The sequence below is a fragment of the Halomonas sp. NCCP-2165 genome, from assembly GCF_023708045.1.
In the GTDB taxonomy this organism is placed as follows: domain Bacteria; phylum Pseudomonadota; class Gammaproteobacteria; order Pseudomonadales; family Halomonadaceae; genus Bisbaumannia; species Bisbaumannia pacifica.
The window spans coordinates 1-87,755 of the sequence record NZ_BRCY01000015.1; the positions used below are offsets into that span (position 1 = coordinate 1).

Genomic DNA, 87,755 nt, shown 5'->3' on the forward strand with positions numbered 1-87,755 from the left:
CGAAGAGCGCCGACCGCCTGTGGATGCCCCCATGGACCAGAGACGACGACGCCCGCTCGAAAGCGGGCGTCGTCGATGGATGCGGGGAGACTACCCCACCGGCTTGGTCGGGCGCTGCAATTTGCGCATCAGCGCCAGCACGGGCCCAGAGATCACATAGGCGCCGAACAACAATAGCAGCATCACCGACGGCTGCACCGAGATCACCACGAAGGCCAGCACGATCGCCAGTAGCACGACGAAGGGCACCGGTCCCTTGAAGTCGATGTCCTTGAAGCTGTAGTAGCGAATATTGCTGACCATCAGCACGCCGGCCGCGCCAACCACCAGCAGCATCAGCAGCTTGAATCCGAGGGCATCGGCATCGAAGTCATGGAAGGTCCAGACGCTGGCCGCCACCAGGGCCGCCGCCGAGGGACTGGGCAGGCCGATAAACCACTTCTTGTCGACGCTGCCGATCTGCACATTGAAGCGCGCCAGGCGCAGGGCGGCACAGGCGACATAGAGGAAGGCCACCACCCAGCCGGTCTTGCCGATATCCTGGAGGATCCAGGTGAAGGCCACCAGGGCCGGCGCCACCCCGAAGGAGAGCATATCCGAGAGGCTGTCATATTCCGCCCCGAAGGCACTCTGGGTGTTGGTCATGCGTGCCACGCGCCCATCCAGGCCATCCAGCAGCATGGCAATAAAGATGGCTACCGCCGCGGCGGTGAAGTCGCCATTGATCCCCGCCACCACCGCGAAGAAGCCGGAGAAGAGCGCTGAGGTGGTAAACAGATTGGGCAGCAGGTAGATGCCGCGCCGCCGCACCTTCTTGCCATCTTCCACCGCCTCCTCGACCACCTCCGTATCGCGAAGGAAGGCCGAGGCGATATCTTCCTCGGCGGGGTCATCGCGTCGCTGATCGGTGTTGCTGGAGTCCTGACTCATAGTTCTCATCCATTACCGGAAAGGGCAGCCGCCGGAAACCGGCGGCTGCCCCTATTCTACACACCGCTGAGACGCATACGACACGGCGGCCTCACCCGGCGGAAACGCCGAGGGCGCGGCCATGGCCGCGCCCTCGCATTCCGGAACCTTACGCGAAGCGCTTAGTTCTTGGACTTGTCCACCAGCTGGTTGGCGGCGATCCACGGCATCATGGCACGCAGCTTCCCACCCACCTGCTCGATGGGATGCTCGGCGTTCAGGCGACGACGCGCGGTCATGGAGGGATAGTTGGTCTCGCCCTCGTTGATGAACATCTTGGCGTACTCGCCGGTCTGGATACGCTTGAGCGCGTTGCGCATGGCGGCACGGGATTCGTCGTTGATCACCTCGGGGCCGGTCACGTACTCGCCATACTCCGCGTTGTTGGAGATGGAGTAGTTCATGTTGGCGATGCCACCCTCGTACATCAGGTCGACGATCAGCTTGAGCTCGTGCAGGCACTCGAAGTAAGCCATCTCCGGGGCATAGCCTGCCTCGGTGAGGGTCTCGAAACCGGCCTTGACCAGCTCCACGGCGCCGCCGCACAGCACCGCCTGCTCGCCGAACAGGTCGGTCTCGGTCTCGTCCTTGAAGGTGGTCTCGATGATGCCGCTGCGACCACCGCCGACGCCGGCGGCGTAGGAGAGCGCCAGTTCCTTGGCGGCACCGGAGGCATCCTGGTGGATGGCGATCAGGTCGGGGATACCACCACCCTTGACGAACTCGGAGCGCACGGTGTGACCCGGGGCCTTGGGCGCGATCATGATCACGTCCAGGTCCTTGCGCGGCTCGATCTGGTTGTAGTGGATATTGAAGCCGTGGGCGAAGGCCAGGGTGGCGCCCTGCTTCAGGTTCGGCTCGATCTGGGTCTCGTAGATGGCCTTCTGGTTCTCGTCCGGCGCCAGCACCATGACCACGTCGGCGGCCTGGCTGGCCTCTTCGACGGTGGCGACCTTGAGGCCGGCGGCCTCGGCCTTGGCGGCGGAGGAGGAACCCGGGCGCAGGGCCACGGTGACATCGACGCCGGACTCTTTCAGGTTATTGGCGTGGGCATGGCCCTGGGAGCCGTAACCGACGATGGCGACCTTCTTGGCCTGGATCAGCGAGAGATCGCAATCTTTATCGTAATAAACGCGCATGGTGCACTCCTGGAGTCGTTGACCGTTGTGGTTGCGGTGTCAGCGTCGATGGCCACCCGCGCCGTCTAACGCGGCGCTGGGATTGCGGCGTCGGGTCTCGTGCCCGATCGATGGCTTGACTCTACGCCGCGCACTGCGTTGCGTAAAACGCTATATTTGCAATACAACGAACCGAAATGTGAAATAACACCATGGATATGCGCCCCCTCAAGCAGTTCCTGGCCCTCGCCGAGGGCCTGCACTTCGGCCGCGCCAGCGAGACCTGCCATGTCAGCCCCTCGACCCTGAGCCGCACCATTCGCCAGCTGGAGGAGAGCCTGGGGGTGGCCCTCTTCGAGCGGGACAACCGCCATGTGGCCCTGACCCCCCAGGGCCTGCGCTTCCAGGCCTATGCCCGGGAGGCCCTGGAGCAGTGGGAACTGGTGCGCCACGAACTGATGGAACAGAGCCAGGCCCTGCAGGGGGAGATCAGCATCTACTGCTCGGTGACCGCCAGTTACAGCTTCCTCTACGAGCTGCTCAGCGAGTTTCGCCGCCACCACCCGCGCATCGAGCTCAAGCTGCATACCGGTGACCCGGCGGAGGCCATGGCCCGGGTACTGGCCGGCGAGGAGGACATGGCCATCACCCCACGCCCCCGGCTGCCTCCCGAGGCCCTGGCCTTCAAGTCGCTGACCCGCTCGCCGCTGGTGTTTATCGCCCCCCGGGAGGCCCCGGCGTGGCTGCCGGCCACGCCCGAGGTCCCCGAGGCTCGGGCCTGGGCCGAGGTACCGATGATCCTCTCCGAGTCGGGGCTCTCCCGGGAGTATGCCGACACCTGGTTCAAGGCGCTGGGTATCACGCCACGCATCTATGCCCAGGTGGCCGGCCACGAGGCGATCGTCAGCATGGTGGGACTGGGCTTCGGTATCGGCGTGGTGCCGCAGATCGTGCTGGATAACAGCCCGCTGCGGGCGCGGGTGCGGCCGCTGGCGGTCAAGCCGGAACTGCCCCACTACGACGTGGGCTTGTGCGTGCTGCATCGCCGCCTGAAGAGCCCCCTGTTGAGGGCGCTCTGGCAGCAGGTGGCGGCCCGCTAAACGCAAGCGCCGCTCCGAGGGGCGGCGCTTGCGTCTCAACGATGAGTAGATTTACGTCACGAGCGAAGATAGGTCGGCTGCCGCCGGAGCACAGCAACCGGAGTTGACTGGCTGCTCAATGAGGATTGCGACGGTTCGACGCCTCGACACCGCCGGCGGCCGAGATATCGAGCGCAGTAGTAAATCAGAGGGACAATACCTTGTCGCCGCGGGCAATCCCCGACACCCCGGTGCGCGCCACCTCGAGGATGCCGATGGGCCCCATGGCCTGCAGGAAGGCGTCCAGCTTGCCGGCATCGCCGGTGATCTGCACGGTGTAGAGGCTGGCGGTCACGTCGACGATCTGCGCGCGGAAGATATCCGCGGTGCGCTTCACCTCGTCGCGGGCGGCCCCCAGGGCCTTGACCTTGACCAGCATCAGCTCCCGCTCGATATGGTTGCCCTCGGTGAGGTCGACCAGCTTGACCACATCGATCAGCTTGTTGAGGTGCTTGGTGATCTGCTCGATCACCCGGTCGTCGCCCACGGTGGTCACGGTCAGCCGCGACAGGGACGGATCCTCGGTGGGCGCCACGTTCAGCGTCTCGATATTGTAGTTACGCTGGGCGAAGAGCCCCACCACGCGAGACAGGGCGCCGGGTTCGTTTTCCATCAGGATCGAGATGATATGGCGCATCAGGTTCGCTCCGTCTTCGAAAGCAGCATGTCGCGCATGGAGCCCAGGGGCACCTGCATCGGATAGACGTGTTCACGGGGGTCCACCTGGACATCGAGGAACACCAGCTCGTGCTTGTCGGCGAAGGTGCGTTCCAGCGCCGGTTCCAGCTCGTCCAGGGTCTCCACCCGCAGCGCCGTGAACCCATAGGCCTCGATCAGCTTCTGGAAGTCGGGCAGCGACTCCATGTAGGAGTGAGCATGGCGGGACTTGTAGTTGAGGTCCTGCCACTGCCGCACCATCCCCAGGGAGGCGTTGTTCAGGTTGACGATCTTCACCCCCACCCCGTACTGCTTACAGGTGGAGAGCTCCTGCATCATCATCTGGAAGCTGCCCTCGCCGGTGACGCAGATCACCTGATCCTCGGGGAAGTTCTGCTTGATGCCCATGGCCGCCGGGAAGCCGAAGCCCATGGTGCCGAGGCCGCCGGAGGTGATGAAGCGGTTGGGCTTGTCGAACTTGTAGTACTGGGCCGCGAACATCTGATGCTGGCCCACGTCGGTGGTGACGAAGGCCTCGCCACGGGTGACCCGACACATCGCCTCGATCACTTCCTGGGGCTTGATCGTCTCGCCGGGCCCCGAGGGCTCGTAGAGCTTGCCGACGCGCTCTTCGCGCCAGCCATCGACCTTCTGCCACCATTCGGCGAGCGCCTCGGGATGGGCGATCTCCTTGCCCTGCACCAGGCTGATCATCTCGTTGATCACGCTGCCCGCCGGACCGACGATGGGCACATCGGCGCGCACCGTCTTGGAGACCGAGCTGGGGTCGATATCCACGTGGATGATCTTGGCGGTGGGACAGAACTTGGAGGTGTTGTTGGTCACCCGGTCATCGAAGCGCGCGCCGATGGCGATGATCAGGTCGGCATGGTGCATGGCCATGTTCGATTCATAGGAGCCGTGCATGCCCAGCCAGCCCAGGCACTGGCGATCGCCCTGCGGGTAGGCGCCGATGCCCATCAGGGTGGTGGTGATGGGGTAGCCCAGGCGCCGCACCAGGTCGGTGAGGGCCTCGCTGGCACCGCCGCTGACCACGCCGCCGCCGGTGTAGAAGACCGGGCGCTTGGCCTTGAGCATCAGCTCCACGGCTTTCTTGATCTGGCCGGTATGACCGCGGGTCACCGGGTTATAGGAGCGCAGCTTGACCTTCCTCGGATAGACGTACTCGTAACGCTCGGTGGGCGACGTCATGTCCTTGGGCACGTCCACCACCACCGGGCCGGGGCGGCCGGTGGAGGCCAGGTAGAAGGCCTTCTTCAGCACCTCGGGAATCTCGCTGGGGTGCTTGATGGAGAAGCTGTGCTTCACGATGGGGCGGGTGACCCCGACGATATCGGTCTCCTGGAAGGCGTCATCGCCGATCAGGTGACTCATGACCTGGCCACAGATCACCACCATCGGAATCGAGTCCATGTAGGCGGTGGCGATACCGGTCACGGCATTGGTGGCGCCGGGGCCCGAGGTGACCAGTACCACGCCGGGCTTGCCGGAGGCCCGGGCATAGCCGTCGGCGGCATGGGTGGCGGCCTGTTCGTGCCGCACCAGGATGTGCTTGACCTTGTCCTGACGGAAGAGGGCGTCATAGATATGCAACGCCGCCCCACCCGGATAGCCATAGATGTATTCGACGCCCTCATCCTGGAGGAAGCGGGCGATCATATCGGCGCCGGAAAGCAGTTCCACTGTGTTTCTCCCCTGGAGGTCTCGAGTGCGAGTCCCCACCGCATCAAACGGTGGCGGAGTTCGAGTGCGGCGGTACGCCGCTGCCGGCCCATGCCGGCACCTGATGCCAAACCCTGGCTGATGGGGCCCGGTTAGGGCCTGCACTCTCATCGCGGCGGTTCGCCGCGTCGGGGCATTGGCCAGGCCGGGCGGATAGCCCGAACCCGGAAGTCCTTCGGCGGGTAGAGGCCCTGCGGCCTACCCTTCACGCGGTATCTGGGGGTTGCCCAGCGGAATCCGCGCCCGCGATCAGGAACCGTCAAGATTCCAATAGCATCGCGAGGCTGTCAACCGCCAGGGGGGCTTGAGTAGCCCAAACAGGCCGATTCGGCAAGAATTTCCACCGCATGGGGCCCCAGAAACGGGCGGGCCCACCCCGAAGGGTGGGCCCGCGACACTCGAGACACCGCTCGATAGTTACTTGTGGAACACCAGTTGCCCCTCTTCGGCCTCCACCTGAATGGTGTCCCCGGGCAGATAGAGGCCCGCCAGCAGGTCCTGGGCCAGGGGGTTCTCGATACGGCTCTGGATGGCACGCTTGAGCGGCCGCGCCCCGAACACCGGATCGAAGCCCGCCTCGGCGAGCTGGGCCATGGCCGCGGCGCTGACCGCAAGCTGAAGGTCATGCTCGGCCAGGCGCGCCCGCAGACGCTCGAGCTGGATGTCGGCGATCGCCTGGATCTGCGCCTGCCCCAGGGCGTGGAAGACCACCACCTCGTCGATGCGGTTGATCAGCTCGGGACGGAAGTGGTTGCCCACCACCTCCATCACCGCGTGCTTCATCTCCTCATAGTGGCTATCGTCGCCACCCAGGCGCTGAATCACGTCCGAGCCCATATTGGAGGTCATCACGATCACGGTGTTGCGGAAGTCCACGGTGCGCCCCTGGCCGTCGGTGAGGCGACCATCCTCGAGCACCTGCAGGAGGATATTGAAGACGTCCGGGTGGGCCTTCTCCACCTCGTCGAGCAGCAGCACCGAGTAGGGCTTGCGGCGCACCGCCTCGGTCAGGTAGCCGCCCTCCTCGTAGCCCACATAGCCGGGAGGCGCGCCGATCAGCCGCGCCACCGAGTGCTTCTCCATGAACTCCGACATGTCGATGCGCACCATGGCCTCCTCGGTATCGAAGAGGAAGTTGGCCAGCGACTTGCAGAGCTCGGTCTTGCCCACCCCGGTGGGGCCGAGGAACAGGAAGGAGCCGTTGGGGCGGTTGGGGTCGGCGAGGCCGGCCCGGGAGCGGCGCACCGCATTGGCCACCGCCTTGACCGCCTCGTCCTGGCCGATCACCCGCTCGTGGAGGGCCTCCTCCATGCGGAGCAGCTTGTCGCGCTCGCCCTCGAGCATCTTGGCCACCGGGATGCCGGTCCAGCGGGAGACCACCTCGGCGATCTCCTCCTCGGTGACATTGGAGCGCAGCAGCTGGTGCTTGGCGGTGTCCGCCTCGCCCTCGCCGGCCTCCTGGATCTTGCGCTCGAGCTCCGGAATCACCCCGTATTGCAGCTCCGACATGCGCCCCAGGTCGCCCTGACGGCGCGCCTGCTCCAGCTCCACCCGGGCCCGGTCGAGTTCGTCCTTGAACTGGGCCGCACCCTGGATGCTGGCCTTCTCGGCCTTCCAGATCTCCTCCAGGTCGGCGTACTCCCGGGCCAGCGCCTCGATCTGCTCTTCCAGGGTCTCGAGGCGCTTCCTGGAGGCCTCGTCGGTCTCCTTCTTGAGGTGCTCGCGCTCCATCTTCAGCTGAATCAGGCGGCGATCCAGGCGATCCATCTCCTCGGGCTTGGAGTCGAGCTCCATGCGGATCCGCGAGGAGGCCTCGTCGATCAGGTCGATGGCCTTGTCGGGCAGCTGACGGTCGGTGATATAGCGGCTGGAGAGCTTGGCCGCGGCGATGATGGCGCCGTCGGTGATATCCACCCCGTGATGGACCTCATAGCGCTCCTTGAGGCCGCGCAGGATGGCGATGGTGTCCTCCTCGCTGGGCTCGTCCACCAGCACCTTCTGGAAGCGCCGCTCCAGGGCCGCGTCCTTCTCGATGTACTGGCGATACTCGTCCAGGGTGGTGGCGCCCACGCAGTGTAGCTCGCCGCGGGCCAGGGCCGGCTTGAGCATATTGCCGGCGTCCATGGCGCCCTCGGCCTTGCCGGCGCCGACCATGGTGTGCAGCTCGTCGATGAAGAGGATCACCCGGCCCTCTTCCTGGGAGAGTTCCTTGAGCACCGCCTTGAGGCGCTCCTCGAACTCGCCGCGGAACTTGGCCCCGGCCAGCAGCGAACCCATGTCCAGGGAGAGCACGCGCTTGTCCTTGAGCCCCTCCGGCACCTCGCCATTGACGATGCGGCTGGCCAGCCCCTCGACGATGGCGGTCTTGCCGACGCCGGGCTCGCCGATCAGCACCGGGTTGTTCTTGGTGCGCCGCTGCAGCACCTGAATGGTACGGCGGATCTCGTCGTCGCGGCCGATCACCGGGTCGAGCTTGCCGCTGGCCGCCCGTTCGGTGAGGTCCAGGGTGTACTTCTCCAGCGCCTCGCGGCTCTCCTCGGCGTTGGCATCGCTGACCCGCTCGCCGCCGCGCAGGCTATCGATGGCCGCGTTCAGGGCCTTGGCCTCGAGGCCGGCCCGGGCCAGCAGCTTGCTGACCGCATGATTCATCTCCAGGGCCGCCAGCAGCACCAGCTCGCTGGCGATAAATTGATCGCCGCGCTTCTGGGCCTCCCGGTCGACCAGGTTGAAGAGCCGCACCAGGTCCCGGGAGGGCTGCACCTCGCCATCGAACTGGCCGACCCGGGGCAGGTCCTCCAGGTATTGCGTGAGGTCGCCGCGCAGCCTGGCGGCGTCCCCGCCGGCCTTCTGCACCAGCGCCTTGATGCCGGTGTCCTGGGCCTCCAGCAGGGCCATCAGCAGGTGGCCGGGATCGATCTGGTTATGGCCGTGCCCCACCGCCAGGGACTGGGCCTCGGCAATGGCGGTCTGCAGCTTGCTGGTGAATTTCTCGAAGCGCATCGCTCTCCTCCTTTGGGGTAGCGATACGTTCGGACGCACCGCCTGACCCTCGATCATGTCTTGACCTAATCAATGGAGGTAGGGTAGGCGGCTTTCAAGAGGCACGGGGGGATTAACCGCGGGAGCTTGATATATGTCAAGCTCCCGGCGAAGCCGGGCTAGCGCAGCCAGATCACGCTGGCCATGCGGCCGGTCTGGCCGTCGTCGCGGCGGTGGGAGTAGAAGCGCGGCTCGCAGGCGGTACAGAAGTGGCCGCCGCTGATCTGACCGAGGCCCAGGCGCTCCAGACGCAGCCGCGCCAGGCGATAGATATCCGCCATGTAGTGGCCCAGGCGATAGGGGCTGGGTTCGAAGGCCTCGGCGGCCTCGGGCTGGAAGGCGACGAAGGCCTCGAAGACCTCGGGCCCCACCTCGAACTGCGCCTTGGAGATGGCCGGCCCCAGCCACGCCATCAGCTCCTCCGGCTCGCAGCGCAGGGACGCCACCGTGGCCTCCAGCACGCCGCCGGCCAGGCCCCGCCAGCCGGCATGGGCCAGGCCGACCCGGGTACCGCGGCGATCGCAGAAGAACACCGGCAGGCAATCGGCGGTCTGCACCACGCAGGCATAGCGTTGATCCAGGGCCACGGCGGCATCCGCCTGGGGGATATCCGCCACATACCCCAGCTGCACCTTGGCGCCATGCACCTGATCGAGCCACAGCAGGGGGCGGTCGTCATCCAGCTCGGCGCGCAGCAGTTCCCGGCAGCGCTCGACCATGGCCGGCTCGTCGCCCACATGGCGGGCGGTATTGAAGGCCGCGAAGGGCCCCTGACTGGGGCCGGTCTCGCGGGTGGTCACGAAGGCCCCCACGGTGCTGGGCGCCGGCCAGTCCGGCAGCAGCAGCGTGGGCTGCAGGGCCGCGTCGTAGGCGTCGTTCATCACAGCCCCTCGCTGTCGTCGCGCAGGTAATCGAGCAGCGCCAGCATATCGTCCGGCAGGGGCGCCCGAAAGGTGACCGCCTCGCCGCTGACGGGGTGGATAAAAGCCAGCTTGCGGGCATGCAGCGCCTGGCGGGGGAAGAGCCGCAGCAGCTCCTTGAGCTCATCCGCGGCCCCCGGCGGCAGCTTGAGGCGCCCGCCATAGACCGGATCCCCCACCAGGGGGAAACGCAGGTGCGCCAGGTGCACGCGAATCTGGTGGGTGCGCCCGGTCTCCAGCCGACAACGCACATGGGTATGTCCCCGGAAGCGCTCCACCACCCGGTAATGGGTCACCGCCGGCTTGCCCCCGGCGACCACCGCCTGACGCTTGCGATCCTTGGGGTGGCGGCCGATGGGCGCATCCACCTTGCCGCCGGCGGTCATCACCCCGGCGACCACGGCGTCATACTCCCGGGAGACCGTCCGCGCCTGGAGCTGCTCCACCAGGGCCGCCTGGGCGCTCAGGGTCTTGGCCACCACCATCAGGCCGGTGGTGTCCTTGTCGAGGCGATGCACGATACCGGCCCGGGGCACCTGGGACAGGCTCGGGCAGTGGTGCAGCAGGGCATTGAGCAGGGTACCGTCGGGGTTGCCCGCCGCCGGATGCACCACCAGGTCCGCGGGCTTGTCGATCACCAGTACCGCCTCGTCCTCGTGGACGATCGTCAGGTCGATGGCCTGGGCCCGGTGCTGGGCGGTCTGCTCCTCCAGCTCGGCCTCCAGGCGCAGGATCTCGCCGCCATAGACCTTGGCCTTGGGCCGCGCCGGCGCGCCGTCCAGGGTCAGGGCCCCCTGCAGGATCCATTGCTTGAGGCGTTCCCGGGAGAAGTCGCCGAACAGTTCCGCCGCCGCCTGGTCCAGGCGCTGGCCGGCCTGGGCGTCGAGCACGCGGGCTTCACGATTGAGAATCTCGGGCATGGGTCTGGCGTTGGCCTCTGCTAACACCCGGTTTCCCCGCTGGGGCCTGGGTGTTTTATAGTGGGTGCTTTATAGTGGGGCGATTCTACCACGGCCCCCGGGTTGTTTGATGCGAGGATGATAATGCGCGTTTTTACCAGCGGCACCCGGCTCGGTGCCTTCGCCCTGGCCGCCCTGCTGCTCGCCGGCTGCGCCTCCACCAGCGAGAGCGTTCCCGAGCTCGAGGAGCAGGCACTCTACGAGCAGGCTCGCGGCTCCCTGGAGCGCGGCCACTACACCACCGCCCTGAACGAGCTGGAGGCACTGGATACCCGCTTCCCCTTCGGTGACTATGCCGAACAGACCCAGCTCGACCTGATCTATGCCTACTACCAGAACGATAACTGGGAGGCCGCCCGCGCCGCGGCGAACCGTTTCATTCGCCTCAATCCCAGCCATCCCCAGGCGGACTACGCCCTCTACCTGCGCGGCCTGGCCTCCTGGCAGGCGGGGCGCTTCAGCCTCGAGCGGCTGCGCCTGATCGATATCTCCAAGCGCGACCTGGGCGCCAGCCGTGATGCCTACACCGACTTCCGCGTCCTGGTGGAGCGCTACCCGCAGAGCGAGTACGCCCCGGATGCCCGCCAGCGCATCGTCTACCTGCGCAACCTGCTGGCCCGGCATGAGCTGCATGTGGCCGACTACTACCTGCGCCGCGGCGCCTACCTGGCCGCCGTGGAGCGCGGCCGCTGGGTGATCGAGAACTATCCCCAGACGCCGGCTACCCGGGATGCCCTGGCGGTGATGGTGGAGGGCTATATGGGCCTGGAGATGGATGATCGGGCCCGGGAGGTGCTGCGCACCCTGATCGATAATGCCCCCGACCACGAGCAGCTGCGCGGGCGCAGCTTCCAGCCGAAGCATATCGAGGCGCCGGCGATCTCGGCCTAGGCAGTCGCCCTCGATCACCGGTCAGCGCCACTCGGCAAGACGCCACCCCTCGGGGTGGCGTCTTGCGTTGGCCGGGCGGGTTACTCCCCGGGCTGCCAGCCATTGACGATGGGGTAGCGGCGATCGCGGCCGAAGCCCCGCGGCGTGACCCGCACCCCCACCGGCGCCTGGCGCCGCTTGTACTCGCAGCGATCCACCAGGCGCACCACCCGATAGACGTCGTCGCGGTCGAAGCCGGCGGCGATGATCGCCTCGGCGCTCATGTCGCCCTCGATATAGCGCACCAGGATGGCGTCCAGGGTGTCGTAGTCGGGCAGGGAGTCGCTGTCCTGCTGGTCCGGCGCCAGCTCGGCGGAGGGCGGGCGCTCGATGACCCGCTCGGGGATCGCCGGCTCCTGGGCATTGCGCCAGCGGGCCAGGCGGTAGACCCAGGTCTTGTAGACGTCCTTGAGGGCGTTGTAGCCCCCCACCATATCGCCGTAGAGGGTCGCATAGCCCACCGCCATCTCGCTCTTGTTGCCGGTGGTCAGCACCATCAGTCCCTTCTTGTTGGAGATCGCCATCAGCAGCACCCCGCGGGTACGCGACTGCAGGTTCTCCTCGGTGGTGTCCCGCTCGGCGCCGGCGAAGCTCTCCGCCAGGGTCGTGGTGAAGGCTTCCACCATGGGGGCGATGGGCAGCACCTCGTAATGCACGCCGAGCAGCCGCGCCTGCTCGGCGGCATCCTCCTGGGAGATCTCGGCGGTGTAGTGATAGGGCATCATCACCGCCTGGACCCGCTCCGGCCCCAGGGCGTCCACGGCGATGGCCAGCGACAGCGCCGAGTCGATGCCCCCGGAGAGGCCCAGCACCACGCCCCGGAAGCCGCTCTTGTTGACGTAGTCGCGCAGCCCGCTGACCAGGGCGCAGTAGAGGTTCTCCTCGGCGTCGGGCACCGCGACGCACTCGCCGGCCTGGGGGATCCAGAGGCCGTCGATATTGACGAACTGTACCGGCATCAGCCCCACCTCCCAGTGAGGCGCCTGGACCCGCAGCTCCCCCTCGGCGTCGACACAGGCCGAGCCGCCATCGAAGACCAGCTCGTCCTGGCCGCCGATCATATTGGCATAGACCAGGGGGCGACGCGCCTCGGCGGCCCGCGCCTTGAGCAGCGCCAGGCGCTCGGCGGGCTTGTCATGGTGGAAGGGCGAGGCGTTGAGGCTGATCAGGATATCGGCCCCGGCGTCCCGCGCCTGGAGTACCGGCGTCTCGGCCCACAGGTCCTCGCAGATCAGGATGCCCAGGCGCACGCCGAGGTGATCGATCACCAGGGGCTCCTGGCCCGCCTCGAAATAGCGCTGCTCGTCGAAGACCTGATAGTTGGGCAGGCTCTGCTTGGCGTACTCGTCGAGCCACTCGCCGTTGTAGAGCAGGCCGGCCAGGTTATGGCGCTTGCCCTCGCGGATGCCGGGATAGCCGACGATCACCAGCACGCCGGAAGCGACCTTCTCGGCCATCCTCGCCCGCGCCTCGCGCAGGCGACTCTCCATGGAGGGGCGCAGCAGCAGGTCCTCCGGCGGATAGCCGGTCAGGCACAGCTCCGGCAGCACCACGATATCGGCCCCGTGCTCGATCCGGGCCTCCCGCACCGCCTCGATGGCGCGCGCGGTATTGCCGGGAATATCGCCGACCAAAGGGTCGAGTTGGGCCATCACCAGCGTCAGGTCTTGCATGGTCGCGGAAATCTCTCGAAACTCTCGGGTAGTCGACATTGTCCCGCATGGCCGCTCCGGTAGCAAAGCCAAGCCGCCCGACCAGGGAGCCACCCTAGGATGAATCTCTTGCTGATACGCCTGATCATCTTCGCCGTGCTGTTCTTCGCCGGCCTCAAGCTCTATCGCATCTACCGAGAATGGAAACTCGACCGGGACGACCTACTGAGTCCCGACGAGGGGAACCCCAGCCAGGGCCAGATGGTGCGCTGCCGCTATTGCCAGGTGCATCTACCGGAGACCGATGCGCTGCGCGAGCGGGGCGACTGGTTCTGCTCCAGCGCCCACCGCGACAAGTACCTGGAAGAGCAGAAAAGCGACTAGCGGCCAGGCACGGCCTAGCCCCGGGGCGTGCTTAGGGCATAGGGCGTCGGGTCGAGGATCGGCTCGCGGCCCAGCAGGCCATCCACCAGCAGGCGGGTCGAGGCCGGCGCCAATACCAGGCCATTGCGATAGTGCCCCGCATTGACGTGCAGGTTGTCGAAGCCGGGGGCGGCGCCGATAAAGGGCACGCCATCCGGAGAGCCGGGGCGCAGCCCCGCCCAGTGGTGCTCCACCTGGCACTGGGCCAGGGCCGGCACGATGGCGGTGGCACTCTCCCATAGCGAAGCCCGGGCGGCCTCGGTGGTCTCCTTGTCGAAGCCCACCTCCTCCAGGGTCGAGCCGGCCAGCACCCGGCCATCGGCGCGGGGAATCACATAGCGCCCATCCATCAGTACCACCCGCTTGACCAGGCCCGGCGGCGCCCGGAACAGGATCATCTGGCCACGCACCGGGCGCACCGCCAGTTCCACCCCCGCCCCGGCCAGCAACTCCGCGGCCCAGGCACCGCCACAGACCACGAACTGCTCCCCGGCGATGGGGCCGGTGGCGGTCTCTACCGCCGTGATCCGTCCCCCTTCCGCGAGCAGCCCCGTCACCTCGGTCTGCTCGCGCAGCTCCACCCGCGGCATGGCCGCCAGCCGTGTCCGCAGGGCGCGCACCAGGCGCGGATTGCGGATGCTGCCCAGGGTCGGCATCCACAGGGCCTCGTCGCAGCCGGGGGCCGCCGCCGGCTCCTTGTCATAGAGAAAGTCGGCTCCCACCCGCTCCAGGGGCTTGCCCACCTCCCGAGCCCAGGCCAGGGCGCGCGCCTCGTCGTCGACGCGCAGATAGAGCAGTCCCTTCTGCCGGTACTCGGGATCGACCCCGGTCTCCTCCAGCAGGCGCAGGGCCAACTCCGGGTAGTAGCCCTCGGACCAGCTCGAGAGCCGCGAGATGGGGGCGCTGTAGCGCCAGGGATAGAGGGGCGAGACGATCCCGCCCCCGGCCCAGGAGGCCTCCTGACCACAGGACCGGCGCTCCACCAGGGTCACCTCATGGCCGGCATCGGCCAGTTGCAGGGCGCTCATCATGCCGATGACGCCCCCTCCCACGATTACGAAATCACTCACGGCACTCTTCCGTTCCGGCTGACAGGCGGGATCGCGGTGCGAACTAGGGTTAATGAATCACCCCTTGGTTGAGGAGCGATCCGGGAGGGCAAGATGCGCCCCGAGATCCAGGATGTTGTATACAATACCGGCAAGGCCCCCCGGCAGGCAAAGGGGCTGACCCTGATCGAGCTGCTGGTAGCCATCGCCATCGTCGCCATCCTCGCCACCTGGGCCATGCCCAACTATCAGCGCTTCAGCGCCCGCAACGAGGTGGCCGCCGAGGTCATGCGCCTCAAGACCGCCCTGGCCCAGGCCCGCAATACCGCCGTGACGCGCCGCACCACCATCACCGTCTGTCCCAGCCGGGATCGCCTGGCCTGCGATGGCGCCGACTGGGCGGCGCCCCTGGTCATCGTCCAGGGTGACGCCGACGATGGCGACCTGAGCGGCGCCCCCCTTCTGAAGGAGCTGCCTCCGGGGCGCGGCACTCGGGTCAGCTTCCGCCAGGACCTGCGGCCGGTGCGCTATACCGCCCTGGGCCGCTCGGCGGGACACAACGGTACCTTCCGCGTCTGCGGGCGCCTGGGGACCGGCGCCCAGGTGATCCTCAGCAACCTGGGACGGGTGCGTGTGGTCTCCACGCCGGATTGCTGACCCCTAAACGACGACGCCCCCGCATCTGCGGGGGCGTCGTCGTGCCAAAGGCGTCGCTTATTCGGCGATTTCCGCCTCGAAGGCCGCCTTCTCTTCCGCGGTGATCTCCTTGATGGAGAGCTTGACGCGGTTGCGGTTGTCGATATCCAGCACCTTGACGATCACCTCGTCCCCCTCGTTGAGGAAGTCGCGGACGTCATTGACCCGCTCCGGGACGATCTGGGAGATATGCACCAGGCCGTCGGTGCCCGGCATGATATTGACGAAGGCACCGAAGTCGGCGATGCGCACCACCTTGCCCCGGTAGAGCTTGCCGATCTCCGCCTCGGCGGTGATCTCCAGGACGATATCGATGGCCGCCTTGGCCGCCGCCTTGTCGTCGGCGTAGATGCGCACGGTGCCGTCGTCGTCCAGGTCGATGGAGGCGCCGGTGTCGTCGCAGATCTTGCGGATGGTGGCGCCGCCCTTGCCGATAACGTCGCGGATCTTCTCCGGATCGATCTTGATGGTGGCCATGGAGGGCGCGTTCTCGGAGAGCTCGTCGCGGCTCTGGTCGATCACGGCATTCATCTGCTGGAGGATATGCAGACGGGCGTCGTAGGCCTGCTGCAGGGCGATCTCCATGATCTCCTCGTTGATACCCTCGATCTTGATGTCCATCTGCAGGGCGGTGACGCCCTCGGCGGAACCGGCCACCTTGAAGTCCATGTCGCCCAGGTGGTCCTCGTCACCGAGGATATCGGTGAGCACGGCAAACTTCTCGCCATCCTTGACCAGTCCCATGGCGATCCCCGCCACCGGGGCCTTGAGGGGCACACCGGCATCCATCAGCGCCAGGGAGGTGCCGCACACCGAAGCCATGGAGCTGGAGCCGTTGGACTCGGTGATCTCGGAGACCACGCGGATGGTGTAGGGGAAGTCGTCCTCGGCAGGCAGCATGGCCTGGACGCCACGACGGGCCAGGCGGCCATGGCCGATCTCGCGACGCTTGGGCCCGCCCATGAAGCCGGCCTCGCCCACGCAGTAGGGGGGGAAGTTGTAGTGCAGCAGGAAACGATCCTTGCGCTCGCCTTCCAGGGACTCGATCAGCTGCGCATCGCGCAGGGTGCCCAGGGTGGCGATGACGATGGCCTGGGTCTCGCCGCGGGTGAAGATGGCGGAGCCATGAGTCTTGGGCAGGCTGCCCACCTCGATGGCCAGCGGTCGCACGGTCTTGTGGTCGCGGCCGTCGATACGCGGCTCGCCGTTGGTGACCCGGGCACGCACCACGCGCTTCTCCAGGCTGGCGAAGGCGCCCTTCACCTCGTCGGCATCGAACTGACCTTCGCCCTCGCCGGCCAGTTGCTCGACGGCCTCGGCCTTGGCGGCGCCGAGGGCATCCTGGCGGGCCATCTTGTCGGTGATGCGATAGGCTTCACCCACCTTGGCCTCGAAACCGGCGGTGATGGCCTCCTTGAGGGCGGTATTTTCCGCTGCCGGCTGCCAGTCCCACTTGGGCTTGCCGGCCTCGGCGACCAGCTCGTTGATGGCCTGGATGGCCACCTGCATCTCCTGGTGACCGAAGAGCACGGCACCCAGCATCTCGTCCTCGAGCAGCTCCTTGGCCTCGGACTCGACCATCAGCACCGCCTTCTCGGTGCCGGCCACCACCATGTCCAGCTCGGAGGTGGTGAGTTCCTCGACGCTGGGGTTGAGGAAGTAGCCCTTGTCTTCGCTGAAGCCGACCCGCGCGGCGGCGATGGGGCCGTTGAAGGGAATCCCGGAAATGGCCAGGGCCGCGGAGGTGCCCAGCATGGCGGCGATATCCGGATCCTGGTTGCGATCCGCGGAGAGCACGGTACAGATCACCTGGACTTCATTCATGAAGCCCTTGGGGAAGAGCGGACGGATCGGGCGGTCGATCAGTCGCGAGGTGAGGGTTTCCTTCTCGGTCGGACGCCCTTCGCGCTTGAAGAAGCCACCGGGGATCTTGCCCACGGCATAGGTCTTCTCCTGGTAGTGGACCGACAGCGGGAAGAAGGGCTGATTCGGGTTCGCCTCCTTCTTGCCCACCACGGTGCACAGCACCACGGTATCGTCCATGGTGACCTGCACGGCGCCGGTGGCCTGGCGGGCGATGCGGCCGGTCTCGAGGGTGACGGTGCTACGACCGTATTGAAATGTTTTCTTTACCGGGTTCACGGTGACGTCCTTACCTTTCGATGCGTTTTCATTTGCGGTCTACTCGACTCGGCGATCATTTTAGGGCCTGCCGCCCCCAAGGGCCACCGCAACCGCTTTTCCGCCAAAGACAAAAAACGGGCAGCCCCTGAGGGCTACCCGTTTTTCGAGACCTGAAAGAAAAGGCGGATTTCGCGTTACGAGCGATGAGAGGCTGGCTGCCGCCGGAGCGCAGGAACCGGAGTGTAGCCTGCTACATGAGGATTCCGAGCACCGCCGGCAGCCAGGATATCGAGCGCAGTCGCGAAATACCCTTTTCTTAACGACGCAGGCCGAGGCGCTGGATCAAAGCCTGATAGCGCTCGAAGTCCTTGCGCTTCAGGTAGTCCAGCAGCTTACGACGCTGGTTAACCATGCGGATCAGGCCACGACGGGAGTGGTGATCCTGCTTGTTGCTCTTGAAGTGATCCTGCAGGCCATCGATGTTGGCGCTCAGCAGGGCCACCTGCACTTCGGGGGAACCGGTGTCGTTCTCGCCACGGCCGAATTCCTTGACGATCTCGGCCTTCTGTTCAGCGGTCAGTGCCATCTGTATCTCCAGTAAGCAATATGCCTGAATGATGAATGGGTGAGACCACGCATATTTGCAGTCTCGGCGATGCTCCCTAGTCGGCCGCACTACTCAGCAGCCGCTTCGGCGCCACCTCCTGTGGCCCCGCCACCACGCCGAGGCCCAGGAAGGCCCCGTCATGATAGAGTCGTACCGTGCTCTCCACGGCCAGCGCTCCGACCTCGAGCCGCGCCGGCTGACCATGGGTCAGCCGCTTGGCCGCCTCGGCCGCCACCGTCAATGACGGCAGATGCGCCACCAGCACATCCATGGGTAACAGATGCGCCTGACGCTCGGCCTCGTCGAGTCCCTCCAGGGCCTCGAGGGTCAGCATTCCCTCCGCCGTGAAGGGCCCGGTCTTCAGGCGCCGCAGGGCGGTGAGGTGAGCCCCACATCCCAGCGTCTCGCCGATATCCTCGGCCAGGGTGCGGATATAGGTGCCCTTGCTGACGCTGGCTTCCAGCGTGAATTCCTCGCCCTCCAGGGCGAGAAGGCGCACATCATAAACCGTCACGCGGCGGACTGCACGCTCGATTGTCTTGCCCTCGCGGGCCAGCTCATAGAGCGGGCGCCCCTGATGCTTGAGCGCCGAATACATCGGCGGCAGCTGCTCGATCTCGCCGCGAAAACGCGCCAGGACCGCCTCGATGCTCGCCTCATCCAGCGCCGGCACCGGCCGCTCCTGGAGTACTTCGCCCTCGGCATCGCCGGTGGTGGTGGTCACCCCCAGGCGCAACCGGGCGCGATAGACCTTATCGGCGTCCAGCAGCTGCGACGAGAACTTGGTGGCCTCGCCGAAGCACACCGGCAGCAAGCCGGTGGCCATCGGGTCCAGGGTGCCGGTATGCCCGGCCTTCTGGGCCTGATAGAGGCGCCGGGCGCGCTGCAGGGCCTGGTTGCTGGACAGGCCCTGGGGCTTGTCCAGCAGCAGGACGCCATCGATGGGCAGCCCGCGACGCCGCCTGGCCATTACTCCGACTCCTCGTCATCCCGCTGGCCGCGATCGCTGGCTACCGCCTCGTCGATCAGCGAGGAGAGCCGCTGGCCGCGTACCACGCTCTCATCGTAGTGGAAGCGCAGTTCCGGCACATGGCGCAGCTTGATGCGACGGCCGACCTGGCCGCGCAGGAAGCCCGCCGCCCGGCGCAGGATGCCCAGGTTGGCCTTGATCGTCTCGGCATCGTTCTCGCCCAGCAGGGTGATGTAGACATCGGCATAACCGAGATCACGACTCACCTTGACACCGCTGACGGTGACCATGCCCAGGCGCGGATCCTTGACCTCACGCTGGATGAGTACCGCCAGCTCCTTCTGCAGCTGGTCGGCGACCCGGTCGGTACGCTTGAATTCGCGCATGGGACTCTGCTCCTAGGGCGTTACAGCGAGCGCTCGACCTTGACCTGATCGAAGACCTCGATCTTGTCGCCGACCTGGACATCGTTGTAGTTCTTCACGCCGATGCCACACTCCATGCCGTTGCGAACTTCCTGGACATCGTCCTTGAAGCGACGCAGCGACTCGAGTTCGCCCTCGTAGATGACCACGTTGTCGCGCAGCACGCGGATCTTCTTGCTGCGGTAGACGGTGCCCTCGACCACCATGCAGCCGGCCACGGCGCCGATCTTGGGCGCGCGGAAGACGTCGCGGACCTCGGCCACACCGACGATCTCCTCCTTCCACTCCGGTGCCAGCATGCCGCTCATGGCCTGCTTGACCTCGTCGATCAGGTGGTAGATGACGCTGTAGTAGCGCAGGTCCAGGCCTTCGCGCTCGATGATCTCGCGGGCGGCGGCGTCGGCACGCACGTTGAAGCCCACCACGATGGCCTCGGAAGCCAGCGCCAGGTTGGCGTCGGTACCGGTGATACCGCCGACCCCAGAGGAGACCACGGAGACCTGCACCTCGTCGGTGGAGAGCTCTTCCAGGGCGCCCTTGATGGCTTCCAGGGAGCCCTGGACGTCGGCCTTGAGGACGATATTGACCTTGGCCACCTCGTCCTGGCCCATCTGGCTGAACATGTTCTCCAGCTTGGCCTTCTGCTGGCGAGCCAGGCGCACCTCGCGGTACTTGCCCTGACGGAAGTTGGCGACCTCGCGGGCCTTCTTCTCGTCGGCCACCACCATGAAGTCGTCACCGGCGTCCGGGGTGCCGTCGAGGCCCTGGATCTCCACCGGCATGGCCGGCCCCACCGAGTCGACCTGCTTGCCCAGCTCGTTGGTCAGGGCACGCACCCGGCCGTAGTGCAGGCCGGCGAGGACGATATCGCCCTTCTTCAGGGTGCCGTTCTGGACCAGCACGGTGGCCACCGGGCCGCGGCCCTTGTCGAGACGCGACTCGACCACCACGCCCTTGCCGGGCGCTTCCGGCACGGCCTTGAGCTCGAGCACCTCGGAGACCAGCTGCACGGCCTCGATCAGGTCATCGATGCCCTCGCCGGTCTTGGCGGAGACATGCACGAACTGGGTGTCGCCACCCCACTCCTCGGAGATGACCCCGTGCTGGGAGAGTTCGTTCTTGACCCGATCGGGATCCGCGGCGGGCTTGTCGATCTTGTTGACCGCCACCACCATGGGCACTTCGGCGGCCTTGGAGTGCTCGATCGCCTCGATGGTCTGGGGCATGACGCCGTCATCGGCGGCCACCACCAGGATCACCACGTCGGTGGCCTTGGCACCGCGAGCACGCATGGCGGTAAAGGCCGCGTGACCCGGGGTATCCAGGAAGGTCACCCCACCGTGCTGGCCTTCCACATGGTAGGCGCCGATATGCTGGGTGATGCCGCCGGCTTCGCCGGTGGCGACCTTGGCCTGACGGATATAGTCGAGCAGCGAGGTCTTGCCGTGGTCGACGTGACCCATGACGGTGACCACCGGCGAGCGGGTGATCTCCTCGCCCTCGTAGGAGATGCCGGCGAGGACCTCGGTCTCCAGCGCATCGTCCTTGACCAGCTTGGGCGTATGGCCCATCTCTTCCACCACGATCGCGGCGGTGTCCTGATCGATGGTCTGGTTGATGGTCACCGCGGCGCCCATGGTGAACATCGCCTTGATCACCTCGTTGGCCTTGATCGACATCTTGTCGGCCAGGTCGGCGACGCTGATCGACTCGGGGATCGAGACCTCGCGCACGATCGGCTGGGTCGGCTTCTGGAAGCCGTGCTTGCCGCCGCTGTCGCGACCACCGCCACGGCGGGTGCTGCGACGCTCGGCGCGCTTGACCTTCTTGGCACCACCACGGCGCCGCTCTTCACGGTCGTCATCGCGATCGTGGCGGCCCTTCTTGGCGGAGGCCTTCTTGGGCGGCGCGGTGCGACGGTCGGTGCGACCCTCCTTGGGCGGTGCCGGGGGCTGGTCGCCGGCGGGCTCGCTGGTATCCAGCTCGGGCACCGGAACCTCCGGCACCTCGGCGGCCTTCTCGGCCTCGAGCTTGGCGGCGGCTTCCTGAGCGGCCTGCTCGGCGGCACGCGCCTTGGCCTCTTCCGCCTCGCGAGCCTCGCGCTTGGCCTCGGCCTCGGCCATGTCACCCACCAGCTGGCGGGGGCCATGATCCTGGACCTTGGGCTCCTCGGCGGGCTGCTCTTCCTCGCGCTTGACGTAGGTACGCTTCTTGCGCACCTGCACCTCGATGGTCTTGCCCCGCTCACCGGTCTTGATCCGGCTCTTGGTCTTGCGGGTCAGGGTAATGCGATTCCTGGCCCCGGCACCGCTGCCGCCATGGCTCTTGGTGAGGTAGTCGAGCAGGCACCGCTTGTCCTCTTCGGAGACGGCGTCGCTCTCGGACTGATGGGACAGTCCGGCTTCTTTCATCTGTTCCAGCAGGCGAGGCACATCGCGCCCCACCTTGGCTGCAAAATCTTTAACGGTCATGTCTGACATTGCGACCCTCCTGAGCCCGTGACCTGTTTACTGTTCGCTCTCGAACCATGGCGCACGGGCAGTCATGATCAGTGCCGCTGCGCGCTCTTCGTCCAACTCGTCGATGTCCGCCAGGTCGTCGACGGACTGCTCGGCCAGATCCTCCATCGTGACGATGCCGCGACTGGCGAGGATAAAGGCCAGGTGACGCTCCATGCCCTCCATCGCCAGCAGGTCATCGGCGGGCTGAGCACCATCGAGCTCCTCCTCGGAGGCAATGGCCAGGTTCAATAGCTCGTCCTTGGCCCGTGCCCGCAGCTCTTCGATCAGCTCTTCATCGAGCTCCTCGATCTCGAGCATCTCCTCGGCGGGCACATAGGCGATCTCTTCCAGGGTGGTGAAGCCCTCTTCCACCAGCAGGCGAGCGAGGTCCTCGTCGATCTCCAGGTGCTGGATGAAGTGCTCCACCAGGCTGTCGATCTCTTGCTCGCGCTTGCCCTCGGCCTCTTCCTCGGTCATGACGTTGAGACGCCAACCGGTGAGTTCCGAGGCCAGGCGCACGTTCTGGCCGCTACGGCCGATGGCCTGAGCCAGGTTGTCTTCGGCCACGGCCACATCCATGGCCCCGGACTCCTCGTCCACCAGGATGGAGGCCACGTCGGCCGGCGCCATGGCGTTGATCACCAGCTGCGCGGGGTTGTCGTCCCAGAGGATGATATCGACCCGCTCGTTCTGCAGCTCGGTGGAGACCGCCTGGACCCGGGAGCCGCGCATGCCGACGCAGGCGCCCACCGGGTCGATGCGGCGATCATTGGTCTTGACGGCGATCTTGGCCCGGGAGCCCGGATCGCGGGCCGCGCCCTTGATCTCGATGAGCTGCTCGGCGATCTCCGGCACCTCGATCTTGAACAGCTCGATGATCAACTCCGGGCAGGTGCGCGAGAGGATCAGCTGCGAGCCGCGGGCCTCGGGATCGACCTTCATCAGCACCGCGCGGACCCGCTCGTTCATGCGGTAGCGCTCGCCGGGGATCATCTCGCTGCGCGGCAGGAAGGCCTCGGCGTTATCGCCCAGGTCGACGATCAGGCCGTCGCGGGTGGTCTTCTTGACGATGCCGGAGACCAGCTCGCCCTCGCGATCGGAGTAGAGGCGCACCACCTCGGCCCGCTCCGCCTCGCGCACCTTCTGCACGATGACCTGCTTGGCGGTCTGGGCGGCGATGCGGCCGAAGGCCGCATTCTCGATCTTCTCTTCCACCACGTCGCCCAGGCCGAGGGGCGGATCCCGCCGCTCCGCATAGCTGAGCTTGATCTCGGCGTCGGGATTCTCGAAGTCGTCGTCGTCGAGCACCTCCCAGCGACGGAAGGTCTCGTATTCGCCGGTGACGCGGTTGATCTTGACCCGGACGCTGACTTCCTGGTCCTCGAAGCGCTTGCGAGAGGCGCTGGCCAGCGCCGCCTCCACCGCCTCGAAGATCACTTCGCGCGGCACGCCTTTTTCGTTGGAGATGGCGTCAACGACCGCCAGAATCTCTTTGCTCATGCCATAGCCTCGCCAATAAACCTGTCCTTAGTCATCGAACCGCGGCACGACGCGCGCCTGCTCGATGCTGTCGATGGGAAAGCAGTACTCCTCGCCATCGAGTTGCAACAACACCTCGTCGCCCTCGACGCCGGCCAGCAGGCCCTGAAACTTGCGCCGCCCTTCGAAGGCCAGACGCAACTTGAGCGTCACGGTATGGCCGCGATAGCGCGCATAGTGGTCGAGGGTAAAGAGGGGTCGATCGATGCCCGGGGATGACACCTCGAGACGGTATTCGCCGGGAATCGGATCCTCCACATCGAAGATGGCACTGACCTGACGGCTGATGGCCGCGCAGTCGTCCACCGTGACCCCTTCGGGGCCGTCGATATAGATCACCAGTCGGGAATGCTTGCCCTGGGAAAGGTAGTCGATCCCCCAGAGCTCGAAGCCCATGGCGGTCACCACCGGTTCGATGAGCGCCTTGAGCGCTGAGTCCTTGATTGCCACGACGAAGACTCCTACAGCCGTTGCATCAGGCACCTGGCCAGGAGCGATAGATAAGCTAGGTGACCGATGGGCGTGCTGCCAAGACAGGCTGTCAACTAGACGGCCAAGTGGATGAGCGGCTAACAAAAAGCCCCTTCACTGGAAGGGGCCTTTTACAAGAAACCTTTCACACCAGATTGGCCGTCTCGCCAAAATGGTAGCGGGGACCGGATTTGAACCGATGACCTTCGGGTTATGAGCCCGACGAGCTACCAGACTGCTCCACCCCGCATCTACAGGTCGGCGAGTATAGGTAACGGTTGCTTTAGAGTCAAGCCATTACGTCGCCATGGTGCTGATCTTGCGGAAAACGCGATCTGCGCTTTCGAATGGTGCCGAAGGCGGGACTTGAACCCGCACGGCCGTAAGGCCACTACCCCCTCAAGATAGCGTGTCTACCAATTCCACCACTTCGGCATCAGGGGAGTGCTATGCGAAGACCGGCTTACTCGCCTGTCTCCTCGAGCACTGGCGCTGAATTATCCAGATCTTGCTGCCCCTCGTCAAGGGTCGGCAGCGAATTTTGCTGCTCGATCAGGCGCGCATCGGGAATCCCGGCCTCCGGCGCATTACCGGCCTGGCTGGCGAAGTAGGCCAGGGTCAGGGAGGTGGCGAAGAAGGCCGCCGCCAGGATGCCGGTCAGCTTGGCCAGGAAGCTTCCGCTACCCCGGGAGCCGAACACGGTCTGGGAGGCACCGCCACCGAAGGCGGCACCGGCTTCGGCGCCCTTGCCCTGCTGCAGCAGGATAAGGGCGACCAGGGCGATGGCGATCGCCACGTGGATCATCAGAATGGCAACTTGCATGGATTCAACCTGCTGACTGGCAAATGGCTAGGAAATCGTCGACCTTGAGGGAGGCTCCGCCCACCAGGCCGCCGTCGATATCGGGTTGGGAAAGCAGCTCGCCGGCATTCCCGGCATTCATGCTGCCACCGTAGAGCAGCCGCATGGCGGCCGCGAGCTCGGCATCGAAGCTCGCCTGGTAGTCGCGGATGGCGGCCATCACCTCCTGGGCCTGCTCCGGCGTGGCCGTGCGGCCGGTACCGATCGCCCACACCGGTTCGTAGGCGATCACCACACGCGAACGCTGCTGCGGCTCGAGGCGCGACATCACGAAGCCCACCTGACGCAACACCACCTCCATGGTGCGCCCGGCATCGCGCTCCTCGAGGGTCTCGCCCACGCAGAGCACCGGAATCAGGTCGACGCCGAGGGCGGCCAGCAGGCGGTCATAGACCTGCTCGTCGCTCTCGCGGTAGAGCTGGCGACGCTCCGAATGCCCCACCAGGGCATAACGCACGCCGAATTCACACAGCATGCGCCCGCTCACCTCGCCGGTATGGGCCCCCGAGTGGAGCGGATTCAGGGTCTGGGCCCCGAGGCCGATGGGCGCCCCGGCGAAGGCGCGCCGCGCCGCCTCCAGGTAGGGAAACGGCGGAAAGATCGCCACCTCGAGGCCGTCCGGCAGCTCGGCCTCGGCAAAGGCACGTCCGAACGCCTCGACCAGGTCGGCCGAGCCATTCATCTTCCAGTTGCCGGCAATCAGCGGCGTACGCATAGACTGTCCTCGTTCACGGTGGAGCGAAATGGTATAGGAGCGGCCCTAGCATGACAACCGCCGCCTGACAACCTCGCGAGCCTGCGGCCTCAGGCCATCAGCGCGCGCACATCGGCGGCGATGCGTTCGGCCAGGGCCTCCACGTCGAAGTGGGCACGCCCCTCAACCATCACCCGGATCAACGGCTCGGTGCCGGAGGGACGCAGCAACACCCGACCCTCATCGCCCAGCTCCGCCTCCACGGCGGCGACCGCCTTCTGCAGCGCCGGCGCCGCCATCAGCGACTTGGCGTCGCTGCCCGGCGACAGGCGCACGTTGACCAACGCCTGGGGCACCTTCTCCAGGCCGGCGAGCAGCCGCGCCAGGGACTGCCCCTCGCGCACCATGATGGCCACCGCCTGGAGGGCGGCAACGATGCCGTCGCCGGTGGTCTGCACATGGCCACAGACGATATGCCCGGAGGCCTCGCCGCCCAGCTGCCAGGCATTGGCGGCCAGGCGCTCCATCACATAGCGGTCGCCCACCTTGGCGCGCTCGAAGGGGATCCCCAGGCGGGCGAAGGCCAGCTCGAGGCCGAAGTTGGTCATCAGGGTGCCGACCACCCCGCCGCCCAGCTCGCCCCGCTCATGGCGATCCCTGGCGATCAGGTAGAGGATATCGTCACCATCCACCTCGCGGCCGTCGGCATCCACCAGCAGCACCCGGTCGCCGTCGCCATCGAAGGCGATGCCCAGGTCGGCGCCACGCTGGATCACCGCGGCACGCAGGGCCGCCGGATGGGTGGAACCCACCTCGCGGTTGATATTGAGGCCATCCGGCTCGGCGCCGATCAGGCTCACCTCGGCGCCCAGTTCGCGGAACACGCTGGGGGCGATGTGATAGGTGGCCCCATGGGCACAGTCGAGCACGATCTTCATGCCGTGCAGGCTGACGCGGTCGGGGATGGTGGACTTGCAGAATTCGATATAGCGCCCCGGGGCATCGTTGATGCGCACCGCCTTGCCCAGCTCGGCGGCGGCCACCGTGGTCAGCGGCTCGTCCAGCTCGGCCTCGATGCGCGCCTCGATGGCGTCATCCAGCTTGGTCCCCTCGGCGGAGAAGAACTTGATGCCGTTGTCGGCGAAGGGATTATGGGAGGCCGAGATCACGATACCGGCATCGGCACGGAAGGTGCGCGTCAGGTAGGCGATCCCCGGGGTCGGCATGGGGCCCAGCAGGGAGACGTCCACCCCGGCGGCGGAGAGCCCCGCCTCCAGGGCCGACTCGAAGAGGTAACCGGAAATCCGGGTATCCTTGCCGATCAACACCTTGGTGCGCCCCTGACGGGCCAGCACCCGGCCGGTGGCCCAACCCAGCTTGAGCATGAAATCGGGGGTGATGGGAAACTCCCCCACGGTGCCACGGATCCCGTCCGTGCCGAAATAGCGTCGACTCATGAGTCACATCCTTCCTGGAGTACGGCCCAGGTCATATTGATGGCATCCACGCTGGGCCCCACATCATGGACACGCAGGATTCGTGCGCCGCGCTCCACGGCCAGGGCCGCCAGGGCCAGGCCGCCGGGCAGGCGCTCCTCGACGGGGCGCTCCAGCACCTTGCCGATCATGCTCTTGCGGGACATGCCCACCAACAGCGGCAGCTTGAGTGCCTGCAGGCGCTCCATGCGGTGCAGCAGCCGCAGGTTATGCTCCACGGTCTTGGCGAAGCCGAAGCCGGGGTCGAGCAGCAGCCGCTCGGGACGCAGCCCCGCCGCCAGGCAGGCGGCCACCCGCGCCTCGAGGAAGTCGGCCACCGCCTCCTCCACCGGCCCCTCATAATGGGGCGCCACCTGCATGTCGCCGGGCTCGCCGAGCATATGCATCAGGCATACCGGCAGGCCGCTATGGGCCGCCGCCTGCAGGGCCCCCTCGCGACGCAGGGCACGCACGTCGTTGAGCATTCCTGCCCCCAGGGCGGCGCTCTCGCGCATCACCTCGGGACTGCTGGTGTCCACCGAGACCAGGGCATCCAGCTCGCGCACCAGGGCCTCCACCACCGGGGCGACCCGATCCAGCTCCTGCTGGGGCGCCACCGGCGCGGCGCCGGGACGGGTCGACTCTCCCCCCACGTCGATGATGGCGGCCCCTTCGGCGAGCATCTGCTCGGCGTGACGCAGGGCATCATCCAGGGCCACATGGCGCCCGCCGTCGGAGAAGGAGTCCGGGGTGACATTGAGAATCCCCATGACTCGGGGATAGGAGAGATCGAGCCGATGGCGACCACAATGGAGCATGGCCGCGGGTTGTCCGTCGCTCATGGGGCGGGTCCTGACAGGGTAGGCAAAGAGAGGGAACCTACTCTAATCAGCCGCCCGGCACCATGCAAGACGACCGGCAGAGACGACACAGGCGCCCCGAGGGGCGCCTGTGGTGATTCCATCACTCCCGACCTACTGGCCGGCGGGACCGCCGAGGGGATCCGAGGGCCGACGACGCGGCTCGCCATCCTCCTCGTCATCGCCCTCCTCGGCGGAGGGCGCCTGGGCATCGTCCGGCTTGGCCTGGGCATCCGGGGTAATGCCGGCGCCACCGCTGCCATCGTCATCCCAGCCCTCGGGCGGACGCGGATCGCGACCCGCCATGATGTCCTTGAGCTGGTCGGCATCGATGGTCTCGTACTTCATCAGCGCCTCGGCCATGGCATCCAGCTTGCTGCGATTCTCCTCGAGGATCTGCTTGGCCTTGGCGTAGCAGTCGTCGATGATGCGCCGCACCTCCCGATCCAGCTTGGAGGTGGTCTCGCCGGACTTGAACTTGCCGCCGCCCTGACCCGGGCCGCCGAGGAACTGATGCGACTCGTCCTCGTCGTACATGATCGGCCCGAGCTCCTCGGAGAGGCCCCACTTGGCGACCATGTTGTGGGCCAGCTCGGTGGCACGCTTGATATCGTTCGACGCCCCGGTGGTCACGCCATCCGGCCCCAGGGTCATCTCCTCGGCGATGCGGCCGCCGAACAGCGAGCAGATCTGGCTGATGATCTGCTGGCGGGAGAGGCTATAGCGATCCTCCTCCGGCAGGAACATGGTCACCCCCAGGGCGCGGCCACGGGGAATGATGGTGACCTTGTAGACCGGATCGTGCTCCGGCATCACCAGGCCGATGATGGCGTGGCCCGACTCGTGATAGGCGGTGTTCAGCTTCTCCTTCTCGGACATCACCATGGACTTGCGCTCGGCGCCCATCATGATCTTGTCCTTGGCCAGCTCCAGCTCGTCCATGCCCACCAGGCGCTTGTTGCGACGCGCGGCGAACAGGGCGGCCTCGTTGACCAGGTTGGCCAGGTCGGCGCCGGAGAAGCCCGGGGTACCGCGGGCGATCAGCGACGGCTTGACGTCATCGGCCAGGGGCACCTTGCGCAGGTGCACATTGAGGATATGCTCGCGGCCGCGAATATCCGGCAGGCCCACGGTGACCTGACGGTCGAAACGGCCCGGGCGCAACAGCGCCGGATCGAGCACGTCGGGACGGTTGGTGGCGGCGATGACGATGATGCCTTCGTTGGCCTCGAAGCCGTCCATCTCCACCAGCAGCTGGTTGAGGGTCTGCTCGCGCTCGTCGTTGCCGCCGCCCATGCCGACGCCACGGGAACGCCCCACGGCATCGATCTCGTCGATGAAGATGATGCAGGGCGCCTGCTTCTTGGCCTGCTCGAACATGTCGCGCACCCGGGAGGCGCCCACGCCGACGAACATCTCGACGAAGTCGGAACCGGAGATCGAGAAGAAGGGCACCTTGGCCTCGCCGGCGATCGACTTGGCCAGCAAGGTCTTACCGGTCCCCGGCGGGCCCACCATCAGCACGCCGCGGGGAATGGTGCCACCCAGGCGCTGGAACTTGGAGGGGTCGCGCAGGAAGTCGACCAGCTCCTCCACCTCTTCCTTGGCCTCGTCACAGCCGGCCACGTCGGCGAAGGTGGTCTTGATCTGGTCCTGGGAGAGCAGCTTGGCCTTGGACTTGCCGAAGCTCATGGGGCCGCCCTTGCCGCCGCCACCGCCCTGCATCTGACGCATGAAGAAGAGGAAGATCGCCAGGATGATCAGGATCGGGAAGCTGGCCACCAGCAGCCGCGTCCACAGGCTCTGGCGCTCGGGCTCCTTGCCCACCACGGTGACGTTATTGGAGAGCAGATCGTCCATCAGCTTGGGATCTTCCGCCGCCGGGCGAATGGTCTGGAAGGACGAGCCATCGCTGCGCTCACCGGTGATGGTGTAGCCATCGATGGTGACGCTGCGCACCTGCTGGTTCTGCACCTGCTGGACGAACTGGGAATAGTTCATCGTCTGCGGTGAGTTATCGACACTGAAGTTGTTGAACACCGTCAGCAATACTGCCGCGATGACCAACCACAGGATCAGGTTCTTCGCCATATCATTCAAGGGAACACCCTCATTGCTAAATCGATCTGCGTACCGGCTAGACCTTGGACATTACAGCAGCCGCGGGTGTTCAACCACCCTGAGGGGACGACAGTGGCATATCTTTCGCCCCCTGTCCGGCTATTGCCTCGGTTGATGGAAGCTATCGCCGCCCTAGCCCTTGAATCCTTCCGCCAGCAGGTAGACCTCGCGGGATCGCGCCCGCGAGGCCTCCGGCTTGCGGGTCACCACCCGAGCGAAGCTGCCGCGCAGCTCCCTCAGGTAGGCATCGAAACCTTCGCCCTGAAACACCTTGGCCAGGAAGCGCCCCCCGGGGCTCAGGGTCTGGCGCGCCAGGTCCAGCGCCAGCTCCACCAGGTACATGGCCTGGGGCTGATCGATGGCGGCCATGCCACTCATATTGGGGGCCATATCGGACATCACCAGGTCCACCGGCCGCTCCCCCAGGGTCGCGAGGATCGCCTCCAGGGCCGCCTCCTCGGTAAAGTCCCCCTGGATGAACTCGACCCCGGCCAGGGCATCCATCTCGAGAATATCGGAAGCGATCACCAGGCCCCTGGCGCCCACCTTCTCGGCGGCCACCTGGCTCCAGCCGCCGGGTGCCGCCCCCAGGTCGATCACCGTCATGCCCGGCGTAAAGAGCCGGTCCTTGGCATCCAGCTCGAGCAGCTTGTAGCTGGCCCGGCTGCGGTAGCCCTCCTGCCAGGAGCGCTGCACATACTGATCGTCGAAATGCTCCTTGAGCCAACCGGCACTGGACTTGCTGGCATGACGCGGAGACGCGGACTTGCGGGGACGGGAAGGAGATGTCACTAGGGCACCTGGGGTCGGGAATTCGCCACACGGAGAGCGGGGTCGGTCGGCGCCGACGGGAGGCTTTCACCGCGACGGCTTTCGCCTTACCATGACGGGTTCAGCGCAACCGGAAATCTCAAGATACCATGAGCTTGTCACAGGCACAAAAGAAAGCATTTCGCAGCATCGGCCACCACCTCAACCCCGTGGTCACCCTCTCCGAGAACGGCATCTCCGAGGGCGTCCTGGCCGAGCTGGACCGGGCGCTGGCGGATCACGAGCTGATCAAGGTCAAGCTGGCCCTGCCCGACCGCGACGACCGGGCCGCCATGATCGCCGAGCTGGTGGCGAACAGCGGCGCCGAACTGGTGCAGACCATCGGCAAGATGGCCCTGCTCTACCGCAAGAACCCCAAGGCCAACCCCAAGCTTTCCAATATCCAGCGCTTCGAAGGCCACCACGGCCGGCACTGACGCGCTTCGCGCGAGCTGGAAGCTGGAAGCTGGAAGCTGGAAGCTGGAAGCTGGAAGCTGGAAGCTGGAAGCTGGAAGCTGGAAGCTGGAAGCCAGCATGATGCGACAGCCGTAGATACAAAACACCCCGCGACCCTAGGGTCGCGGGGTGTTTTTCTTTCGGCTTCAAGCTTCCAGGCGCGAAGCGCCGCTCTTCCAGCTTGACTTACAGGTGCTCGACGCCGGAGATCTCGTACTCCACGTCACCGCCTGGCGTCTTGACCAGCACCACATCGCCTTCTTCCTTGCCGATCAGGGCACGGGCGATGGGCGAGGTCACCGAGATGCGCCCCGCCTTGATGTCGGCCTCGTCCTCGCCGACGATGCGGTAGGTCACCTCCTCGTCGGTATCGAGGTTGAGCAACTCCACGGTCACGCCGAAGATCACCTTGCCGGTCTTGGGCAGCTTGGTGACATCGATCACCTGGGACGCGGAGAGCTTGCTCTCGATCTCCTGGATGCGCCCCTCGATAAAGCCCTGCTGCTCGCGGGCCGCGTGGTACTCGGCGTTTTCCTTGAGGTCGCCGTGTTCACGAGCCTCGGCAATGGCATTGATCACCTTCGGCCGTTCGACGCTCTTGAGCTGATCCAGCTCGTCCCGCAGGCGCTGCTCGCCCGCTACGGTCATCGGGACCTTGTTCATTGACTGGCTCCTGCATGCAATTCCTGAAGCCGCCGCACGGTGATCTGATTGCCGTACTCCAGCGCCATGCACACGGCGCGAGCCCCCGCCAGGGTGGTGGCATAGGGCACCTTATGGGCCAGGGCGGTGCGGCGGATGATCGAGGAGTCGTTGATGGCCTGACGCCCCTCGGTGGTGTTGACGATATAAGCCACTTCGTCGTTCTTGAGCATATCGACGATATGCGGCCGCCCCTCGTAGACCTTGTTGACCACCGACACCTCGAGGCCGGCCGCCTCGAGGGCGACAGCGGTGCCGCGGGTGGCGCAGAGGGAGAAGCCCAATGCTAGCAGAGAACGCGCCACCTCGACGATGGCGGCCTTGTCCGGCTCGCGCACAGAGAGGAAGGCCAGCCGCTGGCCATTGAGGCCCGGCATCGGCTCGCTGGCGCCCAGCTGCGCCTTGAAGAAGGCCTCGGCGAAGGTCTCGCCGGAGCCCATCACCTCGCCGGTGGACTTCATCTCCGGCGACAGGATGGGGTCGACCCCGGGGAACTTGTTGAACGGGAAGACCGCTTCCTTGACGCTGTAGAAGGGCGGCACGATCTCGGCCTCGAAGCCCTGCTCGGCCAGGGTGGTGCCGGCCATGCAGCGGGCGGCGATCTGGGCCAGGGAGGTGCCGATGCACTTGGAGACGAAGGGCACGGTGCGCGAGGCGCGGGGATTGACCTCGATCACGTAGATCTCGCCGTCCTGCCAGGCCAGCTGCACGTTCATCAGGCCCTTGACGCCCAGCTCCACCGCCATGCGCTTGACCTGCTCGCGCATCTCGTCCTGCACCTCGGCGGGCAGCGAGTAAGGCGGCAGCGAGCAGGCGGAATCGCCGGAGTGCACGCCGGCCTGTTCGATATGCTGCATGATGCCGCCGATCACCACCTGCTGGCCGTCGGAGACCGCATCGATATCGATCTCGATGGCGGCATTCAGGAAGTGGTCGAGCAGCACCGGCGAGTCGTTGGAGACCTTGACCGCGTGGGTCATGTAGTTCTCGAGCTCGGAAGCGTCGTAGACGATCTCCATGGCGCGACCGCCGAGCACGTAGCTGGGGCGCACCACCAGCGGGTAACCGATCGCCTCGGCCTTGGCGAAGGCCTCATCGAAGCTGCGCGCGGTGGCATTGGGCGGCTGCTTGAGGCCCAGCTTGTCGATCATCTGCTGGAAGCGCTCGCGGTCCTCGGCGCGGTCGATGGCGTCCGGGGTGGTGCCGATGATCGGCACGCCGGCGGCCTCCAGCTCGCGGGCCAGCTTGAGCGGGGTCTGGCCGCCGAACTGCACGATCACGCCAACCGGCTTCTCCTTGTCGGCGATCTCCAGCACGTCCTCCAGGGTCACCGGCTCGAAGTAGAGGCGATCGCTGGTGTCGTAGTCGGTGGAGACGGTCTCCGGGTTGCAGTTGACCATGATGGTCTCATAACCGTCGTCGCGCATGGCGAAGGCGGCGTGGACGCAGCAGTAGTCGAACTCGATGCCCTGGCCGATGCGGTTGGGGCCACCGCCCAGCACCATGATCTTCTGGCGATCGGAGACCTCCGCCTCGCACTCCTCCTCGTAGGTGGAGTACATGTAGGCGGTATCGGAGGCGAACTCCGCCGCACAGGTGTCGACGCGCTTGTAGACCGGGCGGATGCCGGCCTTCTGGCGGGTCTTACGGAACTCCTTCTCGGAGACGCCCAGCAGGCGCGCCAGGCGGGCATCGGAGAAGCCCTTGCGCTTGAGGCGCAGCAGGGCCCGGGCATCCAGCTCGGAGAGCGAGCGGGTGGCCAGGTCGGCCTCGGTCTTGATTAGGTCCTCGATCTGCACCAGGAACCAGGGGTCGATCTTGGTCAGGGCGAAGATCTCGTCGACGCTCATGCCACTGCGCATGGCGTCGGCGACGTAGAAGATGCGCTCGGCGCCGGCGGCCTGCAGCTCGCCCTTGATCTGCGCCATGCCCTCGGTGGTGAAGTCGGTGACGATCGGATCGAGGCCGTCGTTGCCGGTCTCCAGGCCACGCAGCGCCTTGTGCAGCGACTCCTGGAAGGTCCGCCCGATGGCCATCACCTCGCCCACCGACTTCATCTGGGTGGTCAGGCGATCGTTGGCCTGGGGGAACTTCTCGAAGGTGAAGCGCGGGATCTTGGTGACCACATAGTCGATGGACGGCTCGAAGGAGGCCGGGGTGCGCCCGCCGGTGATGTCGTTCTGCAGCTCGTCCAGGGTGTAGCCGATGGCCAGCTTGGCGGCGATCTTGGCGATCGGGAAGCCGGTGGCCTTGGAGGCCAGGGCCGAGGAGCGGCTGACCCGCGGGTTCATCTCGATCACCACCACGCGACCGGTGTTGGGATCCACGCCGAACTGGACGTTGGAGCCGCCGGTCTCGACGCCGATCTCGCGCAACACCGCCAGGGAGGCGTCGCGCATGATCTGGTATTCCTTGTCGGTCAGCGTCTGGGCCGGGGCCACGGTGATGGAGTCACCGGTGTGCACGCCCATGGGGTCGAAGTTCTCGATGGCGCAGACGATGATGCAGTTGTCGTTCTTGTCACGAACGACCTCCATCTCGTACTCCTTCCACCCCAGCAGCGACTCGTCGATCAGCAGCTCATGGTTGTTGGAGAGCTCGAAGCCGCGGGTACAGATCTCCTCGAACTCTTCCTTGTTGTAGGCCACGCCGCCGCCGGAACCGCCCATGGTGTAGGAGGGGCGGATAATGGTCGGGAAGCCCAGCTCGGCCTGGATCGCCCAGGCCTCGTCCATGGTATGCGCGACCTTGGCCTTGGGGCACGCCAGGCCGATGTTCTTCATCGCCTTGTCGAAGAGGTCGCGATCCTCGGCCTTGTTGATGGCGTCGGCGTTGGCGCCGATCATCTCCACGCCGTGCTTGTCGAGCACGCCGTGCTTGTCCAGGTCGAGGGCGCAGTTGAGCGCGGTCTGGCCGCCCATGGTGGGCAGGATGGCATCGGGCTTCTCGGCCTCGATGATCTTCTCCACCGCCTGCCAGGTGATCGGCTCGATATAGGTGGCATCGGCCATGGCCGGGTCGGTCATGATGGTGGCCGGGTTGGAGTTCACCAGGATGACCCGGTAGCCCTCCTCACGCAGCGCCTTGCAGGCCTGGGCGCCGGAGTAGTCGAATTCGCAGGCCTGGCCGATGACGATGGGGCCGGCGCCGATGATCAGGATGCTTTGAATGTCTGTACGCTTGGGCATGGTGCTTCCCGCAGAAAAAGGGTGACGAACGAGGATCGACGGACGGGCGAATAACGGCGCGCCCGGATCATCTCGATGGCGGTCGGACGATTATCGGCGCGCCTTGATCATCTCGATAAAGCGGTCGAACAGCGGCGCCACGTCACGCGGCCCGGGGCTCGCTTCCGGGTGCCCCTGGAAGCTGAAGGCCGGGCGGTCGGTGCGCTCGATGCCCTGCAGGGTGCCATCAAAGAGCGAACGATGGGTGGCGCGCAGGGTGCTGGGCAGACTCGCCTCGTCGGCGGCGAAGCCGTGGTTCTGGCTGGTGATCATCACCTGGCCGCCATCGAGGTCCTGCACCGGGTGGTTGGCACCGTGGTGGCCGTGGCCCATCTTGACGGTCTTGGCCCCGCTGGCCAGGGCCAGCAGCTGGTGACCCAGGCAGATGCCGAACACCGGGATCTCGGTCTCGAGGATCTCCTGGATCGCGCGGATGGCGTAATCGCAGGGCTCGGGGTCGCCGGGGCCGTTGGAGAGGAAGATGCCGTCCGGGTTCATGGCCAGCACCTCGGCCGCCGGGGTCTGGGCCGGCACCACGGTGAGGCGGCAGCCGCGGGAGGCCAGCATGCGCAGGATATTGCGCTTGACGCCATAATCGTAGGCCACCACATGGTAGGGGCGCTCGGCCTGTGCGGCGTCGGCGTAGCCCTCGCCCAGGGTCCACTCGCCCTCGCTCCACTCGTAGGCGTTCTGGCAGGTCACTTCCTTGGCCAGGTCCATGCCCTTGAGGCCCGGGAAGGCGCGGGCGGCCTCCAGGGCACGGGCCACGGCGTCCTCGCCCTCGGCCTCGGCCTCGCTGCCGGCCAGGATGGCGCCGTTCTGGGAGCCCTTGTCGCGCAGGATGCGGGTCAGGCGACGGGTATCGATATCGGCGATGCCGAGGATGTTCTGGCCCTTGAGGTAGGCATCCAGGGACTGCTCGGAGCGGAAGCTGCTGGCCAGCAGGGGCAGGTCGCGGATCACCAGGCCGGCGGCGGCGATGGCCCCGGACTCCACGTCCTCGGCGTTGACGCCGGTGTTGCCGATATGCGGATAGGTCAGGGTGACGATCTGTCGGGAATAGGAGGGATCGGTGAGGATTTCCTGGTAGCCGGTCATGGCCGTATTGAACACCACCTCACCGCTGGTCAGGCCATCGGCTCCGATGGCAGACCCATGGAAAACGCTACCATCTTCCAAGGCCAATATCGCGGGTCTGTTCAACGCAACTTCCTCCCATGCTGGTGAGACCGGCCGGGAAGGCGGTCTCGATAACCGACAAAGTGATCGCTGGCGGGCGCCTGATTCGAGTCGTAAAAAAGCGGGACGAAAGCCGATAAGACCGGTTTCATCCCGCTTTTTAGCATTATTCTATGCCCTTGGGCCGCCTCGACACGCCTCTGCGGGACAGATTCTCGCAGCGCCCGGCCAAAATTTTTGGAATATTACAGGATTCGCCGCAGGCTCGCCACCCCCGCTTGCCTCATCGCAGAGCGATTGCAGTTAGCACGCCCTCTCCTCGGAGGCCGGGGCTACAAGGCTTAGCTTATTCGTCAAGCCCCAGCACATCCTGCATATCGTAGCGACCGGCCGGACGCTCCGCGACCCAGCGGGCCGCCCGCACCGCGCCCTTGGCGAAGGTCATGCGGCTCGACGCCTTGTGGGTGATCTCGATGCGTTCGCCCTCGGTGGCGAACATCACGGTGTGCTCGCCGACGATATCGCCGGCGCGCAGGGTGGCGAAGCCGATCTCCTTGTCGGTCCGCGGGCCGCACTGCCCCACCCGCTCGAAGACGCCATGTTCCTTGAGGGTGCGCCCCAGGGACTCGGCCACCACCTCGCCCATCTTCAGGGCGGTGCCGGAGGGGGCATCGACCTTGTGGCGATGGTGGGCCTCGACCACCTCGATATCGTAGCCCTCGTCGCCCAGCGCCTTGGCGGCGGTCTGCAGCAGCTTGAGGGTCAGGTTGACGCCCACGCTCATATTGGGGGCGAAGACGAAGGGCACCCGATCCCCATAGGCGTCCAGCTGGGCCAGCTCGTCGTCATCCAGGCCGGTGGTGCCGATCACCAGGCGCTTGCCGTGCTCGGCGCAGAAGGCCAGGTTGGCGAGCGTCACCCGGGGCGCGGTGAAGTCGATCAGCACGTCGAAGTCATCGACGATGGCCGCCAGGGAGTCCACCGCGGTGACGCCCAGCTTGCCCAGGCCGGCCAATTCGCCCAGGTCGGCCCCCACCAGGGAACTGCCCGGCTCGACGCTGCCCCCGGCCAGGCTGGCCTGGGGGTCCTGCTGCACGGCATTGACCAGGGTGCGGCCCATGCGGCCGGCGACACCGACGATGGCGATACGGGTCATGTGGACTCCTGAAAGGTGACGGCTGGGAAAGGGGCGCCAGTATAACAGGGCCCCGGGCCGCCCTCAGCCTCTCGCTGCCCGACGCCCCTGGCGAAACAGCAGCCCCATGGCCAGCAGCACCAGCAGGCTGCCCGGCAGCCAGGCGAAGTCGAGGCGTGACGGCGCCTGCACCAGGAGCAGCAGCATGGAAACGAAGGGCACCAGGTAGCCATAGGCGGTGACGCTGGCCGGATTCAACACGCCGGTGGCCCTCTGCAGCAGCCAGAAGGTCAGGGCGCTGGAGCCCAGCCCCAGGTAGACGATCAGCAGGGCATCCCGCCAGCCCAGGCCAAGCAACCGGGACGGCGACTCCAGCACCAGCCCCGCCGCCCCCACCAGCAGGGCCCCGCAGGCCAGGCTCCAGAAGGTGCGCACTGCCGCCGACGCGGGGAGCCAGCCCCGCGCCAACCCCCACTTGCTGAGCACCGGATAGCAGGCCGAGGCGACGCAGCCCAGGAAGAAGACCGCCTCGCCGGCCCCGAAGGTCAGCCCCGCGGGGTCCCCCTGGGCCTCGGCGAGGGCCAACCCGAGGGCGCCCAGGGCCCCCAGCGCCAGGATCGCCGGCAATCGCCACCCCGGGCGCTCCACGCCGAGCGGCAGGCCGAGCAGGTAGGCGAGCAGGGGCACGCTGACGAAGAGGGTGGCCATGGCCAGGGGCGTGGTGTGGTGGGCGGCCCAGAACATGGCGCCGAAGAAGCCCGCCAGGCAGGAGCCCAGCAGGCCATAGAGCCACCACTGCCCGCCGCGGGGGAGGAAGGTCGCCTCGCCGCGCACCAGCCAGATCAGGCCGGCGCAGGCGATCACGAAACGCAGGGCGGTCAGCAGCAGGGGCGGCAGCGCACCGAGCCAGCCCACCACCGGAAAGGAGAGCCCTACCAGCAGGGCCCAGAGCAGCATGCCCAGGTGGGCGCGACTCAGTTCTCCCAAACGATATCCAGCGGCTCCTTGCCGGCCATGCGGTCGAGATGGTTGCTGATCACGCCCTCCAGGCGATCCAGCGCCTCTTCGTCCAGGGCCTCGATGGCCACGGTCATGGCCGCATCATCGGCGCGCATCAGGCAGACCCCCTCCTCGAAGGCGACTCGCCCCTGGTTCTCCTCCTGCTCGACCTCGAGCTTGTGGGCCCAGTGCTTGCACAGGCGATGGATCAAGCGGGCCCCGGAGTCGGTGGCGATCACGGCGCGGGAAATGGGCATGGCGGCCTCCTGGCGGTGGACTCAACGCCTCTAGACTAAGGCGCGGCCAGCCGGGACGCCACCCCCGCCACTCAGACCCCGGCGAAACGCTCGGCCCGGAACGGTGCCATGGGCACCGCGGTCTCCTCACCATCCATCATCTCACCCATCAGGCGCCCGGTGACGGGGCCCAGGGTAAAGCCCTGGTGACCATGACCGAAGGCGAACCAGAGCCCCTTGTGACGGGGAGCCGGACCGATCACCGGCTTCATATCCGGCATGCAGGGGCGATTGCCCACCCAGGGGGCGGCGTCCTGGCGGGGCCCCAGGGGGAAGAGTCGACGCGCCACCTTCTCCGCCGCGGCCAGCTGCTCATGGCGCGCCGGCGCGTCCCGGGTGGTCAACTCGGCACCGGTGGTGAGGCGCACCCCGGCGCGCATCGGCGCCAGCAGGTAGCCGGCATCGAAATCCATCAGCCAGTGATTCAGGCGCGCCTCGCCCTCGCCGGCGTAGTGCATGTGATAGCCGCGCTTGGGGAAGAGCGGCAGGCGATAGCCGAGCTGTTGAAGCCAGTCGCCGCTCCAGGGGCCCGCCGCCAGCACCAGCTCCTGCGCCTCCAGGCTGCCGTCGGCCAGGTCCAGGCGCCAGCCGCTGGCAGTACGCACCACCTGGCGCACCTCGCCGCGCTGGAAGCACCCACCGGCGGCCTCGAAGGCCCCGGCATAGGCCCGCACCAGGCCACCGGGATCGAGCACCGTCCAGCTATTGGTCCACTCGATGGCGCCGACGAAGGCCTCGGCGGCCAGATCGGGCTCCTGGGCCTTGAGCTCGGCAGGCGTCAGGGAGCGATAGCCGACGCCGAAACGCCGGGCGGCCTCCTCGGCCTCGCCGGCGAAGGCTTCCAGGTGCTTCTGGCTGCGGAAGGCATCGAACCAGCCCTTGCGACTGATCAGGGCCTCGGCCCCGGCGGCGTCGATCAGGCGCTGATGCTCTTCGGTGGAGCGCATGATCAGGGAGGCGTATTCCGGGACGATCTGCCGATAACTGGCCGGCGCCGAGCGCCGCCAGTACTGGAAGAGCGGCCCGGCGGCGGCGGCCATGCCCTTGAGGCGGTAACGAATGTCGATGCTGCGATTGGGCAGCACCCGCAGCAGGGTGCCCAGGTCGCGGGGAAAGGCATGGGGGAAGACCGCCTCCCGCTGGATAATGCCGGCATTGCCGAAGGAGGTCTCCTCCCCCGGCGCCCGGCGATCGACCAGGGTCACCGAGCGGCCGCGCCGGGCCAGGTGATAAGCGATGGAGGTGCCGACCATACCGGCACCCAGGACCAGAGTCTCGCGAGTCATGCCTGCGGTTCCTTGCTGGGCAGGGGCCGGGGCACATCGCTCCCGGCCGGAAAAACGGAGTACGCCGGGACTCCCACCCCGACGTGGCCTTTCGCGTCACCGAGGCTACGCTGGATAGGTGTTGGAGAGGGGGCGGCGCGGTGCCTTCACTCTAGTCAGCCTCCCGCCGGCAGACAATGCGGCCTCGGCGGCGTGGCGCATCGACGCAATCAGGGCGAAGATTTTGACAAAAAGCTAATTAGGCAACAAACATTTAAAAATGTAGACATTATCCTAACGTTGAAGGGATGCGTATGGAATATTCATCACCCGTGTGATTTACTCAAAGTGCAGTCTGACAGGTCGGGGCCACACCGACCATCGATGACAATCTATAACTCCATAACTGCATCGCAACGAGGTCCCATGAAGCTCTCCACTTTCGTCAAAGGCGCCCTGGCCACCTCCCTGGCCGCCTCCATCGTCGCCAGCCACACCGTCCATGCCGACACCGTGCGCCTGCGCATGCACACCTTCTACGGCACCGAGGTCGACGATATCGCCCGCGACCTGCGCGACCGGGTCAATGAGGCCAGCGACGGCTCCATCCGCATCCAGTTCTTCCGTGCCGGCGAGCTCGTCGACAGCGACCAGTTCGTCGATGCGGTGTCCCGCGGTACCATCGATATCGCCCATGGCGTGGGCAGCTACTGGCCGGGTGCCGTGAGCATCGGCACCATCGAAGGCGGCCTGCCGGGCGCCTGGGTCAACGTCGAAGAAGCCCGCGATATCTTCGAGAATCAGGGCCTCGAGGAGCTGGTCGCCGCCGCCTACGAGGAGCGCGGCGTCAAGCTGATCGGCCGCGGCTTCGGCAGCGACTACGGCCTGGTGACCCGCGAGCCGGTGACCAGCCTGGAAGACCTGCAATCCATGCGCATCCGCGCCACCAGCTCCATCGCCGCGGTGCTGGAGCCGTTCGATATTCCCACCGTCTTCCTGCCCGGCCAGGAGCTCTACGTGGCCCTCTCCACCGGGGTGATCGACGGCGCCGTCTACGGCGGCCCGGTGGAATACGAGCAGCTCAAGCTGCATGAAGTGGCCGGCCACTACACCGACCTCAACCTGCTCAACCCGGGCTGGACCGAGAACGCCCTGATCAACCCCAACACCTGGGAGCGCCTCGACGAGGAGCAGCAGCAGATCCTCACCGACGCCATCGATCAGTACCTGCTGGACGTGCACCAGTGGCTGGAAGAGGGCAACCAGCGCATCATCGACGAGGGCGAGCTGTTCGAATTCGCCGTGCTGCCGCAGGAAGACTCCAACCGCCTCGCCGAGGCCGCCCTGCCGATCTGGGAAGCCGAAGCCGAGAAGGGCGAGCGCCACGCCCAAGCCATCGATATCCTGATCAACAACGCCATCGAGCAAGGACGCCTGAGTGAGTAAAGTCACCCGCTATCTGAGGGTGCAGGATGGCCTTTCCGACTGGGTCGGAAGGGCCACTTCCTGGCTGACGCTGGGCATCATCGGCGTACTGCTCTACGAAGTCGTGGCTCGTTATATCCTCAATGCCCCCACCATCTGGGGGCATGAACTGTCGACCATGTTCTTCGGTGCGCTGAGCATCCTGGCGGGCAGCTACACCCTTCGCCATCACGGTCATGTCCGTAGCGACGTGGTCTATCGATTGCTGCCGTTGCGCGCTCAGGCCTTCTGCGATCTGGTGGTCTTCGCCCTGGGCATCCTGGTACTGACGGTCTTCTTCCGCATGGCGGTGGACTTCGCCTACCACTCCTGGAGCATCGGCGAATTCTCCAACAGCAGCCTCTGGCGTCCGCCCCTCTGGCCGATCAAGGCCACCATTCCGCTGGCCGTCGGCCTGCTGATCCTGCAGTGCCTGGCCGAGCTGGTGCGTGCCGCGCTACGCGTGGCCGGGGTGCGCTACGACGACCCCAGGGATGATGAGGCCAGCGAGACGGCCTGAGGCCGGATTCGTCGAGACCCCCGCATCGCGACAGGGATAGAAACACATTCGACGGCCCCACTCGGGCCCGTCTTGCAAAGGGCTTTCCTATGGCTGGCTTCGAGCCCCTAACGATTACCGCCATCATGTTCTTCTCCATGCTGGTGTTGATGGCAATGGGCGCCCCCCTGGCATGGGCGCTGATGATTTCCGGCATGGGCAGCGCCTACCTGATGTTCGGGCCCGGCGGGCTGGATCTGCTGCTGGCCTCGGCCTTCAGCGCGATGGACAACTTCCTGCTCGTCTCACTGCCGCTGTTTATCTTCATGGGCCTGGTGCTGGAGCGCTCGGGGATCACCGATGATCTCTTCGAGATGATCCATAAGCTGATGGGCAGCCTACCCGGCGGCCTGGGCGTGGGCACGGTGCTGATCTGCGCACTGATCGCCGCCATGGCCGGCGTCTCCGGTGCCGCCACGGTCAGCCTGGGCATCATCGCCTTGCCCGCCATGCTCAAGCGTGGCTATCACAAGCGCCTGGTCACTGGCACCATCATGGCCGGCGGCGCCCTGGGCTTTCTGATTCCGCCCAGCGTGCTGATGATCGTCTACGCCTTCCTGGCCCGGGAGTCGGTGGGCAAGCTGTTCACCGCCGGCCTGATGCCGGGGCTGATGCTGGCGGGCATCTACATGGCCTATATCCTGATCCGCTGCCGAATCAACCCGGAACTGGGCCCGGCGGCGCCGAAGGAAGAGCGCTTCACGCCCCTGGAGAAGCTCAAGTCGCTGCGCCATGTGATCGCCCCGGGCCTGCTGGTCTTCGCCGTGCTGGGCTGCATCATCGGCGGCGTCACCTCCCCCTCCGAGGCCTCCGCCGTGGGTGCCGGTGGCGCCCTGCTGATCGCCGCCCTGCGCGGTAAGCTCAACTGGGGGCTGCTGCGCTACGTGATGCTCAATACCACCAAGATCACCGGCATGCTGCTGTGGATCGCGATTGCCGCGGTCTTCTTCAGCCGAATCTACATGGGCCTGGGCGCCGGGATGATCCTCAGCGAGATCATCGAGGACTTCGCCCTGTCGCCCTATACGGTGATCATCGTCATGGTGCTGAGCTTCTTCGTGCTGGGGATGTTCCTGGATGACTTCGCCATCCTCTTTATCACCATCCCCCTCTATGTGCCCATCGTGCGGGAACTGGGCTTCGACACCACCTGGTTCGCGGTGCTGTTTATCCTCAGCATGCAGTCCGCCTACCTAACGCCACCCTTCGGCTACAACCTCTTCTACATGCGCTCGGTGGCGCCCAAGTCGATCACCATCACCGATATCTATCGCTCGGCCCTGCCCTTCGTGGGCCTGCAGATCCTCGGCCTGGCGCTGATCATCATCTTCCCGAGCATCGCCCTGTGGCTGCCGGAGCTGCTCTTCTAGCCCCGCCACGCCACCCGGCACAACCTGCTGCGCTTTCCGCCCCCTCTCCAGAGGGGGCTTTTTTGTCTCTGCGGAGCCACTCAGGAGCCGCCATGCTAGGCTGGGCTTGAATTCACAAAAGGCGATAAAGGAAGACGACGTGAATGCATCCTTGGAGTGCCTGGGCAGGCTCAGGGTCGGGCATAGCAAGGGAGTGCCGGCCCCCAACAAGCCCTGCCTCTTGCTGGCGATCATCTGCGAAATCCAGGCGGGGCATATCGCCTCTCCCCGGGTCACCATCGATGACCGGCTGATCGCCCGCTATCACGACCTTTATGAAGCAGCCACCGGGAACAGGTCGTCCGCCAACCCCCAGCTTCCCCTCTGGCATCTGAGAAATGACCAGGGCCCATCGGGCCCCCTCTGGTCGCCGGAGTTCACGGACAGCCTGAGCGCCGTGGAGCCACAACTCGGCCAGCCCAAGTCCCTCAGGAAGCTTCGGGAGCGCTTTACCAGTGCCCGACTGGACGCCACCCTCTTCGAGGCCCTCCGGAGTGAACCTGTCTCGCGAGAGGCGTGCGCCCTGCTGGTATCTCGTTACTTCTCCGCCGCCCCGAAAGCCTACCAGGCACTGCACACCTACCTGACCACGGCACTGGAAAGCGGCAACTATGAGCGGCATCCCGAGCGACTGAAAGGCAGTGTGAAAGAACCAAGCCAGACCTATGCCCGCTCCGCCGCCTTTCGCTCCTTGGTGCTGGAGGCCTACGACTACCGCTGCGCAGCAAGCCGCCTGCGCTATATCACACCGGACTATCGCTACCTAGTGGAGGCCGCCCACCTGATCCCCTTCGCCGAGAGCCAGGACGATCGACCGACCAACGGCATCGCCCTGACGCCCAACCTGCACTGGGCCATGGACAACCAGTTGATCGCCCCGGGACCGGACCATCGCTGGCACGTCAGCCCCGGTATCGACACGCTGAATAGCGATAATCGCTGGCTCTGCGAGCTGGACGACCACCCGCTGGTGCTGCCCAGGGATCCCGACCGCCAGCCCTGCCGCGAGGCGCTGGCCTGGCGCCTGGAACGCTTGCTGAGTTGACGCCCCGAAACGGCCAGGCCCCGGTATCTGGGGATACCGGGGCCTGGTAGGCACGTCGAGGGAGGAGGCCGCTTAGGGCTTCATATCCTCGAAGAACTTCTTCACGCCGTCGAAGAAGCTCTTCTTGCGCGGCGAGTGGCTATTGGATTCGCCGAGGCTCTCCTGGAACTTGCGCAGCAGCTCCTTCTGCTCCTCGGAGAGGCTGATCGGGGTCTCCAGTACCACTCGGCACAGCAGGTCGCCGGCGGGGCCGCCGCGCACCGGCTTGACGCCCTTGCCCTTGAGGCGGAACAGCTTGCCGGTCTGGGTCTCGGCGGGAATCTTCAGCTTGACCCGGCCGTCCAGGGTCGGCACCTCCAGTTCGCCGCCCAGCGCCGCGTCGACGAAGTTGATCGGCACCTCGCACTGCAGGTGGCGGCCGTCACGCTGGAAGATCGGGTGCGGCTTGATGGCCACCTGGACGTAGAGGTCCCCGGGGGGGCCACCGTTGATGCCGGTTTCACCCTCGCCATTCAGGCGAATGCGGTCGCCGGTATCGACCCCCGCGGGAATCTTCACCGACAGGGTGCGGGTCTCGCGCACCCGGCCCTCGCCGTGACACTTGTGGCAGGGCACCTTGATGTGCTGACCGCTGCCGTGACAGGTCGGGCAGGTCTGCTGCACGGCGAAGAAGCCCTGCTGCATGCGCACCTGGCCATGACCGCTACAGGTGGGGCAGGTCTCCTTGGTGGAGCCGGGCTCGGCGCCCTCGCCGTCACAGCGCTCGCACTCCACATGCCGCGGCACGCGGATATCGACGCTGGTGCCGGTGACGGCATCTTCCAGGTCGAGCTCCAGGTTGTAGCGCAGGTCGCTGCCGCGCTGGGGGGCGTTGGGATTACGCCGACCACCACCGCCGCCACCGAAGATATCGCCGAACACATCGCCGAAGATATCGCTGAAGCCGCCGGCCCCGGCGCCACCGAAGCCACCGCCGCCGAAGCCGCCGGCCTGGCCGTCGACGCCGGCATGACCGAACTGATCATAGGCGGCGCGCTTCTCGCCGTCGGCCAGCACCTCGTAGGCCTCGGAGACCTCGCGAAACTTCTCCGCCGAGGTATCGTCGTCCGGGTTGCGGTCGGGATGATACTTCTGGGCCAGGCGTCGGTAGGCCTTCTTGATCTCTTTCTGGTCGGCACCGCGCTCTACGCCCAGCACCTCATAATAATCGCGTTTGGACATCGGTCTGTCCGCCTCCGTCGCGGCACCGCGGAAACACCAACGCGGGAGTCAGGCCCCCGCGCTGGTGTCATCCTTGATGCCGATGTCGTGGTTTACTGCTTTTTCTGGTCGTCGTTGACTTCTTCGTACTCGGCGTCGACCACGTCATCGTCCTGCTTGGCACCGGCGTCCTGCGCCTCGCCACCGGCCTGCTGGGCGGCCTCGGCCTGCTCGGCGTACATCTTCTGGGCGACCTGGCCGGAGGCCTCGGTGAGCTTGTCCAGCTTGGCCTGGATCTCGTCCTTGTCGTCGCCCTTCAGCGCCTCCTCGAGCTCGCCGATGGCGCTCTCGATGGCCTGCTTCTCCTCGTCGCTGGCCTTGTCGCCGGCCTCTTCCAGGGTCTTCTTGGAGGCGTGGATCATGCCGTCGGCCTGGTTGCGCAGGGCCACCAGCTCCTCGAACTTCTTGTCCTCGTCGGCATGCGCCTCGGCGTCGCGGACCATCTGTTCGATCTCGTCATCGGAGAGGCCACTGGAAGCCTTGATGACGATCGACTGCTCCTTGCCGGTGGCCTTGTCCTTGGCGGAGACGTGCAGGATGCCGTTGGCGTCCAGGTCGAAGGCGACCTCGATCTGCGGCACGCCGCGCGGCGCCGGCGGGATGTCGGCCAGGTCGAAGCGACCCAGGGACTTGTTGCCGCCCGCCTGCTTGCGCTCGCCCTGCAGCACGTGGATGGTCACGGCGGTCTGGTTGTCATCCGCGGTGGAGAAGGTCTGGGTCTTCTTGGTCGGGATGGTGGTGTTCTTCTCGATCAGCGGCGTCATCACGCCACCCAGGGTCTCGATCCCCAGGGTCAGCGGAGTCACGTCGAGCAGCAGCACGTCCTTGACGTCACCGCCCAGCACGCCGCCCTGGATCGCCGCGCCCACGGCCACGGCTTCGTCCGGGTTGACGTCCTTGCGGGCGTCCTTGCCGAAGAAGTCGGCCACGCTCTTCTGCACCAGCGGCATGCGGGTCTGGCCGCCGACCAGGATGACGTCGTCGACCTCGGAGGCGGAGATGCCCGCGTCCTTCAGGGCGACCTTGCAGGGCTCCAGAGAGCGCTTGACCAGCTCCTCGACCAGCGACTCCAGCTTGGCCCGAGTCACCTTGACGTTGAGGTGCTTGGGACCGGTGTTGTCGGCGGTGATGTAGGGCAGGTTGACGTCGGTCTGCTGGGCGCTGGAGAGCTCGATCTTGGCCTTCTCGGCGGCTTCCTTGAGGCGCTGCATGGCCAGGTTGTCGCCGGACAGGTCGATGCCGCTGTCGGCCTTGAACTGATCGACCAGGTAGTTGATCAGGTGCATGTCGAAGTCTTCGCCACCCAGGAAGGTGTCGCCGTTGGTGGCCAGCACCTCGAACTGGGTCTCGCCGTCGACGTCGGCCACTTCGATGATGGAGATATCGAAGGTACCGCCACCCAGGTCATAGACCGCGATGGTCTTGTCGCCGCGGGACTTGTCCATGCCGTAGGCCAGGGCCGCCGCGGTCGGCTCGTTGATGATGCGCTTGACCTCGAGGCCGGCGATGCGGCCGGCATCCTTGGTGGCCTGACGCTGGCTGTCGTTGAAGTAGGCCGGCACGGTGATGACCGCCTCGGTGACTTCCTCACCCAGGTAGTCTTCCGCGGTCTTCTTCATCTTCTTCAGCACTTCGGCGCTGACCTGCGGCGGCGCCAGCTTCTTGCCCTTCACCTCGACCCAGGCGTCGCCGTTGTCGGCCTCGGTGATGGCGTAGGGCACCATCTTGATGTCCTTCTGAACGACGTCGTCCTTGAAGCGGCGACCGATCAGGCGCTTGATGGCATAGAGGGTGTTCTGCGGGTTGGTGACCGCCTGACGTTTGGCCGCCTGACCCACCAGGGTCTCGCCATCATCGGTGTAGGCGATGATGGACGGCGTGGTGCGGCCACCTTCGGCGTTCTCGATGACTTTGGCGCTGTCGCCGTCGAGCACGGCCACACAAGAGTTGGTGGTCCCCAGGTCAATACCGATGATGCGTCCCATAGGAAATCCTCGAAAAGTCGTGATCTTGAATTCGTGCGTTGCGGCCTTCGCCGCGGCGTTGTGCTGTATGTGGGGGAGGCCTTGTGGCTTTTCAAGCCCCCCTCTTGCGGCTCAACCGACGGACTGGCTGACCACCACCATGGCCGGGCGCACCAGGCGACCGTTGAGCAGGTAGCCCTTCTGCATCACGTCCATGACGGTGTTGGGCTCCAACTCGGGGTTGGGCACCATGGCCATGGCCTCGTGCACCTGCGGATCGAAGGGCTCGCCGGCGGGCTCCACCATCTCGACGCCGAACTTGGTCAGCACATCGCGCTGCATCTTCAGGGTCATGGCCACCCCTTCGCGGTGCGCCTCGCTGGCCTCTCCGTCCATGGCTTCCAGGGCCTTCTCCAGGCTGTCCACCACCGGCAGCAGCTCCTTGACGAACTTCTCCAGGGCGAACTTGCGCGCCTTCTCCGCCTCCTGCTCGGCGCGGCGGCGCACGTTCTGGGCCTCGGCGGCGGCACGCAGGGCTTGGTCCTTGGCCTCGGCCAGGCCCTGCTCCAGCTCCTCGACCCGGGCCGCCAGCACCTCGGCCTCGGGGTTGTCGCTGGGCTCGCCCTGGCTCTCGGCTTGCTCGACCGCCTCGGCGGCGGACTCCACCTCGCCCTCCACGGGCTGCGCTTCGGCCTCCCGTTCCTGGCGCATCAGCTCCTCGTCCAGTGGGGTCTGCGGATCTTTGGCCATGGGTATCTCCTGACGTCGGCGGCGGCGCGGAGCCACCACGCTTGGGGTTGAGCTTGAGTTGCTCCCTGATATGGGGATGCCGGCGGCGATCTCAAGGGAGGAATCGCGGGAGCATTGTCGTCACCCTTGGGCTACTGTATAAAACACTGTATAAAAGAACAGACTGACTCGCCGGTCCCGCCGCACGACCCAGGGAGGAATAGGCCATGCTGGTGCAGCTTGCGATCCACGATTACGCCATCGTCGACGACCTGGAACTGGACCTGGGTGGCGGCATGACCGCCATTACCGGGGAGACCGGCGCCGGCAAGTCGATCCTGTTGGGCGCCCTGGGGCTGTGCTTGGGCGAGCGCGCCGATGCCGGCAGCGTGCGCCACGGCGCCGAACGCGCCGACCTCAGCGCCCGTTTCGAGATCGCCACCCTGCCCGAGGCGCGCGCCTGGCTCGAGGCCCGGGACCTGCCCGCCGACGACTGCCTGCTGCGCCGGGTAGTCACCACCAATGGTCGCTCCAAGGCATGGATCAACGGCCAGCCCGCCACCGTGGCCGACCTGCGCGGCCTCGGCGAGCGCCTGATCCAGGTGCATGGCCAGCACGCCCACCAGGCGCTGCTGCGCGAGGAGACCCACCTCAGCCTGCTCGATGACTTCGCCGGCCAGGCCGGTGCCGCCGCCGAGCTGGCCGAGACCTTCCGCCAGTGGCAGGCCAGTCGCCGACGCCTCAAGCGCCTGGCCGAGAGCGGCGAGGAACTGGCCGCCCGGCGCCAGTTGCTGCGCTACCAGGTGGATGAGCTCGACGCCCTGGCCCTGGCCGACGGCGAGCTGGAGACCCTGGAACAGGAACAGGAGACCCTGGCTCATGCCGAGGAGAGCCTGCGTGAGGCGCAGTTTGCCGCCCAGTGCTGCGACGACGACGAAGGCGGTGCCCTGGCCCTGCTGCACCAGGCGGCCAGCCGCCTGAGCGTGCTGCCGGGCAGCGATCGCGGCGCCCTGGCCGAGGCCCTGGGCCTGCTCGAGGAGGCGCAGATCCAGGTCGGCGAGGCGAGCCGCGAACTGCAGCGCTTCGCCGATACCACCGAGCTGGACCCGGAGCGTCTGGCCTGGGTCGATGGCCGCCTGGGCGAAGTGCACCGCATCGCCCGCAAGCATCACTGCCTGCCCGAGGAACTGACCGAGCTGCACCAGCGCCTGGCGACGGAACTGGCCGGCCTGGAGGGCGGCGTAGGGGACCTGGAGCAGCTCGCCGCCGAGGTGGAGACCCTGGGCGAACGGTGGCGCCAACAGGCCAAGGCCCTGTCGAAGGCACGTCGCGAGGCCGCCGGCCGGCTGGCCAAGGCGGTGCAGCAGCAGCTGACCTTCCTGGCCATGGGCAAGGCCCGCTTCGAGGTGCGAGTCGGCGAGCGGGAGGCCCCCGCCGCCGAGGGCCTGGACCGCGTTGCCTTCCTGATCGCCGCCAACCCGGGACAACCGCCCCGCCCCCTGGCCAAGGTGGCCTCCGGCGGCGAACTGTCGCGGATCAGCCTGGCCATCCAGGTGGTGGCGGCCAGCCACTCCACCATTCCCAGCCTGGTCTTCGACGAGGTCGATGTGGGCATCTCCGGCGCCACCGCGGAGATCGTCGGCCAGCTGCTCAAGCGCCTGGGCGCCGCGGGCCAGGTACTGACGGTGACCCACCTGCCCCAGGTGGCCGCCCAGGCCCACCAGCACCTGCATATCGAGAAGCAGGCCAAGCGTGACACCACCCTGACCCGCATGGCGCTGCTGGACGGCGCCGGCCGGGTACGCGAACTGGCGCGGATGCTGGGCGGGGTGAATCTCTCGGACCAGACCCTGGCCCATGCCCGAGAGATGCTCGACGCCAGCCAGCGCCCGCACCATTAAGGCCACTCCGCCACGCCCCAGCCCAAACGCACTCGGCCCCGATCAAGGATCGGGGCCGAGGGATCTAACGAAGCAGAATGCCGCCTACTTCTTCTGAATGCCTTCCTGGCGGGTCGCCTTGGAGCCCTTGGGGCGCACATAGAGCACCAGGGCGTGATCGACGAGTTCGAAGCCGTGCTCCTCGGCGATCTCCTGCTGACGACGCTCGATGGTCTCATCGAAGAACTCGATGATCTCACCGCTTTCCAGACACACCATATGGTCATGGTGCTCGTCATGGGAAAGCTCGAAGACGGCGTGACCGCCATCGAAGTTGTGACGCATTACCAGGCCGGCGGACTCGAACTGGGTCAGCACCCGGTAGACGGTGGCCAGGCCAACATCCTCACCGGCGTCCAACAGGGCTTTATAAACGTCCTCGGCACTCAGGTGACGGTCACTGGTGCTCTCGAGGATCTGCAGGATCTTGACGCGCGGCAGGGTCACCTTGAGCCCGGCCTTGCGCAATTCATGGTTCTGGTCGGCCATGGTTGCTCTTCGCAGTAAGGTGTAGGGTCGGGTATGATCGACCAAATCAACGATAGTGAAGAACAGGCGCAAATGCAAAAGCTGATTAAAACAGTCACCCTTTCCGTCGCCCTGACCCTGGTCAGCGGCTGCAGCTATTTCGGCGTCTACAAGCGTGACCTGCCCCAGGGCAACCTGGTGGAGCAGAGCACCGTGGAACGGCTGCAACCCGGCATGAGCCGCAGTCAGGTGCGCCAGCTGATGGGCAGTCCGCTACTGGAGGCCCCCTTCGATGCCGACCAGTGGGACTATGTGTTCCGCCTCGACAAGGCCTATGGCGGCGTGGAACAGCGCCGGGTCACCCTGACCTTCGTCAACGACCGCCTGGCGGACGTGGCGACCCAGGGCGACCTCTCCGGAGATATCGAGCTGCCCACCGGGGAGTGACTCCTCGGCCACCTCAGCCTCCGGCGGCCCGTTGCCGCCGCGCCGCCTTGGGGTCGATCTGCAGGGGGCGGTAGATCTCGACCCGATCGCCCTCCCGCAGGGCATGGGCTTCGGGGTCGCGCAGCGCCTTGCCGAAGATGCCCAGGGGCGCCGCCTCGAAGGTCTCGGCGGGCAGCTCGGGAAACTGCTCATGGATGCGCGATAGCCGCACAGCCTGGCGGGGCGTGGTGCCCGGCGCCACGTCCAGGGCGACGATGCGCTGCTTCTCCGGCAGCGCGAACGCCACCTCGATGCTCAGCGATTCAGTAGCGGCCATAGAGGTCGTCGGCGCGACGCGTGAAGGAGTCCACCAGTTGGCCGGCCACCTGCTGGAAGAGTCGGCCGAAGGCCATGCCCAGCAGCCGGCTGGCGAACTCGAACTCCAGTTCCAGGCTCACCTTGCAGGCATTCTCGCCCATCGGCGTGAACAGCCAGCGCCCCTGCAGGCGGCGAAAGGGGCCACGCACCAGCGAGAGCTCGATGCGCTCCGGAGCATGCAGGTCGTTGCGGGTGGTGAAGCTCTGCTCGATGCCCGCCTTGGCCAGGGTCAGCTCCCCCACCAGATGGGCCTCGTCCTGCTCCAGCAGCCGGGCATAGCGACAGCCCGGCAGGAACTCCGGGTAGCTTTCGAAATCATTGACCAGATCGAACATGGCCTGGGGGGAGTGCCGCACTAGGGCGGACCGATTGACCGTAGGCATCTACCTCTCCGCTGACTTTACAGGGCCCTGGGCGTATCATGAGCGGTTGTTTTGCTCGAATGGTATCACGCTTCCCTCCCTGTCGGAGGGGCCAGCCAACGCTAGATCACGACACGAGGTTCCATGGCCAAGAAAGGCAAGGGCAAGGGCCCCGGCAGCAATGTCATCGCCCAGAACAAGAAGGCGCGCTTCGAATACCATATTGACGAGACCTTCGAGGCCGGCCTGGCGCTGGCCGGCTGGGAGGTCAAGAGCCTGCGTGCCGGCAAGGCCCAGCTCACCGACACCTATATCCTGGTGCGGCGCGGCGAGGCCTGGCTGATGGGCTGTCATATCACCCCGCTGAACACCGCCAGCACCCACGAGATCGCCGATCCCACGCGTACCCGCAAGCTGCTGCTGCACAAGAAGGAGATCGCCAAGATCTTCTCGCGCACCCAGGACAAGGGCCACACCTGCGTCCCCCTCAAGCTCTACTGGAAGGGTAGCCGGGTGAAGTGCGAACTGGCCCTGGTGACCGGCAAGAAGCTGCATGACAAGCGGGCCACCGAGAAAGATCGCGACTGGAATCGTCAAAAGGGTCGCATCATGCGGGAACATGCCAAGGCCTAGGCTGTCATAACCTCGGGCAAGCTGATAGAATGCCCAGTTACGGGGGCGACATGGCTTCGACGCCGGTGACAACCCTTGAGGTGCATGCCGAGAGCGTGATGTATCTCGTAAATCCAACATCACAATTAAATAGTCGCAAACGACGAAAACTACGCTCAGGGCGCGCTGGCAGCTTAAACGCTGTTAGCTTCTTGTCCGGCCCCAACGCGATGTGCCCATTCATCGCCGAGGGGATACGAGCCAAGACTGATGGGATCGCGTCCGGTGGCGTCTTCACGCCGGTCGTTAAACTCTCGAAGAATCGCGCGTCTGGATCCTGCTCGTCGGAGCCAGCCGTGTTAAATCAAAAGACGAAACTAAGCATGTAGAGCTGATAGGCGAGTGCCGGCGGACGCGGGTTCGATCCCCGCCGCCTCCACCACTTGAAGACAGGGCCTCCTTCGCGGAGGCCCTTGTCGTTTCTGACGCCCTAGTCGTTCGGCAGGCTCCAGCGCGCCTTGAGCCGCTCGCCGAGGAGGGTGCCCACCCAGGCGCCGATCAGCCAGAGCCCCACCGAGCCGCCCAGATAGCTCGCGGCCAGGCCGGTGGCGCCCCCTTGCCAGAGCTCGACCACTTCCAGGCTAAATAGCGAGAAGGTGGTAAAGCCGCCGCAGACGCCGGCCAGCCAGAAGTGCTGGGCCATGGGCGAGAGCCGCCAGCGCCCCGGCACCCACACCAGGGTGGCGATCAGCCCCATGGCCAGGGCGCCGAGGCCGTTGGCCAACAGGGTCGCCCAGGGGAAGGCCGAGCCCCATGGCAGCACGGCGAGTCCATAGCGCAGCAGCGCCCCCAGGCCGCTGCCCAACCCCGCCGCCACCACCAGCCGCCCCTGGGTCATGCCGCCCCCGGGGCGAACAGGCCGGCGCCCAGGGCATGACCCACTATCAGGGCGGCGAGCCCCAGCGCCAGGGTCATCACCAGGTTGAGCCAGCCCAGGCCGGGGCGAGGGCCACGCAGCAGAGTCAGGGTCTGGTAGGCGAAGGAGGAGACGGTGGTGAAACTGCCCAGCAGGCCGACGGCCAGCAGCAGCCAGAGCGCACCGCCCGCGCTGCCATGCGCCGCGATGCCGCCCAGAGCCAGGGCCCCGAGGAGATTGACCGCCAGGGTTCCCCAGGGGAACTCGCTGGGCGCATGACGCCCAACCCACTGGCCGAGCCAGACACGCCCCATTCCCCCCAGGACACCCCCCAGCATCACCAGCAGCAAGCTTGGCCCGGCTCCCATGCCCGATCTCCCGTTCTCGCGGTGGAGCCAATGCTACCCGCGCCTGCATAGAAAGCGCCACCCGCGAAGGGGTGGCGAAGGGTACCGCTCGCTTGCCAAAGGGTCGACATTGCCATCGAGTATAGCCACTCCGAGAACGTCATCCGACCGCGACCGGCTTGTGCCTTGCGACATGGCACGCCAAGATGATCGAACGCTCGTCCCGACGAGCCCTATCGTACCCATTCGCGCTTATCAATGGAGGCAAGCGTGCCGAACCCATGCCGAATTGGCCTGCTGGCCTGGCTGTTGGTCGCGCTGATGACCCTCGGCCTGCCGGCCCTGGCCCAACAAGAGCCCACGACGCCCTACGCCACCCTGGCCGACCTGCTGGAAAACGAGCAGAGCCGCGGCGAACTGATCACCCGGCTACGCCAGTTGGCCGAAGAAGGAAACCCCGAGGCGGTCGCCGCCGAGGCACCCTCCACGGCCGCCGAGCCGACCCTGGCTCGGCGCCTTGCGGAGAGCACCAGCCGGATCGCCGGCGATCTGGGTAGCCAGTTCGGCCAGGTCGCCGACACCCTGGACGACCTGGTCACCGGCCAGGCCGAGACGCCCATCGATATGCCGGCGGTACTCGCGGCCAGCCTCAATCTGGTGCTGGTGATCCTCGCCACCCTGGTGCTGTTCTTCGCCTTCCGTCGGCTGGCCCGGAGTGCCTTTACCCGCCTCAGCCAGTGGTCCCTGGCGGACGGCGGGCCGCCCCCGGTAGTGCGCCTACTGGTCGCCGTGGCCATCGCCGCGACCCTCGACGTGCTGGTGGTAGCGCTGGCCTACCTGGGCGGCAACCTGATCGCCACCTTCCTGGTCGGCGAGCCCGGTGAGCTCTCCACCCGGGCCTCGCTGTTCCTCAACGCCTTCCTGGTGATCGAGCTGATCAAGGCGGCCCTGCGCACGCTCTTTGCCTCCCGTTACGAAGGGCTGCGCCTGGTGCCCATTTCCGCCGCCGAGGCCTCCTACTGGAACCGCTGGATCGCCCGGTTGATCGGCCTGGCCGGCTACGGCCTGCTGGTCGTCGTGCCCCTGATCAATGTCTATCTGGCCCCGGCCCTGGGGCAGGCCGTCGGCACCCTGATCATGCTGGGAGCCTTTATCTATGCGGTGACGGTGGTGCTCAAGAACCGCCTCAAGCTGCGCCAGGGCATCGAGTCGGCGGCAAAGGAGTCCAACTTCACCGCCACGCGGATCTCCCTGAACCTCTTCGCCCGCACCTGGCATATCGTCGCCATCCTCTACTTCCTGGTGGTACTGACGCTGACCCTGCTGCGCCCCGAGGATGCCCTGCCCTTCGTGCTGATCGCCACCCTCAAGACCCTGGTCATCGTCGGCCTGGGCATGCTGCTCTCCAGCCTGTTGACTCAGACCATCGGTCGCCATATCAGCCTCTCGGAGGAGCTGCGCCACAAGCTGCCGCTGCTGGAAACCCGCCTCAATGCCTATGTGCCCAATGCCCTACGGGTGATCCGGGGGGTGATCCTGGTGGCGGTCGTGCTGCTGATTCTGAATGCCTGGGGCGCCTTCGATCTGGCCGCCTGGTACGCCTCCGAGGCGGGGAGCGCCCTGGTGGGGCGGCTGTTCAGCGTGGCCTTGATCCTGGTGGTGGCCGCCGGCCTCTGGTTGACCCTGGCCAGCCTGATCGAGCACCGCCTCAACCCGGAGACCGGCAGCGGCGAGCCCTCGGCCCGCGCCAAGACCCTGCTGACCCTGTTCCGCAATGCCCTGGCTATCGCCATGCTCACTCTCACCCTGATGATCGTCCTGGCCGAGATCGGCATCAATATCGGCCCGCTGATCGCCGGTGCGGGGGTGCTCGGCCTGGCCATCGGCTTCGGTGCCCAGAAGCTGGTACAGGACATCATCACCGGTATCTTTATCCAGGTGGAAAACGCCATGAACACCGGCGACGTGGTCACGGTAGGCGGCATCACCGGCACCGCCGAGCGCCTGAGCATTCGCTCGGTGGGCATCCGCGACCTCAACGGCACCTACCACCTGATTCCCTTCTCCAGCGTGGATACCGTGTCGAACTATATGCGCGAGTTCGGTTATCACGTCGGCGAGTACGGCATCGCCTACCGGGAAAGCATCGACGAGGCGATCATCGCCCTGCAGGAGGCCTTCGACGAGCTGGCCGCCAGCGAGGAACACCGCATGAATATCCTCGCCCCGCTGGAGGTCGCCGGCGTTATTGCCCTGGCCGACAGCTCGGTGAATATTCGCGTGCGCATCAAGGCGGTGCCGGGCATGCAGTGGGCCGTGGGTCGCGCCTATAACCGCCTGGTCAAACTGCACTTCGATGCCAAGGGCATCGAGATCCCCTTCCCGCACACCACCCTCTATTTCGGGGTGGGCAAGGAAGGCGAGGCCCCGCCGGCCAACCTGCGGCTGATGAAGCAGCCCTTCGATAGCGACGGTCGTCCCACCGACCAGGCCTCTGACGGCCCTGACTCGCAGTGCGAGGAGGACCCTCGCGCCAAGCCCAACTCCACGGAGCATGACTAGCGCGGCGAATCACGCCACTTGAAACGCACGGGGGCGGCTCTTGGGAGCCGCCCCCGTGCGTTTACGGATGCCCAGGCGTCGTTAGTGGGTAGTCACCAGCATCAGCACGCTAAGCGCCGCCGAGACCCACATGGCCGGCTTGATCTCCTCCAGGCGACCGGTGGCCAGCTTAATCAGCACGAAGCTGAGGAAGCCAAAGGCTATCCCTAGGGTGATCGAGTAGGTCAACGGCATCAGGATGATCGCCAGGAAGGCGGGGAAGGCCTGATCGTAACGGGTCCAGTCGATCTTGGTGATCGGCGCCAGCATGAACAGCCCCACCAGTACCAGGGCCGGCGCGGTGGCGATGCTCGGCACCAGGGAGAGCAGCGGCGACAGGAACAGGAAGGGCAGGAACAGCAGGGCGATGGTCACCGCCACCAGCCCGGTGCGACCGCCCTGGGCGACGCCGGCGCCGGACTCGATAAAGGTCTGGGCGGCGCTGGTGCCCAGCGGCGCGGCGATCATCGAGGCGAAGGCATCCACCGTCATGGAGCGCTTGAGGTTGCGCGGATTGCCATCCTTGTCCTTGAGGTTGGCGGACTCCGACAGCGCCATGAAGCAGGAGAGCGCATCGAAGAAGTTGGTGAACAGCATCACGAAGATAAAGGGCAGGTAGGCCACCTCGAGGGCGCCGATGATATCCACCTGCATTACCGCGCCGAAGTCCGGCCAGGCGGCCAGGCCGGCCCACTCGACGATCACTTCTTCGCCCCACAGCCGCCCCATGGGCAGGGACATCAGGGTGGTGATGGCGATACCCAGGATCAGGGCGCCCCCGGCGCGCAGGATCACCAGGATGGCGGTGGCCATCAGCCCCAGGAAGAAGGTGATCAGCATGGGGTCCATGCTGCCCAGGGAGACCAGGGTCGCCGGATTGGCGACGATAAAGCCGGCGTTCTTGAAGCCGATAAAGGTGATGAAGAGGCCGATGCCGCAGGTGATGGCATAGCGCAGCGAGGCGGGAATCGCCTCGATGATCGCCTTGCGCACATTGAATACCGCCAGCAGGGCGAACAGCACCCCGGACCAGAAGACACAACCCAGGGCCACCTCCCAGGAGAGGCCCGCCCCCAGCACCAGGGTATAGGTGAACAGCGCGTTCATGCCCATGCCCGGGGCTACCAGGATGGGATTGCGGGCATAGAGGCCCATCGCCAGGCTGCTCAGGAAGCTGATCAGCACGGTGGCGGTCAGGGCCGCCGAGAAGGGAATGCCGGCATCGGAGAGGATCGCCGGGTTGACCACGATGATATACATGGACGCCAGGAAGGTGGCGATGCCGGCGAGGATCTCGGTGCGCAGGCTGGAGCCACGCCGAGTCACGCCGAAGTAGGTATCCAGCCAGGGGGCCGAGGCGGTGGCCGTCGGCGCTCCCTCGTTGGCCGCCTCGTCACGGACGGTGGAGCTCTGAGTCATTGTCATGGCCTCTTTGTTCTTGGGATGGCAGAGGGATTGACCATTCGGTCAACATGGTCAGCCTAGCCAGTGTTGACCGGACGGACAAGTCATCATCCTGATAGGGCCTATTTGCCATCCGCATAGTGCGTCCCGCCGCCGCCGCTCCGGGCGGAGAGCGCGCAGAAAAAAGGGCGCCCGCAGGCGCCCAGGAGAGCAAAGCGAATGGATGAATAATCGTCAGTCGTCCCGGTCGCTGGGCTGGGGCAGCGCCGGCAGCGACTTGTCGAGCAGCTCGACGCTCTGACGGTAGTACAGTTGACTCTTGTTGTGCTCGCCCAGGTTGGCATAGAGCCGGGCCAGCTCGGCGCAGACCACGCCGCTGGGGCGCTGACGCTGGCTGGCCTCGAAATACTCCTGGGCCTTGCCCCAGTAGGCATTGCGCAGCGACAACCGCCCTAGGGTCAGCAGCAGGTCCGGATCATTGGGACGCTCCTGCAGCCACTTCTCGGCATACACCAGTTGGCGGGCCGGATCGACGCTGAGCAGGCCGTAGCGCAACACCAGGCGCGGGTCCCAGCACACCTTGAGGGAGTGGCGCAGCAGGCGCTCGGCGATGCCCTCCTGCTTGCCGCGCACCAGGGCCTCGGCATAGAGCACCACCAGCTCCACATCGCCACGCAGGCCGTCGGGCATATCCGCCCAGAGGTTGCGCACCCGCTCCACGTCCTCGGGGTGACGCGCGGCCTGGCTCAGCAGCTCGCGGTAGGCGCGCTTCTCCAGCTCGTGGCGCTCCTCCTCGGCGATCAGCTGCTGGGCCGACAGGCGCGGCATCAGGCGGCGCAGGCCGTCCCAGTCGCTGACGCTGAGGTAGGCCTGCTTGAGCTGCTTGAGCACCTGCGGGTGGTCCGGCAGCTGCTTGTCGAGGCGAGTCAGGGTGGCCAGGGCCTCCTCGTACTGCTGGCGGTCCAGCATCAGCTGGGCCTGCATCATGCCCACGGCGGTATCGGCCCCCTCGGTGCTCAGGTGCGCCCGCTTGAGCAGGGTGTCGGCCTGCTCGTAGCGCCCCTGATAGTGGGCCGCCAGGGCCGCGGAGAGGTAGTTGACCAGGGGCGTACTGGAGTCATCGGCGGCCTTGACCAGCGACTTCTCGGCCCGCTTCCAGCGCCCCTCGGCCAGGGCCACCAGGCCACGCACGGTGCGCTTCATGGCGGTGCGATTGCGGGAGCGACTATTCCACAGCTTGAGGCGGCTGACCGGGCGCCGCAGCCGCGCCAGGACCCGCAGCGCGAAGTGCAGCACCAGGAACCCCACCAGCAGCAGCACCAGGCCGAACCAGAAGGAGGTCTGTACCGAGGTGTCGCCGACGCGGATCAGCCAGTAGCCCGGGAAGGACTGCATCAACTGGCCGAAGAGGGCGCCGACGGCCAGGCCGACGACGACAAGCAGGATCAGCTTTCTCATGACTCATCCGCCTCCTCGGCACCGCCGAAGCGGCTGTCGATAAAACGGTTCAGGGCCTGCTGGGAAGCGCTGATATCGGGCAGTTCGGGGCGCACCGCCTGCTCGCGAAGCTCCGCCAGGCGCGTCAGGGAGGCCTGCACCGCCTCGCGGTCGGTAGCGTAGTAGTCCTCCACCAGGGCGATGGCCTCGTCGAGGCTGGCCCGATAGAGGGTCGCCTCCTCCTTGAGCAGGGCCAACTGGGCCTGTTCGATCAGCAGCCGCACGTTCTGGCGCAGGTAGGCCTCCTGGTCGGGGGCGATCAGCGCCTCCAGGGCCTCGTCATGCTGGCGTACCGTGACCAGGGAGCGCAGCTCGCCGGCGAAGCGCCCCAGCTGCTCGCGCCAGCCGCCGCTGGGCGCCTCGCCATTGCCGATCTCCAGCGCCAGCGCCTCCACGTCCTGGGAGAGCGGCAGGGTCGCCAACTGCTCCTGCTGGGCGTTCAGGGCCAGGTAGAGGCCGGTACGGTCGACCCGCGGCACCGCGTCCAGGGCGGCCAGCTCGGCGGCCAGGGCGCGGCGTACCGGCAGCAGGGCCGGGTTGTCGGCCTCGCGCAGCCGCGCATCGGCGGTGCGCAGCAGGGCCGCGGCCCCTTCCGGGTCGCGCTCCAGCTGCACCCGCTGATTGGCCAGGCGCAGCAGGTAGGCGGCCTCGGCATGCAGCCACTCCCGCTCGTCGGCGCTCTGCTGCTGGGCCAGCTCCGCCAGCACCCGATCCAGGGCCTCGTTCACCTCGCCGCGGTAGGTCTCGAACTCGCCTTCCAGGCTCGTCACCTCGCCGGTCAGGGCGGCACGCCGCTCCTCGGCCTGCTCGCTCAGCCGCGCCTCCAGGTCGCCCAGGGAGCGCAGCTCGGCCAGTTCCGCCTCGGCGCCGGCCAGGCGCTCGCGCTGAGCCTCCAGGGTCTGCCAACCCATCCAGCCCAGCACCAGCCCTATCAGGGCCAGCACCACCACCAACACCAGGGCGATCGGGCCGGCCTTGCCCCCGGCGCGCTGGGAGGCACCGGGCGGCGTGCCGCCCTGTCCGCCACCGGATGCCTTGCCGGAAGCCGCCTTGCCGGAAGCCGTCTTTCCGCCGGCACTGGCCTTGTCGGCGCCGGTCTTGGTCGCTGCCGGCTTGTCGGGCGTCGCCGCGCCGGCGGTCGAGGAGTCGGTGCGGCTATCCGTCGCCGCCTCGCTTGCCTTGGCGGCCTGCCCCTGGGTAGCGCCGCCGGTGCGGGAGGGATTTCCCTGGCCGCCGCGTCGGCGTCGCCCGCTGCCGCGTCCCTTGCCTGACTCTGCCTGGCTGGCCTCGCTCGCCTGTTCGGCGGCATCTTGGGAGGCGGCGCCGGGCGCCTGTCGTTCGTCCTGATCTTGTGGTTGCTTGCTCATCTATCGCTAGCCCTTGTCGAGATCGTCATGATCGGGTTCGGCGCCATCCAGGTTGCAGGCCCCGGCCACGGCGGCCGCCAGGGCGGCCGGGGTGGCTCCCGTAGCCGTATGAAGCTTGGTGAACCCCAGGCTACCGGCCAGTGTAGCCAGGCGGGGGCTCGATACGATTAGCGGTTGGTTCAACGCCGCTTCGCCACACCAGGGGGCGAGGTGCTCGAGCAGCTCGCCACTGGTAATCACCAGGGCCCGGTAGTCGCCCCGGGCCAGCCAGTCCGCCGCCTCGGGCGCGGGCGGCAGGCACCGTCGTCGATAGAGTGCCAGACGCGTGACCCGGGCGCCACGGGCAGCCAGGGTCTCGGCCAGCAGCGGCCGCCCCCCCTCGCCGGCCACCAGCAGCACCTTCTGTTCATCGAGCCGGCGTAGCCCGGCCAGGGTCAGCAGCGCCTCGCTGGTATCGCCCTGGCCCGGCGGCGGCACCCGCACCCGCACCCCCAGCAACCGATGCAGGCGCTCGGCGGTCGCGCCGCCCACCGCATAAAAGCGTGGCCCCAGCGGCAGCTGGGGCCAGTAATGATCGAGGGCCTCGGCCAGGCGGTCGGCGGCGAAGGGGCTGACCACGACGACATGCTGGAACTCATCGAAGTCGAGCCAGGCGCTGCGCTGCGCCTGAGTTTCCGGCAGCGCCTCCAGGCGCATCACCTCCAGGGCGACGCCCGCCACGCCCAGACCGTCCAGGGCCGCCAGCAAGGGCCGCGCGCGCTCCCCGGGTCGGGTAATCAGTACCCGCGATACCCGGCTCATCAGGCGTCGCCGTAGACCTCGGCGAGGATCTCGCCGGCGCCCTGGGCGAGCAGATCCTCGGCGACCCGAATGCCCAGGGTCTCCGGTTCGAAGGCGGATCCCCGACCCTCGGCGCGCAGCACCCGGGTACCGTCGGGGCTGCCCACCAGGGCCCGCAGCCAGAGGGTACGGCCGTCGTCCTCGAGGACCGCATGGCCGCCGATGGGCACCTGGCACCCGCCCTCCAGGCGGGTGTTCATGGCCCGCTCGGCGCGCACCCGGGTGGCGGTCTCCGGATCATCCAGGGGCGCCAGCAGCGCGACCAGGTCGGCGTCATGGGTGCGGCACTCGATGCCCAGGGCTCCCTGGCCGCAGGCCGGCAGGCACACCTCGGGGGGCAGTTCCATGGTGATGCGCTCGCCCAGGCCCAGGCGACGCAGCCCGGAGGTGGCGAGGATGATGGCATCGAAGTCGCCGGCGTCGAGCTTGCCCAGCCGGGTCTGGACGTTGCCCCGCAGGTTGAGGATCTCCAGGTCCGGGCGCGCCTCTTTCATCTGCAGGCCGCGGCGCAGGCTGGAGGTGCCGATGCGCGCCCCCTCGGGCAGCTCGTCGAGGCTGGCATACCGGTTGGAGACGAAGGCATCGGTGGGCTCGGCGCCTTCGAGGATCACCGACAGCCCCAGCCCTTCGGGAAAGTGCATGGGCACGTCCTTCATGGAGTGCACGGCGATATCGGCCCGCCCGTCCAGCATCGCCTCCTCCAGCTCCTTGACGAAGAGCCCCTTGCCGCCGACCTTGGCCAGGGGCGCATCGAGGATCTGGTCGCCGCGGGTGGACATGGCCACCAGCTCCACCTCGAGGCCGGGGTGAATCGCCTGGAGGCGGTCGCGGACATGCTCGGCCTGCCACAGGGCCAGCAGGCTCTTGCGGGTGGCGATGCGCAGGGTAGTGATGGCGGACACGTGGTTCTCCCGTCGCGGGGCCCGCACCTTGGCGGGCATTCCCATGAATCGTTGGCGCGGGACCGAGCCCCGCTTTTATTACTCCATCATAAAGCAGTCGCCAGATAAGGAAAAATGGCCCTGGCGTCGCGCTTATGGCTCTTGCCACAGCCTTGGCCTAGGGAGCGCTGGGGGCAGGCCGAAGCAAAGCGTCTTTTTCAGGGATGAAAAAGTCGAGCGTCCAGGGATGGATTCACAGCGTCTTTGCGTAGCGCCTCCCCCAGACCAGCCCCTAGCCTCAATCTCGCCGTGCCCATGCTGGCATGGCCTGCCCCGTCGACTCTGGTACACTGCCAGGCATTACCTTGTCAGCCAACTTGCAGGATTTCTCCTCCGATGACGAAGTCGACCAACCAGTCCTGGGGCGGCCGTTTCAGCGAGCCCACCGATGCCTTCGTCGAACGCTTCACCGCCTCGGTGGACTTCGACCAACGCCTGGCCCACCACGATATCCAGGGCTCCATCGCCCACGCCACCATGCTGGCCCGGGTCGGGGTGCTGACCGATGCCGAGCGCGATGCCATCGTCGCCGGCCTGGGCGAGATCGACGACGAGATCCGCCGCGGCGAGTTCCCCTGGTCGGTGAAGCTCGAAGACGTGCACATGAACATCGAGGCGCGGCTCACCGACAAGATCGGCATCACCGGCAAGAAGCTGCATACCGGGCGTTCCCGTAACGACCAGGTGGCCACCGATATCCGCCTCTTCCTGCGCGACGAGATCGATCTCGTCGGCGCCGAGCTGGCGCGCCTGCGCGAGGGCCTGATCGAACTGGCCGACCGCGAGGCCGAGACCATCATGCCCGGCTTCACCCACCTGCAGACCGCCCAGCCGGTGACCTTCGGTCACCACCTGCTGGCCTGGCAGGAGATGCTGGCCCGAGATCACGAGCGCCTGCTCGACTGCCGCAAGCGGGTCAACGTCATGCCCCTGGGCGCGGCGGCGCTGGCCGGCACCACCTACCCCATCGACCGCCACGTCACCGCCGAGCTGCTGGGCTTCGAGCGCCCGGCGGAGAACAGCCTGGACGCGGTCAGCGATCGCGACTTCGCCATCGAGTTCACCGGCTTCGCCAGCCTGCTCCTGATGCATATGTCGCGGATGAGCGAGGAGCTGGTGCTGTGGACCAGCGCCCAGTTCGACTTCATCGACCTGCCCGACCGCTTCTGCACCGGCTCCTCGATCATGCCGCAGAAGAAGAACCCGGACGTGCCGGAGCTGGTGCGCGGCAAGTCGGGCCGGGTCTATGGCCACCTGATGGGCCTGCTGACCCTGATGAAGTCCCAGCCGCTGGCCTACAACAAGGACAACCAGGAGGACAAGGAGCCGCTGTTCGACACCCTGGACACCGTCAAGGACTGCCTCAAGGCCTTCGCCGACATGGTGCCGGCCATCGAGGCCAAGGCCGACAGCATGCGCGAGGCGGCCCGCAAGGGCTTCTCCACCGCCACCGACCTGGCGGACTATCTGGTGCGCAAGGGCGTGGCCTTCCGCGACGCCCACGAGATCGTCGGCGAATCGGTGGCCTTCGGCATCCGCGAAGCCAAGGACCTCTCCGAGATGACCCTCGACGAGCTGCGCCAGTTCTCCGAGGTGATCGAGGCGGATGTCTTCGAGGTGCTGACCCTGGAAGGCTCGGTGGCGGCCCGCAACCATATCGGTGGCACCGCCCCCGATCAGGTCCGCGCCGCCGCCCAGCGGGCCCGCGACGCCCTGAAGGCGCTGCGCTGATGGCCCGGCTGACCCTGGGGCTCCTGGTGTTGATGCTGCTGGCCGGCTGCGGCCAGAAGGGGCCCCTGTATTTGCCGGAGACGACGCCCCCCGAGGCGGCGGCCCCCACCGACGACGAGGCCTAAGATGGATCATTTCGAGTACCGCGACGGTACCCTGCATGCCGAGGACGTGCCCCTGGCGGAGATCGCCGAGCGCTTCGGCACCCCCTGCTATGTCTATTCCCGCGCCACCCTGGAGCGCCACTTCCGCGCCTACACCGAGGCGCTGGGCAGCCACCCCCACCTGATCTGTTATGCGGTCAAGGCCAACGCCAATCTGGCCGTGCTGGGCCTGCTGGCGCGCCTCGGCGCCGGCTTCGATATTGTCTCGGTGGGCGAGCTGGAGCGGGTGCTGGCCGCCGGCGGCGACCCGGCCAAGGTGGTCTTCTCCGGGGTCGCCAAGCAGGAGGCGGAGATGGCCCGCGCCCTGGAGGCGGGCATCAAGTGCTTCAACGTCGAGTCGCGCCCGGAACTGGAGCGCCTCGACGCCGTGGCCGGGCGCCTCGGCAAGGTGGCGCCGGTCTCGCTGCGGGTCAATCCCGATGTGGACGCCGGCACCCACCCCTATATCTCCACCGGCCTCAAGGACAACAAGTTCGGTATCCCGGTGGACGAGGCCCTGGGCGTCTACGAGCTCGCCGCGCGCCTGCCGAATATCCGCGTCAGCGGCCTGGACTGCCATATCGGTTCCCAGCTCACCGAGCTGGCGCCCTTCCTCGACGCCCTGGACCGCCTGCTGCTGCTGCTCGAGCGGCTGCGCGAGGCGGGCATCGAGATCGAGCACCTGGATCTCGGCGGCGGCCTCGGCGTGCCCTACCAGGACGAGCGCCCGCCGGCGCCCTTCGACTACGCCCGCGCCCTGCTCGAGCGCCTGGCCGCCTGGCCCGGCGGCGAGCGCCTGACCCTGCTGTTCGAGCCGGGGCGTTCCATCGCCGCCAATGCCGGGGTGCTGCTGACCCGGGTCGAGTACCTCAAGCCCGGCGAGACCAAGAACTTCGCCATCGTCGACGCCGGCATGAACGACCTGATCCGTCCCTCCCTCTACCAGGCCTGGCAGCGCATCCTGCCGGTGGATACCCGAGCACCCCGGGAGAGTGCCACCTATGACGTGGTGGGCCCGGTCTGCGAGACCGGCGACTTCCTCGGCAAGGATCGCGACCTGGCCATCGCCGAAGGCGACCTGCTGGCGGTGCGCTCCGCCGGGGCCTACGGTTTCGTGATGGCCTCCACCTACAACAGCCGCCCGCGCCCCGCCGAGGTGATGGTGGATGGCGACCAGGCCCACCTGGTGCGCCGCCGCGAGCGCCTGGAGGCGCTGTGGGAAGGCGAGGCCCTGCTGCCGGAGGCCGCGGACTGATGCTGCTGCACTTCACCAAGATGCACGGCCTGGGTAACGACTTCATGGTGGTCGACCTGGTCACCCAGCGGGCGCGGCTGCGCGACGAGCAGGTCCGCCAGCTCGCCGATCGCCACTTCGGCATCGGCTTCGATCAGCTGCTGATCGTCGAGCCGCCCCGGGACCCGGACCTGGACTTCCGCTACCGCATCTTCAACGCCGACGGCAGCGAGGTGGAGAATTGCGGCAACGGCGCGCGCTGCTTCGCCCGCTTCGTGCGCGACCAGCGCCTGACCCACAAGCACGAGATCCGCGTCGAGACCGCCGGCGGCCCCCTGACCCTGGTGGTCCAGGAGGACGGCCGGGTCAGCGTCGACATGGGCGCGCCGCGTTTCGCCCCCGAGGCGCTGCCCTTCGAGGCCGCCCAGGACCTGCCGCGGCACGCCCTGGAGGTGGACGGCGAGTGCCTCGAGATCGGCGTGGTCTCCATGGGCAACCCCCATGCGGTGCTGCGGGTCGATGACGTGGACGGCGCCCCGGTGGCCCGGCTGGGCCCGGCCATCGAGTCCCATCCGCGCTTCCCCCGGCGGGTCAATGCCGGCTTTATGCAGGTGGTCTCGCCCCACGAGATCCGCCTGCGGGTCTACGAGCGCGGCAGCGGCGAGACCCTGGCCTGCGGCACCGGCGCCTGCGCCGCGGTAGCCAGCGGCATCCGCCAGGGGCTGCTGGAGAGCCCGGTGGAGGTACACCTGCCCGGCGGCAGCCTGACCATCGAATGGGCCGGCGACGACGCCCCCCTGATCATGACCGGCCCCGCGGAGCGGGTCTTCGAGGGCCGTGTCCCCCTGAACTGAACCGCACCGCCACGACGAGGAGCTGCCCATGACGCGTGCCCAGGCCCCCGAGCCCCGCCAGACCCTCGATCCGGATCGGGTCGCCCACTGGCTGGCCCGTCATCCCGACTTCTTCGTCGGCCGCGAGGGGCTACTGCAGCAGCTCAAGGTGCCCCACCCGGAGGGACGCGGCGCCGTCTCGCTGCTGGAGCGCCTGGTCCATGACCTGCGCGAGCGAGCCGAGGCCGCCGAATGGCGCCTGGAGCAGCTGCTCGACTCGGCCCGCCACAACGAGGGCCAGTATCGCCGCACCCGGGCCCTGGTGCTGGCGCTGCTGGAGGCCGAGGATGGCGACGCCCTGGGCCAGACCCTGGCCACCCAGCTCGCCGAGCAGTTCCAGACCAGTGCCGTGGCCCTGTGGTGCCCGGCCAGCCTCACCGACCGGGAGCCGCGCCCGCCCCAGGCGCCCCGCCAGGTGCTCGACGACACCGCCGGCCAGCGCCTGGGCGCCCTGCTCGAGGGCCGCAACAGCCGCTGTTGCCGGCTCTCCGCCACCGACTGGAAGCTGCTGCTGCCCCACGCCAAGGCGCCGAGCCAGGCCGGCTCCTGCGTGATCTCCCGGCTGACCCTGGGCGAGCCGCTGGGCTACCTGGTATTGGCCAGCCACGATACCGAGCACTTCCGCGCCAGCCTCGACACCCTCTTCACCGAGTACCTCGGCGAGGTGGTGGCGCGGCTGCTGGTGCACCACGGGAGGGCCGGGGATGCCTCCCGCTGAGGCCCTCGCCGACGCCCTCGAGGCCTTCCTCGGCGGCCTGGCACGGGAGGCGAGCCCGGCCACCCTGGCCGCCTATCGCCGCGACCTGAGCGCCTTCCTGGCCTTCGTCGAGGGGACCGGACTCGCCGACTGGGGCGAGCTCGACGCCAGCCGGGTACGGCGCTTCCTGGGCCAGGAGCGGGCCCGGGGCCTGGCGCCCCGCAGCCTGGCCCGGCGCCGCGCCGCCCTGTCGCGCTTCGCGGCTCACCTGGTGGCGACCGGCCGCCTCGATCACGACCCGGTGCGCCTCTCCCAGGCGCCCCGCCAGCCCCGCCACCTGCCCAAGCCGGTGGACGTGGACCAGCTGGCGCGTTTCCTCGATACGCCCCACGACGACTCGCCCCTGGCGCGCCGCGACCAAGCCATGCTGGAGCTCTTCTACTCCTGCGGCCTGCGCCTGGCGGAGCTGGCCGGCCTCGACCTGGACGCCCTCCAGCCGCGCCGCCTGCGGGTGCTGGGCAAGGGCGCCAAGCCCCGCCAGTTACCCGTCGGACAACGGGCCCGCCAGGCCCTGGACGCCTGGCTGGCGGTGCGCGGTCAACTGGCCGGCGAGGCTGAGCCGGCGCTCTTCGTCGGCCGGCGGGGCAGCCGCCTGGGTCACCGCGCCATCCAGCTACGCCTGGCCAAGCTGGCCCGGGAGCGCGGCCTCGCCGAGCACCTGCACCCCCACCGCCTGCGTCACTCCTTCGCCAGCCACCTGCTGGAGTCGAGCCAGGACCTGCGCGCGGTGCAGGAGCTGCTGGGCCATGCCAACCTGAGCACCACCCAGGTCTATACCCGCCTCGACTGGCAGCACCTGGCCGCCAGCTACGATGCCGCCCACCCACGCGCACGCCGCCGCCCCGAGGGCGGCCAGGATGATCCATGACGCGCCTCGACACCCTGACCTTCGATCTGGACGACACCCTGTGGGACAACGGCCCGGTGATGGAGCACGCCGAGCAGGGGCACTACCACTGGCTGGACAGCGCCCTGAGCACCTGGCTGGAGGCGCGCCTGGAGCGCCTGGGCCGCTATGGCGAGCGCTTCCCGCTGCCCGCCTATGTGCAGCACCGCGGCGAGGTGGCGCGACGCTTCCCGTTGCGCCGCGGCGACTTCACCTGGATTCGCAGCCGCAGCCTCTATGAACTGCTGGAGGCCTATGGTCTGCCTCCCCGGGAAGCGGAGATGTGGGCCACCGCGGCCATGGAGCGCTTCCTGGAACTGCGCCACCGCCTCGACCCCTACCCGGAGGTGGATGCCCTGCTGGAGGGACTGGCGAGGGAGTATCGCCTGGCCACCATCACCAACGGCAATGTCGACCTCAACCGGCTGCCCCTGGTGCGCCATTTCCCGGTGTCGATCATCGCCGGCGAGCTGCTCGCGCCCAAGCCCGATGCGCGGCCCTTCCTGGCCGCCCTGGCGCGCCTCGACAGCGCCCCCTCACGAGCCCTGCACGTGGGCGACTCCTGGCAGGAGGACGTGCTGCCGGCACGCCGCCTGGGCATGCGGGTGGCCTGGATCGACCGCCACGGCCAGGCGGCGGGGGAGGCCCTGCCGGAGGGCGTGCATCGCCTCGGCCATGTGCGCGAGCTGCCGGAATTACTGGCGCGCCTGAGGGGCCAGGCGTAACGCCCCTCAGCCTTCGGCCAGCCAGCCGTCCAGCCGCCCCCGGGCCTCTTCGACGCCCTCACGCTTGAGGGCCGAGAAGAGCTGAACGCTGACCAGGTCTTCCCACTCCTGCAGACGCCGGCGCACCTGCAGCAGGGCCGACTTGGCGGCGCCGCTCTTCAGCTTGTCGGCCTTGGTCAGCAGGATATGCACCGGCATCGACTGCTCGTCGGCCCAGCCCAGCATCATCTGGTCGAACTCGGTGAGCGGGTGGCGCACATCCATCACCAGCACCAGGCCGGCCAGGCAGGCGCGACCGCGCAGGTACTCGCCCAGGTGGCGCTGCCACTCCAGCTTGACCTTCTCCGGCACCTTGGCGAAGCCGTAGCCGGGCAGGTCCACCAGGCGCCGGCCGGTCTCCTCCCCCAGGGAGAAGAAGTTGATCAATTGGGTGCGGCCCGGGGTCTTGGAGGTCCGCGCCAGCGCCTTCTGCTGAGTCAGGGTATTGATGGCGCTGGACTTTCCGGCGTTGGAGCGCCCGGCGAAGGCCACCTCGCGCCCCTCGTCCGGCGGGCACTGGGCCAGGGTCGGCGCACTGGTGAGAAAGCGGGCGGTCTGGTAGTTAAGAGACGGCATCGATGGGATCCTGGCGAAAGTTCGGCTTAGCGGAAGCGCTGAATAAAGCGGCGAGCGGGATGGAGCACTATGCAGCGTTTCCTTGGGTGGCAGGTCGGGCAGATTCACCTCGCCCTGGCGAGTCGTTATAATGCCCTGTATTTTTCAGCGACCTGGGACACGTTAGTGTACCACCCTGCTCTCGCCGACAACGACCCGCGCCCTCGCGGCGCAGCATGGACAGCGGGCGGCGCCCAGGATACGTTCCGGTCAACAATCAATGGCATAGTGGATTAGCGATGAGAAAGTTACTGGCAAGCCTGGCCCTGACCATGGGCGCAGTGGGCGTGGCCCACGCCGACCTCCAGGGCGACCCCGCCGCGGGCCGCGAGAAGGCGCAGACCTGCGCCGCCTGTCACGGTCAGGAGGGCATCAGCATCTCGCCCGCCTTCCCCAATCTGGCGGGTCAGCAGGCCTCCTACCTGGCCAAGCAGATCATGGATATCCGCGACGGCAACCGCCTGGTGCCGCAGATGGCCGGGCAGGTGGATAACTTCAGCGATCAGGACGCCTGGGACGTGGCCGCCTTCTTCGCCCAGCAGGACGCCAACCTGGGCCAGGCCGACCCGGACGCCGAGCTGGTGGCTCGCGGCCAGGAGCTCTACCGGGCCGGCGACATCGCCAAGGGCATCCCGGCCTGTGCCGCCTGCCACAGCCCCACCGGGGTGGGCATCGGCTCCGCGGCCTACCCGGCCCTGAGCGGCCAGCATCCCGACTATGTCGTCGCCACCCTGCAGGCCTTCGCCGATGGCGAGCGGACCAACGATCCCAACGCCATCATGCGCGATATCGCCACCAAGATGAGCGATCGCGACATGGAAGCCGTGGCCAACTATGTGCTCGGCCTCCACTAAGCGAGCCCGCTAGCGCCTGATACACGGGGCGGCCATTCCAGGCCGCCCCGTGTCATTTTCTGGGAACCTCAGGCCCCGGAAGGGCTCCAAGCCTGCGGCGCGCCACGCGGCGTCCGGTGAACCCTGTTACCTTTAGCCCTAGTCCCAAGGAGATCCCCCCCATGCTCAAGCCCCTGATGGCGTCCCTGGCCCTCGTCGGCCTGGCCGGCCTGGCCGGCCTGGCCGGCCTGGCCCAGGCCCAGTCCACGCCCCTGGTAGAGGGCGAGCACTATGAGGTGCTGGCCAACCCGGTGGCGACCGTGGTGGACGCGGACCAGATCGAGGTCACCGAGGCCTTCTGGTACGGCTGCCCGCACTGCTACCGCCTGCAGTCGAGCCTTGCCGACTGGTACCCCACCCTGGACGACGACGTCGGCGTGGTGCATCTCCCCGCCACCATGGGCGGCGACTGGAACACCCATGCCGGCGTCTTCTATGCCGCCGACGACCTGGGCATCCTCGAGGAGGTCCACGCCGAGATCTTCGACGCCATTCACCAGCAGGGCGAGCGCCTGACCGACACCGACGAGGTAGCGGCCTTCTTCGCAGAGCATGGCGTCGACGAAGCCGAGGCCCGGCAGGCCCTGACCTCCTTCGGCGTGCGCTCCCAGGTCAACCAGGCCCATGCCCGCATGCGCGCCATGCGCCTGATGGGCGTCCCGGCCCTGGTCATCGATGGCCGCTACCTGGTCAGCCCCTCCAGCGCCGGCAGCCTGGAAAACATGCCGCAGATCGCCGAGGCGCTGATCGACAAGGTTCGCCAGGAACGGGGCGAGTAGGCCCATGTCCCGGGCCGAGGTCTTCCACCCGCTGCCTGAGTCGGGCCACCTGCGCCTGCTCACCTTCAACCTGCAGGTGGGGATTCACACCTCGGCCTACCACCACTACCTGACCCGCAGCTGGCAGCACCTGCTGCCCCACCCCAAGCGCCGCGGCCGCCTGGACATGGTCGGCAAGGTCCTGGGGCAATTCGATATCGTCGGCCTCCAGGAGGTCGACGGCGGCAGCTTTCGCTCCAACCATATCAATCAGGTGGAGTACCTGGCCGGCCGCGCCGGCTTTCCCCACCATTTTCAGCAGCTCAATCGCAACCTGGGGCGCTTCGCACAGCACAGCAATGGCCTCCTGTCGCGGCTGCCGCCGGCGCATATCGAGGAACACCGCCTGCCCGGCACCCTGCCCGGCCGCGGCGCCATCCACGCCCGCTTCGGCGAGGGCCCCGATGCCCTGCACCTCTTCGTCGCTCATCTGGCCCTGAGCCACCGCGGCCGTGTGCGTCAGCTCGACTACCTCAGCGAGCTGATCATGCCGCTACGCCATGTGGTGGTGATGGGCGACCTCAACTGCACGCCGGACCAGCTCCACGCCCACTCCGATTTCTGCGCGGCCCTGCCTTTGCACCCGGTCAAGCCGCTGCTCAGCTATCCCTCCTGGCAGCCTCGGCGGGCCCTGGACCATATCCTGCTATCCGATTCCCTGGTGGCCGATGAGGTGCGCGTTTTGGATCATCTCTTCTCGGATCACCTGCCGGTGGCGGTGGATATCCACCTGCCCGCGGCCTGCCAGCGGGCCCTCCACCCCCACAGGCGCACCCTCCAGTCCTGATACCTCGTCGGGGTCAGTGGATGACGAACGGCATCGAATCGGCGATGATGCCGCCTCTGCTGGACAATTGACGAGACTCTTCCATGACCACGACTCGCAACGCGACGGGCCAGGAACCGGCGCTGCTCAGGCGGATCGAGGGCGTTATCGAGACCCTCGGACGAGCCATCGCCTGGCTGACCCTGGCGATGATGCTGGTGCAGTTCGCGCTGGTGGTAATGCGCTACGCCCTGGGCATCCACAGCATGGCGATGCAGGAATCGGTGATGTATATGCACGCCGTGGTCTTTATGCTGGGGGCCGCCTACACCCTCAGGCATGACGGCCATGTGCGGGTGGATATCTTCTATCGCCGCCTCTCCGCCAAGGGCCGCGCCTGGATCGACCTGGCCGGCACCCTCTTCCTGCTGCTCCCGGTGGTGCTGTTTATCGGCCTGGGCAGCCTCGCGTACGTCGCCAGTAGCTGGGCCATCCTGGAACGCTCCTCGGACGCCAACCTGCCGGTGATCTACCTGCTCAAGTCCCTGATCCCCCTGATGAGTCTGCTGCTACTGATTCAGGGCATCGCCCTGTCGATCCGTCAGGTACTGATCCTGCGCGGGCGCCTGGCGGCCCCGGAACCCGAGCACGAGGAGGTGCTCTAGTGCTCGACTATATGCCGCTCTTTCTGTTTGCCACCATCTGCGTCGTGCTGATGCTGGGCTATCCGGTGGCCCTGTCGCTAGCCGGCACCGCCCTGGCCTTCGCCGGCCTGGGAATGGGCCTGGAGGCCCTGGGCGTGGCCCTGCACTTCGAGGCCAACTTCCTCTCCGCCATGCCCAATCGGGTCTACGGCATCATGACCAACCAGACCCTGCTGGCGGTGCCGCTCTTCGTGCTGATGGGGGTACTGCTGGAGAAATCGCGGGTCGCCGAGACGCTGCTCGACGCCATGACCCTGGCCTTCGGCAGCCTGCGCGGCGGCCTGGGCATCGCGGTGATCCTGGTCGGCATGCTGCTGGCCGCCTCCACCGGCATCGTCGGCGCCACCGTGGTCACCATGGGCCTGCTATCGCTGCCCACCATGCTCAAGCGCGGCTATTCCCCGGCGCTGGCCACCGGCACCATCTGCGCCACCGGCACCCTGGGGCAGATCATTCCGCCTTCCATCGCCCTGGTGCTGCTCGGCGACGTGCTCTCCAACGCCTATCAACAGGCGCAACTGGCCATGGGGATATGGAGCCCCAGGACGGTCTCGGTGGGCGACCTCTTCGTCGGCGCCCTGATCCCCGGGTTGATCCTGGTGCTGGCCTATATCGTCTACGTCATCCTCACCGCCTGGCTCAGGCCACGGCTGGCTCCGCCCGTCGATCGCCAGGCGCTGATGGAGGAGCTGGGGCATCGGGGCAGCGTCTGGCCACTGCTGTTCAAGGGGCTGGTGCCGCCGGTGGTGCTGATCGTCGCCGTGCTGGGCTCGATCCTCGGCGGCTTCGCCACGCCCACCGAGGCCTCGGCGGTGGGCGCCTTCGGCGCCCTGGTGCTGGCCCTGGTCAAGGGCCGGGTGAGCCTCGCCATGCTCCAGGAGGTGACCCGCACCACCACCCAGGTCACCAGCATGGTCTTCCTGATCCTGATCGGCGCCACTCTCTTCTCCCTGGTGTTCCGCGCCTACGGCGGCGAGGAACTGGTCACCGGGCTGTTCGAGGCGATGCCCGGCGGCGTGGTAGGCGCCATGCTGATCGTGATGCTGGTGATGTTCCTGCTGGGCTTTATCCTCGACTTTATCGAGATCACCTTCGTGGTGGTGCCCATCGTCGGCCCGGTACTGCTGGCCATGGGCATCGATCCCGTCTGGTTGGGGGTGATGATCGCCATCAACCTGCAGACCTCCTTCCTCACCCCGCCCTTCGGCTTCGCGCTCTTCTACCTGCGCGGGGTCACGCCGGAGAGCGTGCCTACCTCGGCCATCTACCGCGGGGTGATTCCCTTTATCCTGCTGCAGCTGAGCATGCTGCTGGCCCTGGCCGCCTTCCCCGAGCTGGCCACCTGGCTGCCCGCGCAGCTCTGATCCCGACAGGCGTCAGGCGCCGCCACACAGCGGCGCCAGCCACTGCCGGGCGAGCAGCAGTACCAGCGCATAGCGGGCCCCCTTGGCCAGGCCGATCAGCAGGATGGCCCGCCACCAGGGCAGCCGGAAGACTCCGGCCAGTACCGTCAGGGGGTCGCCGATCAGCGGAGCCCAGGAGAGCAGCAGGCTCCACTCGCCGAAGCGGTAATACCAGCGCTCGGCCCGGGCCAGCCCCGCCCGGGAGGCGGGAAACCAGCGCCGGTCCTGGAAACGCCGCGCATAGCGCCCCAGCCAGACGTTGATCAGGCTGCCCAGGGTGTTGCCGGCGGAGGCCACCGCCCAGAGCAGCGCCGCCGGTTCGCCCTGGCACCAGAGCCTGGCCAGCCATAGCTCGGAGCCACCGGGTAGCAAGGTCGCACTGACCAGGGCTACCAGGAAGAGACTCAACATGGCGAGCCCCCGGCCTCTCCTCGCAACAGGGTGGCCCCGACCAGGGCGACTACAAAGCGGCTCAGCATGGCGAGCCCCCGGCCTCTCCTCGCAACAGGGTCGCGCCGACCAGGGCTACCAGGAAGAGGCTCAACATGGCGAGCCCCCGGCCTCTCCTCGCAACAGGGTGGCCCCGACCAGGGCTACCAGGAAGAGACTCAACATGGCGAGCCCCCGGCCTCTCCTCGCAACAGGGTGGCCCCGACCAGGGCGACTACAAAGCGGCTCAGCATGGCGAGCCCCCACCGCCTTGCAGTAGGCTAGGCGGCGACATCAACGACAAGACCTCTTCATGACTCACACTCCCCCGATTCCCAAGCTGCTGACCATCGCCGGCTCCGACCCCAGCGGCGGCGCCGGCATCCAGGCCGACCTCAAGACCTTTTCGGCGCTGGGCGCCTATGGTACCAGCGTGATCACCGCCCTGACCGCCCAGAACACCCAGGGGGTGACCGGGGTCCACCCGGTGCCGGCGGACTTTATCGCCGCCCAGTTGGAGACCCTGCTCGACGATATCGCCATCGATGCCGTGAAGATCGGCATGGTCGCCAGCCGCGAGGTGGCCGAAGTGATCCGCGAGGCCCTCACCAAGCGGCGGCCGCGCTGGGTCGTGCTGGATCCGGTGATGGTGGCCAAGAGCGGCGATGTGCTGGTGGATGATGCCGGCATCCGTGCCGTGCGCGAGCTGCTGGTGCCGCTGGCCGACCTGATCACCCCCAACCTGCCGGAGGCGGCGGTGCTGCTCGACACCGTCGCCCCCGATGATGCCGATGCCATGGAGGCGCTGCTGCCGCGCCTGCAGGCCCTGGGCGCCCCCCGGGTGCTGCTCAAGGGCGGCCACCTGCGTGGCGAGCGCTGTCCCGACCTGCTGGTGGACGAACAGGGCGCCCAGTGGCTGGACGGCCCGCGCATCGCCACCGGCAACTTGCACGGCACCGGCTGCTCGCTCTCCTCGGCCATCGCCGCCTGCCTGGCTCACCGCGACGCCCCCCTGGCGGCGGTGACCGAGGCCAAGGCCTGGCTGGAGGCGGCCCTGGCCGAGAGTCACCGCCTGGGCGCGGGCCGGGGCCAGGGGCCGGTGCATCACTTCCATGCCTGGTGGTAACGCCTTGCGGGGGAGCGGGTAAGCCACCATCCTGAGGTGGGGCATCGCCATCATTGAGGGAGGGAGAGATCATGACTCGCACCCTGCTGTTCGCCTGTGACCTGTCGGCGGAGAACCGCGCCGCCTTCGGCCGCGCCATCCAACTGGCGGTGGACAGCGGAACCCGCCTCGATGCCCTGCATGTGCTCGACCCCCACCTGCCGCGCCAGGCACTCCATGACCTGGAGCAGGCGGTGGTGGCGGAGATGGAGCGCCTGCTGACCGATATCCGCGAAGACTATGCGCTGCCCGCCCCCCAGGCGCTGCTGCAGACCGTGGCCGGCGCTCCCTTCGAGGAAATCATCCGCGAGGCCCACGAGCGCCAGGCCGACCTGATCCTCCTCGGTGGGCACCGCAAGCGTGGCGAACCGGAGCTGGTGGCCGGCACCACCCTGGCGCGGGTGATCCGTGGCGCCCCCTGCCCGGTGATCTCCGCCATCCATCCGGTCACCCAGGAGTGGCGGGATATCCTGGTCCCCGTGGACTTCTCGCTGACCTGCCGCCATACCCTGCGCGAGACCCTCAAGCGCTTCCCCGAGGCGCGGCTGACCCTGCTGCACGCCTGGGATATCCCCGGCGAGCGGGAGCTGGGCTCCAGCGGCGACTTCGCCCGCTGGCGCGACGGCGAATTGGCCCGCCTGCGCGAACAGCTGGAGGGGGAGGTGGACCGCCTGATGAGCGAGGTGGACGCGGTACCGGAACTGAACCTGGTGCTGGAGCAGGGCGACCCCCTGGAAGTGCTGCTGACCCGGCTGCGCCGCCAGCCCCCGGACCTGCTGGCGCTGAGCTATCGCGGCCGACGCCGCCAGCAGAGCCGTCTGACCGCCCGGCTGCTCGCCGAACCCCACTGCGATATCATGGTCTGTCGCGCCTGGTAATCGACAGAACTCCTACGCAAGACGCGTGCCTGTACAGGGAAATTCCCTCGAGGCGCCCTGGATGATCCGCTCGCTATTCTCCTGCCGATACTGCTCGGCCTCCCCCTGGGCCCCCGGCCGCTGCGCGACGACTTCCGCGACGCCCTGCTGGGCCGCTGATGGCGGCGCATGCTACCCTCCTGCGCCGACACTCAGGAGGAGAGAGATGCGAGCCTTGATTCAGCGAGTCCGCCACGCCCGAGTCGTGGTGGCGGGTCAAGAAGTGGGCGCCATCGACCAGGGCCTGCTGGCCCTGGTGGGGGTGGAAAAGGGCGATGACCGGGCGCGTGCCGACAAGCTGCTGCACAAGCTGCTGCACTACCGGGTGTTCTCGGATGAGGCCGGCAAGATGAATCTCGACCTGCGGCAGGCGGAGGGCGGCCTGTTGCTGGTCTCCCAGTTCACCCTGGCGGCGGATACCCGCAAGGGGCTGCGCCCCAGCTTCTCCAGCGCCGCGCCCCCCGCCGAGGGCGAAGCGCTGTTCGACTACCTGGTGATCCAGGCGCGGGCCGCCTGGCCGACGGTCGCTACCGGCGAGTTCGGGGCCGATATGCAGGTGGAGCTGATCAACGACGGCCCGGTGACCTTCCTGCTGGAGAGCTGAGCCGGGGCGCTCTCACTTGAGCCCCTGATACTGGAAGGCCAGCGCCTCGCCGCCCAGGAACTGGGCATGAATGGCACGCGAGCCCGCCCCCCAGGTACACAGATCCACCATCAGGGCCCCATGGCACTCCCTCGGCGAGCCGAGGATCGCCTCCACCTGGGCCCGACTCATGCCGACCTCCAGGCGCTGGTAGTTATCCAGGGTCAGACGGGTACCGGCGCAGCCGACCAGGCCGAGCAGCACAACCAACAACGCGGGACGCAGGATCATGGGAGACCTCCTCGGGACTCGTTATTCCGCCGCCAGCAGCTCGGCTTGCATCGCCTCCAGGGCCTCTTCGGCGGCCAGCCATTCCGCCTCCAGCGCCTCGAGGCGCGACTTGAGCTCGCCCTGGCGACCCAACAGCTCGGTGAGTTCCGCCTTGCGGCTCGCCTGCGTATAGAGCTCGGCATCCGCCAGGCGTTCCTCCACCTCGCCCAGGGCGGCCTGGGTCTTCTCCATGGCCTGCTCGGCCTTGTCCCGCTGACGCTTCAGCGGGCGCAGCTTCTCGCGCAGCTCCGCCGCGGCGCGACGCGCCGCCTTGCGGTCCTCCCTGGGCACGGCGGCCTCCGCCTGGCGCTCGCCCTTCTCGGCCCGTGCCTCGCGGCGCTCACCCTCCAGGCGCGCCTTGAGCCAGGCGCGATAGTCCTCCAGATCACCATCGAAGGGCTCGAGGCGATGATCGGCCACCCGCCAGAACTCGTCCACGGTGGCACGCAGCAGGTGGCGGTCGTGGGAGACCAGGATCACCGCCCCCTCGAAACCGGCCAGGGCCTCGGTGAGGGCCTCGCGCATCTCCAGGTCCAGGTGGTTGGTGGGCTCGTCCAGCAACAGCAGGTTGGGGCGACGCCAGGCGACCAGGGCCAGCGCCAGGCGCGCCTTCTCGCCACCGGAGAAGTTGGCCACCTCGGCGAAGGCATCGTCGCCCTGGAAGCCGAAGCCGCCTAGGAAGTTGCGAATCTCCTGATCGCTGGCCCGGGGCGAGAGGCGCTGCACATGCAGGAAGGGCGAGGCGGAGAGGTCCAGCCCCTCCAACTGATGCTGGGCGAAATAGCCCACCGCCAGGTGCTCGCCCTCGATGCGCTTGCCGCCCAGCAGTGGCAGCTCGCCGGTCAGCGACTTGATCAGGGTCGACTTGCCGGCGCCGTTGGGGCCCAGCAGGCCGATACGCTGCCCCGGCTGCAGCCCAAGCTTGACCTCGTCCAGCTGCACCGTCTCGCCGGCCTCGCCACGGTAGCCCAGGCGCGCCTCGTCCAGCACCAGCAGCGGATATGAGGTCTTCTCGGCGGCGGGCAGGGTGAAGTGAAAGGGGGAGTCCACATGGGCCACGGCGATGGTTTCCATGCGCTCGAGCATCTTCAGGCGACTCTGGGCCTGTCGCGCCTTGGTGGCCTTGGCCCGGAAGCGCGCCACAAACTGCTCGATCTCCTCGCGACGGGCCTGCTGCTTGGCGGCCTCGGCCTGCTGCTGGGCGAGCTTTTCGGCGCGGCTGCGCTCGAAGGCGGTGTAGTTGCCGCGGTAGAGCACCAGGCGGCGCCGATCGAAATGCACGATATGGTCACAGACCGCGTCCAGGAAGTCGCGATCGTGGGAGATCAGCAGCAGGGTTCCCGGGTAACGGGTCAGCCACTGTTCGAGCCACAGCAGGGCATCCAGATCCAGGTGGTTGGTGGGCTCGTCCAGCAGCAGCAGGTCGGAGGGCATAAAGAGGGTGCGGGCCAGGTTGACGCGCATCCGCCAGCCCCCGGAGAAGTCCGCCAGGGGGCGCGACAGGTCGGCCTGGGCGAAGCCCAACCCAACGAGTAGCTGGGCGGCCCGGGCCGGGGCGCTGTAGCCGTCCAGGGCCTCGATCTGGCCATGCAGCTCGGCCTCCCGGTGGGCCTCCCCCGCCGCCTGGGCGGCGGCCAGGGCCGCCTCGGTATCCCGCAGGGCCCGATCGCCATCCAGCACATAGTCGACGATGGGGCGCTCCAGGGCTTCCACTTCCTGGGCCATATGGGCGATGCGCACCCCGCCGGCCAGCTCGACGTCCCCCTTGTCCGGGGCCAGCTCGCCGAGCAGGAGCTTGAACAGGCTCGACTTGCCGGCCCCGTTGGGACCCACGATACCGGCCTTGTGGCCGGCGTGCAGGGTCAGGTCGGCGTCTTCGATCAGGGGTTGAGTGCCGCGTTGCAGGGCGAGTTGGCGGAATGCGATCATGCCGGCTCCGATAACGGGAATGGCGGGGCCGTCGCCCCTCGCCACCGCCGCCCGGGGCGGCAGCGGAGAAACGGCCTTCGATGAGCATGCATTCTACCCAATTGCGCCGGCATTTGCGGGCCTGGCTGGCTCGCCATGGCACCCCCGCGGGGGCCGCCCCCTGGGCGATCGCGCTCTGGGACCAGGCCCTCGACCTCTATGCCCGTCCCGGCGTGGCGTCCGTCTGCCTGACGCTGCAGGATCAGACCATGGTCGACGTCTGTGAACTGCTCTGGGCCTGCTGGCTACAGCGCCACGGGCTGACCCCGGACGAGGACGCCCCCCGCCACCTGGTACCGATACGCGCCTGGCAGGCCGAGATCACCCGGCCGCTGCGAACGCAGCGCCGCGGTCTCAAACAGTTAGCCCTTACCGACCCGCAGGTCGCCGAGCTGCGCGATACCCTCAAGCGAGCGGAGCTGCTGGCCGAGCGAGAGTGCCTGCGCCGGCTGGCCGATCTGGCCACCGAGGGACATGCCATTCGCCCCCTGACAGAGGATGACCTGCCCCTGGACGAACGCCTGGTTCGGGCCGGCCTGTTGCAGAAAAAAATGCAAGTCTCGGCGCTGCAAACCCTCGAAACCCAACTTGACCCTCTATCCGCCGACGGCTAGCCTCAAGGGAGTGGAGCGTCTTGATTTGTCTACATTTCATCTGCTCATCATGGCCGATTGACCGGCCCGAAACTGCCAAGGGGAACAAGAATGAAGGCTAGCAAACTGCTTACTTCCGCCAGTGTTGGCGCCCTCCTGCTGGGTATGTCCGCCACGGCCTACTCGGCTAACTGGCGCTATGCTCACGAGGAGTTCGAGGGCGATGTCCAGGACGTCTTCGCCGTCGCCTTCAAGGAGTATATCGAAGAGAACTCCGACCATACCCTGCAGATCTATCGTTTCGGTGAGCTGGGCGAATCCGATGACATCATGGAGCAGACCCAGAACGGCATCCTTCAGTTCGTCAACCAATCTCCCGGCTTTACCGGCGCCCTGATTCCCGAGGCGCAGATCTTCTTCGTGCCCTACCTGCTGCCCACCGACGAAGAGACGGTTCTCGAATTCTTCGACGAGAGCGTGGCCATCAACGAGATGTTCCCGGAGCTCTACGCCGAACAGGGCCTGGAACTTCTGCAGATGTACCCGGAAGGCGAGATGGTGGTCACCGCCGACGAGCCGATCACCTCTCCCGAGGGCTTCCAGAACAAGAAGATTCGGGTGATGACCAACCCGCTGCTCTCCGAGACCTACAACGCCTTCGGGGCGACCCCCACCCCGCTGCCCTGGGGCGAGGTCTACGGCGGCCTGCAGACCGGCATCATCGATGGTCAGGAGAACCCCATCTTCTGGATCGAGTCCGGCGGCCTCTACGAGGTTTCTCCCAACCTGATCTTTACCGGCCACGGCTGGTTCACCACCGCCATGATGGCCAACCAGGACTTCTACGAGGGGCTCTCGGAGGAGGATCAGCAGCTGGTACGCAATGCCGCCGATCATGCCTATGACGTGACCATCGAGCATATCCAGGGGCTCTCCGAAGAGTCGCTGGCGCTGATTCGTGAAGCCTCCGACGAGGTCACCGTGACGCGCCTGACCGAGGAGCAGATCCAGGCCTTCCGCGAGCGGGCACCGCAGGTGGAGGAAGCCTTCCTGGAGATGACCGGTGAGCGTGGCGAGGAGCTGCTCAACCAGTTCAAGGCCGACCTGGAGGCCGTGACCTCCGACGACGAGTAAGCCGTCGAGCGTCATGCGCACAAGACAGGGGTGGCCCGGGAGGGTCACCCCTGTTTATTGGGTGGCATAACGTGCAAGTAGCGTTGACCTTGCGGCGATCCCAGCCACCTCATCAGGCCTATGGTGACGACTAGAGTGGGTGCCTGCCCAGGGACGCACGCTGAAAGGAATGTCTTATGACCGAAGAAGAATCCGAAAAGAATTATCGCTCCGGCCTGCCGGGCTTCCTGGGAACCATCGACACCTTTATCAGCAAGGTGGAGGCGGTCATCCTGGCCCTGGGGGTACTGCTGATGGCCATCAATACCATCGCCAATGTGATTGCCCGCTTCGTGCTGGGTGACAGTATCTTCTTTACCGGCGAGATCAATCGCATCCTGATCATCATGATCACCTTCGCCGGTATCGGCTATGCGGCTCGCCACGGCCGTCATATTCGCATGTCGGCCATCTACGATGCCCTGCCGGTGGGGGGGCGCAAGGCACTGATGATAACCATCGCCACCTTTACCTCCCTGGTGATGTTCTTCCTCTGCTACTACTCCATCATCTATATCCTCGACCTGCAGTCCAAGGGGCGAGTCCTGCCGGCCCTGGGCTTCCCGATCTGGACCATCTATCTCTGGGTCCCCCTGGGCTTTTTGATCACGGGCATCCAGTACCTGCTGACCGCCATCAAGAACCTGGTCTCCCGGGACGTCTATCTTTCGACGGGCGTGGTGGATGGATACAAGGATACGGAAACGGAAGTCTGATACCGGGCGAGTCTCTCTGGGGAATATACGATGACGACAATAATGGTAGTCACCATGATCGCCCTGCTGTTGCTGGGCTTTCCGATGATGATTCCGCTGATCACGGCGGCGGTCATCGGTTTCTTTATGATGTTCAACGGCCTCGGCCAGATGGATACGCTGATCCAGCAGGTCATGGCGGGCATCCGCCCCGCTTCGCTGATCGCAGTCCCCATGTTTATCCTGGCCGCCGACATCATGACGCGGGGCCAATCCGCCGAACGACTGATCAATATGGTGATGTCGTTTATCGGTCACGTGAAGGGCGGCCTGGCGGTCTCCACCGCGGCCTCCTGCACCCTCTTCGGGGCCGTCTCCGGCTCCACCCAGGCCACGGTGGTGGCGGTGGGCTCGCCGCTGCGCCCGCGCATGCTCAAGGCGGGCTACTCCGACTCCTTCACCCTGGCCCTGATCATCAACGCCAGCGATATCGCCTTCCTGATCCCGCCGAGCATCGGCATGATCATCTATGGCGTCATCTCCGGCACCTCCATCGGTGAGCTCTTTATCGCCGGCATCGGCCCGGGGCTGCTGATCCTGTTGATGTTCTCCGCCTACTGCATCGCCTACGCCTATATCAACAAGGTTCCCACCGAGCCCAAAAGCAGCTGGAAGGAGCGCGCCCAGGCGGTGCAAGGGGCGCTATGGCCCCTGGGCTTCCCGGTGATCATCGTCGGCGGTATCTATGGCGGTATCTTCAGCCCCACGGAGGCCGCCGCGGCCTGCGTGCTCTATGCGGTCTTGCTGGAGTTCGTGATCTTCCGCTCCCTGAAGATGGCGGACATCTATGCCATCGCCAAATCCACCGGCCTGATCACCGCCGTGGTCTTTATCCTGGTCGGGGTCGGCAACGGCTTCTCCTGGATCATCTCCTTCGCCCAGATTCCCCAGGCCATCCTCGAGGCGGTGGGCATCAACGAGGCGGGCCCCACCGGGGTGTTGATCGCCATCTGCGTGGCTTTCTTCGTGGCCTGCATGTTCGTCGATCCCATCGTGGTGATCCTGGTGCTGACGCCGATCTTCGCCCCGGCCATCGAGGCCACCGGCCTCGACCCGGTTCTGGTGGGGATCCTGATCACCCTTCAGGTGGCCATCGGCTCGGCGACGCCGCCCTTCGGCTGCGATATCTTCACCGCCATCGCCATCTTCAAGCGCCCCTACCTGGACGTGATCAAGGGCACGCCCCCCTTCGTCTTCATGCTGGTGGCGGCGGCGGCGCTGCTGATCATCTTCCCGCAGATCGCCCTGTTCCTCCGGGACCTGGCCTTCAGCTGATCCTGGCCCATGGAGTAGATGACGATGTTTGACAAGATCCTGCTGCCGGTGGACGGCTCCAAGGGGGCCCTCAAGGCCCTGGAGAAGGCCGTCGAGCTGGCCAAGCTCACCGATGCGGAGCTCTATATCCTCTGCGTCTTCAAGCATCACAGCCTGCTGGAGGCGTCGCTGTCCATGGTGCGCCCCAGCAAGCTGGATATCCCCGACGACGCCCTCAAGGAGTACGCCACCGAGATCGCCGTCCAGGCCAAGCATGATGCCCTGGAGCGGGGGGCCACCAAGGTACGCGCCTTCGTCAAGGGAGGCCGTCCCTCCAATACCATCGTGCGTTTCGCCCGCAAGCGCGATATCGACCTGATCGTGATCGGCTCCCAGGGCACCAATGGCGACAAGACCTCGTACTTGCTGGGCAGCGTCTCCCAGCGGGTGGCCAGCATGGCCAAGTGCCCCACCCTGGTGGTCTGACGCCTCTCCAACACCACCCTACCAGCGGGCCGGGCACACCCCGGCCCGCTGCCTTTTTGTGCTCGGGGCGAGCGGATGCGGAACCCCGCCACTCCTGATAGAGTCCGAGGGGTGTTTTATGACCCCACCGATCGAGGATTCTGCATGAAGACACTGGTTCGCGCCGCCACCCTGGGCACGCTGCTGTGCGCCGCGCCCTTCGCCCTGGCCGACCTGGAAAGCGAAGAGGCCCGGCTCGGTTACAGCCTGGGCGTGACCCTGGGACAGAGCCTGGTACAGGACGTGGACGACCTGGATATCGAGGCCTTCACCCAGGCCATTCGCGATGTCTACGCCGACGCGGAGCTGGCCCTGAGCGAGGAGCAGATGGCCGAGACGCTGAGGCAGTTCCAGCAGCAGGCGCTGGCCGAGCGCCAGGCCGAGGCCGAGCGCCAGGCCGAGTCGGCCCGCGAAGCCGGCGAGGCCTTCCTGGCCGAGAACGCCGACGCCGAGGGCGTGGTGGTGACCGACTCCGGCCTGCAGTACAAGGTCATCGAGTCCGGCGAGGGCCCCTCCCCGGGTCCCGACTCCCAGGTCGAGGTGCACTATGAGGGCACCCTGCTGGATGGCAGCGTCTTCGACAGCTCCTACGAGCGCGGCGAGCCGATCAGCTTCCGCGTCGACCAGGTAATCGAGGGCTGGCAGGAGGCCCTGCAGCTGATGAGCGAGGGCGACACCTGGATGCTCTACCTGCCCTACGACCTGGCCTATGGCGAGGCCGGCACCGGCGGCCCCATCGGCCCCTACGAGACCCTGACCTTCAAGGTGGAACTGCTGGGCGTCGATGATGAGGCCGATGCCGAGTAAGGGCATCCTCGGTGTGGCGGCGCTGCTCCTCGGCGGTGTCGCCCTCGCCGAGGAGGCGGCGCCCCCGCTGCTACCGGCACTGGGCCTGGACGGCGAACGCCTGGCCGTGCTGGGCGTCTCCTCCGGGGGCTATATGGCCACCCAGCTGGCGGTGGCCTACCCGGCGCGCTATCGACGCCTGGGGGTGTTCGCCGCCGGCCCCTGGGGCTGCGCCCAGGGTAGCCTCGGCCAGGCCCTGGGTCGGTGCATGCTCACCCACCGGGGACTCCCCGAGCCGAGCGAGCTGGCGGCCCGCCACGCCGCCTACCTGGCCGAGGGCCGCGTCGGCAGCACCGAGCAGCTGGCCCGTCAGCGGGTCTTCCTCTGGCATGGCGGGCAAGATGACACCGTGCTCCCCGCGGTAGGAGAGCGGCTCGTCGAGCAGTATCGCGACTGGCTGGCGGATGCCGACGCCCAGCTGCGCCGGGTCGTCACGGCAGAGGCCGGCCATGGCTGGCCGGTGGCCGGTGAAGGCGGCGCCCAAGAGGCGCCCCTGGTGGATTGTGCGGCGGGGGGCAGCCCCTATCTGCTGGACTGCGGCTACGATGCCGCCGGCGATGCCCTGGCCTGGCTCTATGGCGAGGTCGAGTCGGCGCCGGCCGCCCCCTCGGGAGAACTCGTGCGTTTCTCTCAGGAGGTCGACAGCGGGGCACGCCAACTGGGCGAGAGCGGCTATCTCTACCTGCCGACGGCATGCGCCGACGGCGAGGCCTGCGGCCTGGTGGTGGCCCTGCACGGCTGTGGCATGACCACCGAACAGGTCGGCGATGCCTTCGCCCGCCACTCCGGCCTCAATGCCTGGGCCGATGCATACCGCCTGGCCGTGCTTTACCCCCAGGTCTCGCCCAGCCTGGGCAACCCCCAGGGCTGCTGGGACTGGTGGGGCTACGACGAAAACAGCTGGCGCCCCCACCCCGATCATGACAGCCGCGACGGCCGCCAGTTGCGGGCCCTGGATGCCATGGTGGAACGCCTGCTAAGCCCGCCCGAGACGAGCGAATAACCTCGCCCGGTGACCTTTATCCGGCCTATCCCTCGCCCAGTTCCTGGCGCAGTGCCTCGATCAGGGCGTGGGGGGTCGATGAATAGAGCACCCTCCGACGAATCTCCCCATGTCGGTCGACCAGATAGAGCGAGGCATCGTGATCCATGGTATAGCCCATGGCGGATGCTTCCATCTCGACCCGACGCCAGAAGATCCCGTAGCGCTCGGCGACCTCCGCCAGCTGCGCCTCGCTGCCCCGGACGCCGATAAATTCATCGCCGAAATAGTTCATATACTCCTCGAGCCGCGCCAGGGTGTCCCGCTCCGGGTCGACGCTGATCATCACCGGCACCACCCGCTCGGCCAACGTCGGGGCCAGTTGGCCCAGGGCCTGACGCACCACCGCCAGGGTCATGGGACAGACATCCGGGCAATAGGTGTAACCGAAGTAGATGGCCGCCAGCTGCTCCTCGCCCAGCGACGACAGGGCGAAGTCGCCATGGGTGGAAGGCAGGGCGATCTCGCCACCCTGGGGGATGCCATCGTCTTCGTGTCCCTGCTGCCAGAACCAGCCGCCCAGGGCCAGCAACGTCAGCCCCAGGATACCCGCGACCAACCAGCGAACCTTCACCGTCATCCTCTTCCCCTCGTCGTCTCGTGTCGCGACCATCGCGGGCCGCCTCTCTATCAGGGTAAGCTTATCAGCACTCGCCAACGACCGTGACCTGGAGCCTTCTCGCACCATGCAGATTCTCGACGCTTTGGGCCCGCTCTTTCTGCTGATCCTGCTGGGGGCCCTGCTGGGACGCCTGGGGCTGCCTGGCGGTGATTTCTGGCCTCGCCTGGAGCGGCTGATCTATTACCTGCTGTTTCCGGCCATGCTGGTGGGCACCCTGGCCGAGGCAGAGATCGCCCGGGTCCCGGTGGCCCGGCTGGCCCTGGTGTTGCTGGGCGGCATGCTGGTGTTCGCCATCCTGCTGTGGTGGTGGCGCCCTCGCCTTACCTCGGAGGCGGCCACCTTCACGTCGCTGTTCCAGGGCAGCCTGCGTTTCAACACCTACGTGGGGGTGGCCGGCGCCGCGGCGCTGCATGGCGATCTCGGCGCCACCACGGCGGCGGTGGCCGTGGCATTGATGGTGCCGACCGTCAACCTGCTCTGCGTGCTCTGCTTTATCGGCGTCGGCACCCTGGGCCCCGGCAGCCTGGGTCGCAGCCTGCGCGCCCTGATCACCAACCCGCTGATCCTCGCCTGCCTGGGCGGTATCGCCCTGAACCTCTCGGGCCTGGGCCTGCCCGGCTGGAGCGCTCCCACCCTGGAGCTGCTGGGCCGCACCGCCCTGCCCCTGGGCCTGGTGGCGGTGGGCGTGGCCCTGCGCCCCCAGGCGTTGCTGCGCCGTGATCGCGCCGTCTGGACGACCCATGGCATCAAGTTGCTGCTGATGCCGGCCCTGGTGCTGGGCCTGACCTGGGCACTGGGGCTGGATAGCGTGAGTCGCGACGTGGCCCTGCTCTTCGCCGCCCTGCCCACCGCCACCTCGGCCTATATCCTGGCGCGCCAGTTGGGGGGCGACGCCGAACTGATGGCGGCGCTGATCACCGGGCAGACGCTGCTGGCGATGCTGAGCCTGCCGCTATGGCTGAGCCTGGTGGCTTGACAGGCCACAAATGAAAAATAGTCGCATTAACTGTTGACCCGATAAATGCGAATGATTATCTTATCTGCATGGCGTCGGCCAGACGCCATATCCATCGCAGAGAATGTCAGGTTCCCTGCCATGGTTTCTCCTCATCAAGCTAGTCACGGTCCTTGTCGGCGGCTCCTCGGAGTCGCCGCTTTTTTATGGCTGTGGGATAGGTCGACCACAAACGAAAAAGATTCTCGTTTTCTGTTGACGCGACAAATGCGAATGATTACCTTGTTTGCATGGCGTCGGCCAGACGCCATATCCATCGCAGAGAATGTCAGGTTCCCTGCCATGGTTTCTCCTCATCAAGCTAGTCACGGTCCTTGTCGGCGACTCCCTCGGAGTCGCCGCTTTTTTATGGCGGGCAAAGGGGCGGGGTGGTGGAGAGCCGGGGGGCGG

Annotated in this window: 83 protein-coding genes, 2 tRNA genes and 1 other RNA gene; 37 read left to right on the forward strand and 49 right to left on the reverse strand. The window is 67.0% G+C overall.

Going from position 1 to position 87,755, the window contains the following annotated elements; translation table 11 throughout:
• Positions 1-90 precede the first annotated feature (90 nt).
• A complete protein-coding gene (gene pssA / locus NFU04_RS09450; RefSeq protein ID WP_251309205.1) occupies positions 91-930 on the reverse strand; it encodes a CDP-diacylglycerol--serine O-phosphatidyltransferase in 840 nt (279 codons plus the stop codon).
• Positions 931-1,091: 161 nt separating this feature from the next.
• A complete protein-coding gene (ilvC, locus tag NFU04_RS09455; RefSeq protein ID WP_251309206.1) occupies positions 1,092-2,108 on the reverse strand; it encodes a ketol-acid reductoisomerase in 1,017 nt (338 codons plus the stop codon).
• 191 nt (positions 2,109-2,299) lie between these two features.
• Here ilvC and ilvY point away from each other — a divergent pair, with 191 nt between their 5' ends.
• Positions 2,300-3,187 (forward strand): HTH-type transcriptional activator IlvY, encoded by an 888-nt coding sequence (gene ilvY / locus NFU04_RS09460; RefSeq protein WP_251309207.1) that lies wholly within the window; start codon positions 2,300-2,302, stop codon positions 3,185-3,187.
• Between the two features lie 184 nt (positions 3,188-3,371).
• On the opposite strand, the gene ilvN is transcribed toward ilvY, so the two are convergent.
• From ilvN to rluD, 5 genes are all read right to left on the reverse strand, one after another.
• Positions 3,372-3,863, reverse strand: a complete 492-nt coding sequence (gene ilvN / locus NFU04_RS09465; RefSeq protein WP_251309208.1) for an acetolactate synthase small subunit — start codon at positions 3,861-3,863, stop codon at positions 3,372-3,374.
• Positions 3,863-5,587, reverse strand: coding sequence for an acetolactate synthase 3 large subunit (locus tag NFU04_RS09470; protein ID WP_251309209.1), 1,725 nt, complete (start codon positions 5,585-5,587; stop codon positions 3,863-3,865). The genes ilvN and NFU04_RS09470 overlap by 1 nt, the downstream gene beginning before the upstream one ends.
• A gap of 456 nt (positions 5,588-6,043) precedes the next feature.
• A complete protein-coding gene (gene clpB, locus NFU04_RS09475; RefSeq protein ID WP_251309210.1) occupies positions 6,044-8,626 on the reverse strand; it encodes an ATP-dependent chaperone ClpB in 2,583 nt (860 codons plus the stop codon).
• 158 nt (positions 8,627-8,784) lie between these two features.
• Positions 8,785-9,546, reverse strand: a complete 762-nt coding sequence (gene pgeF, locus NFU04_RS09480) for a peptidoglycan editing factor PgeF (RefSeq protein ID WP_251309211.1) — start codon at positions 9,544-9,546, stop codon at positions 8,785-8,787.
• Positions 9,546-10,505, reverse strand: a complete 960-nt coding sequence (gene rluD, locus NFU04_RS09485) for a 23S rRNA pseudouridine(1911/1915/1917) synthase RluD (protein WP_251309212.1) — start codon at positions 10,503-10,505, stop codon at positions 9,546-9,548. The genes pgeF and rluD overlap by 1 nt, the downstream gene beginning before the upstream one ends.
• 123 nt (positions 10,506-10,628) lie before the next feature.
• Between rluD and NFU04_RS09490 the strand changes: the two genes are divergently transcribed.
• Positions 10,629-11,435 (forward strand): outer membrane protein assembly factor BamD, encoded by an 807-nt coding sequence (locus NFU04_RS09490; RefSeq protein WP_251309213.1) that lies wholly within the window; start codon positions 10,629-10,631, stop codon positions 11,433-11,435.
• A gap of 80 nt (positions 11,436-11,515) precedes the next feature.
• On the opposite strand, the gene NFU04_RS09495 is transcribed toward NFU04_RS09490, so the two are convergent.
• The gene (locus NFU04_RS09495; protein WP_251309214.1) at positions 11,516-13,147 is read right to left on the reverse strand and encodes an NAD+ synthase; all 1,632 of its coding nucleotides are present in this window, start codon (positions 13,145-13,147) and stop codon (positions 11,516-11,518) included.
• A 99-nt stretch (positions 13,148-13,246) separates the two neighbouring features.
• On the opposite strand from NFU04_RS09495, the gene NFU04_RS09500 reads away from it, so the two are divergent.
• Positions 13,247-13,510, forward strand: coding sequence for a PP0621 family protein (locus NFU04_RS09500; protein WP_251309215.1), 264 nt, complete (start codon positions 13,247-13,249; stop codon positions 13,508-13,510).
• A gap of 14 nt (positions 13,511-13,524) precedes the next feature.
• On the opposite strand, the gene thiO is transcribed toward NFU04_RS09500, so the two are convergent.
• The gene (gene thiO / locus NFU04_RS09505) at positions 13,525-14,619 is read right to left on the reverse strand and encodes a glycine oxidase ThiO (RefSeq protein ID WP_251309216.1); all 1,095 of its coding nucleotides are present in this window, start codon (positions 14,617-14,619) and stop codon (positions 13,525-13,527) included.
• Between the two features lie 93 nt (positions 14,620-14,712).
• Between thiO and NFU04_RS09510 the strand changes: the two genes are divergently transcribed.
• Entirely contained in the window at positions 14,713-15,255 is a 543-nt protein-coding gene (locus NFU04_RS09510) for a GspH/FimT family pseudopilin (protein ID WP_251309217.1), read from the forward strand.
• Between the two features lie 57 nt (positions 15,256-15,312).
• On the opposite strand, the gene pnp is transcribed toward NFU04_RS09510, so the two are convergent.
• The 15 genes from pnp to rlmE all read right to left on the reverse strand — a co-directional run bounded on the left by pnp (position 15,313) and on the right by rlmE (position 30,735).
• Entirely contained in the window at positions 15,313-17,436 is a 2,124-nt protein-coding gene (gene pnp, locus NFU04_RS09515) for a polyribonucleotide nucleotidyltransferase (RefSeq protein ID WP_251309218.1), read from the reverse strand.
• Between the two features lie 298 nt (positions 17,437-17,734).
• A complete protein-coding gene (gene rpsO, locus NFU04_RS09520; RefSeq protein ID WP_146801790.1) occupies positions 17,735-18,004 on the reverse strand; it encodes a 30S ribosomal protein S15 in 270 nt (89 codons plus the stop codon).
• Positions 18,005-18,080: 76 nt separating this feature from the next.
• Positions 18,081-18,995, reverse strand: a complete 915-nt coding sequence (gene truB / locus NFU04_RS09525; RefSeq protein WP_251309219.1) for a tRNA pseudouridine(55) synthase TruB — start codon at positions 18,993-18,995, stop codon at positions 18,081-18,083.
• The gene (gene rbfA, locus NFU04_RS09530; protein ID WP_146801788.1) at positions 18,995-19,381 is read right to left on the reverse strand and encodes a 30S ribosome-binding factor RbfA; all 387 of its coding nucleotides are present in this window, start codon (positions 19,379-19,381) and stop codon (positions 18,995-18,997) included. Before rbfA ends, truB begins: the two co-directional genes overlap by 1 nt.
• A 20-nt stretch (positions 19,382-19,401) precedes the next feature.
• The gene (gene infB, locus NFU04_RS09535) at positions 19,402-21,900 is read right to left on the reverse strand and encodes a translation initiation factor IF-2 (protein WP_251309220.1); all 2,499 of its coding nucleotides are present in this window, start codon (positions 21,898-21,900) and stop codon (positions 19,402-19,404) included.
• A gap of 27 nt (positions 21,901-21,927) precedes the next feature.
• Positions 21,928-23,421: a transcription termination factor NusA gene (nusA, locus tag NFU04_RS09540; RefSeq protein WP_146801786.1), complete on the reverse strand. Its 1,494-nt coding sequence runs from the start codon at positions 23,419-23,421 to the stop codon at positions 21,928-21,930.
• 27 nt (positions 23,422-23,448) lie between these two features.
• Entirely contained in the window at positions 23,449-23,910 is a 462-nt protein-coding gene (gene rimP / locus NFU04_RS09545; protein WP_146801785.1) for a ribosome maturation factor RimP, read from the reverse strand.
• A gap of 194 nt (positions 23,911-24,104) precedes the next feature.
• Positions 24,105-24,181, reverse strand: a tRNA-Met gene (locus tag NFU04_RS09550).
• Positions 24,182-24,279: 98 nt separating this feature from the next.
• Positions 24,280-24,366, reverse strand: a tRNA-Leu gene (locus NFU04_RS09555).
• 28 nt (positions 24,367-24,394) lie between these two features.
• Positions 24,395-24,754 (reverse strand): preprotein translocase subunit SecG, encoded by a 360-nt coding sequence (secG, locus tag NFU04_RS09560; protein WP_146801784.1) that lies wholly within the window; start codon positions 24,752-24,754, stop codon positions 24,395-24,397.
• A 4-nt stretch (positions 24,755-24,758) separates the two neighbouring features.
• Positions 24,759-25,508 (reverse strand): triose-phosphate isomerase, encoded by a 750-nt coding sequence (gene tpiA / locus NFU04_RS09565; RefSeq protein ID WP_251309221.1) that lies wholly within the window; start codon positions 25,506-25,508, stop codon positions 24,759-24,761.
• 89 nt (positions 25,509-25,597) lie between these two features.
• Positions 25,598-26,944: a phosphoglucosamine mutase gene (gene glmM / locus NFU04_RS09570; protein WP_251309222.1), complete on the reverse strand. Its 1,347-nt coding sequence runs from the start codon at positions 26,942-26,944 to the stop codon at positions 25,598-25,600.
• Complete coding sequence (gene folP / locus NFU04_RS09575) at positions 26,941-27,804, reverse strand: dihydropteroate synthase (protein WP_459382080.1); 864 nt, start codon at positions 27,802-27,804, stop codon at positions 26,941-26,943. The genes glmM and folP overlap by 4 nt, the downstream gene beginning before the upstream one ends.
• Before the next feature lie 132 nt (positions 27,805-27,936).
• The gene (gene ftsH, locus NFU04_RS09580; protein WP_251309223.1) at positions 27,937-29,922 is read right to left on the reverse strand and encodes an ATP-dependent zinc metalloprotease FtsH; all 1,986 of its coding nucleotides are present in this window, start codon (positions 29,920-29,922) and stop codon (positions 27,937-27,939) included.
• A 153-nt stretch (positions 29,923-30,075) separates the two neighbouring features.
• Positions 30,076-30,735, reverse strand: coding sequence for a 23S rRNA (uridine(2552)-2'-O)-methyltransferase RlmE (gene rlmE, locus NFU04_RS09585; RefSeq protein ID WP_251309224.1), 660 nt, complete (start codon positions 30,733-30,735; stop codon positions 30,076-30,078).
• Between the two features lie 128 nt (positions 30,736-30,863).
• On the opposite strand from rlmE, the gene yhbY reads away from it, so the two are divergent.
• Positions 30,864-31,190, forward strand: a complete 327-nt coding sequence (yhbY, locus tag NFU04_RS09590; protein WP_146801778.1) for a ribosome assembly RNA-binding protein YhbY — start codon at positions 30,864-30,866, stop codon at positions 31,188-31,190.
• A 205-nt stretch (positions 31,191-31,395) separates the two neighbouring features.
• Here yhbY and greA read toward each other — a convergent pair whose 3' ends face one another.
• From greA to NFU04_RS09625, 7 genes are all read right to left on the reverse strand, one after another.
• The gene (greA, locus tag NFU04_RS09595) at positions 31,396-31,872 is read right to left on the reverse strand and encodes a transcription elongation factor GreA (RefSeq protein WP_251309225.1); all 477 of its coding nucleotides are present in this window, start codon (positions 31,870-31,872) and stop codon (positions 31,396-31,398) included.
• Entirely contained in the window at positions 31,869-35,099 is a 3,231-nt protein-coding gene (gene carB, locus NFU04_RS09600; protein ID WP_251309226.1) for a carbamoyl-phosphate synthase large subunit, read from the reverse strand. The genes greA and carB overlap by 4 nt, the downstream gene beginning before the upstream one ends.
• A gap of 90 nt (positions 35,100-35,189) precedes the next feature.
• The gene (gene carA, locus NFU04_RS09605) at positions 35,190-36,341 is read right to left on the reverse strand and encodes a glutamine-hydrolyzing carbamoyl-phosphate synthase small subunit (RefSeq protein ID WP_251309227.1); all 1,152 of its coding nucleotides are present in this window, start codon (positions 36,339-36,341) and stop codon (positions 35,190-35,192) included.
• Between the two features lie 322 nt (positions 36,342-36,663).
• Positions 36,664-37,473: a 4-hydroxy-tetrahydrodipicolinate reductase gene (gene dapB / locus NFU04_RS09610; RefSeq protein ID WP_251309228.1), complete on the reverse strand. Its 810-nt coding sequence runs from the start codon at positions 37,471-37,473 to the stop codon at positions 36,664-36,666.
• 63 nt (positions 37,474-37,536) lie between these two features.
• On the reverse strand, positions 37,537-38,439 hold the full coding sequence (locus NFU04_RS09615; RefSeq protein ID WP_251309229.1) for an EamA family transporter: 903 nt from the start codon (positions 38,437-38,439) through the stop codon (positions 37,537-37,539).
• The gene (locus tag NFU04_RS09620; RefSeq protein WP_251309230.1) at positions 38,427-38,708 is read right to left on the reverse strand and encodes a DUF2218 domain-containing protein; all 282 of its coding nucleotides are present in this window, start codon (positions 38,706-38,708) and stop codon (positions 38,427-38,429) included. The genes NFU04_RS09615 and NFU04_RS09620 overlap by 13 nt, the downstream gene beginning before the upstream one ends.
• Before the next feature lie 71 nt (positions 38,709-38,779).
• Positions 38,780-40,033: an NAD(P)/FAD-dependent oxidoreductase gene (locus NFU04_RS09625; protein ID WP_251309231.1), complete on the reverse strand. Its 1,254-nt coding sequence runs from the start codon at positions 40,031-40,033 to the stop codon at positions 38,780-38,782.
• A gap of 405 nt (positions 40,034-40,438) precedes the next feature.
• Here NFU04_RS09625 and dctP point away from each other — a divergent pair, with 405 nt between their 5' ends.
• The 4 genes from dctP (at position 40,439) to NFU04_RS09645 (ending at position 44,489) form a co-directional block, all read left to right on the forward strand.
• Positions 40,439-41,458 (forward strand): TRAP transporter substrate-binding protein DctP, encoded by a 1,020-nt coding sequence (gene dctP / locus NFU04_RS09630; protein WP_146801771.1) that lies wholly within the window; start codon positions 40,439-40,441, stop codon positions 41,456-41,458.
• A complete protein-coding gene (locus NFU04_RS09635) occupies positions 41,451-41,996 on the forward strand; it encodes a TRAP transporter small permease subunit (RefSeq protein WP_146801770.1) in 546 nt (181 codons plus the stop codon). The genes dctP and NFU04_RS09635 overlap by 8 nt, the downstream gene beginning before the upstream one ends.
• 89 nt (positions 41,997-42,085) lie before the next feature.
• On the forward strand, positions 42,086-43,405 hold the full coding sequence (locus tag NFU04_RS09640) for a TRAP transporter large permease (RefSeq protein ID WP_146801769.1): 1,320 nt from the start codon (positions 42,086-42,088) through the stop codon (positions 43,403-43,405).
• 139 nt (positions 43,406-43,544) lie between these two features.
• Positions 43,545-44,489: an HNH endonuclease gene (locus NFU04_RS09645; RefSeq protein ID WP_251309232.1), complete on the forward strand. Its 945-nt coding sequence runs from the start codon at positions 43,545-43,547 to the stop codon at positions 44,487-44,489.
• A gap of 72 nt (positions 44,490-44,561) precedes the next feature.
• Here the strand turns inward: NFU04_RS09645 and dnaJ are convergent, their stop codons facing one another.
• The 3 genes from dnaJ to grpE all read right to left on the reverse strand — a co-directional run bounded on the left by dnaJ (position 44,562) and on the right by grpE (position 48,463).
• Positions 44,562-45,710, reverse strand: a complete 1,149-nt coding sequence (dnaJ, locus tag NFU04_RS09650; RefSeq protein WP_251309233.1) for a molecular chaperone DnaJ — start codon at positions 45,708-45,710, stop codon at positions 44,562-44,564.
• A 92-nt stretch (positions 45,711-45,802) separates the two neighbouring features.
• Positions 45,803-47,734, reverse strand: a complete 1,932-nt coding sequence (gene dnaK / locus NFU04_RS09655) for a molecular chaperone DnaK (protein WP_251309234.1) — start codon at positions 47,732-47,734, stop codon at positions 45,803-45,805.
• Positions 47,735-47,845: 111 nt separating this feature from the next.
• Complete coding sequence (gene grpE / locus NFU04_RS09660) at positions 47,846-48,463, reverse strand: nucleotide exchange factor GrpE (RefSeq protein WP_251309235.1); 618 nt, start codon at positions 48,461-48,463, stop codon at positions 47,846-47,848.
• Between the two features lie 206 nt (positions 48,464-48,669).
• Between grpE and recN the strand changes: the two genes are divergently transcribed.
• Entirely contained in the window at positions 48,670-50,343 is a 1,674-nt protein-coding gene (gene recN, locus NFU04_RS09665; protein ID WP_251309236.1) for a DNA repair protein RecN, read from the forward strand.
• Between the two features lie 84 nt (positions 50,344-50,427).
• Here the strand turns inward: recN and fur are convergent, their stop codons facing one another.
• The gene (gene fur / locus NFU04_RS09670; protein ID WP_251309237.1) at positions 50,428-50,871 is read right to left on the reverse strand and encodes a ferric iron uptake transcriptional regulator; all 444 of its coding nucleotides are present in this window, start codon (positions 50,869-50,871) and stop codon (positions 50,428-50,430) included.
• A gap of 72 nt (positions 50,872-50,943) precedes the next feature.
• On the opposite strand from fur, the gene NFU04_RS09675 reads away from it, so the two are divergent.
• A complete protein-coding gene (locus NFU04_RS09675; RefSeq protein WP_251309238.1) occupies positions 50,944-51,297 on the forward strand; it encodes an outer membrane protein assembly factor BamE in 354 nt (117 codons plus the stop codon).
• 13 nt (positions 51,298-51,310) lie between these two features.
• On the opposite strand, the gene NFU04_RS09680 is transcribed toward NFU04_RS09675, so the two are convergent.
• Positions 51,311-51,613, reverse strand: a complete 303-nt coding sequence (locus NFU04_RS09680) for an RnfH family protein (protein ID WP_198058106.1) — start codon at positions 51,611-51,613, stop codon at positions 51,311-51,313.
• Entirely contained in the window at positions 51,600-52,037 is a 438-nt protein-coding gene (locus tag NFU04_RS09685; RefSeq protein WP_146801760.1) for a type II toxin-antitoxin system RatA family toxin, read from the reverse strand. The genes NFU04_RS09680 and NFU04_RS09685 overlap by 14 nt, the downstream gene beginning before the upstream one ends.
• Positions 52,038-52,160: 123 nt before the next feature.
• On the opposite strand from NFU04_RS09685, the gene smpB reads away from it, so the two are divergent.
• Together smpB and ssrA are read left to right on the forward strand one after the other, a co-directional pair.
• Positions 52,161-52,649 (forward strand): SsrA-binding protein SmpB, encoded by a 489-nt coding sequence (gene smpB, locus NFU04_RS09690; protein ID WP_146801759.1) that lies wholly within the window; start codon positions 52,161-52,163, stop codon positions 52,647-52,649.
• A 41-nt stretch (positions 52,650-52,690) separates the two neighbouring features.
• Positions 52,691-53,070: a transfer-messenger RNA gene (gene ssrA / locus NFU04_RS09695) on the forward strand.
• 48 nt (positions 53,071-53,118) lie between these two features.
• Here ssrA and NFU04_RS09700 read toward each other — a convergent pair.
• Positions 53,119-53,526: a fluoride efflux transporter FluC gene (locus NFU04_RS09700; protein WP_251309239.1), complete on the reverse strand. Its 408-nt coding sequence runs from the start codon at positions 53,524-53,526 to the stop codon at positions 53,119-53,121.
• Positions 53,523-53,912, reverse strand: coding sequence for a fluoride efflux transporter FluC (locus tag NFU04_RS09705; RefSeq protein WP_251309240.1), 390 nt, complete (start codon positions 53,910-53,912; stop codon positions 53,523-53,525). Before NFU04_RS09705 ends, NFU04_RS09700 begins: the two co-directional genes overlap by 4 nt.
• Positions 53,913-54,212: 300 nt before the next feature.
• Between NFU04_RS09705 and ybiO the strand changes: the two genes are divergently transcribed.
• Positions 54,213-56,453 (forward strand): mechanosensitive channel protein, encoded by a 2,241-nt coding sequence (gene ybiO, locus NFU04_RS09710; RefSeq protein WP_251309270.1) that lies wholly within the window; start codon positions 54,213-54,215, stop codon positions 56,451-56,453.
• An 81-nt stretch (positions 56,454-56,534) separates the two neighbouring features.
• Here ybiO and NFU04_RS09715 read toward each other — a convergent pair whose 3' ends face one another.
• The 5 genes from NFU04_RS09715 to hemC all read right to left on the reverse strand — a co-directional run bounded on the left by NFU04_RS09715 (position 56,535) and on the right by hemC (position 62,502).
• Positions 56,535-57,917, reverse strand: coding sequence for an NCS2 family permease (locus NFU04_RS09715; protein ID WP_459382081.1), 1,383 nt, complete (start codon positions 57,915-57,917; stop codon positions 56,535-56,537).
• A 213-nt stretch (positions 57,918-58,130) separates the two neighbouring features.
• Entirely contained in the window at positions 58,131-59,354 is a 1,224-nt protein-coding gene (locus NFU04_RS09720; protein WP_251309241.1) for a heme biosynthesis HemY N-terminal domain-containing protein, read from the reverse strand.
• Positions 59,351-60,760, reverse strand: coding sequence for a uroporphyrinogen-III C-methyltransferase (locus tag NFU04_RS09725; protein ID WP_251309242.1), 1,410 nt, complete (start codon positions 60,758-60,760; stop codon positions 59,351-59,353). The genes NFU04_RS09720 and NFU04_RS09725 overlap by 4 nt, the downstream gene beginning before the upstream one ends.
• Before the next feature lie 6 nt (positions 60,761-60,766).
• The gene (locus tag NFU04_RS09730; protein ID WP_251309243.1) at positions 60,767-61,561 is read right to left on the reverse strand and encodes a uroporphyrinogen-III synthase; all 795 of its coding nucleotides are present in this window, start codon (positions 61,559-61,561) and stop codon (positions 60,767-60,769) included.
• A complete protein-coding gene (hemC, locus tag NFU04_RS09735) occupies positions 61,561-62,502 on the reverse strand; it encodes a hydroxymethylbilane synthase (protein ID WP_285835136.1) in 942 nt (313 codons plus the stop codon). The genes NFU04_RS09730 and hemC overlap by 1 nt, the downstream gene beginning before the upstream one ends.
• 375 nt (positions 62,503-62,877) lie before the next feature.
• Here hemC and argH point away from each other — a divergent pair, with 375 nt between their 5' ends.
• From argH to NFU04_RS09770, 7 genes are read left to right on the forward strand one after another with little or no spacing between them, the layout of a single operon-like run.
• Positions 62,878-64,272 (forward strand): argininosuccinate lyase, encoded by a 1,395-nt coding sequence (gene argH, locus NFU04_RS09740; protein WP_251309244.1) that lies wholly within the window; start codon positions 62,878-62,880, stop codon positions 64,270-64,272.
• Positions 64,272-64,397 (forward strand): LPS translocon maturation chaperone LptM, encoded by a 126-nt coding sequence (gene lptM / locus NFU04_RS09745; RefSeq protein WP_146801741.1) that lies wholly within the window; start codon positions 64,272-64,274, stop codon positions 64,395-64,397. The genes argH and lptM overlap by 1 nt, the downstream gene beginning before the upstream one ends.
• Before the next feature lies 1 nt (position 64,398).
• On the forward strand, positions 64,399-65,670 hold the full coding sequence (gene lysA, locus NFU04_RS09750) for a diaminopimelate decarboxylase (RefSeq protein WP_251309245.1): 1,272 nt from the start codon (positions 64,399-64,401) through the stop codon (positions 65,668-65,670).
• On the forward strand, positions 65,670-66,503 hold the full coding sequence (dapF, locus tag NFU04_RS09755; RefSeq protein ID WP_251309246.1) for a diaminopimelate epimerase: 834 nt from the start codon (positions 65,670-65,672) through the stop codon (positions 66,501-66,503). The genes lysA and dapF overlap by 1 nt, the downstream gene beginning before the upstream one ends.
• A gap of 28 nt (positions 66,504-66,531) precedes the next feature.
• Positions 66,532-67,260, forward strand: a complete 729-nt coding sequence (locus tag NFU04_RS09760; RefSeq protein WP_251309247.1) for a DUF484 family protein — start codon at positions 66,532-66,534, stop codon at positions 67,258-67,260.
• On the forward strand, positions 67,247-68,167 hold the full coding sequence (locus tag NFU04_RS09765; protein WP_251309248.1) for a tyrosine recombinase XerC: 921 nt from the start codon (positions 67,247-67,249) through the stop codon (positions 68,165-68,167). The genes NFU04_RS09760 and NFU04_RS09765 overlap by 14 nt, the downstream gene beginning before the upstream one ends.
• A complete protein-coding gene (locus tag NFU04_RS09770; RefSeq protein ID WP_251309249.1) occupies positions 68,164-68,910 on the forward strand; it encodes an HAD family hydrolase in 747 nt (248 codons plus the stop codon). The genes NFU04_RS09765 and NFU04_RS09770 overlap by 4 nt, the downstream gene beginning before the upstream one ends.
• Positions 68,911-68,916: 6 nt before the next feature.
• Here the strand turns inward: NFU04_RS09770 and yihA are convergent, their stop codons facing one another.
• Complete coding sequence (gene yihA, locus NFU04_RS09775; RefSeq protein WP_251309250.1) at positions 68,917-69,525, reverse strand: ribosome biogenesis GTP-binding protein YihA/YsxC; 609 nt, start codon at positions 69,523-69,525, stop codon at positions 68,917-68,919.
• A gap of 278 nt (positions 69,526-69,803) precedes the next feature.
• Here yihA and NFU04_RS09780 point away from each other — a divergent pair, with 278 nt between their 5' ends.
• From NFU04_RS09780 to NFU04_RS09800, 5 genes are all read left to right on the forward strand, one after another.
• Entirely contained in the window at positions 69,804-70,418 is a 615-nt protein-coding gene (locus NFU04_RS09780) for a c-type cytochrome (protein ID WP_251309251.1), read from the forward strand.
• 161 nt (positions 70,419-70,579) lie between these two features.
• On the forward strand, positions 70,580-71,236 hold the full coding sequence (locus NFU04_RS09785) for a thiol:disulfide interchange protein DsbA/DsbL (RefSeq protein ID WP_251309252.1): 657 nt from the start codon (positions 70,580-70,582) through the stop codon (positions 71,234-71,236).
• 4 nt (positions 71,237-71,240) lie between these two features.
• Positions 71,241-72,062 (forward strand): endonuclease/exonuclease/phosphatase family protein, encoded by an 822-nt coding sequence (locus NFU04_RS09790; protein WP_251309253.1) that lies wholly within the window; start codon positions 71,241-71,243, stop codon positions 72,060-72,062.
• Positions 72,063-72,145: 83 nt separating this feature from the next.
• Positions 72,146-72,706: a TRAP transporter small permease subunit gene (locus NFU04_RS09795; protein ID WP_146801731.1), complete on the forward strand. Its 561-nt coding sequence runs from the start codon at positions 72,146-72,148 to the stop codon at positions 72,704-72,706.
• The gene (locus tag NFU04_RS09800) at positions 72,706-74,109 is read left to right on the forward strand and encodes a TRAP transporter large permease (RefSeq protein ID WP_251309254.1); all 1,404 of its coding nucleotides are present in this window, start codon (positions 72,706-72,708) and stop codon (positions 74,107-74,109) included. Before NFU04_RS09795 ends, NFU04_RS09800 begins: the two co-directional genes overlap by 1 nt.
• 12 nt (positions 74,110-74,121) lie before the next feature.
• On the opposite strand, the gene NFU04_RS09805 is transcribed toward NFU04_RS09800, so the two are convergent.
• On the reverse strand, positions 74,122-74,559 hold the full coding sequence (locus NFU04_RS09805) for a YqaA family protein (protein WP_251309255.1): 438 nt from the start codon (positions 74,557-74,559) through the stop codon (positions 74,122-74,124).
• Positions 74,560-74,890: 331 nt separating this feature from the next.
• Between NFU04_RS09805 and thiD the strand changes: the two genes are divergently transcribed.
• The 3 genes from thiD (at position 74,891) to dtd (ending at position 77,263) form a co-directional block, all read left to right on the forward strand.
• On the forward strand, positions 74,891-75,703 hold the full coding sequence (thiD, locus tag NFU04_RS09810) for a bifunctional hydroxymethylpyrimidine kinase/phosphomethylpyrimidine kinase (protein WP_285835137.1): 813 nt from the start codon (positions 74,891-74,893) through the stop codon (positions 75,701-75,703).
• 71 nt (positions 75,704-75,774) lie between these two features.
• Positions 75,775-76,620 (forward strand): universal stress protein, encoded by an 846-nt coding sequence (locus tag NFU04_RS09815; protein ID WP_251309256.1) that lies wholly within the window; start codon positions 75,775-75,777, stop codon positions 76,618-76,620.
• Positions 76,621-76,825: 205 nt separating this feature from the next.
• Positions 76,826-77,263: a D-aminoacyl-tRNA deacylase gene (gene dtd / locus NFU04_RS09820; RefSeq protein ID WP_251309257.1), complete on the forward strand. Its 438-nt coding sequence runs from the start codon at positions 76,826-76,828 to the stop codon at positions 77,261-77,263.
• A gap of 12 nt (positions 77,264-77,275) precedes the next feature.
• Here the strand turns inward: dtd and bamE are convergent, their stop codons facing one another.
• Both bamE and NFU04_RS09830 read right to left on the reverse strand, forming a co-directional pair.
• A complete protein-coding gene (gene bamE / locus NFU04_RS09825) occupies positions 77,276-77,533 on the reverse strand; it encodes an outer membrane protein assembly factor BamE domain-containing protein (protein ID WP_251309258.1) in 258 nt (85 codons plus the stop codon).
• A 21-nt stretch (positions 77,534-77,554) separates the two neighbouring features.
• The gene (locus NFU04_RS09830) at positions 77,555-79,501 is read right to left on the reverse strand and encodes an ABC-F family ATP-binding cassette domain-containing protein (RefSeq protein WP_251309259.1); all 1,947 of its coding nucleotides are present in this window, start codon (positions 79,499-79,501) and stop codon (positions 77,555-77,557) included.
• A gap of 80 nt (positions 79,502-79,581) precedes the next feature.
• Here NFU04_RS09830 and NFU04_RS09835 point away from each other — a divergent pair, with 80 nt between their 5' ends.
• From NFU04_RS09835 to NFU04_RS09865, 7 genes are all read left to right on the forward strand, one after another.
• Positions 79,582-80,154: a TIGR02444 family protein gene (locus NFU04_RS09835; protein WP_251309260.1), complete on the forward strand. Its 573-nt coding sequence runs from the start codon at positions 79,582-79,584 to the stop codon at positions 80,152-80,154.
• A gap of 90 nt (positions 80,155-80,244) precedes the next feature.
• Complete coding sequence (locus NFU04_RS09840; RefSeq protein WP_251309261.1) at positions 80,245-81,267, forward strand: TRAP transporter substrate-binding protein; 1,023 nt, start codon at positions 80,245-80,247, stop codon at positions 81,265-81,267.
• A gap of 176 nt (positions 81,268-81,443) precedes the next feature.
• On the forward strand, positions 81,444-82,022 hold the full coding sequence (locus NFU04_RS09845) for a TRAP transporter small permease (protein WP_251309262.1): 579 nt from the start codon (positions 81,444-81,446) through the stop codon (positions 82,020-82,022).
• Between the two features lie 30 nt (positions 82,023-82,052).
• A complete protein-coding gene (locus NFU04_RS09850) occupies positions 82,053-83,336 on the forward strand; it encodes a TRAP transporter large permease (RefSeq protein ID WP_251309263.1) in 1,284 nt (427 codons plus the stop codon).
• 24 nt (positions 83,337-83,360) lie between these two features.
• Positions 83,361-83,801 (forward strand): universal stress protein, encoded by a 441-nt coding sequence (locus tag NFU04_RS09855; protein WP_251309264.1) that lies wholly within the window; start codon positions 83,361-83,363, stop codon positions 83,799-83,801.
• A gap of 144 nt (positions 83,802-83,945) precedes the next feature.
• The gene (locus tag NFU04_RS09860; protein ID WP_251309265.1) at positions 83,946-84,647 is read left to right on the forward strand and encodes an FKBP-type peptidyl-prolyl cis-trans isomerase; all 702 of its coding nucleotides are present in this window, start codon (positions 83,946-83,948) and stop codon (positions 84,645-84,647) included.
• A complete protein-coding gene (locus NFU04_RS09865) occupies positions 84,637-85,689 on the forward strand; it encodes an extracellular catalytic domain type 2 short-chain-length polyhydroxyalkanoate depolymerase (protein WP_251309266.1) in 1,053 nt (350 codons plus the stop codon). The genes NFU04_RS09860 and NFU04_RS09865 overlap by 11 nt, the downstream gene beginning before the upstream one ends.
• Before the next feature lie 25 nt (positions 85,690-85,714).
• Here NFU04_RS09865 and NFU04_RS09870 read toward each other — a convergent pair whose 3' ends face one another.
• Complete coding sequence (locus NFU04_RS09870; RefSeq protein WP_251309267.1) at positions 85,715-86,308, reverse strand: SCO family protein; 594 nt, start codon at positions 86,306-86,308, stop codon at positions 85,715-85,717.
• Positions 86,309-86,414: 106 nt separating this feature from the next.
• Here NFU04_RS09870 and NFU04_RS09875 point away from each other — a divergent pair, with 106 nt between their 5' ends.
• Positions 86,415-87,326, forward strand: coding sequence for an AEC family transporter (locus NFU04_RS09875; RefSeq protein WP_251309268.1), 912 nt, complete (start codon positions 86,415-86,417; stop codon positions 87,324-87,326).
• The last annotated feature ends 429 nt before the right edge of the window (positions 87,327-87,755 follow it).

What these genes read in the sequence shown, in the direction of transcription:
- NFU04_RS09510 (WP_251309217.1), top strand. Translation starts at nt 14,713, where the DNA reads ATGCGCCCCGAGATCCAGGATGTTGTATACAATACCGGCAAGGCCCCC.
- truB (WP_251309219.1), bottom strand. Translation starts at nt 18,995, where the DNA reads ATGGCCAGGCGGCGTCGCGGGCTGCCCATCGATGGCGTCCTGCTGCTG.
- lptM (WP_146801741.1), top strand. Translation starts at nt 64,272, where the DNA reads ATGGCCCGGCTGACCCTGGGGCTCCTGGTGTTGATGCTGCTGGCCGGC.
- NFU04_RS09620 (WP_251309230.1), bottom strand. Translation starts at nt 38,708, where the DNA reads ATGCCCATTTCCCGCGCCGTGATCGCCACCGACTCCGGGGCCCGCTTG.
- argH (WP_251309244.1), top strand. Translation starts at nt 62,878, where the DNA reads ATGACGAAGTCGACCAACCAGTCCTGGGGCGGCCGTTTCAGCGAGCCC.
- NFU04_RS09835 (WP_251309260.1), top strand. Translation starts at nt 79,582, where the DNA reads ATGAGCATGCATTCTACCCAATTGCGCCGGCATTTGCGGGCCTGGCTG.
- NFU04_RS09685 (WP_146801760.1), bottom strand. Translation starts at nt 52,037, where the DNA reads ATGCCTACGGTCAATCGGTCCGCCCTAGTGCGGCACTCCCCCCAGGCC.
- NFU04_RS09780 (WP_251309251.1), top strand. Translation starts at nt 69,804, where the DNA reads ATGAGAAAGTTACTGGCAAGCCTGGCCCTGACCATGGGCGCAGTGGGC.
- carB (WP_251309226.1), bottom strand. Translation starts at nt 35,099, where the DNA reads ATGCCCAAGCGTACAGACATTCAAAGCATCCTGATCATCGGCGCCGGC.
- ilvC (WP_251309206.1), bottom strand. Translation starts at nt 2,108, where the DNA reads ATGCGCGTTTATTACGATAAAGATTGCGATCTCTCGCTGATCCAGGCC.
- rpsO (WP_146801790.1), bottom strand. Translation starts at nt 18,004, where the DNA reads ATGGCACTGACCGCTGAACAGAAGGCCGAGATCGTCAAGGAATTCGGC.
- glmM (WP_251309222.1), bottom strand. Translation starts at nt 26,944, where the DNA reads ATGAGTCGACGCTATTTCGGCACGGACGGGATCCGTGGCACCGTGGGG.
- fur (WP_251309237.1), bottom strand. Translation starts at nt 50,871, where the DNA reads ATGGCCGACCAGAACCATGAATTGCGCAAGGCCGGGCTCAAGGTGACC.
- dctP (WP_146801771.1), top strand. Translation starts at nt 40,439, where the DNA reads ATGAAGCTCTCCACTTTCGTCAAAGGCGCCCTGGCCACCTCCCTGGCC.
- lysA (WP_251309245.1), top strand. Translation starts at nt 64,399, where the DNA reads ATGGATCATTTCGAGTACCGCGACGGTACCCTGCATGCCGAGGACGTG.
- NFU04_RS09495 (WP_251309214.1), bottom strand. Translation starts at nt 13,147, where the DNA reads ATGCAAGACCTGACGCTGGTGATGGCCCAACTCGACCCTTTGGTCGGC.
- thiD (WP_285835137.1), top strand. Translation starts at nt 74,891, where the DNA reads ATGACTCACACTCCCCCGATTCCCAAGCTGCTGACCATCGCCGGCTCC.
- NFU04_RS09795 (WP_146801731.1), top strand. Translation starts at nt 72,146, where the DNA reads ATGACCACGACTCGCAACGCGACGGGCCAGGAACCGGCGCTGCTCAGG.
- NFU04_RS09705 (WP_251309240.1), bottom strand. Translation starts at nt 53,912, where the DNA reads ATGGGAGCCGGGCCAAGCTTGCTGCTGGTGATGCTGGGGGGTGTCCTG.
- yhbY (WP_146801778.1), top strand. Translation starts at nt 30,864, where the DNA reads ATGAGCTTGTCACAGGCACAAAAGAAAGCATTTCGCAGCATCGGCCAC.
- NFU04_RS09715 (WP_459382081.1), bottom strand. Translation starts at nt 57,917, where the DNA reads ATGACAATGACTCAGAGCTCCACCGTCCGTGACGAGGCGGCCAACGAG.
- NFU04_RS09680 (WP_198058106.1), bottom strand. Translation starts at nt 51,613, where the DNA reads ATGGCCGCTACTGAATCGCTGAGCATCGAGGTGGCGTTCGCGCTGCCG.
- NFU04_RS09790 (WP_251309253.1), top strand. Translation starts at nt 71,241, where the DNA reads ATGTCCCGGGCCGAGGTCTTCCACCCGCTGCCTGAGTCGGGCCACCTG.
- NFU04_RS09675 (WP_251309238.1), top strand. Translation starts at nt 50,944, where the DNA reads ATGCAAAAGCTGATTAAAACAGTCACCCTTTCCGTCGCCCTGACCCTG.
- NFU04_RS09785 (WP_251309252.1), top strand. Translation starts at nt 70,580, where the DNA reads ATGCTCAAGCCCCTGATGGCGTCCCTGGCCCTCGTCGGCCTGGCCGGC.
- dnaJ (WP_251309233.1), bottom strand. Translation starts at nt 45,710, where the DNA reads ATGTCCAAACGCGATTATTATGAGGTGCTGGGCGTAGAGCGCGGTGCC.
- yihA (WP_251309250.1), bottom strand. Translation starts at nt 69,525, where the DNA reads ATGCCGTCTCTTAACTACCAGACCGCCCGCTTTCTCACCAGTGCGCCG.
- pgeF (WP_251309211.1), bottom strand. Translation starts at nt 9,546, where the DNA reads ATGAACGACGCCTACGACGCGGCCCTGCAGCCCACGCTGCTGCTGCCG.
- tpiA (WP_251309221.1), bottom strand. Translation starts at nt 25,508, where the DNA reads ATGCGTACGCCGCTGATTGCCGGCAACTGGAAGATGAATGGCTCGGCC.
- NFU04_RS09865 (WP_251309266.1), top strand. Translation starts at nt 84,637, where the DNA reads ATGCCGAGTAAGGGCATCCTCGGTGTGGCGGCGCTGCTCCTCGGCGGT.
- dapF (WP_251309246.1), top strand. Translation starts at nt 65,670, where the DNA reads ATGCTGCTGCACTTCACCAAGATGCACGGCCTGGGTAACGACTTCATG.
- NFU04_RS09765 (WP_251309248.1), top strand. Translation starts at nt 67,247, where the DNA reads ATGCCTCCCGCTGAGGCCCTCGCCGACGCCCTCGAGGCCTTCCTCGGC.
- grpE (WP_251309235.1), bottom strand. Translation starts at nt 48,463, where the DNA reads ATGGCCAAAGATCCGCAGACCCCACTGGACGAGGAGCTGATGCGCCAG.
- ilvN (WP_251309208.1), bottom strand. Translation starts at nt 3,863, where the DNA reads ATGCGCCATATCATCTCGATCCTGATGGAAAACGAACCCGGCGCCCTG.
- NFU04_RS09770 (WP_251309249.1), top strand. Translation starts at nt 68,164, where the DNA reads ATGACGCGCCTCGACACCCTGACCTTCGATCTGGACGACACCCTGTGG.
- NFU04_RS09625 (WP_251309231.1), bottom strand. Translation starts at nt 40,033, where the DNA reads ATGACTCGCGAGACTCTGGTCCTGGGTGCCGGTATGGTCGGCACCTCC.
- NFU04_RS09860 (WP_251309265.1), top strand. Translation starts at nt 83,946, where the DNA reads ATGAAGACACTGGTTCGCGCCGCCACCCTGGGCACGCTGCTGTGCGCC.
- NFU04_RS09700 (WP_251309239.1), bottom strand. Translation starts at nt 53,526, where the DNA reads ATGACCCAGGGGCGGCTGGTGGTGGCGGCGGGGTTGGGCAGCGGCCTG.
- NFU04_RS09815 (WP_251309256.1), top strand. Translation starts at nt 75,775, where the DNA reads ATGACTCGCACCCTGCTGTTCGCCTGTGACCTGTCGGCGGAGAACCGC.
- NFU04_RS09640 (WP_146801769.1), top strand. Translation starts at nt 42,086, where the DNA reads ATGGCTGGCTTCGAGCCCCTAACGATTACCGCCATCATGTTCTTCTCC.
- dtd (WP_251309257.1), top strand. Translation starts at nt 76,826, where the DNA reads ATGCGAGCCTTGATTCAGCGAGTCCGCCACGCCCGAGTCGTGGTGGCG.
- ilvY (WP_251309207.1), top strand. Translation starts at nt 2,300, where the DNA reads ATGGATATGCGCCCCCTCAAGCAGTTCCTGGCCCTCGCCGAGGGCCTG.
- NFU04_RS09490 (WP_251309213.1), top strand. Translation starts at nt 10,629, where the DNA reads ATGCGCGTTTTTACCAGCGGCACCCGGCTCGGTGCCTTCGCCCTGGCC.
- ybiO (WP_251309270.1), top strand. Translation starts at nt 54,213, where the DNA reads ATGACCCTCGGCCTGCCGGCCCTGGCCCAACAAGAGCCCACGACGCCC.
- NFU04_RS09760 (WP_251309247.1), top strand. Translation starts at nt 66,532, where the DNA reads ATGACGCGTGCCCAGGCCCCCGAGCCCCGCCAGACCCTCGATCCGGAT.
- NFU04_RS09855 (WP_251309264.1), top strand. Translation starts at nt 83,361, where the DNA reads ATGTTTGACAAGATCCTGCTGCCGGTGGACGGCTCCAAGGGGGCCCTC.
- NFU04_RS09805 (WP_251309255.1), bottom strand. Translation starts at nt 74,559, where the DNA reads ATGTTGAGTCTCTTCCTGGTAGCCCTGGTCAGTGCGACCTTGCTACCC.
- NFU04_RS09720 (WP_251309241.1), bottom strand. Translation starts at nt 59,354, where the DNA reads ATGAGAAAGCTGATCCTGCTTGTCGTCGTCGGCCTGGCCGTCGGCGCC.
- rbfA (WP_146801788.1), bottom strand. Translation starts at nt 19,381, where the DNA reads ATGCGCGAATTCAAGCGTACCGACCGGGTCGCCGACCAGCTGCAGAAG.
- rluD (WP_251309212.1), bottom strand. Translation starts at nt 10,505, where the DNA reads ATGCCCGAGATTCTCAATCGTGAAGCCCGCGTGCTCGACGCCCAGGCC.
- recN (WP_251309236.1), top strand. Translation starts at nt 48,670, where the DNA reads ATGCTGGTGCAGCTTGCGATCCACGATTACGCCATCGTCGACGACCTG.
- infB (WP_251309220.1), bottom strand. Translation starts at nt 21,900, where the DNA reads ATGTCAGACATGACCGTTAAAGATTTTGCAGCCAAGGTGGGGCGCGAT.
- NFU04_RS09875 (WP_251309268.1), top strand. Translation starts at nt 86,415, where the DNA reads ATGCAGATTCTCGACGCTTTGGGCCCGCTCTTTCTGCTGATCCTGCTG.
- NFU04_RS09500 (WP_251309215.1), top strand. Translation starts at nt 13,247, where the DNA reads ATGAATCTCTTGCTGATACGCCTGATCATCTTCGCCGTGCTGTTCTTC.
- NFU04_RS09830 (WP_251309259.1), bottom strand. Translation starts at nt 79,501, where the DNA reads ATGATCGCATTCCGCCAACTCGCCCTGCAACGCGGCACTCAACCCCTG.
- NFU04_RS09840 (WP_251309261.1), top strand. Translation starts at nt 80,245, where the DNA reads ATGAAGGCTAGCAAACTGCTTACTTCCGCCAGTGTTGGCGCCCTCCTG.
- smpB (WP_146801759.1), top strand. Translation starts at nt 52,161, where the DNA reads ATGGCCAAGAAAGGCAAGGGCAAGGGCCCCGGCAGCAATGTCATCGCC.
- nusA (WP_146801786.1), bottom strand. Translation starts at nt 23,421, where the DNA reads ATGAGCAAAGAGATTCTGGCGGTCGTTGACGCCATCTCCAACGAAAAA.
- NFU04_RS09845 (WP_251309262.1), top strand. Translation starts at nt 81,444, where the DNA reads ATGACCGAAGAAGAATCCGAAAAGAATTATCGCTCCGGCCTGCCGGGC.
- secG (WP_146801784.1), bottom strand. Translation starts at nt 24,754, where the DNA reads ATGCAAGTTGCCATTCTGATGATCCACGTGGCGATCGCCATCGCCCTG.
- NFU04_RS09850 (WP_251309263.1), top strand. Translation starts at nt 82,053, where the DNA reads ATGACGACAATAATGGTAGTCACCATGATCGCCCTGCTGTTGCTGGGC.
- NFU04_RS09870 (WP_251309267.1), bottom strand. Translation starts at nt 86,308, where the DNA reads ATGACGGTGAAGGTTCGCTGGTTGGTCGCGGGTATCCTGGGGCTGACG.
- clpB (WP_251309210.1), bottom strand. Translation starts at nt 8,626, where the DNA reads ATGCGCTTCGAGAAATTCACCAGCAAGCTGCAGACCGCCATTGCCGAG.
- dapB (WP_251309228.1), bottom strand. Translation starts at nt 37,473, where the DNA reads ATGACCCGTATCGCCATCGTCGGTGTCGCCGGCCGCATGGGCCGCACC.
- NFU04_RS09725 (WP_251309242.1), bottom strand. Translation starts at nt 60,760, where the DNA reads ATGAGCAAGCAACCACAAGATCAGGACGAACGACAGGCGCCCGGCGCC.
- dnaK (WP_251309234.1), bottom strand. Translation starts at nt 47,734, where the DNA reads ATGGGACGCATCATCGGTATTGACCTGGGGACCACCAACTCTTGTGTG.
- pssA (WP_251309205.1), bottom strand. Translation starts at nt 930, where the DNA reads ATGAGTCAGGACTCCAGCAACACCGATCAGCGACGCGATGACCCCGCC.
- greA (WP_251309225.1), bottom strand. Translation starts at nt 31,872, where the DNA reads ATGAACAAGGTCCCGATGACCGTAGCGGGCGAGCAGCGCCTGCGGGAC.
- folP (WP_459382080.1), bottom strand. Translation starts at nt 27,804, where the DNA reads ATGAGCGACGGACAACCCGCGGCCATGCTCCATTGTGGTCGCCATCGG.
- NFU04_RS09730 (WP_251309243.1), bottom strand. Translation starts at nt 61,561, where the DNA reads ATGAGCCGGGTATCGCGGGTACTGATTACCCGACCCGGGGAGCGCGCG.
- bamE (WP_251309258.1), bottom strand. Translation starts at nt 77,533, where the DNA reads ATGATCCTGCGTCCCGCGTTGTTGGTTGTGCTGCTCGGCCTGGTCGGC.